The following is a 115,343-nucleotide window of genomic DNA, read 5'->3' on the forward strand; positions in this document are numbered from 1 at the left end:
TACGTGACGCCGTCACGTTTTCTGCAACCGTCGATCCAACAGGCAGTTGTTGCGCCAGTTCTTCAGGCGTAACAAGGGTGTCGATGCGCGCAGTTCGCAATTCATCGGTCTTGTGCATAACCATCTCTAAATCTGTTCTTCGCTACGGCAGGAGTACCGGGAAGTGATGACGATCACAATAAAGCAATTGACGGACAAATCAAGAGTGTGTTGTTTGTTTTATGTACAAATGACGTACTTTTTTACTAGTACATGTGTATAGGATGATTTCTATCAGGCTTGAGTGTCGATTTTATCGACAAAATCACGCCGTAATGTTCTGCTGAAAGTATGACTTCTTTGCGGATTACGGCCACGATAAATGCGTTTCATCCGTCAACAACACGAGCTTCAGCGCGCTGAGGATAAATGTCCAATACGGTATTCTATTATTAGAGGTTGTTGGCAGTTTGCGCTGCAATGAGTACCGGCTTCAGGACATGTGTCCTGTCTTTAGTCAATGAGAGGAAATATAGTTATCACCATGAAAAGCGAGAATAAAAACAGTCAGTGGCTGAGCGTTATTGAGCTGGTAACAAGCGACCAAACGCTTTACTCATTGCTGAAGTATTGTCCATTGGAAATTTTGCGTTGCTGGCAATTAAGCCAATTTTCTGCGGGTGAGTTGGTTTGTCGGCAAGGAGATATTTGCGAAGAGTTTCATCTGATCGTGCACGGGGAGGTAGATGTATTTACCACCGCTGATGATGGCCGCAAATACTCACAGGCTCGGTATAACAAAGGCGATATGTTGGGCGAATTAGAAATATTTGAGCAACGCCCTTATATCTGTTCTGTAGAAGCGCTTGGCAATGTGACCTTGCTAACGCTAACTCGAGAGGAGTTTTGTAGCTGGCTGGCGTTGGATAACTATTTTAATCAAAAAATCTTGCAGTTATTTAGCCGTCAATACTACCAACTGTCTAAAAAGGCCGGTGAAGATACGCTTTATTCGTTACACCAACGTATTTGTTTAGATTTACTACAACGGTTCCAACACCAGGGATCCGATAGCAGCAAATGGATGTTATTCAATAAACAAAAGCTGAGCGAACAATTTGCGGTTGCACCGCGTAGCATTAACCGCATTTTATTCGAACTCCGCGAGAAAAATATTATCGCGATTAACGGTGAGCAGCTTCAGATTATCGATCCTCAACGCTTACTAAAACAGTCAGAACAATAACGAGTGATTCATAGGGATATATTATGACTCAGCGACAACCCCATATTCAGCTAAGCCAAAGTATGACGCAGGCGCGTTATGCATTATTGCCTGGAGATCCAAAACGCGTAGAACACGCAGCGCAATTTTTAGAGAACGTTGAGGCGTTGGGCTGTCATCGAGAATACCGCGCATTGCGTGGTTGGTTTCGAGGAGTGGAAGTGCTGGTGATGTCAACCGGCATGGGCGGGCCCTCGACGGCGATTGCCGTTGAAGAGCTCAACCAAATCGGTGTGACAAATTTAATTCGCATCGGAAGCTGCGGCGCGATGCAAGATCACATGCGTCTTGGTGATTTAGTTATCGCTCACGCGGCGGTGCGCGATGAAGGCACCAGTGATGCCTATGTTAAAACCGCGTATCCCGCCTGCGCAGATATGAGCTTGGTTAGTACGCTGGTTCAGCAGGCCAAGCGGTTGGAATATACCGCCCACTGCGGCTATGTGCGCAGTCATGATAGTTTTTATACCGATCATGAGCAGGAAATAGACCATTATTGGTCAAATAAAGGTATCTTAGCCGCTGATATGGAAACTGCCGCGCTGATGGTTGTTGGCGCGCTGCGCCATATGCGAACGGCATCGATCCTGAATGTGGTTGTTGAGCATAATGCCTGCCTGACTGAAGGGATTAATGATTACCAGCAACAAGAAAAATCAGCACAGCAAGGTGAATCTCGCGAGATCCTTCTTGCGTTAGAAACTGTGTATCAAGATAGTCTCGAAGGGAGGCAATAATGGATTTTTTTAGTATCACAAATGTGATGGTTAATATCCCGCTGGGCGAAGGTGGCTATGCGCTCTCATGGATTGAAGCTATCGGTACCATATTTGGTTTGCTATGCATCTGGTTTGCTAGTAAAGAAAAAATCATTAACTATTTATTTGGGTTAATTAACGTTACGTTATTTGCCGCAATCTTTTTCCAAATTCAGCTATACGCCAGCTTATTGCTTCAGGTTTTCTTCTTTGCCGCCAATCTCTATGGCTGGTACGCATGGAGCCGTCAGAACGAGGCTAATGAAGCCGCTTTAAAAATCCGCTGGCTGCCCCGCAATAAGGCCATAACGCTGGCGTTGGTGTGCATCGTCGCTATTGCATTGATGACGTTCTTTATCGATCCGGTATTTGCGGTACTGACTCGTATTGCAATAAGTCTAATGCAATTCTTAGGTCTTTCCGTTGTGATGCCAGAACTCCAGCCGGATGCATTCCCGCTGTGGGATTCCGCGATGCTGATCCTCTCTATCGCCGCAATGGTATTGATGACACGGAAATACGTTGAGAACTGGTTGTTGTGGGTACTCATTGACGTAATTAGCGTAGTGATTTACGCCATCCAAGGCGTTTACGCGATGTCATTGGAATATATACTACTGACCGCTATCGCCATCATGGGCTCAGTAGCTTGGATTAAGAGCGCCAAAGCACATGGTTCTTCGCCATTGAGTTCTTAGGCGATTAAATTGAATTAATTAAAGTTAATCTTAGTGAAAAGGCTCTATGGGAATAGGGCCTTTTTTGTTTGTGATCTACGCGTATCGTAATATTTATTCTGATGCGAAATATTGCTATTTCACTTCTAACTTTAAACAAAAGGATTTTTCCATATACGATACAAACAGGTATTAAAACTAATACATCCGCCGACTCAGGCCGAGTGTATCAAGGATCTTGGTAGCAATCTCTTCGACCGAGTGATTGGTGGTGTTGAGATAGCGGATTTGATTTTTGCGGTATAAGGCTTCAACTTCGGCCAGCTCCAGTCGGCACTGACGCATCGAGGCATAACGGCTGTTTTCTCGGCGTCCTTCGCGAATCGCGGCAAGTCGGTCAGGGTTTATCGTTAGGCCAAAAAGCTTATGCTGATAGGCTTTAATCGCGGGCGGCAGTTGGAGGTTATCCATGTCATCGGCGGTAAAAGGGTAGTTCGCGGCGCGGATACCGAACTGCATGGCGAGATAAAGGCTAGTGGGGGTTTTTCCACAGCGAGAAACGCCGAGTAAGATAACCTGCGCCTGATCGAGATTACGCAGAGAAATGCCATCATCGTGCGCCAAGGTGTAATCAATAGCGGCGATACGGGCATCATACTTTAGTAGGTTATGTTCAGTCAGACCGTGGGTGAGATTGGCGACGTGAACTGGATTCATACCTAATTCATCCTGCAACGGTGCCACCAGCGCCCGAACGATGTCCTGACAAAACCCTTCGCTGCTGTGAATAATTTCGCGAATTTTTGGCGAGACAATGGAATAGAACACCAGCGGACGTGATCCAGTACGTTGATAGATGTCGTTAATTTGCTGGCACACGGCTTCGGCGCGAGTTTCAGTTTCTACAAAGGGTAGGGTGAATGAGGTGATGTCGACGGGAAATTGTGACAGTACCGCGTGGCCGAGAACCTCGGCGGTAATTGCCGTGCCATCTGAAATATAAAATACGCTTCTTTCCACTCCGCGCTCCTATAGGGGCTTTTCTGACGTAGCTCCTACTCTAGCGCACTCACATTTTATTTACATATTTTATATTTCAAACTGCGGATTACGAAAACAAGTTCAAGCGAAAGGCTTTTATCCGAAGAAGCAGCCAAACTCATCGCGATCGACAATGCGCATCGCAATGCTGAAAGAGGGAACTGCATCATCTTGATAGAGATGCCATTCGGCATTAGGCCGCATCCAATAGAGGGTCCATTGCTTAGTGTCTTCTACATAGGTCACTTTTATAGAAGGTTGTTCAACCATTTTGGGCTTCTTACCTTCATCTGAGGCGTGTAGCTCAAAAATGTCGATGTCATGGCCCGTAATTCGATATGAAAGGTCATTTTCATGGCGTAGGTTTTCGGCAGGGCGACGCTTCGATAAAAATAAATCCATACAACGTTTAATATCTTGGAGCTCTAAATCGGTAAAAATCATGGCAATAACCTTAAATGTAAAATCTTTTGCTGTGATGTTTAAACAACTAACTCGATAGAACGGGATAAAAACAGATACGCGTGGTGACGGATTGATCAGCCAGGAGGATAACGTTTGAGGGGAAAACGTGTCAGGAACTTATTCACTCGTGATAATTATTGAATGCGTTTAATTACCGAAATTGACTAATCACGCAGTAAACTAACACTAAAATTGATTAATAGCTATTCAAAGCCTTCAGCCCGCTGGTTTTTCAGCTTTATCTGTGTGGATATGGACTTATTAACCAAGGGAATCGTTTGCTTGTATCAAACCGATTGTCCTTCAGCTTTTTATGGTTTTTTGCTGACGGATTTCAGCAGCTCTGAGTAAAAAAGTGCGGTTTGAAGAAAATTCATGATATTCACCAATAGGTGGATCGATTCACCTGTCTTGGCGAAACCTCACATTGTGCTAGTCTGAAAACGCCGGATTTACGGCCACAATTATTTTCTGTACCCATCTTTGAATGTGAAAAGGATTGTCTCGATGTCTAGTAATGGCCCTGACTTGCATAACGTGCTTTGGTACAACCAGCTCGGCATGCACGATGTTGATCGGGTGGGGGGCAAGAATGCCTCTCTGGGAGAAATGATCACCAACCTGTCTGAGCTTGGTGTTTCGGTGCCTAATGGTTTTGCTACTACCGCACAGGCATTCAATGATTTTCTGGAACAAAGCGGCGTTAACCAGCGTATTTATGATTTGCTGGACAAGACAGATATTGATGACGTAACACAATTGGCCAAAGCGGGCGCACAGATCCGTCAGTGGGTCGTTGAAACGCCATTTACTCCAGCATTAGAGCGTGACATTCGTAGTGCTTATCAACAACTGGCACAAGATAATGCTGATGCATCCTTTGCCGTGCGTTCATCCGCAACGGCAGAAGATATGCCTGATGCATCATTTGCCGGTCAGCAAGAAACTTTCCTCAACGTTCAAGGTATCGACGCGGTGATGGTGGCGGTGAAGCATGTTTTTGCCTCGCTGTTTAACGATCGCGCCATTTCTTATCGTGTGCATCAAGGCTATGACCACCGTGGCGTGGCACTCTCTGCGGGCGTGCAACTGATGGTGCGCTCTGATTTAGCTGCCGCGGGGGTGATGTTCACCATTGATACCGAGTCGGGCTTCGATCAGGTTGTTTTCATTACTTCAGCCTACGGTCTGGGTGAAATGGTGGTGCAGGGTGCGGTAAACCCTGATGAGTTTTACGTTCACAAACCGACGCTGCAAAAAGGCAAGCCTGCGATTGTGCGCCGCACCATGGGTTCGAAGAAAATCCGAATGGTGTATGCCGAAAGCCAAGAGCACGGCAAACAGGTTCGTATTGAAGATGTTGAAGATGACGCACGCAATCGCTTTAGTTTGAACGATCATGAAGTGGAGCAGTTGGCACATCAGGCGCTGATGATTGAGCAACACTATGGTCGCCCAATGGATATCGAGTGGGCGAAAGATGGGCACACCGGTAAGCTGTTTATCGTTCAGGCGCGTCCAGAAACCGTTCGTTCCAATGAGCAAGTGATGGAGCGCTACCAGCTAACGGGCCACAGCGAAGTGCTGACCGAAGGACGCGCCATCGGTCATCGCATCGGTGCAGGGCCGGTAAAAGTCATCCATGACATCAGTGAAATGAACCGCATTGAACCGGGTGATGTGCTGGTGACGGATATGACCGATCCCGATTGGGAACCGATCATGAAGAAAGCATCGGCCATTGTCACCAACCGAGGTGGACGTACTTGTCACGCGGCTATTATCGCGCGTGAACTGGGTATTCCTGCGGTGGTAGGCTGCGGTGATGCTACGGAACATTTGCGTGACGGTCAGAAAGTCACGGTTTCCTGTGCCGAAGGCGATACCGGTTATGTTTACAGCGATATGCTGGACTTTACGGTGCATAGCTCTCAGGTTTCGACCATGCCTGACCTACCGTTGAAGATCATGATGAATATCGGTAATCCCGATCGCGCCTTTGACTTTGCTCGCCTGCCTAACGAGGGCGTAGGTCTTGCGCGCTTGGAGTTCATCATCAACCGCATGATTGGCGTGCATCCACGTGCGCTGCTGGAGTTTGACCAGCAAGATGCTGAGACTCAGGCTGAGATTAAGCAGATGATGCAAGGCTATGACAGCCCAGTTGAGTTTTACATCGGCCGCTTAACGGAAGGGATCGCCACGCTGGCGGCTGCATTCTGGCCAAAACGCGTTATCGTGCGTCTGTCTGACTTTAAGTCTAATGAGTATGCCAATCTGGTTGGCGGTGAGCGCTATGAGCCACATGAAGAGAACCCAATGCTGGGCTTCCGTGGTGCAGGCCGTTACGTTGCAGACAGCTTTAAAGATTGCTTTGCGTTGGAATGCGCTGCAGTAAAACGCGTGCGTAATGATATGGGGCTGACTAACGTTGAAGTGATGATCCCATTTGTTCGCACCGTGGCGCAGGCCGAAGCCGTAGTTAAGCAGCTGGCATCGGAAGGGCTGAAACGCGGTGAGAACGATCTTAAGGTCATTATGATGTGTGAAATTCCATCAAACGCCCTGTTGGCCGATCAGTTCCTTGAACATTTCGATGGTTTCTCCATTGGTTCAAACGATATGACTCAGCTAACGTTGGGCTTGGACCGTGATTCAGGTGTGGTTTCTGAGCTGTTTGATGAGCGCAATGAGGCCGTTAAAGCACTGCTTTCTATGGCGATCAGAGCGGCTAAGGCTCAAGGAAAATACGTGGGTATTTGCGGGCAGGGCCCTTCAGATCACGAAGATTTTGCACGCTGGTTGATGGATGAAGGTATTGATAGTTTATCCTTAAATCCAGATACGGTAGTTCAAACGTGGATTAATTTGTCAGAAAAATAGATTCGGCTATAAACTAAACGAATCTTAAATCGAGCGACTGTTATTTACAGTCGCTTTTTTTATAATTTAAAATATTTTCGATGGTTTATTAGGCTGGAAAAATAATAAAAAAAAAGCCCATCATAGGGAGATGGGCAAAGACTACACACAGCAATTCGGTAAGAAGTTACGCTTAAACAAAGCGGCTCCTTTAGGGGTACTTAGCAATCTAAGTTACTGAACATGATAGGTATGGTGGCTTAGATCGTCTTTAAGAATCATCTGAATCAGAATAGGTTATATTATATAACCCATTTTTAGTTATTACGATAGTTTGTTTTCAGCATATTTAAGAATAATCTTTAATGGTTGGATAATTAACCACAAATAAAAAAGCTAAGTATTTATTTATGATTAAATTAAGAAAAAACTTAAGGATATTCTCAATTGTGTCGCTTGCTTATTGAAATAAATGCTGAGAGTTGTGATGTGAATAGTCTTAATTAAGAACGGGGCCATTGGCCCCGTGATGATATATCGATGTTTTTGATTCTGCTTAGAGCTGATCTAATTCGCGTGCGACTTGCTCAACGTCTTTCACCGGTTCAGGTGCTTCATGGACCCACGCAGAGACTAAGCGATAAGAAACGGCGAGTACGACTGGCCCGATAAACAGACCAATCATGCCGAAGGCCAACAGGCCGCCGATAACGCCTGACAGAATAAGTATCATCGGTAAATCAGCCCCCATGCGAATGAGTGCAGGACGCAGGAAGTTATCCAATGTCCCCACCACACAGCTCCACACTAACAGCACCGTTCCCCATGTGGTGTCACCACTCCAATACAGCCAGATGATGGCGGGAACCAGTACTAGCAATGGTCCAAGCTGTGCCAGACAACAAATGAACATGAGTACCGTAAGCAGCGTAGCGTAGCCAATCCCGCTAATCGCCAGACCAATACCGCCGAGAACCGATTGAACAAGCGCGGTAACCACCACACCGAGCGCAACGGCGCGAATAGCTTGAGCAGCAAGAACCACCGCCGCATCGCCACGTTCTGAGCCTAGACGAACCGCAAAGTGGCGGATACCTAAGGCGACATCTTCGCCGCGGCTATATAGCAGCGCGCTAAATAGCAGCATCAGGGAACAGTGCAACACGAATGAACCGACATGCGCGGCTTGAGCAACAAACCAGGTGATGGTTTGACCAATATAGGGCTGTATTTTGGCAATAATAATGCTGCCGCCACCGGCTAACATTGAATGCCAGCTGTTATACAGTTTGTGCCCAACGGCAGGAATACTTTTTAACCAAAGCAGATCGGGAATAGACCAGTTTTTAGCCGATGATGCCCACTCAAGAACGGGGCCACTATTATCAATCAGGCTGCCTATCACTAAAGCAATAGGAATAATGAAGAGTAGCAGCAGTAATAATGTCATGAGTAACACGGCAATCCAGCGCTTACCCCAAAATATCTTCTGCAATTTAATGAGCACAGGCCAAGTTGCGATAACAATCATGCTGGCCCATGCGAATCCAAGAATAAATGGTCGTACTACCCAAAGACAGGCGACAATCATCAACGATACAAACAAAACCCCGAACATGATGCGGGGGAGATCGTATTTGTGCTGCGGTTTATACATTTGAAATCCATCCTAAAATAGAACATTGAGTTCCCTATGCCTATGATGACCTATCATGGGTAAAAAACCTAGCGTCACTATGTAAGAAAGCATAGCAGGTGGATGTTATTTCAGCGTGAATACTCAATCTAATAAATCGGTATCTCAAGGCGGCTAAATATCGGTGGTGATAAGGCTTGCGGCGATACCACCTAGTTACTGGTGAAATAATGAACGACAAAAGCCACTATGGTGACTGCTGCAAATAATTGAGCACAAAATTCCACAGAGGTTTTAGGGAAATAGGACATGAAATATACCTAATGAAATAATTAGATTTGCAGTATCTCTTTCGAACCTTAAAGAAACATTAAGAAAACTGAGATTCTGATTTTTATAGGCAAAGTGAGAAGGCGTGAGTGCTCAGTAGAATGTTCGACTCACACCGCGTTTTGCCAGCGGTATATTTGGTGTAGTTGCAATCGCATTGTTATCAAAGGGTAAATTTTGTTGCCGCTGACATCGGCATCTATGCTTTTTTTGTGATAGCTTCTTAGGTTCATGCTTTGCACATAAGCCATTCAGCGAAGCGCATGACTAATAATAAAGGGTGGATCTGCCTTTCAGATTCAGGCACTGCGCATAGATGCAGACAGTTTCGATGTGAGCACGCTTTGATAAGCCTTATTTGATAAGCAACCATGACAGGGTTGAGACGGATGATCCCACAAATTTCTCAGGCACCAGGACTCGTTCAACTGGTGCTGGACTTCTTGCAATCGCTGAAAAGTAACGGTTTTACCGGCGATATGGATACCAGCTATGCGGCGCGCCTAACCATGGCCACCGACAACAGTATTTATCAATTATTACCGGATGCGGTGCTGTTCCCTCGTTCCACGCCCGATGTGGCATTGATTGCTCGCGTAGCAAGTGAAGAGCGCTATCGCTCGCTGGTGTTTACTCCGCGCGGCGGCGGCACCGGGACGAACGGACAATCGCTAAACCGCGGAATTGTGGTGGATATGTCCCGCCACATGAATCGTATTCTGGAGATTAACCCAGAAGAAGGCTGGGTAAGGGTTGAAGCTGGGGTTATCAAAGATCAGCTAAATCAATATCTAAAGCCTTTCGGCTATTTTTTTGCACCAGAACTTTCCACCAGTAATCGCGCCACGCTTGGTGGGATGATAAACACCGATGCTTCAGGGCAAGGTTCACTGGTGTATGGCAAAACGTCTGATCATGTATTAGGGCTGCGAACTGTTTTGCTGGGCGGTGAGCTTCTGGATACCGCTCCTGTCCCGATTGAGCTGGCGGAGAAGCTTGCGCAAAGTGGCTCACTGGGAGGAAAAATCTATCGCGCAGTGGTGGATTCCTGCCGAGATAATCGTGCGCTGATTATTGATAAATTCCCCGCGCTAAACCGTTTTCTGACCGGCTATGATTTGCGCCACGTGTTTAGCGATGATATGCAAACCTTTGACCTGACGCGCATTATCACCGGCTCCGAAGGGACACTGGCGTTCGTGACCGAGGCCAAACTCGATATTACTCCGATCCCGAAAGTGCGGCGGTTGGTGAATATTAAATATGACTCCTTTGATTCTGCGCTGCGTAACGCGCCTTATATGGTTGAGGCAAAAGCGTTGTCGGTTGAAACCGTTGATTCACGGGTCCTTAATCTGGCGCGTGAAGACATTGTTTGGCATTCCGTTAGCGACATGATTTTAGATGTTCCCAATAAAGAGATGCTGGGGCTCAACATCGTTGAGTTTGCCGGTGACGATCTGGCGTTGATTGATGCGCGTGTTGCTTCATTATGCCAACGCATGGACGAGCTGATAGCGGCGCAGCAAGCCGGGGTGATCGGCTATCAAGTTTGCGAAGATCTCTCGGGTATTGAACGCATCTATGCGATGCGCAAAAAAGCGGTGGGGCTACTGGGTAATGCGAAGGGGCAGGCTAAGCCGATTCCTTTCGTGGAGGATACTTGCGTACCACCACAGCACCTGGCCGATTATATTGCTGAGTTTCGCGCGTTGCTCGATAGCCACAATTTAACCTATGGCATGTTTGGGCACGTGGATGCGGGCGTTTTGCATGTGCGACCTGCCTTAGATATGTGCGATCCTCAGCAGGAAATGCTGATGAAAACGCTATCCGATAAAGTGGTTGAACTCACCGCCAAGTACGGCGGCTTGCTGTGGGGAGAGCATGGTAAAGGTTTTCGTGCTCAATATAGCCCTGAATTCTTTGGTGACGCGTTGTTTACCGAATTGCGCCGCATCAAAGCCGCGTTTGATCCTGACAATCGCCTGAATCCGGGAAAAATTTGTTCTCCACTCGATTGCGATGAGCCGATGATGCAGGTCGATGCCCAAAAGCGTGGAACCTTTGACAGACGCATTCCGCTTCAGGTACGAACAGAATATCGTGGTGCGATGGAGTGCAACGGCAATGGCTTGTGCTTTAACTTTGATGTGCGCAGCCCCATGTGTCCGTCGATGAAAATTACCGGCGATAGAATTCATTCGCCTAAAGGCCGAGCGACGCTGGTGCGTGAATGGCTACGATTGCTTTCTGAGCAGGGAGTCGACCCGCTAACGCTTGAGCAAAAATTGGGTGAACGATCAACCGTGCGCGGAATGATTGAGAAAACGCGTAATTCCTGGCACGCCAAAAAAGGTGAATATGATTTCTCGCACGAGGTCAAAGACGCCATGTCAGGCTGTTTGGCCTGCAAAGCCTGTTCGACCCAATGCCCGATCAAAATTGATGTTCCCGGTTTTCGGGCCAAGTTTTTACAGCTATATCACACGCGTTATCTGCGGCCGGTACGTGACTATCTGGTCGCAGGCGTTGAAAGCTATACCCCATTGATGGCGAAGGCACCTAAGGTATTTAACTTCTTCTTCAGTCAGCCGTGGTTGCGCAGTATGAGCGAAAAACGTATTGGCATGGTGGACTTACCTTTACTGTCGACGCCAACGCTTAAACAGTCGCTAGCCGGGCACAGCGCCTACCAAACCACGTTGGAACAGCTCGAAAAACTGGGTGAGCAAGATCGCCAGCGCCATGTGTTGATCGTGCAAGATCCCTTTACGACATACTATGATGCTCAGGTAGTGGCAGATTTTGTCCGTTTGGTTGAGCGCTTAGGGTTTCAGCCAGTATTGCTGCCATTCTCACCCAATGGTAAGGCACAGCATATTAAAGGCTTTCTCACTCGCTTTGCCAAAACTGCCCAAAAAACGGCAGACTTCCTCAATCGCGTTGCGCGTTTGGGAATGCCAATGGTGGGGGTCGATCCTGCGTTGGTGCTGTGCTACCGCGATGAGTATCGTGAAGTTTTAGGTGAGCAGCGTGGGGATTTCAGCGTGCAGCTGGTTCATGAGTGGCTGCAAAAAGCATTGCCTCAGCCGCAGGAGACACCGCCACAAACGGGGGAGTCATGGTACTTGTTTGGGCACTGCACTGAAACGACGGCCTTGCCTGCCAGCACGCAGCAATGGCAGAAAATATTTGCCCGCTATGGTGCTACCTTAGAAAATGTCAGCGTTGGATGCTGTGGAATGGCTGGAACTTATGGCCATGAGAGTAAGAACCTTGCTAACTCGCTGGGCATTTATGAGCTATCGTGGCATCAGGCACTGCAACGCTTGCCGCGTCAGCGTTGTCTTGCTCCCGGCTATTCTTGCCGCAGCCAGGTTAAACGCATTGAAGGAAACGGATTACGCCATCCACTACAGGCACTTTTGGAGATTGTTCGATGATTTGGAAACGTGCGGCAACGCTTGAGCAGCTTAATCAAACCGGTGCCGATTGTATGGTCGGTCATCTTGATATCCAAATTACCCGTATGGGTGATAATGAACTCGAAGGGACGATGCCGGTCGATCGTCGCACGACGCAGCCTTTCGGCCTGCTGCATGGTGGGGCTTCGGTGGTATTAGCCGAAACGCTAGGCTCGCTGGCTGGCTATCTGTGCAGTGAAGGCAAGCAGCAGGTGGTTGGCTTAGAAATTAATGCTAATCACATTCGCGCGGTGCGTGAAGGACGAGTTCGAGGCGTGTGCAAGGCAATACACGTTGGGCGCCGCCATCAGGTGTGGCAGATAGAAATTTTTGATCAGCAAAATCGCTTATGCTGCACCTCTCGGCTAACGACCGCGGTGATTGATCCTGCTTAAATCACGCGACTTATCGCTACGCCCTTTAGCCAAGCTGAAGGGCGTGTCTATTTACGCCATATACTGAGTGAAATTTCCCTGAAGGTTTAAATTTCAAAACGTTAAGGCTAGTATTAGATATCGTTTTTTTGCGACTGAAAGAGGATGCCGTGACTGATACTAATGTCATTTCGGGTGAACAGTTAAAAATTCAGGATGCTGTTTATGCTTTGCAGCTCGACGGCAAAGGCGGAAGCATTCCGGTTACGGATCTCACGCAGGCGACCTGCGAACATCCTTGCTGGCTGCATTTGGACTATGCTCGTGAAGAAACTCAACGCTGGCTGACAAGCTCTGTGCTGTTACCTGACTCCGTTCGCGAATGTCTGGCAGGCGAAAGCATGCGTCCGCGGGTGACTCGCTTGGGCGATGGCACCATGATTACGCTGCGTAGCATTAACTTCAATAACGATTCACGTCCCGACCAATTAGTGGTGATACGTCTCTATATGACGGGCAAGCTGGTGGTGTCGACGCGCCATCGTAAAGTGTATGCCATTGACGAAGTGCTGACCGATCTGCAAAACGGCACTGGTCCAGTAAGCAGCGGTGATTTATTAGTACAGGTCGCCGATGCGTTAACTGACCATGCCAGCGAATTCATTGAAGACCTGCATGACAAAATTATCGATCTTGAAGATAATCTGCTCGACCAACAGGTTCCTGAGCGTGGGCAGCTTGCGCTAATTCGCAAACAGCTGATTGTGCTACGTCGCTATATGGCTCCACAGCGTGATGTTTTTGCCCGCTTGGCCAGTGAGCGTTTACCGTGGATGACCGATGACGATCGTCGCCGCATGCAGGATATTTCAGATCGTTTAGGCCGTGGCTTGGATGACTTAGACGGCAGCATTGCGCGTACTGCTATTCTGGCTGATGAAATTTCAAACCTGATGGCGGATGCCATGAACCGCCGTACCTATACGATGTCGTTGCTGGCCATGCTTTTCCTGCCAACGACGTTTTTAACTGGGCTGTTTGGGGTGAACTTAGGTGGTATTCCTGGCAATACGTCGCCGGTTGCGTTTGCCACATTCTGCTTTTTGCTAGTTTTGTTGTGTATTTTCGTTGTGGTCTGGTTAAAACGTAGTAAATGGTTGTAAATACTCACGGCGAAATTTTTGTGGCAAATCAAAGAAATCGGTATGAATAGCCAAAACAGCCCGCGATATTGAGCCATATCAACATTTATCCTTTAGAGGTAGGGCAAACTTCATTTCGCAGGTGAATGCAACGCCAAGCGATGGGCGTTGCGCTCCATATTGTCTTACTTCCTAATTTTTTGAATTATTGCATAGCACATTTAATTCGTAACATGCCGACTTTTAGTCGGCATTTTTTTTTGCCTTCTCAAACCAACCTATTTCCACTACTGCCTTGCATATTTCGTTTTCCAACGAAGCATTACCTCTATAAACCGCTAACTTAACGCTTATCTACGGAGCGGAGAGAAATCATGATCGCGGTAATCTTTGAGGCAAAAACCAACTCAAATCAGCAGGAACGTTACTTACAGCTGGCTAGTGAACTCAGACCATTGTTAGAAGAGATCGAGGGGTTCATCGGTATCGAACGTTTTCAAAGTTTGAGTGTGCAAGGAAAAATCTTGTCACTGTCGTGGTGGCGTGATGAAAATGCGGTGTTAGCGTGGAAGAATAATATTTTCCACCAGGCTGCTCAGATTGAGGGACGTGAATCCATTTTCTTAAACTACACGATCCGAATTGCTCATGTTGCTAGGGCTTATTCTTCAGAAGATAGAGGATAGGCGAATATGCATGATATCCATATTGTGTTGAAAAATTCACCGGGTGAGTTGGCTTGGTTAAACAAGATCCTTGCACTTAATGGTATTGGGGTTGAAGGGGGATGTGTATTGGCGGTAGAAGAACATTGCCATGTGCATTTTCTGGTCAGTAATGGGCACCGAACCAAGGCCTTGCTCGAGAGCGAGGGGTTTCAAGTCTGTCATGTTCGGCGGCCTCTGATTATGAGAATTCAGCAGGTGCAGTTGAATGTTCTCGGTGAAATTGCAGCAGCGCTGTCGGCGAAAGGTATTAATCTTTTAGTCCATTATTGCGACCGTGCTAATCAACTTATTTTTATTACCGACAATGAGAAGATTGCCCTGCAGGCCACAGAATGTTGGGCCGCTGAAACCTAATTGGGATGCCAAAATATGAATGCTGAGCCGCTTGATAATGCTGATGCACTTGAGGTTTCTATGGCGGCGGTGGCTGCAGCAATGTCAGATCCTTCACGAGTTAAAATTCTTTGTGCGTTGATGGATGGGCGGGCATGGACGGCGACCGAACTGAGTGCCGTTACAGAGGTTGCGGCTTCTACTGCAAGCGCACATCTGAGCCGACTGCTGATGAATAAGTTAATTATTTGCCTTTCTCAAGGCAGGCATCGCTATTACCAACTGGCCGGAAACGAAACGGCAGAGCTCATTGAGATGATAATGGGGGTTTCGTGGCAGCGAAGCCCAGCTCAAAAAACACAAGCACCACTTGAGTTGCGAGAGTTAAGAACCTGCTACAACCATTTGGCTGGTGAGGTAGCGGTGAAAATATATGATTCGATGAGTCATGCTGGATGGTTCAATTCAGAAGGAACCGCATTAACGGATTTAGGTTTTAGCCAATTTAAAGAACTCGGCATCAATCTCAACAAGAATAGCAAACGTAAAGTTTGCTGTGGATGTCTGGACTGGAGTGAGCGTCGATTTCATCTTGGTGGCGATGCGGGGGCTGAACTGTTATTGCACTGCGAGCATAAACAATGGATACAAAGGGTTCCGGGTTTTCGCAAGGTTAACATAACGCCAGATGGCAGAAGGGCAATGGGGAAGCTTTTTAATATTGACGGTTAGCTTTCAAGTATAAAAAACGCCGCTTTACGCGGCGTTTAATCTATCTATGAACCATCATTTCACTTCAACGACGTCCAAACGTACCGCGTTATCGAAGTTTGGTGCATCTTCATCATCAGCCAATCCGACGGGGATTAGCGGCAACTCTTCGCGGTCAAAAGCCAAATCACCGCCGTCGACAACTTCGCCACCGTGCTGAATGCCTTTAAAATCAAACAGATTAATATCAGCAAGATGCGAAGGTACTACGTTCTGCATTGCGCTAAACATGGTTTCGATGCGGCCTGGATGACGACGATCCCAATCACGCAGCATATCTTTGATGACCTGACGCTGTAAATTCGGCTGTGAGCCACACAGGTTGCACGGGATGATTGGGAAAGCGCGTGCCTCAGCGAAACGTTCAATATCTTTTTCGCGGCAGTAAGCCAGCGGACGAATGACGATGTGCTTGCCGTCATCACTCATCAATTTAGGTGGCATACCTTTCAGCTTGCCGCCGTAGAACATGTTTAAGAACAGCGTTTGCAGCATGTCATCACGATGATGGCCTAATGCAATCTTAGTGGCGCCCAGTTCGGTCGCGGTGCGGTACAAGATCCCACGACGTAGACGAGAGCAGAGCGAGCAGGTGGTTTTGCCTTCTGGAATCTTTTCTTTAACTATGCCATAGGTATTTTCTTCTACGATTTTATATTCCACGCCGATGCTGTCTAAATAGGCAGGCAGGATATCTTCGGGGAAACCAGGCTGTTTCTGATCCAGATTCACGGCGACCAAGCTGAAATTGATAGGTGCACTTTGTTGCAGGTTGCGCAGGATTTCCAGCATGGTGTAGCTGTCTTTGCCACCGGATAAGCAAACCATAATACGGTCGCCTTCTTCGATCATGTTGTAATCGACGATGGCTTCACCCACGTTGCGGCGCAGGCGTTTTTGTAGCTTGCTGAGATTGTATTGTTCTTTCTTGTTGATGGTTTGTTCTTCTGACATTGAATATGTATCCGGTGTTATGAGGCTCGCAGGGTTAGGCACCCAACGTGCAATAATCATTTTCTGATCTGGCAGACTATCAGGCCTGATGGGCAAGGCCAACTGCATCTAACCTACGCGGCTATCGCCAGTTCTGCTTCGTGGCGTGTATGGTACGGATTACGGCGACGAATTCCAGCGAGTTTTACTGTGAGATTCTAGAAATTATCAATCCAAGAAATGAAAAGTAAGATCTTTGTTGATAACCCACTGATAGCTAGCTCTATATTGATATAATGACTCTTTAGAACAGTAATGGAAGTCTTTAATCTGGCTGCCAAACTTAAACTAGAATCGTACAGAATATTTTTTGAATTAAATAAACTGACCACTGAGAAACACACCAATGACCATAACGCTTCGTCATGAAACACCGCAGGATATCGATACCATAGAATCAGTTACCGCTAGCGCATTTTTAAATGCGGAACATACCGATCATAACGAGCATTTGATCGTTAACGCGCTCAGAGATGCCGGATCACTCACTCTTTCGCTGGTGGCGTTGGATACTCAATGCCTCAGTGATCAACACATCGTGGGGCACGCTTCTATTTCGCCTGTCACCATTAGCAGCGGTGAGTCAGGTTGGTATGGTTTAGCCCCGGTTTCCGTTATTCCTGATTTCCAAGGAAAAGGGATTGGTTCTATGTTAGTTAAACAAATTCTTACTGAATTAAAATCTCTCGGTGCAGCAGGGTGCGTCGTGCTCGGCGAGCCGGGCTTCTATGGCCGCTTTGGATTTGTTGCCGACGATTCGCTGGTTTTGCTAGGGGTTCCGGCTGAATATTTTCAGACCTTGGCATTTAAAGGACATGTTCCAGTGGGTACCGTTGAGTTTCATGCCGCATTTAGCGTAACGAACTAGGTTTATCCGCACTTACGAGCCGTAAAGTCCAAACTGTGGCTTTACCTATTTTCAACATAATGTTGAAAAAGTGATTTTTCGTTGATATTGTATCCTCCATTCTCTGCATGCGCTTCTGCGCCATCTGGTATTCAGCCTCTATGAAGACTTCGGTAACCGATCCTTGTATTTCTGATGTCACTGATCCGGCCATCATCAGTGAACGTACATTAGTTGTTAAAGTATTACGCAGCGCGCTGCAAATGCTGGGTTGCGTTGTAGGACGTAATACCGAAGTCGTATTGCATGATCTAACTAATCCTCAGAACTCAATATTGGCAATCGCGAATGGACATGTTTCTGGACGCCAAGTGGGCAGCTCTGTTTTAGCGGGGCCGCAAAATGATAGGGGCTTTTCTGCTGTGATGCAGGAGATCCAAGACGTTTCAAGCGATGAACCTTCTGTGGTGGGGGGTTATGAGACGTTGACTCGCTCGGGCAAAAAGCTGCGCAGTGCGACAGTGGTATACCGTGACGCTCAGGGACATCCGTTTGCCAGTTTATGTGTTAACTCTGACGTTAGCGGTATTGAGGCTGCTCAGGCGTGTTTAGCTCAGCTTTTGGCGACGGGCGCGCAGCACGAAAATCAGGCATCAGAGCCGCCCGATATGGAATATCTGATGACGGAAATTATTCAGGGCGCAATGCAGCAAAGCGGCACGAAAAACGGTGCCATGAATAAGAAGGCTAAGCTAGAGGCTGTACGTCAGATGCAGGATCGCGGCATATTTATTGTGAAAGGCGGAGTGGAGAAGGCCGCGAAGGCGCTGGGTGTCACTCGCTATACGATTTATAACTATCTGGAAGAAATCAGACAGAGCCAAACTATCGCCAAAGCTCAGACATCATCGAGGAAAAAATAATGCAAATTGAAATCTTTCAGGTAGATGCTTTTACTGCTCGTGCATTTGGCGGTAATCCTGCAGCCGTATGTCCGCTAGACGAATGGCTTGATGACAGCACTTTGCAGCAGATTGCGACGGAAAATAACTTGTCTGAAACCGCATTTTTTGTGCGTAATGGCGAAATGATAGAGCTGCGTTGGTTTACTCCGCTGGTTGAAGTTGATCTTTGTGGCCACGCCACGTTAGCCACAGCATGGGTGTTGTTCAACCATTTCAATGAAAAAAGCCGGGTGTTGAATTTTTCAACACGTAGCGGTGTGCTGAGTGTAACGCGCGACGGCGATTTTTTGGCAATGAACTTTCCTGCCAAAAATCCCGTTCAGGTTGATATTCCGGATGGGTTGGCTCAGGCGCTCAATCTATCAGTGCCTATTCGTGAAGTTTATAAGGCCGATGATTATATTGTGCTGGTAGATTCGCCTGACGATATCGAAAACCTTGAGCCAGATTTTTCTCTGCTAGCTAACTATCCCGTGCGCGGCGTAGTCGTTACGGCTGCAGGGAGTCAGTTTGATTTTGTTTCACGCTGGTTTGGCCCCAACGTTGGCGTGAATGAAGATCCTGTCACAGGATCTGCACATACCTGTCTGGCTCCAATTTGGGCAGAGAAAATGGGTAAGAGCATTCTTACCGCTCAGCAAGGTGGAAAACGGAAAGGGCAGTTACGTTGCCAATTGCATACTCACGCCAGCGGAGAGTCGCGCGTGATTATCAGCGGGCAAGTGGTGCTTTATCTCCACGGGACGATAACGGTTTAATTTCTAACTTACCTAAAGGTGAAAATAATGACGATAAATATTCATCGATTTGCCAGTGAATTACCTTTTCCGTTTGCTAAAGCCGTACAAGCTGGCGATTTTCTGTTTTTATCAGGACAGGTTTCAATGTCTGCAGAAGGTAAGCCGATTTACGGCAGCGTTGCGGAGCAAACTGAAAATATCATGCAAAGCATCGCAAAAACATTAAGCGACTGCGGCTCTGATTTAGATTCAGTGGTTAAAGTGACAGTCTGGCTATCGGACATGAAACATTTCGCAGAATTTAACCAAGTCTATGCAACCTATTTCAAGCAAGGTTTTCCTGCGAGATCGGCAATTAGCTGTGATCTTGTGATGGGATTAGATGTTGAGGTTGAAGTGCAGGCCGTCATCAAAAAATAATCAATATTTATAATAAAAAGGCCTGCAAATTTGCAGGCCTTTTTATATTTGAAATTCTATTTATACACTGAAAACTTCTTGGTAATCGGTTTTAGTGCTTCAGAATCGCCAAACAATGCAATAGCAATAAAGTCTAGCTTATCGAGTTCGGTATTTAGCGTGTCTGAAATTTGCTGTTCAGCGGAATGAGAAAGCATTGTACTCGTAAAGAAATTATAAGTAATACCCGCTTCATTAGCTTTCTGAGTCGCCGTGGCCAGTTGACTACTATTTTTAGCCTGTAATACAACGACAGGATAGTGGCTCAAGTTGGCTTTTAATCCACTGCTGGCATTTTGATATTCATCAAACACGTTTCCTTCGGCACAGACTGTAATTCCAGAACTAAGATGGCAGGCTGCATTCATCAGCGTACTGACTTCATGATTTCGATTAAGAATAACATAAAGTTTCTTTTCGTTATCTTCGTACATTTTATTTTCTCATTTAGATATATGTATTTAAATATATACAATCAAATGGATTGATTCAATTATTATATTAAATTTATTATCGATGATGTTTTTATTTGGATGCAAAAAATGAGTGTTTAAAAAAAGATATCAGTTTTTAGTTCGAATGTTAGTGGGAGAGTGTTGCGGTGTGTAAAAAAGAAAGCCGCAACAAATATATGTTGCGGCATAACATTAGCCTTGATGTGGCATCAAAGAAGGGTCCGCAACCACGGCGGGTTTGTGGCTAACAAGGGCCTGTTCATCTTGAGAAATGCTTCCGCTGTTGTCAGCCCAAGTGCCTTCCATTGTTTTTGTAACTTTCTGATGTTGATAGTTTAAATCTTGATTTTGAGCTGCAATGTGCGTGCTTTCTGTACCGCCGCTATTGTCGGCCCATGGGATCTGCATGTCTGCGGCGAACGCAGTACTGGCTGTTACTGTAGCGAATACAACAGATAAAATTAGCTTTTTCATACAATGCCTTATTTTGAAATTACAATATATTTCTATGGCGTCCATTGCTGTGTTGGAAATTTCCTTATTTGATAGGCTTATTCTCGCGCTTATTGACTATGAATAAAACCTATTAAGTGTAGCCTTATGTATATATTCGTTTCATTTATGAAATGCATAAAACATGATATTTTTAAATTTTAAAGGCATATGGTTTTTTGTTATTTACTTTGAGTAATTAAAAAGCCACCCGAAGGTGGCTTTAAGCAGAATGCTGAAAAAAGATTAGAACTGATAAACTAAACCAACAGCGACTACGTCATCGGTAGAGATGCCGTTCTCTTTATAGAAGCTATCATCGTTGTCTAACAGGTTAATTTTATAATCAACATAGGTAGACATATTTTTGTTGAAGTAATAGGTTGTACCCACAGAAACGTATTTAACTAAATCTTTGTCACCAATGCTATTTGCTGATGTTTGCGCGTTAGCGGTGTAAAGATCTTTGCCTTTAGACTGCAGGTAGGAAACTTCTGGACGCAGGCCAAAATCGAACTGGTATTGTGCTGTGACTTCAAAGTTTTGAGTTTTATTCGCAATCTGATTGCTATCACCATATGGCGTCATGTTGTTAGTTTCAGCATACATAGTCGCTAAATAGACGTTGTTAGCATCATATTTCAGACCAACAGTCCATGCGTCAGCTTTGTCGCCGCGAGCGGTAGATAGATTGGTTTGTTGGTCGGTACGATCGGAGGAAGCATAGCTTGCACCAGCGCTAATACCCATGCCGAAGTCATAAGTCGTCGATAATCCGTAGCCGTCACCGTTCTGATGCTGAACGTCACGTGAGTTATTGCTCAGTTTTTCATTGTCATTATTGGTGCCGTCATTTTTACCTTGATACTGTACTGCAACGTTCAGACCATCAACTAAACCAAAGAAACCAGTATTACGGTAAGTTGCCACGCCGTTTGCACGGCCGGTCATGAAGTTATCAGCCTGAGTATAAGAGTCGCCCCCAAACTCTGGCAGCATATCGGTCCAGCCTTCAACGTCGTACAGCACGCCGTAGTTACGGCCATAGTCGAATGAACCGTAGTCGCCGAACTTCAGGCCGGCAAAGCCTAAACGAGTAAAGTTACCGTCGCTGCCATTACCTTCAGTGTTATTTACCTGAACGTTATATTCCCACTGGCCATAACCGGTCAGTTGGTCTGTAATCTGAGTTTCACCCTTGAAGCCAACACGTACGTAAGACTGGTCGCCATCTTTGCTTGAGTCGTCAGAGAAATAATGCAGGCCATCAACTTTGCCATACAAATCTAATTTGTTGCCGTCTTTATTATAAACTTCAGCTGAGTGAGCTGCGCCTGCTGCCAACAGAGCGGGAATAACCATCGCCAAAACTTTTCTTTTCATGATAAAATCCTTGTTATTTTTCGTGTGAATAAAAAACACTTAATCATAGGTTTTAATTAATCATTACAGCCATTAGATGCTAACGATTAAGTTCCATTTATCTGTAAATGTAATTTGTAATAAGATGGCTGGAATTAATAATAAAAATGTCATTGGTTACCTTGATTGAATCAATGAATGCTTTAGTCATGATTAATTAATTGGTAATTTTCAGTTAATTCAATGTGGGTTTATTTTTAATTGCAAATGGTTTACTTCTTGTTTTGTATTGTTGGTCACACTTTGTTTTATCTTTTTATAATAAAAAAGCAGACCGAAGTCTGCTTTTATTTATAGTTTGAATATATGCTTAAGCCGCATTTTCTGGGGTGATAATAGGGCGCTGAATGGGAACGTTGAGATACGTCATAATGCCGTCGGCGGCATGTCTTCCCTCGGCAATGGCTGTTACAACTAGGTCTGCACCGCGCACTGCATCACCACCGGCAAATATTTTTTTATTGCTGGTTTGATAAGGAATAGCCGTCTCGACGCTGGCGACAATTCGGCCCCATTGATCCAGTTTTACGTTTTCTGCTTCGAGCCAAGGCATCTTATGTGGGTTAAAACCAAAGGCGATGACCACGGCATCGGCAGGCATGACGAACTCGGAGCCGGGAACCGGTTTAGGTCGACGGCGTCCTGCGGCATCAGGTTCACCCATAACGGTTCTTAGCATGCGAATGCCGGTAACGCGCCCATCATTATCGATTTCAATACTTAGCGGCTGCACGTTAAATTCAAATTCAACGCCTTCTTCACGGGCATTTTTAACCTCTTTCTTCGAGCCTGGCATATTGGCTTCATCGCGGCGATAGGCGCAGGTTACCGTTTCTGCACCGTGGCGAATGGAGGTGCGTACGCAGTCCATTGCGGTGTCTCCGCCGCCCAGCACCACAACACGTTTGTTTGCCATATTGATGTAGGGTTCTTCTGGGAGCTCCGGCAATCCCATTACCTGCTTGGTATTTGCAATCAAGAAAGGTAGGGCATCGTACACGCCTTCAGCGTCCTCGTTTTCTAAACCGGCTTTCATTGATTGGTAGGTGCCTGCACCGACAAATACCGCATCGTAGCTCTCAAGTAATTCATTAAGCGTAATGTCACGGCCGATTTCAGTGTTTAAATGGAACTCAATGCCCATCGCAGTAAATATTTCTCGGCGATGTGCCAGAATAGATTTATCCAGTTTGAACGAAGGAATACCAAAGGTCAGCAGCCCGCCGATTTCAGGATGACGGTCATAAACGACGGCTTTAATCCCGTTGCGCGCCAAAATATCCGCACAGCCTAACCCCGCGGGACCCGCACCGATGATCGCAACGCGTTTATCTACCGGTTTCACATAGGAAAGATCGGGTGTCCATCCCATTTCAAAGGCCTTGTCTGATATGAAACGTTCGATGTTGCCCACGGTGACAGCGCCGAACTCTTTACCCAATGTGCATGAGCCTTCACACAGACGATCCTGCGGACAAACTCGTCCGGTGACTTCTGGCAGACAGTTTGTTTGATGCGAAAGCTCAACGGCTTCCAGAATTCGGCCTTCTTTGACCAGTTTTACCCAATGCGGTATCCGGTTGTGTAATGGGCATGTCCATTCACACACGCTGTGGCTTCCGCAAGATAGACAACGGCTGGCTTGCCCGCTGGCTTCTTCCTCACTGAAGGTGGGATAGATCTCAACGAATGTAGCCTTGCGAATTGCAATCGGCTTTTTCACCGGGTCATGCCGCGCAGGGGTGCTCAGCATCTGCGGTACTTTACTTGGCTTCGCGGAGCGATTCGGCATCACGATAGGCGCTGCTGATTGGAGTACCTTGCTGGCGCTGCCGTCAAAGAGTAAGCCTGAGTCATCGTTCAGCATGGCGCGCAGCTGACGCTGGCGACGCAGGTTATTCAGCGTTTCATCGTCGATCAGTTTTAATGCATTGCTTGGGCAACTGGTGACGCAGGATGGGGCATCGGCGACGCCTGCGCATAGATCACATTTGTGGGCGTTAGCGATAACACCGTCAGGCAATGTTTCGGTGGGCGCTGGCTGGGTAATCACTTCCATAGCACCAAAAGGGCAGGCCACGACGCAGGTTTTACAGCCAATGCATTTCTCTTGAATAACTTGAATACTGTTGTCACGTTTTTCGATCGCGTGGTTAGGGCACACGTTGGCGCAAGGTGCATCTTCACAGTGACGGCATAACACCGCCGTGTGTTTGTGCTCAAGTTTGAGCACGTGAATTCTTGGCTGGAATTGTGCAGGGGTTAGCACATGTTCGCCGTGATTATGTGCCATCACACAGGCAACTTCACAGGCCCGGCAACCGATGCAGTTTTTAGCATCAGCAATAACAAATCGATTCATAACGACCTCACCCACGTCCGGTTAAAATTATTAGTTTTGTTCCGGTGATGCACATAGCATGCAAAGATTAGGGAAAATGACTTATTGAAGGCTAAGGAATTAGCCAATTGTGCAACGTATCACATTTACCCCATGGTTATTGCTCAAAAGAGCAGCAATAACAAAGCGAAGATGCGCTGAATCAATTTTCAATCGTCATAGATTTTGGATTTGTTTATTCGCGATATCAAAATGACACATGAATGTTATTTGATATGTAGTTATTGATAATCAAAACAGATAATTAATTATTTCAGACTGAAACCTTTCAGCCTTGAAATAGTAAATAAGAATATTAGGAAATTTGGCGCTGGCTTATTTAATCACCTTTATGGAGGTAATAAAAAAGCGATGCCAAAATGACATCGCTTTTAGGGTTACTCGCTAATGAATGCTTATTCGTCGCTATCGGTAATCGGTTTACCCGCCATTTGGCTTAAGAACTCAAAGCGTTTTTTCAGATCGGCAGCAGCATCACGATACAACTGCTGAGCGACTTCGGGTTCTTGCGTATTCAAGCGGCGGAAACGCTGTTCCTTGAGCAAGGTATCTGCCAGATCGATGGACGGCGGACGAGAGTCCAGCGCCAACGGCAGTTTGCCTTCATCACTGCGGCGCGGATCAAAGCGATAGAGCGGCCAGAATCCGGTGGCGGTGAGCTGTTTCATTTGTTCATGGCTGTAGGCCAGATCGTAGCCGTGCTCTTCACAAGGACTGTATGCAATGATTAAGGATGGCCCAGGATAGGCCTCAGCTTCTTGAATGGCTTTCACCGTTTGGTTAAGCTGCGCCCCCAAAGAAATTTGTGCAACGTATACGTGACCATACATCATCATGCTGACGCCTAAATCTTTGCGCGCCTTACGTTTCCCATGCTCACCAAATTTTGTCACCGCGCCCAATGGCGTAGCCTTGGATTGCTGACCGCCGGTATTGGAGTAGCACTGGGTATCCAGCACTAATACGTTGATGTTTTCGGTCAGGCTCAAGACATGATCGAGCCCTCCGAAACCAATATCGTAGGCCCAGCCATCACCACCGATAAGCCAAACCGATTTATCAACCAGATAGTCGGCGTCGGTGATTAACTGACGAGCGTCGTCAGAGTCGATTTTCTGCAATTCAGTACGCAGTTTTTCAACCTGAATACGACGTTCTTCGATCGGCAAGTCGGGCTGATGAAGCTCATTAAGCAACTCTGGCGGCAACTGCTCAGCTAAGCTGTCTAACAGGCGGTTAACGCGCTGGCGATGCTGATCGATGGTTAAACGGAAGCCAAGACCAAACTCAGCGTTGTCTTCAAACAGCGAGTTGGCCCAAGCAGGACCACGGCCATCTGCGTTAGTGGTGTACGGCGTGGTCGGTAAATTACCGCCATAAATCGATGAACAACCCGTTGCGTTAGCAATCAGGAGGCGATCACCATACAGCTGAGTTAGCAGCTTAATGTAAGGCGTTTCACCACAGCCGGAACAGGCACCCGAGTACTCGAACAGCGGTGAAATCAGCTGTGAAGTACGGATATCAATACGCTCGATTTTACTGCGTTCGATCTCTGGCAGTTCTAAGAAGAAGTCAAAATTCGCTTTCTCTTCGGCCAAATGCTCTAAGCGCGGCTTCATGTTAATCGCTTTAATTTCAGGATTTTGGCGATCTTTCGCTGGGCACACTTCAACGCACAGATTACAGCCGGTGCAGTCTTCAGGCGCAACCTGCAACACGTATTTCTGTCCACGCATGTCACGCGCTTTGACGTCCAACGAATTCAGTGATTCAGGTGCATTTTCCATCTCGTCAGGGGAAACGACTTTGGCACGAATTGCAGAATGCGGGCAGGCAGCAACGCAGTGGTTACATTGGGTACACAGCGGTGCTTCCCAAATTGGGATCTCTTCGGCGATGTTGCGTTTTTCCCAACGGGTGGTGCCCGTTGGCCAAGTGCCATCCGGCGGGAAGGCCGATACCGGTAAAGCATCGCCCAAACCAGCTAGCATGGCGGCGGTAACGGTTTTCACAAAATCAGGCGCTTCATCGGAGACTACCGGTGGGCGCATGGCGCTGGTGTCATCAATAGGCTGTAGCGGAATGGCCGTTAATGCGGTACGTGAAACCGCCAGAGCCTGCCAGTTGCGCTCAACGATTTCATTGCCTTTGCTGCTATAGCTGCGCGTGATGGCATCTTGCAGCAGTTTAAGGGCATCGTCGCTCGGTAACACGTTGGTCAGATGGAAGAATGCCATCTGCATAACGGTATTGATGCGGGCACCGAGTTTGCATTCACGGGCAATCTTCGCCGCATTGATAATGTATACCTTGGCCTGACGCTGATGCAGCAACGCTTGCACATCTTTAGGCAGGTTATGCCAGATCTCATCGGCGCTGTAAGGCGTATTGATGAGGAAAACGCCGCCTGGTTTCAGACGTTCGACCATTTGGTATTTTTCAATGAACTGCCACTGATGGCAGCCAATGAAATCAGCTTGGCTAATTAGGTAGGCTGAATTGATCGGGTTATCGCTCACGCGTAGGTGAGAGACCGTCAAGCCGCCGGCTTTTTTGGAGTCGTAAACAAAATAGCCTTGGGCATAAAGCGGAGTACTGTTACCAATGATCTTGATGTTGTTCTTGGTGGCAGACACCGTGCCGTCGCTGCCTAAACCATAGAAGAGCGCTTCCAAACGTGTGCGCTGCGGCAGAAGTTCGTCGCTCAGCGGCAGAGATAGTCCGGTCACATCATCAAAGATGCCCACGGTAAAGCGTGGACGAGGGTTATCAAGTTTCAGTTCGTTAAATACGGCTAGCGCGCAGTCAGGGCCAAATTCCTTGGAGGAGAGTCCGTAGCGCCCGCCGATAACGCGAGGCAATGTGTTGCGCTCGCCCCGGCTAAATGATTCAGCCAAGGCAGTCATTACATCAAGATACAGCGGCTCAGCTAACGCGCCCGGTTCTTTGGTTCGATCCAATACTGCAATGCGTGTTGCGGTGCTTGGCAGCACTTTCAGCAGATGTTCGGCAGAGAAAGGGCGGAACAAACGCACTTTCAGCACGCCGACTTTTTCATCTCGGCTGAGAAGGGTATCAACGACTTCTTCACAGGTGCCAATAGCGGAGCCCATCAGGATCACAACACGCTCAGCTTCTGGGTGACCGTAATATTCAAATGGCTGATAGTGACGACCGGTCACCTCACCAAATGCCTGCATGGCATCGGCGACGTGCTGATAGGTTTCTTGGTAATAAGGATTGGTGGCTTCGCGTGACTGGAAATAAGTATCAGGGTTAGCTGAGGTTCCGCGGATCACCGGATGATCTGGCGTTAAAGCGCGTGCACGGTGCGCATCGATGGCGTCTTGCGGCATCAATGACTTAATGGTGTCGTCCGAAAGCGGAACGATTTTATTGATTTCATGAGAGGTACGAAAACCATCAAAGAAATGAATAAAAGGAACGCGACTGTTAAGCGTCGCTATATGGGAAATCAGCGCGAAATCTTGTGCTTCCTGCACGCTGTTGGCGCACAGCATGGCGCACCCAGTTTGGCGAACCGCCATGACGTCTGAATGGTCGCCAAAAATAGACAATGCGTGTGTTGCAACGGTTCGCGCCGCAACGTGCAGGACGAAGGGAATTAGCTGGCCTGCAACTTTGTACAGGTTGGGGATCATCAGCAGCAATCCCTGCGATGATGTAAACGATGTCGCCAAAGCGCCCGTTTGCAATGCGCCATGAACGGTGGCTATCGCCCCGCCTTCAGACTGCATTTCAACGACGCGTGGGATGTCGCCCCAGATATTGCGGCGTCCATCGCCTGACCAAGAATCTGCTTGTTCCGCCATGGTTGAGCTTGGCGTAATAGGGTATATAGCGATAACTTCACTGGCTCGAAAAGCCACTGAAGCCACTGCGTTATTACCATCAGTGGTGATCATTAAATGTACCTTTTGTTGCTCACAACGTAATACCGTCGGTCATTCAAATGGCAAGCGCAGGCTGCTCTTGAACTCTCTAAGATATATTGCACCGGACGCAGCAATGACAATCGAGCCACGTCTCATCATGGCATGATGATAGCAAAACATAATTAGCGGGCTTGTCAGTTTCATGGCATCGCAATGGATGCTGTGTAACAAAAAATAGAGGAAAGGAGGGCAGGATTAATATTAATTTACATTCTGTCATGTTCTCCAATAAGGTGATTAAAAAATGCTTATTGGAGAACGAAATAACGCCGCGTGATGAGATGTCTATTAGCGAATATCTATAAAATGTACGCCTTCGACCTGCTGTAAATTCTGATAGACCTCGCTGATATCCTGTTTTGGCCGTAGCGTGACATCGAGTGACATTTCGCACAGTTCGGTATCAACATCGTGCTGGTTAACGGTTAAATAGCCCGGTTTAAGCCGCATTTGTTGTAACGCTAATAGAATGCCGGACACGCTGGCAGGTACCAATTGAATAATGATGGAGTGGTGATGACCGATCAGGCGATTGCTCAACTGGCGGAAAACTTCGAGCACAATTAATGTCATTAGCGTGCCATAGATGCCAATCGCATACATGCCGCTGCCAATTACCAAGCCGATGGCGGCGGTTACCCAAAGCCCGGCCGCAGTGGTTAGCCCGCGCACGACCTGTTTTTGGATCATAATGGTGCCTGCGCCGAGGAAGCCCATTCCGCTGACCACCTGAGCCGCAATACGACTCGGGTCTAATCCAACGTGTGATTCCATCAGGATGTCGTTAAAACCATACTTAGAGACAATCATAAACATGGCGCTGCCGATACCGACCAATACGTGCGTACGCAATCCGGCCTCTTTAGCCCGCAGTTGGCGTTCAATGCCAATGAGGCCGCCAAGAAATCCGGCTAATACGACGCGTAGCAATAAATCAGTAATCATTTGTTCCTCTCGCTGTAATTTTATTGTTTTGCAGAACGATTAAGCGTAAAAACGAATAATTATTTCACAGTACGCCCAGCTTTACGTAGCCGGCAATTTTATCTTAACCAGCCTACGGGAAAAACAGGCTAAAAGGCCTTATTTTCGTGCTATTAGCTTTTTGTAGCGATTTAGTTGATACATTAAGTTGGCATAGGGGCGTTCTGTGTGAAAAATGTACCTAAGAGCCAGCCAATTAAGTACTAGCCAATATTGATCAACAAATAAAAAACTTTGAATAAAACACGGCGAGAGGAGTGAGTGGAAATGATAGCAAAGTTAAGTTTAGCGCTTGCGGTAGGTATTTTGCTGTCGGGATGTAGCAGTGAACCTGAACAGCAGGCAACCAGTGCTAACGTTCATCAGCGTATCGGGATGTCAAACGCGGCGGCTGAAAATTGTGCGCTGGCGGGAGGCACTCTGGCTCTTTCAAGCCAACTCGATGGCAGTTCTGTTGGTATGTGCCAATTACCTGATGGTAAACGCTGTGGCGAATCTGCATTAATCCGTGGTGCCTGTCCCGCCAACTAATCTTGCTGTATTCTTCCGCTATCAATCATTGGGATAGCCAAACGATGATGCCGGCTATGACTCCAGCCGGCAGGGCGCATTGTCGAAATTACATCCAATCACGCTGCTGATAAACCAGTGTATGCTTGGCATTTTTCAAGATGAGTTGGCCCTTCACTAAAGAAATATCCGCGCCTTTGCTCAACACATCGCTGATGATCGGATCTAATTCCGCACGCGCGGGATCGATACACGCCATACGAGTCGAGGCTAAATTCTCTACCTTCAATGTATTATTGTTCAGCTCGCCTTGACCCATAAAGCGGTTACACATCGCTCCAGAAACATGCATTTTTTCGCCAAACTCAATACCGGGCTCCATACGCGTTTTCGCACCGGTGATAACTTTGCCATCTACGCTTTGCAGGACAAAATGGCGATGCAAGAGATCGCTTTGTTGCAACGGCTGCTGAGCCTGAGTCGTACACGCGGCAAGTAAAACCGAGCCTAATGCCAGAGGTAGCGTTTTAAATTTCATTGTATTGCCTCTATCTATTTCTACAGAATAATCGACGGCTTACACCGTAAACCTAAGCCTATTCTACTCGTTTACCCCAACTGATACATACCTTACTAAAAGCAGATTTTTCTTTTGCTTCACAAAAGCACCTTGGCGATAGGTTTTTTGTTTGCCTGTTTTGTTTCTTTCGGTTTATAAATCAACAGAAGTAAAAATGAAAATATCCCACGAATAAGATATTGAAAGATAAACACACAGAGGATGTTATGGTGCTGGATACGCCGGTCTTAATGACCGAACGACTGGTTTTACGGACCCACCGGCTCGAGGATTTCCCTGACCTTTGCGCAATGTGGTCAGATCCTGAGATTGTGAAATTTATCGGTGGTTCTCCGCAAACTCCCGAGCAAGTTTGGCAGCGTCTGTTACGCTATACAGGTAACTGGGCACTTTTCAATTATGGCTACTGGGCCGTTTTTGATAAGAGCACACAGCAATACATCGGCAATATTGGCCTCGCCGAAAATCATCGTGAAATTGAACCGAGTTTGCGTTATCCCGAAATGGGATGGACGTTTATTCCTTCTTTTCATGGTAAAGGTTACGCGTTAGAAGCTGCAAAGTGCGTTCTTGCCTGGGCGGATGAGGTGCTAAAAAAGCCGGTGTGTTGCATCATCGATGAAGAAAATGTTCGTTCGGTTCGCTTAGCTGAAAAATGTGGCTTCACGTTACGTAAAGAGACGGGTTACCACGGCAACATGATTTATATTATGGAGCGTAATAATGTGATCTCCAACACGGTCTAGGTCAAAAAACAAGCACGCAGTGTTTAGTCTCTAGCCACGGTGTAGGGGATACTAAGTCAACGCAGCATATTAACCTTTTTTCAAAATCAGAAAGAGGAGTGTGCCAGATGGTGAAGACTACCGCACAGCGTGTTTCAACGAGTGATGGAAACAATTTTGGCGAAAATAATATGGATTTTTTAGCCAGCAGCATTGCGTTAATGGAGTCGCAAGGACGTGAGATGGATGCCAGCAAGGTGTGTGGCAACATGTCGGCAAAGCAGCGTGAGCTGTTTAATCAGCGTTTAGCACATTATCGTCAGGCATTGCTGGTGGAGCATATCGCCTAAATTCGACGAGGGTTTTATCGCACTTTTAGTGCGAAGCTTTCAACACATAACCTCAAACAGAAAACCCCAGTTTGCACTGGGGTTTTGTTTTGGTATCGCTGAAACCAGAACTTAGGCGCTAATTACATTTTCACAGTGTTCGCCGTTGACCAGCGTACGAATGTTATTGAGCGTGGTTTCAGAAATACTGGTCAGCGCTTCTTCGGTCAAGAAGGCCTGATGCCCAGTAAACAACACGTTATGACAGGCTGACAGGCGACGGAATACGTCGTCTTGGATGACGTCGTTAGATTTATCTTCAAAGAACAGATCGCGTTCGTTTTCATAAACGTCCATTCCCAGCGAACCAATTTTCTGCTGTTTCAACGCTTCAATCGCCGCATCTGAATCGATCAGGCCGCCACGACTGGTGTTGATGATCATCACACCGTTCTTCATCTGGCCAAACGCAGACGCATCCAAAAGATGGTGATTTTCTGGCGTTAATGGACAGTGCAGGGTGATCACGTCAGATTTTTCATACAGCGTTTTCAAATCCACATATTCCGCGCCTAATTCCAACGCCTGTGGGTTTGGGTATGGATCATAGGCCAGCAGCTTCATGCCGAAGCCTTTCAGGATGCGCATGGTAGCCACGCCGATTTTACCGGTACCGATAACGCCCGCGGTGCGGTTATGCATATTAAAGCCAATCAATCCTTCCAGCGAGAAGTTGGCGTCGCGGGTACGTTGATAGGCGCGATGAATGCGGCGGTTAAGGCTCATCATCAAGCCTACAGCATGTTCGGCAACCGCTTCCGGTGAATAGGCCGGTACGCGAACCACCTCTAAGCCAAGCTCTTTGGCGGCTTGAAGATCAACGTTATTAAAGCCAGCGCAGCGCAGTGCGATAATTTTAACGCCGAGCGCTGCCAGTTCGGTTAGCACTTCACGGCTCGCATCGTCGTTGACAAAGATACACACCGCTTCACAGCCCTGTGCAACTTTCGCCGTTTTAGGGCTTAACAGAAAGTCAAAAAACTCCAGCTCGAAACCGAATTCTTTATTTACTAGTTCAAGATATTTGCGGTCATACTGTTTAGTACTATAAATCGCGAGCTTCATAGGGGTTTCTCCACCAGAAAAGTGTGATCATGATAGCAAAAATGAACAAAACAGACAAAGCGAACGAAATTTAGTATGACAAATAAGCTGATGGCCTAAACGTGCACTTTTGCTGAACTAAAATTCAACACAACGGCTAGATTTATCTAGGATTTTGCCCGATTCGTTCAGATGTATCCATTATTATGATATGTTGCGGCAGATTATTAAAAAGCAAGGCGAATTATGATCAAGTGGCTCAAAAGGTTATTTGCAGCGCTGATCGCCATATTTTTGGCATTAACGTTTCTCTGGTTAACGGTGGCACATTGGCTGCCGTGGGTAATAAAACAGTGGCTTCCTGCCGGAACGCGCGTTGAGTTTAGCGCTCGTCCGTATTGGTCGAACGGTGCATTGCATCTGCCGGGGCTAAGCTATCTAGCGGAGGATTGTCGTTTGGGCGATCTGTCTGCGGCACGTTTGCGCTATCAGCAAGGCCGCTGGCAAATGCTGGCAGACACGCTCGACGTGAATACCCAGTGTTTGGAAAAGCTCCCCTCATCGGATACTCCCTCTACGCCGCTTGAGCTGGATAAAATTCAGCGCTCTTTACCGCTGTTTGACGTAGCAATAAACCATCTTATCGTGAGTCCGTGGCAGGACTATGCCGGCGCCATCAGCGTGGTCAATAACGCCGATGGGCAGACAGTTCGCTACCGTAGCGATCGCCTTAGCCTTGATGCGCGTCTTGATGACAAACAAAAGCTGACGGTTAAAAAGCTTTCACTGAAAGTCCCTCAAACAGATCAACCGATTGAGCTGGACGGTGAGCTACAAATACCGCTGGATCTGGCGTCACTGCCGCGCAGTGGCAACATGCAGGCTCAGCTCAAAACGCCGTTTGTTGAACAGCCTCTATTACTGATTTCTGAATGGAAGAACAAACAGGGTAACTTGAAGATTGTTGCCAAGGGCGATAAAACGCCGTTGGCCGATTTGCCGTGGACGGTAAGCCGTCATGAAATCCACGTGAATAAAGGCCAGTGGCGTTGGCCTTATGCGCAGCAACCGTTGCAGGGCGGTATCGATCTCACCCTGACCAACTGGGATAAAAATTACCAGCAAACGCAAATTGAAGCGCGAATGAACGTGCTCACGCAGGGTAATCACGGCAAAGGTAACGTGGTCGTGAATCTTGGCCCAGGCAAACTCAGCGTGATCGATAGCAGCATGGCATTTCGCGTTACCGGTCTTGTGAATAGTCAAAATCTTTCTTTAACGGCGTCGATCCCCGGTTTACTGACCGGCAGCGTGCTGAATCCTTTGTTGACGCTAGATAGTGGTTCACTGCTGCGGGCATGGGGGCGTTTAGACGATCAAACCACGCTGCAAGAAGCGCGTTGGCCGCTGGCAGGCATTAAGCTCAACGCGGAAGGTGTGACTGGTCGTTTGCAGGCGATCATGAAAGTCAAAGACAGCTACTGGGGTAATTTCAAATTGCACCTAGACGGTCAGGCGCAGCAATTCATGCCTGATAAAGGCCAATGGCAGTGGCAATATTGGGGTAACGGCGATTTACCACCGTTGGCAGCGAAATGGGACGTGGGTGGTCGTGGCGAATGGCTAGGAAATACCATCCGCCTGAATCAGCTCTCGACCGGATTTAATAAAATCCACTATGGCATGATGACGGTGGTCAAGCCGCGTTTAACCATCGGTCAGCCGATCGTTTGGGTTCGGGATGAAAAACAGCCGAAATTTACCGGTGCGTTCATGCTTGATACCCAAAAGGTGGAGCTGGAAAACGGCGGTTATCTCCCGCATGCCATTTTGAACCTTGCTGCTACCGGGACTGCACCGGATCAGTTCTTATTAAAGGGCGATCTTCACGCAGAACGCATTGGCCCTATTAAGCTAAATGGGCGCTGGGACGGGGAAAGACTGCGTGGTGAAGCCTGGTGGGCAAAACAACCCACGGCGGTATTTCAACCGCTGTTATCGCCCGATCTGAATATCACGCTGCGCGACGGTGATTTTTACGCACAGGCGGCATTCTCGGCCGCGCGAGAACAGGGCTTCGAGGCTGGCGGACACATGGTGGTGAAAAACGCCGGTATGTGGCTGAAAGACGGAGAGATGAGTGGATTAGATTTCATCATGGCCTATCGTCTGAAAAATGAGGTATGGCAGTTGGGAGCTAAACAGCCGATTAGCATGCGGATTAAACACCTGTCTAACCTGTTTGAAATGAGCAATATTTCGGCTGACCTACAGGGCTACTATCCGTATAGCGATCGCGCTCCGTTGGTACTGTCAAACGTCGGTGTCGATATGCTGAAAGGCCATATTGGTTTTGATGCGCTGCGTCTGCCACAACCGGCGTCAACGGTCTTGAGATTGAAAGATATCGATCTTAGCGTGCTGTTTACCGCGCTAAAACCAAAACAGTTTGCGATGTCAGGTCGGGTAGACGGTGAGCTGCCGCTGTATCTGAAAGACGCACAATGGCTTATCCGCAACGGCTGGATTGATAATGCGTCTATGCTGACGCTGCGTCTCGACCCTGATATGGCTGATGCAATGGCTGCCAACAACATGGCGGCAGGCGCTGCAATCGAATGGCTGCGTTATATGGAGATCAGTCGTTCGCGAGCCGAAGTTAATTTAAGTAATTTAGGGGTACTCACCATGGCGGCGACGATCCGTGGGGTGAATCCTCAGCAAAGCGCACACCGTGAGGTCGTGCTTAACTATCATCATGAAGAAAATATTTTCGAGCTTTGGCGGAGTTTACGTTTTGGCGATAATTTACAGGAGTGGCTGGAGCAAAGCCTCTCAACCCCTGCGAGGAGTGAGCATGAGCAACCTTAAGGTTTGGCTACTGGCGACGGCAGTCTGTGTATCATTGACGGGATGCATCCCCCGCATTGAGGTAGCCGCGCCAAAAGAGCCGATTACCATCAATATGAACGTCAAAATTGAACACGAAATTCATATCAAAGTAGATAAAGACGTCGAGAATTTATTGAAAACCCAGTCGGGGCTGTTCTAAGGAGAATCCGATGAGAAAGTCGTTAATCGCTCTGTTGGGTGCCGGTTTACTGTTTAGCAGCGCCGTTTTTGCGCTCACGCTCGATCAGGCCAAGCAGCAAGGCCGCGTGGGTGAAACCTTGAGTGGCTACATTGTGGCTATTAAACAGGACAAAGAAACACTGGCTCTGGTGCAACAAATCAATACTGGGCGTGCCGAGAAATATCAGGAAGTGGCGAACAATAACCATATCAGCCGGGAAGATGTCGCCAAAATGGCAGGGCAGAAGCTGGTGGAACGCGCTGCCTCTGGTGAGTATGTACGCGGTATCAACGGACAGTGGCTGCGAAAGCCCTAGTTTGAGTGACAGAAATACAGCCACAAAAAAACGCGCTTCTGATCAAACAGAGCGCGTTTTTTATTTCTTGCTTACGACGTTATCCAGACACAGGCGTTAGAGGGTAAGCAATACAGAGAATACTTAAGCTGTAGCCAGCTGATTAATCAGTGCTTTAGCATCTTGCTGCGCTTTGGTTGCCATCTCTGGGCCGTAAGCGATCCCTTCTTCAAACACGAATTCAACGTCGGTCAAACCAATAAAGCCCAAGAATACGCGCAGGTAAGGCGTTACCAAGTCGGTATTGGTATCTTTATGGATACCGCCGCGGCTGGTCAGCACATAAACTTTCTTGCCTTTCAGCAAGCCTTCAGGGCCTGCTTCGGTGTAGCGGAAGGTCACACCGGCACGCGCTACCAGGTCAAAATAGTTCTTCAACTGGGTTGGAATGTTGAAGTTATACATTGGCGCGGTAATCACGATAACGTCAGACGCTTTCAGCTCTTCAATCAGCGTATTGGATAATTCCAATGCTTCTTGCTGGCGTGGCGTTAATGGCGCATCAGAAGGTCGCAGCGCACCGACTAACTCACCGTCCAACACAGGAATTGGGTCTGCGGCCAGGTCGCGTACCTGAATTTTGTCGTCGCTGTGCTGCTGGCGCCATTGGTCAACAAAGTAATCAGCCAGAACGTTAGACTGAGAGTAGTTAGCCAGAATGCTAGATTTAAGAACCAATACGTTGCTCATGGTGATTTCCTTGTGACCTAATCGCTTAGGCTGTTTCAGACTATTTGTTGATATCAGGACGTGGTGTCCATCGCATGGAAGACACTTTATTCATAAAACCCCACCAGTGATAGCGCAATAATTCGAGCCCTTTGTTCAGTTTTATTGAATGTGATTAAGCGAGGCATCATTTACAGGAATAGGGGACGTACGCGGTGACGAGAGAATACGTGGCTCAGGCTGCTGACAAACGCAGGCCTGTGATACAATTACAGATAGAATCCGTCATTAGAATGACGTTATTAAAAACAACAAATAACGATGGTTTTACATTTTCACCTGTTGTTCGCCATCCGTTTCAAGGAATATTGATTGTGACATCCCCGCTAAGCGCCATCGCCTCGCAGCTTGATGAATTGATGCTGCGCGATAAACAGCGTCTGATGCGCCGCATACAGGGCGCCAAAAAGGTCAAAAAATCCGAAAGCCAACAGGCTATTGCCGATACCTTGGCTATCGATCTTGCTAACGCCATGCAGCGCGTTGAAGCGCGTCGCGCTGCCTGTCCTAAAATTACCTATCCCGAAAGTTTACCGGTTAGCCAGAAAAAAGATGACATCCTCGCCGCTATTCGCGACCACCAAGTGGTTATCGTGGCGGGTGAAACCGGTTCGGGGAAAACCACCCAGCTACCGAAAATTTGTCTGGAATTAGGGCGCGGAATTAAAGGGCTGATTGGCCATACTCAGCCGCGCCGTCTGGCTGCACGCTCGGTCGGCGATCGTATTGCCCATGAGCTAGACACGTCGCTCGGCGGTGCCGTTGGCTATAAAGTTCGTTTCAACGATCAGGTAAGTGACACCACGCTGGTTAAGCTGATGACAGACGGTATTTTGCTGGCTGAAATTCAGCAAGACCGCATGCTGATGCAATATGACACGCTGATTATCGATGAGGCGCATGAACGCAGCCTGAATATCGATTTCATCCTCGGCTATCTGCGTCAGCTGTTGCCTAAGCGTCCAGATCTGAAAGTGATCATTACGTCGGCGACGATCGATCCCCAGCGTTTTTCTCGTCATTTTAATAACGCGCCGATTATTGAAGTTTCAGGCCGTACCTATCCGGTAGAAGTGCGCTATCGCCCGGTGGTTGATGATGCTGACGATGTAGACCGCGACCAGCTTCAGGCCATTTTTGATGCCGTGGATGAGCTGGGACGTGAGAGCGCCGGTGACATTCTGATCTTTATGAGTGGTGAACGTGAAATTCGCGATACGGCCGATGCGCTGACTAAGCTAAACCTGCCGCATACCGAGATTTTACCGCTCTATGCGCGTTTATCGGCCAGTGAACAAAACCGCGTTTTCCAAAGCCATCACGGGCGCCGCATCGTGCTGGCCACCAACGTGGCGGAAACGTCGCTAACCGTACCGGGGATAAAATATGTTATCGATCCGGGAACGGCGCGTATTAGTCGATACAGTTTTAGAACCAAGGTACAGCGCTTGCCGATTGAGCCTATTTCTCAAGCCTCGGCGAATCAGCGTAAAGGCCGCTGTGGACGTGTTTCTGAAGGTATCTGTATTCGGCTATACAGCGAACAAGATTTCCTTTCACGGCCAGAATTTACCGACCCAGAGATCCTTCGTACCAACTTAGCCTCGGTCATTTTACAAATGACGTCGCTGGGACTCGGCGATATCGCCGCTTTCCCATTTGTGGAAGCGCCGGATAAACGCAATATTCTTGACGGTGTTCGTCTGCTGGAAGAGCTTGGTGCGGTAACCACTTCGGAGCAGGGGCATCAGCAGCTGACGCCAATGGGCCGTCAGTTGGCTCAACTGCCAATCGATCCCCGCTTGGCGCGTATGGTGCTGGAGTCACAGAAACATGGCGCGGTACGAGAAGTGATGATTATCACCGCGGGGCTGTCGATTCAAGATCCGCGTGAGCGCCCGAGTGAGAAGAAGCAGGCCTCGGATGAAAAACATCGTCGTTTTGCCGACAAAGAGAGTGATTTTCTATCGCTGGTGAACCTGTGGGATCACCTAAAAGAGCAACAAAAAGAGCTCTCGGCCAACCAATTCCGTCGCCAGTGCAAAACCGACTACCTGAATTATCTGCGGGTGCGTGAATGGCAGGATATTTACACCCAACTTCGGCAGGTGGTTAAAGAGCTACGTATACCGATTAACTCGGTACCGGGTGATTTTCGCGGTATTCACTGCTCGTTGCTTAGCGGTCTGCTCTCGCATATTGGGCAAAAAGATGCAGATAAGCAGGAATTCACCGGCGCGCGTAATGCCCGCTTTGCGATTTTCCCCGGTTCGGCATTATTCAAGAAACCGCCAAAATGGACCATGGTGGCGGAGTTAGTGGAAACCTCCCGTTTGTGGGGGCGAATTGCTGCACGTATCGATCCTGAATGGATCGAACCGCTCGCACAGCATCTGATTAAGAAAAGCTATAGCGAGCCGCATTGGGAGAAAGCCCAAGGTGCGGTGATGGCGACAGAAAAAGTCACGCTTTACGGGCTGCCGATTGTAGCTGCGCGTAAGGTGAACTATGGCAGCATCGATCCGCAGGTCAGTCGTGAGCTGTTCATTCGTCATGCGCTGGTGGAAGGTGATTGGCAAACGCGTCATGCCTTTTTCCGTGCGAATCAGCGCCTGCGTTCAGAGGTGGAAGAGCTTGAACATAAATCGCGTCGCCGCGATATTTTGGTCGATGACGAAACGTTGTTTAGTTTCTACGATCAGCGCATTGGTCATGATGTAGTTTCTGCTCGTCATTTCGATAGCTGGTGGAAAAAAGCCAGCCGCGAAGAGCCTGAGCTGCTCAATTTTGAAAAATCGATGCTGATTAAAGACGGTGCGCAAGGCGTTAGCGCACTCGATTACCCTAATTTCTGGCATCAAGGTTCATTCAAACTGCGTCTTTCCTACCAGTTTGAGCCGGGCACTGACGCCGATGGGGTGACGGTACATATTCCATTGGCGATCTTAAACCAGATTGAAGAGTCAGGCTTTGATTGGCAAATTCCGGGTATTCGCCGTGAGTTGGTGATTGCGCTCATTAAGTCATTACCCAAACCGATTCGACGCAATTTCGTGCCAGCGCCGAACTATGCCGAGGCTTTCTTAGCAAGGGCGACACCGCTTGAAATGCCGTTACTCGAGTCGATGGAGCGAGAACTGCGTCGCATGACCGGTGTGACAGTGTCACGTGAAGAGTGGCAACTCGATCAGGTTCCCGATCATCTGCGTATGACGTTCCGCGTTATTGACGACAAGAAGAAAACGTTGGCGGAAGGCAAGTCGCTGGAGGCGTTGAAAACCGAGCTCAAAGGACAGGTACAGCAGACGCTATCGGAAGTTGCAGATGATGGCCTTGAGCAACAAGGTTTGCACGTATGGAGTTTTGGCTCGCTTCCGCAAAGCTACGAGCAAAAGCGTGGCGGCTACTCGATGAAGGCGTTCCCCGCGTTGGTGGATGAAAAAGACAGCGTCGCTATTCGTCTCTTTGAAACTGAACAGGAGCAGCAGCAGGCCATGTGGCAGGGTTCGCGCCGCTTATTACTGCTGAACATTCCATCTCCGATCAAATATTTACATGAAAAATTGCCGAACAAAGCCAAGTTAGGCCTGTATTTTAACCCTTACGGCAAAGTGTTGGATTTGATTGATGACTGTATCGCCTGTGGAATTGACTCGTTGATTGCCAAGCATGGCGGACCTGCATGGAGTGAAGTAGGGTTTACCCAACTTCATGAACAGGTGCGTGCGGAACTCAACGATGAAGTGGTTTCTATTGCGCGACAGGTCGAGCAAATCTTGACGACGGCAAACGGCATTAATAAGCGCCTAAAAGGGCGCGTTGACATATCGCTGGCGTTAGCGCTGTCTGATATTAAAAGTCAGGTCGGCAATCTTATCTATCGTGGTTTTGTTACGGCAACGGGGGCAGCGCGTTTACCGGATGTAGAACGCTACCTGCATGCGATTGAACGACGCTTAGAGAAACTGGCGATTGACCCACATCGGGATCGTGCGCAAATGTTGAAAGTGGAACAGGTGCAGCAGGCATGGCAGCAGATGCTTAACAAGCTACCGCCGCCGCGCGCCAACGAGCCTGAAGTGAAAGAGATCCGCTGGATGATTGAAGAACTGCGAGTGAGCTATTTTGCGCAGCAATTGGGTACACCGTACCCAATTTCAGAAAAGCGCATTATGCAGGCTATCGATCAGATTCTGGCTTAGCATTTTGTTGCATCAGGCGTTTAAGGCCGTCACTGAACGCGGTGACGGCCACCGCGCGATTATCGGCCAAATCACGATTCTCAGCGGCCGGTGCCGAACTTTGAATGGCTATCAGCCGCCAACCTGCATCCGTTGCCATCAGCAGCGGAGAACCGCTATCACCAGGTAATGTATCGCACTGATGGCTCAACACGCCGGTTTGAGCCCATCCTGTCACCAAACAGTTTTGATGGCTATATAAATCATCCAGATGATCCTGAGGGTATCCGGCCTGCGTCACGAGGCGTTTATCGGCCTTTAATGCTGCCGTCAGCTGCTTACTTGTACCTTGCCACAGCGGCAGTGGTTCAATCGCGGGCAACCGGTCACTTACGATTTCAACTAAACCATAATCTTGCTGGGCTGCGGAAGAGGGAACAATCCAACCCTCGCCGTCGGCTTTGAGCCGCTTGCCTAACTTAGGATCGACCAGCGTGCGCAGTTGGGTAATTTCGTAGCGCCATTTTTGATTATGAGAGGAAAAACGTAGCGCGATTGCAGGATCAACTTTTCCCGGCGGCGCTAATAAACAATGTCCCGCCGTTAGAACTAAGCGTGATGTAATTAGCGTGGCGGTGCATAAATTCCCGCTCTCGGTTTCGATTTGCCCAATAGCATCCCACGGAGCTTGGGTCACATTGGTAATTTTGACGCGGTCATCTTTGCCATAGAAAAGTTGAATTTGCTGCGCGGGGGTCAGAACTTCATCATCAGCGACGGCAGGTTGGGTGGTAATGGCACAATATAAAACCGGAGCGCATAACGTAACGGTACGTAGTAATCGCATAGAGCGGAACCTAATTGCAGTCATCCATTTACTCTGTAGTTTAACCAAATGATTGATTACGGCGAGAAATATTTGCGTAACAGAAGTGAAATTCAGTTTTTTTCATGCACGCCCGTCTACAAATAGAAGCATGCCGTGATGATTCCGCACAGAATCAGGGATATCAGAAGAAGTTCAAAACCATAGCGTCGAAACATATGCCATCTCCGAACCCTTCGTGGCCGCTGAACCCTATGTTCTTAACGGTGTGTGCGGCTGAATTATTCTCAAATTCAATAGATGATTAATCTTAGTGGATAGCGTTTATAACGGCTGTGAGTGATTGGTTTCGGCATGTAACGCTTTGTACTCTGGATGAAAATAATTCAATAGTGCGCTATTGAATCACCCTAGATGCCTGACTATAGTGGAAAAAATGCCTAATTAACCCGTGAACAGCAGGAGAGTGCATGAGCCGTCAGCAGAGTCATCATAATGCCGTCGATCGTCAATTTGCCGATCAGGCTAACGCTTATCTCAGCAGTGCCGTACATGCGCAGGGCAACGATTTAAAACGCCTTGCGCATCTGCTCAGCGGAGAAGACTTTGCGAGCGTACTCGATCTTGGCTGCGGAGCCGGTCATGCAAGTTTTGCCGTAGCGGCACAAGTTAACGACGTTGTAGCTTATGATCTCTCCGAAAAAATGCTCGCGGTGGTAAAACAGGCGGCAAGTGATAAAGGACTGACTAATCTGAGTACCGCGCAGGGCGTTGCTGAATCACTACCGTTCGAGAATGAATCCTTTGATGTGGTTATCAGCCGTTATTCGGCGCATCACTGGTACGATGTTGGTAAGGCATTACGCGAGGTTAAGCGCGTGCTTAAACCTGGGGGAAGGGCGATCTTTATGGACGTTGTGTCGCCTGGTCACTCTGTTTTAGATGTACATCTGCAAACGGTGGAAATTCTGCGCGATACATCGCACGTGCGAGATTATGCGCCTGGCGAATGGTTAACGTTTTTCACCGAGGCGGGGCTACAAATCCAAACCGTCACGTCAGACCGTCTACACCTTGAGTTTGCTAGTTGGATTAGCCGCATGCGTACGCCAGAACCGCTGGTTACCGCGATTAGAATGATACAAGAAAGTGCTTCGGAAGAGGTTAAACAACATTTTGAAGTTCAGGCTGATGGCTCATTTACCAGTGATATCATGATGTTTGAAGTCGTTAAGGCTTGAAAATAGGCCGGAGCAAGTCTCCGGCTTAATTATACATCAATTTAGTTACAACATACATTGTAAGTCCTGTTAATACTCTCATGAAACCTCAGTGCAGCAATTAAATTTAGTGGAATATGAACGTACGCACGCCTAGCAAAACAATAGGCCCCTCATAAACAACGGATTCTGTTCTGAGAGGCCTTAGTGGTTAGCCTAAATAACGCTGTTCTAAATGACGACGGAAGAAGCTTGGGTTGAGTGTTTCCCCGCTGGCATTTCGGATCAGTGTATCGGTATCAAAGCGTGAACCATGCTGCCAGATATTCTGGCGTAACCAACCGGAGAGCGCAGAGAGATCGCCGCGCAGGATATGTTGGTCAAGGTCAGGGAGGGCATTTTTGGCGGAGGCGAACAGCTGAGCCGCATACATCGCACCTAAGGTATAGGTGGGGAAATAACCAAAGGCACCGTCGGTCCAATGGATATCCTGCATGCAACCATCTCGGAAATTACCCTGTGTGTTTAAGCCGAGGTAAGAGTGCATTTTTTCATTCCACAGTTCTGGAATATGCCGCACTTCAATCTCACCCTCAATCAGCGCGCGCTCAATTTCATAACGCAAAATGACATGGGCGGGGTAGCTAACCTCATCGGCATCGATACGAATAAAACCGGCCTCTACGCGCTGGTTCATGCGCAAAAAGTTACCTTGTTCAAAAGCAGATTGATCGCCAAAGGCTTTTTGCACATAAGGGCGTAAAAACTCAAGGAACGGTTCGCTGCGCGCCAGCTGCATTTCAAAAAATAAGCTTTGAGACTCATGGATTGCCGTTGAGCGAGCTTCGCCAATCGGCTGTCCAGCCCACTGTTTTGGCAAATTTTGCTCATAGCGGGCGTGACCTGTTTCATGCACGATGCCTAGCAAAGCACTGAGAAAATCATCTTCGGTATAGCGTGTAGTAATACGCACATCTTCCGGTACGCCGCCGCAGAAGGGATGAGCACTCACGTCTAATCGGCCGTGATTAAAATCAAAACCGAGTACCTGCATGATTTCTATACCCAGAGCGCGCTGTTTATCAATTGCAAAAGGGCCCTGCGCGGTGAGTGTAGACTCCGTTTTCTGTTTTTCGACGATGTTTTTTAATAAATCAGGCAACCAGCTTTTTACATCAGCGAAGATCGTATCGAGGCGCGCGCTGGTCATGCCCGGTTCATAGAGGTCGAGCAACGCGTCGTAGCGGCTGACATTGGTTTTTTCAGCACGGATTTGCGCTTCTTCTCGGCTTAATTCCACAACCGGAGCAAAGTTTTTGACGAATCCAGCCCAATCATTTTCTGGACGCTGAGTGCGCCACGCGTGCTCGCATTGCATACCGGCTAATGATTTTGCCGAAACAAACTTTTCCGGCAAGATCACGGCCTGCTGATAGCGACGTGCAATTTCAGCAAGATTGGCCTGTTGTTCTGGGGTTAAATCTTCACTTTTCGCCTGTTCGATCCAGTCTGCAATCTGCGGCGCAGTTAACGTTTGGTGCATCAAAACGCTGAGTTCCGCTAGTGCTTCTGCTCGCGCCTGACTGCCACCGGCAGGCATTTGTGTTTGCATATCCCAACCGGTGATGGCTGAAAGATGCGAGAAGCGAGACAGGCGAGTAAACGTGTCGCGAAGATGCTGGTAGGCGTTTGTCATCGTAGGCTCCAAATGGGGTCTATACTCGTCAAACATAAAGCGCGGTATCTCTGCAGATGCACCGCCAATTATTGGGGAGTATAGAGGCAATAAAAATTATCAGCGGTTATCACTTTGTACATTGATAACTGGCACGGTATCAGCCTGACGGCGTGGCCAGGTAAAGAGCATGGAAGCGCCGCCCAGCGAGCTACCATTGGCAGAAATAGTCCCTTGGTAGGCTTGAGCAATGCTGTACACAATGGCGAGTCCAAGCCCGCAGCCACCGGTTGCCCGATCGCGGCTTGGGTCTAAGCGAACAAAGGGCTCAAAGACTCTTTCGCGTTCCTCTGGCGGAATCCCTGGGCCATCATCGTCAACCTGTAAACAGGCAATGTCACCATCCAACCACAGCCCAATGCGGAGTTTTTTCTGACTGTAGCGTAGGGCATTGTTCACTAAATTATCTAATACGCGTTCCATCAGCCGTAGATCGACCGCGCCAAAATCACCGACGTGAGGAATATCGAGCGTAATTTCATGCTCAGGATGAATCATCTGAAAATCTGCGATGCGTTCGGCTAGCCACTTAGGCAAATCAATGGCCTCTAGATTGGTTTCCACCTGAGGGCGGTCAAGGCGAGCGTAGGTCAGCAGCTCATCTATCAGTCCTTCGAGCTGCGCAATATCACGATTTAACGCGGTTTGCTCTGATTCAGACAGATTTTCACTCATGGCTAAACGGTAGCGTAATCGAACCAATGGCGTACGCAGTTCGTGGGCTATGCCATCTATCAGCTGTTTTTTGCTGATGATGAGTGTGTTGATATTGTCGGCCATTTGATTAAAAGCCACGCCGAGCCGATGCAGGCTCGACGTGGGCTCGAAATGCGTTCGCTCTTCAAGATGACCTTCACCCAAGCGCTGAGCCGCATTCTCTAATTTCAATAAATCCTGCCAATGTGGGCGCATCCAGAGAAAAACCGGTAGCGCTAAAGACAGCCCGATGAACAGCAACAGAGCCAAATCAAGCAGGCGCATTTCATGCAGATAGAAAAGGTACGGAATCGGGCCGACGGCTAAAACGTAGTGGCTACGTGGGATGCGTTGGATAAATGAATATTCACTATCCAAAGCCACAATTTCGCCATTTCTCAGTTTTTTTTCTAAATCAGAAGGGAGCTGACGTTTACCCAATGGCTCAATATGGAATTTAAACGAGAGATTCCAATCGAGTTTGTTAATGGTTTTATTCCAGTCTCGCGGGGGAATTTCGCGCAGCTCACTGCGGATAAGATAGAGCGAGCTTTTCATCAGATCATCCATTGATTGGCGTCCGGCACGCTCGGCGGTGACCTTATAAACTAATCCAACCAGCATGGCCATCACCAGAAAGCAGACGAACAACAACAGATAAAACTGAACAAAAAGCTTTCTCATTGAAAATTATTCCCACGCATTCGGCGCAAATAGGTAACCTTTATTTCGCACGGTTTTAATACGGAACGGGTCGATTGCGTTGTCATCCAGTTTACGACGCAGGCGAGAAATCGCCACGTCGATGCTGCGATCCATGCCGTCATAGCTCACGCCACGCAGGGTGAGCAGCAGGGCATCGCGATCCATAATGGTGCCTGCGTGGGTGGCCAGTTCCCACAGCAGATCGAAATCGGAAGTTGAGAGGTTAATATTCTTATCTTTCAACGTGACCTGACGATTTACAGGGTCAATACGCAACTGCCCAAAATGAATGCCGTTACGGGTATTCACCGGCGTCGCTTCGCTTTCTATTGCCTGTGGTTGATGCTGGCGTAAATGTAAACGCAAGCGCGCCAGTAATACCGCCGGCGGCGTCGTTTTTAGAATATAGTCATTGGCGCCCATTTCGAGCGATAAAATATGATTCATATCGCTGTCGAGTGAGGTGAGCAGCACGATGGGGCCTTTATACACGGGGCGTAAATCGCGGCATAACGTCATACCGTCTTTGCCAGGCAGCATAATATCCAGCAAAACCAAATCAGGGTTAAGGCGAGTAATCGTTTCCATTGCCGTATCACCGCGCGGCTCGATGGTGACATCGAGGTCATGCTTGCCAAGGTATGCGGCAATAAGCTGTCCAACCTCTTGATCATCTTCAACAAATACAATGTTGTTCATAACGATTTCTATGCCTTCGCGTGGTAAAACGATTTTATATGAGTTTGCAAACTAACGCAGTGGACGCCCACCATCCACACTAATAGTACGACCAGTCACGAACTGACTGTTCAACAGAAACTCAATGGTATTCACTATTTCATGTTCACCCGGCGCTATTTTCATCAATGATTTGTCGAGCGCCTTTTGACGATACTCATCATCATCCAATGAATTAAACATGATTAGCGCGGGAGCAATGGCATTCACTTTAACTTCTGGCGCCAATTTCGCCGCAAAAGAGCGGGTCATGTTATCTAGCGCTGCTTTGCTTGCCGCGTAAGCGATATGCTTGGCACTGCCGCGTTCCACCACATAATCGGTGATATGGATAATGTCGGCTCCCGCTTCGCCTTGCCCAACCAGCAATGGCTCCAACAGTTGATTAAGAAGATAGGGGGTATAGACATGAATTTGCAGCATGGCGGCCAACGTTTGCTCGGGCGCGGTCTCTGGTGATTCAGCCAACCATGCACTGGCGTTATGAATAACCGCACGCAGTTTGGGCGTGTGAGCTTTAACCAGTTCGGCAAAACGATAGATTTCGTCAGTTTGGGTGAAATCACCTTGAATGCAAACCGCACCCGCGTTGCGTAATCCTTCTAACGCTGGGTATTCGCTGCGATAGGCCACAATCACAGCGGTTCCCTGTGACAACAATGCATGCGCTAATGCCAGCCCGATTCTGCGGGCACCTCCAGTGATTAAGACGGGGGAGGAGTAAGCATTGGTCATGTATTCAGTCCCTATGTTTAGTGGCTTTGGCATAATGCAAATGTTGCCGCAGATTATGCCACTTGTTGTAGTTGTTAGCACATAGAGAAACGTATCGGAATGACTAATTGGATAAGGGAGTCGCGTTGCTTTAGAGCATCAGCGATCCCGCCATCAACGGCGGGAAACGGTGATATGTCTATACGGTTAATTCATTAACCACGTCGGCCACGCTTTTCACTTCTCGGATACTGCCGATACCGGTACCCAGCGAGATATAACCTTCATCGGTATTGCCCTCAAGCATGCCAATTCGTAAACCGCGCAAGCCGCCCATCACTTTACCGATCTCTTCGTTACTGGCACCCGCTTTATCCATCGCCACCAGTTTTTCTGTCAGCTTGCCGGGCAGGGAGCGATAGTAGGCGGGTTGAGTGCGGAAAAGCTGCATATCCAATCCGTCAGAATGGATAATTTTATCTTTTACCGACTGGGGAACACGGCTTTCCTCGGTGCTGATAAATACTGAACCCGCAAAGACGCCGCTAGCGCCAAGGGCGTGTGCGGCTTTAGCCGTTCGGCTATCGGTGATGCCGCCAGCCGCCAAAACAGGCACGTTTTTTACCGCATCGGCAATGAGCGGTACCACGGAGAATGTGCCTAAGGCTTTGCCGGGTAACGTTCCGCCTTCATCAAAACCGGTTGCCACAATAATATCTGCACCGGCGGCTTCAGCAATACGGGTATTTTCTGGCGTTGGGTTGAGGTCGCGATAGATGATCGCAATACCGGCGGCTTTTAATTCGTTAAACAGCGCGGGGATGACTGCACCTTCGCCATACGCGGTATAAACCACGACTTTTACGCCTTCTTCTTTAATAACCTGCAGGATAGGCGGCGTCCAAATGTCATTCTCAGGAGAGGGGATCAGGTTAACGCCAAACGGTTTTTCAGTCAGCGCTTTAGTTTTTCGAATCTCTTCGCGCATTTTTTCAGCCGTTTCATGCGGCGTAGATACCGCCGTTTCAGCCGTTAAACCCGCATTGGGGCCTAATACACCCAGGTCTCCAGCGTTGCTGACCGCTGCAACTAAACGGGCGTCGGTAAGCCAAGATAGCGGCCCCTGAATCACAGGTTTTTCTATACCTAAGATTTGGCAGATACGATTATTTTGCATAACACAATGTCCTTCTGAAGAACGCTTCAGACTGGTTTTTAAGAGTGGGGCAAGTCTAGTGAGTTTTATTGTTGAGAAAAATAGCAATACTGATACATCACTATTATTAAATATGTAACAATAAACCTATCAATACTCGCGTTCCGCGATTGACCTCACAGCGAATAAAGCGTGCTATGCAAATTAATCTTTTTGAATTAATTAAAATTTTTATCGAGATCGTTGAGTCTGGCAGTTTTACCCGCGCGGCAGAAAACCTACAAATTCACCGTCCCGCGGTGACTAAAGCTTTGCAGCAATTAGAGCAGCACAGCGGCGTGCGCCTGTTACAGCGCACGACACGCCAGATAAACCTGACGCCCGAAGGTGAAGATTTCTATCAACGCAGCAAGCCATTATTGGCGCAGGCGGATGATTTACTTGAATCCTTTGCACCAGATCGCCCTTTATCTGGGCAGCTACGCGTGGATATGCCGATCTCATTTGCCGCTTTGCGCGTAGTACCTAATTTGCCGGACTTTTATCGTATGCACCCCAATATCGAAATTATTCTCAGCTGCTCCGATCGTCGCCGAAATATGCTTCGCGAAGGTTTGGACTGCGTCTTGCGAATGGGAGAGCTAGAAGACGGCGACTATATCTCACGCCCGCTGGGCAATATTGACATGCTCACCTGCGCCAGTCCCGCCTATCTCGCCGCGCACGGTAGGTTAGATACCCTCGAAGACCTACAGCATCATCAGGCCGTTAACTGGGTGAATAGCAGCAGTCGTCAGTCAATGCCGTGGATATTCAAAACAGAGACAGGAACGACAGAAATTCACCCGCCGGGTAAACTGGTCATGGATAATTCTGAAGCCTACATCGTTGCAGGCCTTGCTGGCTTAGGGCTTTTACAGGGCATGCGCTTTTTTCTACAGCCTTATCTCGACAGTGGGCGACTGGTCGAGGTGTTGCCTAACTATCCAGTCCCGCACCGCAAGCTGTCGCTACTTTATCCACACCGCCACCTTTCAAGAAAGGTACGCGCATTTGCTGAATGGCTTGAGGCATTGTTGCGGAAAAGTTAATTTGGATTAATTTCCCGCCAAAAATAAAATACTGTACATCCGGATTTAGAATTTATAGAACGAAGTCATTAGGTATTGAATCTAGTGATATCCACTTTTAAAAAATATTCTGACGGATGAGTATAGCGTCACTTAAATATAAGTTAGATGAATTAAAAGAAAGGTTTTATTATATTGCGTAAAATCACTGAACTTAAAATTTATTTTATATAGAGAGTAGTTACTTAACGTTATAAAAACTGCAACTCAATATTGGCACGCTAAACGTTACTCAGGCTAGGTAGTACCTAGTATCACGCCGGAAAATGGAGGTCTGACGTTACCCATAACATAGGCAATCTCGCTGGTACTATGAAGGTAATATATTAAGTGTTAATAATGTAAAATCAAATTAACAAATAAGTTAAATTTTTAATGAGACGATAAAATAATGAAACGGCGATGATGATATTTATATTTATTATATTAAGTTTCATTTTTCATATGGTTTTCTATTTCAGAAAATGCCATTATGGGTTGGACGTTAAAATATAATTATGACTGATTGCGTCTGCATTTTTAATCATTAAATTATTCTTTGTGTGTATGTGTCGCTGTCTTACAGAGGGGAGGCTAAGGAAATGTCCGGTATTCATTCGACCGTCGGTGATAGAGAAACACTTTGTTTTGATTACACGCGGTTTCTGTCAGCTTCCTGTGACAAGCACTGGAGTTTCTTAGACGCAATCTACGGCGTGATGCCATTATTTGGTATGGTGACGCGTTCCCAGAATCGCTGCTCAGAATTCAAATCGATTGAAAATCTTAATGTGCAGATTCGCCAGCTCGCGATGCAGGTGCTTTCTACTCAGGTCAGTGATGAAACGAATATTATCCGTCTCATTGAATTGGTGAAAAGCCAAGGATTGCAGGAGCTAGATATCCAGCTGCCTTATGCGCTGGAAGATGAACAGTTAAAGGTGATTAAGGCCGAATGTCGTAATGCGGTTAGCATGACTCAAGATGACGAGCGTTTACACGTTGTTATTGCGCCCAAATGATCTAATAAAATAACGTTTCCAAAATTGAAAAGGTGGCCTAAGCCACCTTTTTGCGTTTCTACTGGCTAATTAGCCAAGCATATTAACCAAACATAAACCATGCAGCTGGGAAGGTTGCAAGCAGCAGCAAGAAGATGCCCATGCGCTCCATTCCGCACAGATCTTTTTTGCTCTCTAAACCACGACGAGCAAACATAAAGACCAACAGACCGGGCGCATACAGCATGACAGACATCAGCAGATGTGTGATGCCGGAAGCATAAATCAGCCATAGACCATAAGCACAGGCGCCGTAGGCGGCAAACATAATTCGTTTGTCTTGCTTCTGACGACCCACTTTTAACAGGAACGCGCCGACTAAGAAATAAGGCACCAAGATCATCTCTGAAGCGATTGTCAGCAAGTTATTGTAGTTTGCTCCCGTCAGCCAGATGATAATCAGCGTAACTTGAACCGCTCCATTGGTTAGCCAAAGCGATGACGCAGGGGCTTCCTTGCTATTTTGTTTACCGAAAATCTTAGGGAACGCGCCTTGCTGAGAGGCGAGGAAGGGCACTTCCGCAGCCATAATCGTCCAGCTCAAGTAGGCACCGCACACTGATACAATCAGCCCGGCGGCAATAATAATCTCACCGATTGGCCCCATCATATTCACCATCAAACCGGCCATGGATGGATTGCGGATTTCAGCCAGTTCAGCGCGAGGCATCACACCCAGTGAAAGCAGGGTGATGAGCAGGTAAACCACTAACGCCGAAATTACGGCCAGCATGGTGGCTAAGCCAACATCTTTCTTATGCTTGGCGCGTGCAGAAACCACCACCGCACCCTCGACGCCGATGAATACCCATAGCGTGTAGAGCATCGTGTCTTTTACCTGTTCCCAAACAGGAACACCCAGTTTGATGCCGGTAAAATCAATCTTGAAAGTATCAAGCTTGAACGCCATCGCGGCGAGAACCACAAACAGCCCCAGAGGCAACAGCTTAGCCAGCGTCGCGGCTAGGTTGATGCCCGCTGCCGTTTTCACGCCGCGTAGGATCAGGAAGTGAACCACCCAAAGCAAAATAGACTCGCCGACGATAGCCTGCCACGTATTACCGTCGCCAAAGACGGTATGACCCGCCGAATCAGTAAAAAAACTCAGCGCAGCAAAAACGATCACCAGATATGACACGTTCGCAATAACCGCGCATAGCCAATATCCCCAGGCTGAGCAAAAACCGATCAGCTCACCGAACCCTTCTTTGGCGTAGGTAAAAATACCGCCGTCTAAGTCAGGGCGAAGTCTGGTCAGTAACAGCATAGCGAAGGCGAGGAACAAAATGCCAACGCCGGTGATAGTCCAACCGATCAGCAATGCGGCGGGACTGGCTACGGCTGCCATATTTTGCGGCAGACTAAAAACGCCAGCCCCTAGCATAGAGCTGAGTACCAGAGCCGTTAGGGCGGTGAGTCCGAGTTTTTTATCCAATGCGAAGTCCTGAAGCCAGTATGATTAACTGTTTGATAACATATGATTAGTTTAAATACGGTTATGCGTTCAAATACGCAAAACATTAAACCGTAAAAGTGGCGCAGATTGTACGAGTTGAGGGATGGGGGTGCAATGGATGAATATGCGTTTTATGCAAAAAAGTATGCAATTGTTAGCTGATGTTTTCTGCAGATACGTTTCGTTGCCGTGACACAAATAATTACGCCAATAAGAAAGGGCAGCCAATGGCTGCCCTTAAGACATAAGACAGTGCGATTATTTGAACAGATCGGCACTGATGGTGAGGTTACCACCGCTCTTATTCTGCCACTGACGCGTAATGTGGTAGTACTTCGCACCTTTCTTCGCTGCGCGTTTAGCCACTTCAGAAGACACATCGGTCATGCTGTTGAAATGCCCAGTGAAGGTGACTGAGTCAAATGGAACCATTTGAGCCGCGGTAGTGTTGTTCACTTCCTGAATCTGCGTACCGTCTGGCAGCGTAACGGTATAGCGCTTGCCGGTAGACGACTGGGTTTCGAAGAAGCGGCCTACGCCAGTGCTTGGTGTGCCTGATGAAGCTACGCCAGGGATCTCAACGTTGGCAGCGGCTGCGCCACCGGCAGCCAGTGCGGCTTTACCTGCTTCAGAATCGGCAGGGATCGCATCTGGACTCTGAACCTGACGTTTCGGCGCATCAGCTTTATAGATGTAGGCTGTAATATATTGGTTGCCGCCGCTGTTGGCATCAATTTGGCGCACGATAAAGTAGGAATCTGCGCCTTTCTTGGCCGCTGCACGGCTAATCGCATCGGTCACATCAGGCTGACTGCGGAAGAAACCGCTGACGGTAACGGTGTCATAAGGCTGTAACAGATAAGCCTCTGTCTTAGGCAGCTCTTTAACACCGTTGAATACGCGATAGTTTGTGGTTTGTTTCACGGTTTCAGCGTCTTTCTTATACACATCTGCCGTTACGCGCCAGTTACCGCCGTTATTGCTGTTATTGATGTCCTGAATATAGAAATAGTCTGCGCCCATGCTATCAGCCCGACGAGACACCGCGCTTGCCGCATCGTTGATCGCATTAAAGCGGCCGCTAATGGTTACTCGTTCAAATGGCTTCAGTTCGGAGGCTTTCTCTGGTGTGAGTTCCTGTGCGGCCTGAACAGACAGCGCAGTAAGAGACAATAACGCTGATGCAATAATGGTGGTTTTCAGCTTCATAAAAAATCCTTTACGCCTTTTTGCATTGACGAGTATTGCAGGCAGAACCGTTTCGTCTTTTAACAGTTGTTTCTGCTGATGCTCAACTTATCGTAGTGACAATGTATGTAAAAAATAATGGGGCAGATTATTACATGTAATAAGTTGTCATGCCTCAGTAATTTATGCGTACTCAGTGATATGGTTACCAAATCGCATTTTTGCTTCATTCTAGATTACGCGCAAGAAATCCGCGCAGCGCCCAGAATAGCATTCAAGTGTTAAGTTTGTGTTAACGTAAGATTCAAGTTCATGATTAAAAGGCTCCATGCTAATAGTCTGGCTAATATCTACCCACTCTTTTGACCGTGAAATCAAGATATTAAGACCCGTTTTCACAATCTTTCTACTAATCCTGAACATAAAGCGATAAATTTTATTAAATATGGCCTGCAAACGCATGGGAACAGTGGATCATCAGTTATATTTTCAGTAGGTTATAGGTAGCTATGTATACCTAAAGTAGCGAGAGTTTCGACTCTGTGTAAAAAAGGTATAGCAAACACTGAGCTGTAAGGCTCTGACGGTCATCGCTATCTCAGGATGACGCTCATCTTATTGACAGGTGAAAAGGGAAGATTATGCGTATTGGTATACCCAGAGAGCGGTTGGCCAATGAAGCCCGTGTAGCAGCCACGCCGAAAACGGTAGAGCAGCTACTGAAATTGGGTTTTACCGTGGCGATCGAAAACGGTGCTGGCAAATTAGCGAGCTTCGATGATGCGGCATTCCAGCAGGCTGGAGCCGAAATTGTTGGTTATGAAGATATTTGGCAATCTGACGTCATTTTAAAAGTGAATGCGCCAGAGGATGAAGAAATTGCTCTGATGAATCCGGGCAGTACTTTAATCAGCTTCATTTGGCCTGCGCAAAACCAAGATCTACTACAAAAATTGGCAGAGCGTCAGGTTACCGTCATGGCGATGGATTCCGTGCCGCGTATTTCTCGCGCCCAATCCCTCGACGCCCTGAGCTCCATGGCAAACATCGCGGGTTATCGTGCCATTGTTGAAGCCGCGCACGAATTCGGGCGCTTCTTTACCGGACAGATCACCGCCGCAGGTAAAGTTCCTCCTGCCAAAGTGATGGTCATCGGTGCTGGCGTGGCTGGTTTAGCTGCGATCGGTGCAGCGGGAAGCCTAGGTGCCATAGTTCGCGCCTTCGATACACGCCCTGAAGTGAAAGAGCAGGTGCAAAGCATGGGCGCTGAGTTCCTTGAGTTAGACTTCGAGGAAGAGGCTGGCAGCGGCGATGGCTACGCTAAGGTGATGTCTCCGGCATTCATTAAAGCCGAGATGGAACTGTTCGCCGCTCAGGCGAAAGACGTGGATATTATCGTTACCACGGCGCTGATTCCGGGTAAACCTGCTCCACGCTTGATTACCAAAGAAATGGTTGAATCCATGAAGCCGGGCAGCGTGATTGTCGATTTGGCGGCGCAAACCGGTGGTAACTGCGAATTGACCGTCGCGGACACGGTAACCGAAACGCCAAACGGCGTGAAAATCATCGGCTATACCGATCTGCCAAGCCGGTTGCCAACGCAGTCTTCTCAGCTTTATGCCACCAACTTGGTAAACCTGTTAAAACTGCTGTGCAAAGAGAAAGACGGCACGCTTAACGTTGATTTCGACGATACCGTTATTCGCGGTGTTACCGTCGTTAAAACCGGTGAAGTGACGTGGCCAGCACCGCCAATTCAGGTTTCTGCTCAGCCAAAAGCGAAAGCAGCTGAACCTGTTGCGGCCAAAGAGCCAGAGAAACCGGCTTCTCCATTCAAAAAATATATCATTCTTGCCGTCGCCATTATCCTGTTTGGTTGGCTGGCGAATGTCGCACCAAAAGAGTTTCTTTCGCACTTTACCGTTTTCGCGCTTTCGTGCGTGGTCGGTTATTACGTTGTGTGGAATGTCAGTCACGCACTGCATACGCCATTAATGTCGGTAACCAACGCGATTTCAGGGATTATCGTGGTGGGGGCGGTGCTGCAAATTGGCCACGGCGGCTGGATCACTTTCTTTGCTTTTATCGCCGTGCTGATTGCCAGCATTAACATTTTTGGTGGATTCACCGTGACTCAGCGCATGCTGAAAATGTTCCGCAAGAACTAAGGGGTAACACATGTCTGGAGGATTAGTTACTGCAGCATACATTGTTGCCGCAATCCTGTTTATTTTTAGTCTGGCGGGTCTGTCTAAACACGAAACGTCCAAGCAGGGTAATATTTTTGGCGTAGTCGGGATGGCCATTGCGTTGATCGCAACCATCTTTGGCCCCGATTCCAGCAACGTTGGCTGGATCATCGTTGCCATGGTGATCGGTGGTGCCATTGGTATCTATCTGGCGAAGAAAGTCGAAATGACCGAAATGCCAGAGCTGGTTGCCGTATTGCACAGCTTCGTGGGTTTAGCGGCCGTACTGGTCGGCTTTAACAGCTTTATCGAGCACCAGCCGGGTTCAATGGAACATGTGATGGAAAACATCCATCTGACCGAAGTGTTCCTCGGCATCTTCATCGGTGCGGTCACCTTCACCGGTTCTATCGTCGCATTTGGTAAACTGCGTGGCACGATTTCATCTAAGCCACTGATGTTACCAAGCCGTCACAAGCTGAACTTGGCTGCGCTGGTAGTCTCTTTCCTGCTGATGGTATGGTTCGTTAATACCGGTAGCACCAGCGTTCAGGTCATGTGCGTACTGCTGATGACAATCATTGCGCTGGCGTTTGGTTGGCATTTGGTGGCCTCAATTGGCGGCGCAGACATGCCGGTTGTGGTTTCTATGCTGAACTCCTATTCCGGTTGGGCCGCAGCGGCTGCGGGCTTCATGCTCAGCAACGATTTGCTGATTGTAACCGGTGCGTTGGTGGGGTCTTCCGGTGCCATCCTGTCTTACATCATGTGTAAGGCGATGAACCGCTCGTTCTTCAGCGTTATTGCCGGTGGTTTTGGTACCGATGGTTCTTCCACGGGTGAAGATCAGGAAATGGGTGAGTACCGTGAAACCACGGCTGAGGAAGTGGCTGAGCAGTTGAAAGGCTCTTCATCTGTGATTATCACCCCAGGCTACGGTATGGCCGTGGCTCAGGCGCAGTATCCGGTGGCAGAAATCACCGCGAAGCTACGTGCCATGGGCGTCAAAGTTCGCTTTGGTATTCATCCCGTTGCCGGTCGTTTGCCTGGTCACATGAACGTATTGCTGGCAGAAGCAAAAGTCCCGTATGACATCGTGCTAGAAATGGACGAGATAAACGACGACTTTGCTGATACCGATACCGTTCTGGTTATTGGCGCGAACGACACGGTAAACCCAGCGGCAATGGAAGATCCACGTAGCCCAATCGCCGGTATGCCGGTGTTGGAAGTGTGGAAAGCGCAGAATGTTATCGTCTTCAAGCGCTCAATGAATACCGGCTATGCTGGCGTTCAAAACCCATTGTTCTTCAAAGACAATACCCAAATGCTGTTTGGTGATGCGAAAGCCAGCGTAGAAGCTATTCTGCGCGCGCTGTAATCATCCTCGGGTATAAAACAGAAGGGCCGCAATAGCGGCCCTTTTTACATCTATCGTCTAGCGGCTTAGTTATTCGTCATCATGTTCATCGTCGTCATCTAATTCAACGGGCGACTGGAAACCATCAGGCTTAATGGCCAGCAGGTCACATTTCAGATGGTCGATCACATGTTCTGCGGTATTGCCAATAAATGCCGCGGAGATGCCGGTTCGCCCTAGCGTACCAAGCACCACAACGCCCGCGTTCAAATGGTCGGCAACGTCAGGGATCACCTCTTCAGGCAGGCCTTTTTCGACATGCGTACATTCTTCTTTCATGCCAAATTTCTGCCGCAACGCTTTCATCGCCAGCAGATGCTGTCCGCGAATCGCATCGTTATAAATACTCGGATCAAAGTCCGGCAGTTCGATGGCGATATTAATTGGCGTAACCGGGTAGGCACCAACCAAGTGCAGAGAAGTATGGTCCACGTGCTCCGCCAGTTCGAGCGACTCTTTCACTAATTTAATGTTTAGCGGGTCATGATAGGGCTCTTCGCTCGACAGATTGACCGCCACCAGCGCTGTACCGTGCTGCGGCCATGGCTGGTCTTTGACCATCCACACAGGGCAAGGACATTTACGTAATAAATGCCAATCGGTAGGGGTGAAAATAACGGACTCCAAGCGATCGTGCTGATGTGCCATCTTGAGCAGCAAATCGTATTTACCGCTGATGACTTCCTGAATAATCGCTTCAAAAGGACGGTTATGCCAAACCACCTTGATATCAATTGGCACGCCAGCTTCCAAATAATAGCGACACTGCTCTTTGATCCACGCCGAACGCTGGCTGATAACGCCCTGACGCATAGAGGTGCGCTCATTTGGCGACAACAGCGTTGTCATTTCGTAGGAAAAATCATAGATAGACAGGAACGCAGTAATGCGTCCACCGTTTCGTTGGACCAGATAAACAGCACGACGTAACGCCGGTTGATCATCCTGATTGGGGTCAATAGCCACCAGAAGATTCTGATACTTCGCCATACCGCCTCCTCGCTAACCCAAAAAATGTGCGCATGGCACTGTTTTATCGTCCAAGGGACAAAACCATACAATAGGCCTTACTCGTTAAGAGTAAACCATGATGCGCAAACAAAGTAGGGGAAGGAAGAGAACCGGATCAACTAATCAGAAAAAATGCTTTCAGAATAATGATCCGGTTGGATATGAAGATTACTCGTTGGTTGAGCGAGGGTTGCCAGCCAACAGCGAAAGGGCGTCTACGTCTTGAATGGTGATGTATTTGCCCTTAACGCTTAAAATTTCACTCTTCTGGAAACGACCCAGCAGACGGCTGATGGTTTCAACGGTCAGACCCAGATAGTTACCGATGTCGCCACGCGTCATGGTCAAACGGAACTCACGCGGTGAGAAGCCACGCTGGGCAAAGCGGCGAGAGAGATTATAGATGAAGGCTGCCAAACGTTCTTCGGCATTTTTCTTCGACAGCAACAGGATCATGTCCTGATCGCCTTTGATTTCACCGCTCATTAAACGCATCATCTGCTGACGCAGGCTCGGCATTTTACCTGAGAGATCGTCCAGTGTTTCGAATGGGATCTCACAAACCATTGAGGTTTCAAGTGCCTGAGCAAAACTTGGATGTTGCTGGGTACCGATAGCATCAAAACCCACCAGATCGCCCGCAAGATGGAATGCGGTAATCTGTTCATCACCTTGTTCGGTAATGGTGTAGCTCTTGATGGTTCCGGAGCGAATGGCATACAGCGATTTCAGCTCGTCACCGGCTTTAAACAACGCCTGACCTTTCTGAATCGGCTTTTTACGCTCAATGATATTGTCAAGCTGATCCAGCTCGTGCTCATTAAGAGTAAAAGGAATGCACAGCTGGCTAATGCTGCAATCCTGACAATGGATCGCACAACCGCCAGACTGGATACGACGAATGACGCGCTTTTCCGGAATCATAGGTAATGCCCAAGCAATATTGATATTGGTCAATTTTAACATCTTTTAGGGCAGAGAATAAACCCTGTTGTTGATCCAAACGATAATTCCACGATTAAGTCAGCCTAAATTTAAGAAATGTGACCGAAATTAAGTTCTTTTTATGTGACAACGTCACTCAATAAGCGTGAATTTGTTGTTATGTTGTGAGTGAATTATTTTCAGTGTTAAATTTTAGCAAAGAAAATAACCATTTAGTTTTCTGCATGAAGTCGAAGTTTCATCGATGAAACTCAATGGCGGTGCGGTTTTGAGCGCAGCATGTAAACCTTGAAGGTTAATAATTTGTCTCTATTCGTGAAATAACGGTAGCGCAGCCTAAATGAAGTTTAAATAATTTCTCTTAATGAATATTTTTTTCCTTTTTTGCGAACTCACGACAAAAATGAGCAAAAGAGAAACAGAAAATACCAGCGTGCAGCTCACTTAGTTCAATAAGCTATATCAGACCATTTTTGATTATTTGGCCCGTACAGCAAAACGCTTTAAAAATGGCGGATGTTTTCTTGTTTAAAGAAAGGCCATGAACTTCCAACAACTGAAGATCATCCGCGAGTCTGCGCGTTGCAACTTCAATCTCACTGAAGTCGCTAACATGCTCTATACCTCTCAGTCGGGAGTTAGTCGCCATATCCGTGAGCTAGAAGATGAGCTGGGGCTGGAGATTTTCGTGCGCCACGGCAAGCGCATTCTGGGGCTTACAGAACCGGGGAAGGCGCTGCTGACGGTCGTTGAACGAACGTTGGACGAGGCTAGCAATATTCGGCGCATTGCAGAGGACTTCACCCAGCAATCGTCAGGTATTCTGGTCATCGCCACCACACACACCCAAGCGCGTTACAGCCTGCCTCCGGTATTGAAAAATTTTCGTCAGCGATTTCCACAGGTGCGCTTAGTGCTTAATCAAGGCTCGCCGCAGGAAATTCGCGCTATGCTACATAACGGCGATGCCGATATTGGTATCGCCAGTGAGTGTTTAACGGAGTCGCCTGCCATTGCCGCTTTTCCGTGGTTTAACTGGCAACATGCGCTTTTAGTTCCACAAACTCATCCGTTGATTGAATTGCCGATTACGCTGGAGAGCGTGAGCCAATTTCCGTTAATAACCTATCGGCAAGGCATCACTGGGCGCTCACGTATCGATCAGGCGTTTAGCGTGGCGGGGCTAGCGCCTGATATCGTGCTTAGCGCTCAGGATTCGGACGTGGTCAAAACCTACGTTGAGCTGGGTTTTGGCGTTGGGATACTGGCTGAACAGGCGTGTCAGCAGGGGGCGACTCAGCAACTGGTCACGCTTGATGCAAGCGCTCTTTTTGCGCCAAATACGGCATGGATTGGGGTGAGGAAAGGGCAGATACAGCGTGATTATGTCTGGCAGCTCATTGAATTATGTAATCCAGCATTAACCCCAGCGCAAATAAAAACGCAGGTGATGCAGTTTGAAGACCCATCGATTATTGATTATCAAATTTGATTTCAGCCATTGAACATTACGGTGGTGATAGCCCCGTATAAAGCGTGAGCTATCACCGCGCTTCCCGAATTTTAAAACCTCTAGCGATGATTTAACCGCTTTGACAGCTTGTCTCCGCTGAACTGCAACACGGTAACCAATGCAACCAGCGCCACAATCACCGTAAACATAACCTGCGTATCAAAGCGCTGATAACCGTAGCGATAGGCTAAATCACCCAGCCCACCGGCACCGATGGCACCGGCCATGGCGGAGGCGTTGATCATGGTCACCAACGTGATGGTGAAACCACTGACAATGCCCGGTAATGCCTCGGGCAGTAAAACGTGCCAAATGATGTGCAGTCGCTTGCAGCCCATCGCCTGTGCAGCCTCCACTAAACCATGATCAACTTCCCGCAGGCTTACTTCTGCGATACGCGCAAAGAAGGGCGTTGCGGCCACGGTCAACGGCACCACGGCGGCCCAAACACCGTAGGTCGTTCCGACAATTAATCGCGTAAAAGGGATCAGCGCAACCATCAGAATTAAGAAAGGCACGGAGCGAAATAAATTCACAAACCAGCCCAATACCTGTTGTATCCGCGGCGCTTCATAGAGTCCGTTACGGCTGCACACCACCAAAATCACAGCCAGTGGGAGGCCAATCAGCAGCGCCAGCAGTGATGAAACGCCCACCATCAATAGCGTATCAATAAATCCTTGCCACAAACGATCAAGCTGAATAGACATAGCCTAATGCCTCCACGCGGGTAGCGACTTTTTGCGCTTTGTTTATCAGCGCAGTAGCACCGAATTGGGGAATAGCGGTCAGTAAAACGCTGCCTACAGTACGCTGTTGGATGACATCCAGAGAGCTGCTGATAATCTGCACGTCATGGCCTAAGGCCTTCACCAAGGCACTGAGGTTTGGGCGGCTGGCTTCAAATCCACTGTAGCTGAGCCGTAACAACAGCGCATCACGTGCAGATTTTGGGTGCGGATGTAGTTGAGCTTGGATATTTTCCGGCAGATTCTGCCTCGTCGGGGTAAGCAATGTTTGCGTGACCTCATGTTGAGGCTCACCAAAAACCTGCCAGACATCGCCGGATTCAATCATTTCGCCGTGTTCGAGGACGACTACGCGGTCGCAGATTTCACGGATCACTTCCATCTCGTGGGTAATCAGTACAATCGTGAGCTTTAACGCTTGGTTGATGCTTTTAAGCAATGCCAGAATAGAATGCGTAGTCTCAGGATCGAGCGCCGAAGTGGCTTCATCGCACAGCAAAATCTCGGGATCATGCACTAAGGCTCGAGCAATACCCACGCGCTGTTTTTGTCCACCTGAAAGCTGCGCTGGATAAGCATTGTGTCGCGCCTCTAAACCTACCAACTTCAGCAGGCTATCGACCTTTAATTTTCTTGCCGCTGCGCTTACGCCCGCGACCTTGAGCGGCAACTCGATATTTTCACGTACGGTTTTGGCCGAAAGTAAGTTGAAGTGCTGAAAAATCATGCCGGTACGGCGTCGAAAGGCAACCAGCTCATCTTCATTCAATGCGCCAATATTGACACCGTTCACAGCCACCGTTCCCGATGACGGATTTTCTAAACGATTCAGCGTGCGAATCAGAGACGATTTTCCTGCGCCGCTGCGGCCAATAATGCCAAATATTTCACCGCGCTGGATAGTCAGATTAATGTCTTTGAGCGCCTTCACGCCGTTGGCGTAGGTTTTGTTCAGATCCGCCAACACAATATGATTATTGAGAACGTCAGGCAGATTTTCGGTTGCTTGAATTTCTTGCTGTTCTAGCACCGCTGGCTCCCGCAGACTTTCTGCCAGCATAGCGGTGTTGAACATCGAGAGTTGAAGCTCCGATAGGCGAAGCATAGAGAGATTCATCATTGTTATGCGCTCCAGCCAGGCTGATATAGCTTGCCGTAAAATGCGTCCAGTTTGGCGCGGACAACCGGAGAATGCTGATAGATATCAACGAATTTACGCAGTCTCGGGTCGGCTTGATGTCCATCGCGGATCACGAATTGAATGATGTACTGTGGATGGTCAATGCCGTCAAACAGCAAAGCGCTTTCCGGTGCTACGGTATTGGCCTGACGCAGATAGCTTGGGTAGCCCTGAGCTAAGTCCACGTCGTCGAAGGAACGAGAAAGTTGCACGGCTTCAATTTCTATAATCTGAATTTTCTTGGGATTGCTGATGATGTCATCTTGGGTCGCTTTGTAATCCACGCCGGGTTTCAGCGTAATTAATCCCGCTTTTTGTAACAGCAATAACCCGCGTCCGGCATTTATCGGATCGTTGGCGATAGCGACTTTCGCACCGACCGGGAGATCGGAAATCTTGCTGTATTTTTTTGAATACAGGCCGACATTGTTAATGATGGCGGGCGCGTATGGCACGAGATGCAAACCCCCTTGCTGATTGGCATTTTCCAAGAAGGGCTTGTGCTGGAAAAGATTAACGTCAATATCACCATTTTCTAGGCTCACGTTGGGCGCGATCCAATCACTGAACTCGATCAGCTCAACGTTCAAACCCTGTTTTTTCGCTTCGGCAACGGCCACCTCAAGCGGCGGTGCGAATGCTGCCGTGGTGCCTAGTTTTAACGGCCCTTCGAACTGCGCGGCGGCGAATACGCTCTGAACACTCAACAACAGCATAATGGCCAAAGTCCCGAGTTTTACGTGCGCTAATTTCATGATCCCACCCCTGTAAATAGCAAAATTAAGATGCTTGTTTTAACCTGCAAAAGCTTGCAACGGCTGCGGTTGATAACGTCGTTTAGCGGCTGGGTGCAACGCAGTAAGCTGCGCGCCTTGGCCAAAAAGTTTGTGCCGCAGCGCGCCTTCGGCGTACTCGGTTTTGTAGACGCCGCGTGATTGCAGTTCAGGCACCACTAAATCGATGAAGTCGCGGTAGCTGCCTGGATTTACGATGCGCGTGAGGTTAAATCCATCCACGTCGGCTTCATCAATCCACACTTGTAGCGCATCCGCGACCTGCGACGGTGACCCGACAATCACCGGATAACGTGCTCCCAACGCATGCTGTTCAAGGAGGCGGCGTTTAGTCCAGCCGCTGAAAGCCTTGGTTACGGATTCGATTGCCTCAACTTTTCCCGCCACGATAGGTTCATCCAAATCAAACGAAGCCAAATCGATCCCGGTTGAGCTGGAGAAATGTGCCAACCCGGCTTCTGGGCTGGCATAGCGCAGATACTCGTGATGCTTTTCTTTCGCCTCAGCTTCGGTTTTAGCCACAATAACGCCCACGCCCATGAACACTTTGAGCGAATCGGCACGACGACCCGCGGCGACGGCAGCCTGACGCAGCGTATTGACCTGAGCTTTCATGGCCTGCGGCGTAGCGCCATTCACAAAGGTGCATTCTGCATGGCGAGCCGCGAATTGAATGCCGCGTTTGGAACTTCCCGCCTGATAAAGCAGCGGGGTGCGCTGCGGTGATGGAGAGGTGAGGTGATAGCCTTCCACGTCGAAGAATTCACCATGATGTTGAATAGAATGAATTTTAGTACTGTCTGCATAGATTCGGTTTTGACGATCGGCCAGCAGCGCATCCTCTTGCCAACTGCCTTCCCAGAGCTGGTAGAGCACATCAAGATATTCGTCAGCCATGTCGTAGCGGCGGTCATGCGGGATCTGCTGAGTTTGTCCCATCGCTCGCGCAGCGCTGTCGAGATAACCGGTCACAATGTTCCATCCGGCGCGCCCTTGAGTCAGGTGGTCAAGCGTAGACATCCGGCGTGCAAACAAATAAGGCTGCTCGTAGCTGAGATTAGCGGTAACACCAAACCCTAAATGTTGTGTAACGCTCGCCATGGCGGGTACCAGCAGCATGGGATCATTCACGGGTAGTTGAATAGACTCCCGCGCCGTTAGACCAATGCCTTGCTGGTATACGTCGTAAACGCCCACGATATCGGCAATAAACAGGCCGTCAAACAAACCGCGTTCGAGCAGTTTCGCCAAATCGAGCCAATAGTTCAGGCTATTAAAATCCGTCGAGCGATCCTCGGGATGCGTCCACATACCGTGATGGATATGCCCAACGCAGTTCATGTTGAAGGCATTCATCAAGATCTGTTTTTTCTGCTGGCTCATCAGATCGTCCCTCGGCGCGGCGGGCGTTGCCCATTGAGGTAAAAATTCCCAACCGCATGATATTTCCAGCGAACAGGATCGTGCAGGGTATGAGTACGCGCATTGCGCCAATGGCGATCGAGGTTATATTCACGCAGCGTGGAACGACTCCCGCCCAGTTCAAAAAGAAGGTTACCGGCTGCCAGCGCTACCTCGGTGGTATATGCGCGCGCCTGTGCAACATCAATAGAGGCCTGCGCCACGCTATCCGCCGTTGGGTTATGTTGCGCGGTATCAACCGATAAACCGGCGATTTCCAGCAGCGCATCACCCGCGCTCAGGCGTGAGGAAATTCGTCCGATTCGTTCCAGCGTCAAAGGGTCGTCAGTGGCGGCGCTCACGCCGGAGTCTATCCACGGGCGCCCATGCTCACGCACAAATGCCAGCATATCTTCGTAGGCCGCGCGCGCGATGCCTTGATCGATGGCGGCATGCAACAGCTGTGCAAAGGGGCCAACGGTGGTTGGACGCTCAAATGCGGTGTGGAAAGGCACTACGTCATCAATATCAACTTCACAATTATTGAGTAACACCGTGCCGCTGCCGGTGGTGCGCTGACCAAAACCTGACCAGTCATCAATAATGGTCAGCCCTTCAGTCTCTCTAGGTAAGAAAATCAGCACTTCGTTGCCGTCTTCTCCCAGTGCCAGAACAGGAATGCGCTGGGCATAAATCGCACCGGTGGCATAAAATTTACGCCCGGAAAGTAGCAGTTTATTGCCGCTGCGATGCAGGTGAGTGCGGCGTGTATGGGCATTCGGTGTGCCGAACTCAGCCAATGCATTCCCCAGATGCACGCCGTCTAAGACCTCCTGATATAGCCGTTGTTGTTGCGCCTGAGTGCCATTGATACGCAAAACTTCCAAGGCATAGAAATGATTTTGCGGCACCTGACCAATAGAGCCGTCAGCCTGAGCCAAACGGCTCACCACCTGTGCCAACGTGGCACAGGACACATCGGCTCCGCCGAATTGCGCCGGAACGGTGATACCCCCTAAACCACTGCTGAACAGCGTATGCAGTTCAGTGTCAGGCAAGCGTCGCTCTCGGTCACGCAGCGCCGATTCGAGGGAGAATGCCTCGGCTAAACGTTGTGTCAGCGCTAATATTTGGTGTGTCGTTTCTAATCTGGCCGCAGGCGTTTGCGGGCGAACCTGTGTTGTCATAGCAAAATCATCCTGTGGTTGAATTAAATCCAAGAGTGGCGGGCAGGGAATATGCCATTAAGGCGATACTGGCCGATGGCGTGAAACTTCCAGCGCACTGGATCGTGTAGCGTGTGAGTGCGGGCGTTACGCCAATGACGGTCTAAACCAAATTCGGCCAACGTCGAGCGACTACCTGCCCACTCAAACAGTTTTTCACTGGCCGCGAGGGCAATATCCGTGGTTAAGACCTTGGCTTCTGCGACGGCAATCGAGGCATAGGCGGCACTTTCTGCCGTTATCGGCGCTGATTGCGTCTGATCCAAGATACTCGCGGCTCGTTTTAATAGGGCATTTGCGGCATTCAGTTCGATAGTTAAACGACCAACGTCGGCAATGATGTAAAGGTCGTCGCTGTTACGGTCTACGTTGGCATCAATCCATGGGCGTGAACGTTCGCGTACAAATGATGTTGCTTCTTCTAGGGCACCATGGGCGATACCCGAATCGATAGCGGCCTGAATAAGCTGAGAAACTGCGCCCTGAATATTCGGCTGCTGTGAAATAGGGGCGAGGGCAATCACATTCTCTGGAGCCACTAACACGTTGTGCAGCTTAATCGTTCCGCTGGCGGTGGTGCGCTGTCCCATACCCGACCAATCGTCGACGATATGCAGACCTTCCGTGTGTTTAGGAACAAAAGTGATCACCGGTTGTTGATTATCATCGATAGCTTTAATCGCCACCCAATGAGCAAACAATGCACCGGTAGAATAAAATTTCTCACCGTTTAATACTAAGCCCGCTGCGGTTTTGGTTAGGCGTGTGCGCATATCCAAAGTATCTTTTGTTCCGCGTTCTGGGCCGCCATTGCCAATACGCCATCCTGCGAGTACAGAACCGTATAATCTTTTTAATTGTTCTTCTGAGGCCGTAATACTTAATAGTTGCAGAATGCCAAAGTGGTTTTGCGGTATTTGCCCCAGCGCCGGATCAACGGCAGAAATAATCCGGAAAACTTCAGCAACGGTGGCGAAAGAGAGCTGCGGTCCACCAAATACTTTCGGAATCGTGATGCTGCCAAGGCCGCTGTGCGTGAACAAGTCGAGCGCAGCGTGCGGTAATACACGCTGCTGATCGCGGTGCTGAGCCTCTTCTGCGGCAAACTTCGCCACCTGCTTGGCGGCTTCTATCGCCTCACGCTCGGTGGTGATTATTTTGGCTGGAAATACCGCCGAATTGTTTTGGTATTTATTTTCATCAGGCGTTAATACGGGCATATAGTATTCCTTATGGTTCTTATCCAAAATTTAGGCAATAGCAACCCGCATATTGAATATATGAAAAATGAAATAACGCTAGATATTGAGTTATGACTTATTACGTTTAGTTATTTATCTTGTCTTAGGCTTATAGCGTCTTAAAAACGTTTAATTCGATAAAGATATAATTAACGCAATAATGTAATCGGATAGTAATAAGTATTAACGCTTTATGTAAAGCAGTTGCTTAGCCTTATTTCAGCAATGCTTAGCTAATTTTTGATTTTGGATTAGGTGTTCGCTTAAGATTCTGTTTACAGCATATGACTTCGCGATGGGTATCAATCATCAGTAAGGGCCGTTATGACGTCTCCCGCAGACAATATTATTCCGTTATATCAGCAAAACTCCGCCTTCTGGGATTCGCAACGCAATGGCGCTCGGGGAGATTCGCCACGCTGCGAGGTTCCTTGGCTAGAACGGTTTCTCGCACAGCTTCCGGCCAATGGCCATATTCTGGATATCGGCTGTGGCAGCGGAGAGCCCATCGCAGGGTACTTTATTCGGCAGGGATTTAATGTCACCGGCGTCGATGGTGCTTCGGCGCAAATAGCGCGTTGCCGCGAACGTTTTCCACAGCAACGCTGGCTGGTTAACGACATGCGCGAATTAGATTTAGGTGCGCGCTTTGACGGGATCATTGCATGGGATAGCTTTTTCCATTTGTGTCAGGCCGATCAGCGCAAGATGTTTACTATATTTCTCGCACATGCTGCGGATAAAGCCGCGCTGATGTTCACCAGTGGGCCAGAACAGGGAGAAGCGATAGGGGAATTTTGTGGAAAACCGCTTTTTCATGCCAGCCTCAGTCCAACAGAGTATATAAATCTGCTCCATCAGCACCAATTCAGCGTGGTAGAACATCGCGTTGAAGATCCTGAATGTGGTTTCCATACCGTTTGGTTGGCGGTTCGTGACGCTTAAGCTGAATAAATCACACATTGTGAGCGGGGATTTCTTGTGAAGTGCAAATTCCTGACTACAATAGCCACGTTTTCGCCTTTTCACTAAGACGGTTTATCCATGCTACGAAGCGATGTTTTGCCTAAAATTACTCATAAAAACAAGATTGAATTATTAAGCCCCGCACGCGATGTTGCTATCGCCCGCGAGGCGATTCTACACGGCGCCGATGCCGTTTATATCGGCGGCCCAGATTTTGGTGCGCGCCATAATGCAGGCAACTCGCTCAGCGATATCGCTGAATTGGTGGGTTTTGCTCATCGATATGCGGCAAAAGTTTTTGTCACGCTGAATACTATTTTGCATGACGATGAGCTGAAACCGGCGGAACGTTTGATCCATCAGCTTTATGAAGCGGGAGTGGATGCCCTTATCGTTCAGGATTTGGGTATTCTCGAATTGGATATCCCGCCGATTGAGCTGCATGCCAGCACCCAAACCGATATTCGTAGCGTTGAAAAAGCTAAATTTTTATCCGACGTTGGCTTTTCACAAATCGTTTTAGCTCGCGAACTCAACCTGAATCAAATCAAAGCCATCAGCGATAACATCGACGCCACGGTTGAATTCTTTATTCACGGCGCGCTATGCGTGGCTTATTCCGGCCAGTGCTATATCTCGCATGCTCAGACCGGCCGCAGTGCGAACCGTGGCGATTGCTCGCAGGCATGTCGCTTGCCTTATACGCTCAAAGACGATCAGGGGCGCGTGGTCGCTTACGAAAAGCATCTTCTGTCGATGAAAGACAACGATCAAAGCCAAAACCTGATCGCCTTAATTGATGCCGGCGTGCGCTCGTTCAAAATTGAAGGGCGCTATAAAGATATGAGCTATGTGAAAAACATCACGGCTTATTATCGTCAGCACCTTGATGCGATTATGACAGCAAGGCCAGAACTGGCTCCGGCGTCGATGGGACGTACTGAGCACTTTTTTGTTCCGTCGCCGGATAAAACTTTCCACCGTGGCAGCACCGACTATTTTGTTAACCAGCGCCAAATGGACATCGGCGCGTTTGATTCGCCAAAATTTGTGGGTTTGCCTATTGGTGAAGTGCTGAAGGTCGGAAAAGATCACGTCGATGTGAGCGTGACGGAGCCGCTGACCAATGGTGATGGCCTGAACGTATTGATTAAGCGTGACATTGTCGGCTTCCGCGCCAGCAAAGTGGAGAAAATTGCCGCCAACAGTTTCCGCGTTTGGCCAAACGAAATGCTGGATGCGCTGAAAAATGTGCGTCCGCATCATCCGCTAAACCGCAATCTGGATCATAACTGGCAGCAGGCATTGCTGAAAACATCAAGCGAACGTCGTATTGGCGTCAAACTACGCCTGAGCGGCAATGAAAATCAGCTGATGTTAACGGCCAGTACGGCGGACGGGGTGAGCGTTACCCAAACGCTGGAAGGCTTCTTCGAAATTGCCAAACAGCCTGAGAAAGCCTTCAACAGTTTGCACGATGGTCTAGCGAAGCTAGGGCAGAGTATCTATTTTTCTGAGGGCATTGAGATTAACCTGCCAGTAGCGTATTTCGTGCCTAATGGTTTGCTCAATCAGCTGCGTCGCGAAACCATAGACATGCTGACGGAAGCGCGTTTACATGCCTATCAGCGTGGCAGTCGTAAAGCCGTATCAGAGCCAGCGCCGGTTTATCCTGAAACACACCTGACATTTTTAGCTAACGTGTATAACCATCAAGCGCGCGAGTTTTATCAGCGCTATGGCGTGCAGTTGATTGATGCCGCCTACGAGGCGCACGAAGAGAAAGGTGATGTTCCGGTGATGATCACTAAGCATTGCCTGCGCTTTGCCTTCAATCTTTGCCCTAAACAGGCCAAAGGTGTGCAGGGTGTGAAAGGGCGAGCGTCGCCGATGCAGCTGGTTCATCAGGATGAAGTGCTGACGCTGAAGTTCGATTGCAAACCGTGTGAAATGCACGTGATAGGGAAAATCAAAAATCACATTCTAAAAATGCCGCTGGCTGGCAGCGTAGTGGCGTCGGTAACGCCTGACGAATTACTGAAAACGTTGCCGCGCAAGTCAGCGACTACGCCAAAAACGAAAGTTCGTCGCTAACTATCTGCTTTAAAAGGGGTATGACGGACAATCGTGTAATAAACCACGTTAACATCATAACCCTATGTTTTAAAAGATAATCAATGCCAAAACTGAATTTCTTTATGGCAACTTATCGCCTGATTGCGGGTAATTTGCCAGTGATGCTCTGGTAAATTTTAAGGATAAAATCCATGAAAGTGAGTGAAGAAACACTTCTGGAGTCCGGCTTCAGTCATACAGATCTCCAGAAAATTAAAAGCAATGTGGAAAATTTCGGGGGAACTCTTGATGAAGTGATTCAGGATTTAGAAAAAAAATTTAATGTAGCTAAGTGGATAACTATTATTGCTTTTGTAATCCTAATTTTTACATCTGTTTTATCGACAAAAAATAACACACTATCTCTGGTTTTTTCGTTGATTGTAGGATTACCTTTTATCTGGTATTTGGCGAATGCCAAACTCGCATTTAGAGCTTGGCGATATAAAAAATATGCTTCTAGGATTGAGCGCGATCAGTAATTGTCATCAGATCAAAAATAACTTTAGCCTTAACGCCGTATCCAACTATTTTCATGGTTAGTTTTTGCCGGCTTAACGTACTGATTTTTCTGTAATAATCGACGGGCATATAGCGAAATAGTCTCCATGCCCCAGGTTTCCTTATTAAACCTAAAATGCTGTAAGCGTTAGCAACAAGTGAGATTGATTTATACACACCTAATCCACTTTGAGAACTAAACCCCATAAACTCAGCCGTAGACATAGCTGCATTAGCAGCAAACCCTTCAGCTGTAGAATCATGAAGTATCTGATGGCTAAATTCTTTGCTTAGGCCATTGAACCCATCTACTACGAGTATAGCACCAGCCAGTACACCCAATGGCTCAGCGCTGGCAAGTAGCGTTGTTCCTAAAGCGATCTCTGCACCCGAAAGCACTAAGTTCACAGCAGAAATGACGTAACCAACAATTTTATTATTTTTCCGGACGAACTCTACTTTAGCGTAAAGTTTTGCTGTCTTCATGCGCAACATCCGACACTGTTCTTCGAGGTTTTCGGTCTCTGCTCTCAGGTTTTTGATGCATGCTATACAATCTTCATCAGATTCTGCGCGTCGGGCAACGGCAAATTGCTGCTCTATAACCTGTTTTATTTCCTGAGCAAAGTTAATCCGGGTCAGATCATCCTGGAGATGAAAAGCGGAAAGTCTGTTGGCAGTATTAATCAGTTTTCTGGCTTCAAAATTAACCATTGTTTCAGCCCAGACTTTATTTCTCCCGCCAGAGTTCATCATATCTAACAATGCCGTATCCATTTTTATTCTCCCTATTCCTTTGCAAATAGCACGTTGATAAGAGCCTCTCCACCAACCGGAGAGGCTTTATTGATCTTCAAATCTACCTTCTCTGGCGGGTTATATTGTCAATATCCGCACAGGATAGACCAATATCTTTCAGCTGCTGCGCACTCATCCGTTGTAAATCGTTATGCGCTTTTCTTCGCATATGCCACGTTTGCCAATGCTGGTACAGCCCCATGAAAAACAGATAAAACGGCGACTGTAAAAACGGTTTCTTGGCTTGGTTTTCGTCATATCCCATCATGCAACTCCTCGCGGTTTTGATGCAAATATCATTGCGCGAAGTGAATACACATCACAGATACAAAAATAACTATTATTTAACATACAGATTGCGCATTATGCGATCTGAATGGTCAAAATCACGGCCAACTGTACTGGTTTTCGCCTGAAATTTTAGCGAATAACGATCTTAAGCAATGATTGGAAAGGGCAACGATGACGCGCTATCAACATCTCGCAGATTTATTAGCACAACGAATTGAAGCGGGGCTATATCAAAGCGGCGAGCGCTTGCCCTCGGTTCGAACGCTGAGTGATGAGCATTCCGTGAGCATCAGCACCGTGCAACAGGCCTATCATCTGCTTGAGGATAGACAGCTCATCACGCCACAGCCACGGTCGGGATATTATGTTACGCCCCGCAAACACACGCCGCCCGCACCGGCGATAAGCCGTCCAGCTCAACGTCCGGTAGAAATAACGCAGTGGGGATGTGTTCTCGATCGCCTTAATGAAGAACCTGATAACGATGCCATTCCTTTCGGCAGCGGCTCACCGGATATGTGCCAGTTCACAATGGCACCGTTATGGAAAGCGATGACTCGGCTTATGCAGGCGCAAGACAGCCGAGTATTAAATTACGATCCTGTGTACGGTTCTCACGCCTTGCGTGAACAGGTTGCGCGTTTGACCATTGATTCGGGATGCCATTTAAATCCTGCTGATATCATCATCACTCATGGTTGCCATGAGGCGCTGATGGTGGCAATTCGCGCGGCGTGTCAGGAGGGCGATATCGTTGCGGTGGAATCGCCCGCCTTTCATGGGATCATGCAAAAGCTGCGCGGTTCTAAAATAAAAGTCATCGAAATTCCCACTGACTCTAGCACCGGTATCAGCGTTGAAGCCTTGAAGTTAGCGCTTGAACAATGGCCGATCAAAGCAGTGATGTTGGTGCCTAACTGTAATAACCCACTGGGTTTCATCATGCCAGAGCAACGCAAGCGGGAATTATTATCGCTGGCGCAATGCTACGATATCGCCATCATTGAAGACGACGTGTATGGCGATTTAGCCTTTGAATATCCTCGTCCTATCACGATCAAATCGCTGGATACCGATGGACGCGTATTGCTGTGCAGCTCTTTCTCGAAGACGGTTGCTCCGGGGCTTCGCGTTGGTTGGATTGCGCCAGGGCGCTATTTTGATCGCGTGGTCTACATGAAATACACCGGCACTGGCGCATCGGCTTCGCATCCGCAACTCGCCATTGCGGAGTTTATCAAGTCAGGCGGGTATCAAACTCATCTGCGGCGTATGCGTAAATACTATCAACAGAATCTCGAGAAATTTACCTGTCGAGTGAGAGAGTACTTTCCCTGCGGCATCTGCGTGAGCCGCCCACAGGGCGGATTCATGATGTGGATTGAGCTCCCCGAGCATTTTGATTCCGTGCGTTTAAGTCTCGAACTCAGCGAAGCCAAAGTGCAATTTGTCATTGGCTCGCTGTTCTCTGCATCGGGGAAATATCGAAATTGTTTGCGATTAAATTACGGACTGCCTTATAGCGACAAAGTCGACCAAGCGTTACGAAAACTGGCCAAGGCGGTTGAATGCGCCATGTTGGAGTGTCAGCTGCAAGTGGCTGAAGAAAACCGCCAATCGCTGATGAAAGCGCAAAAAGCAGCTATGGCGCTATCATGTGAGGTCTGGAAGAAGTAAAGCTGCAAATGAGACATGTGAATTTTTTGAACTAGATCTGAGTAAACATCACTCATCTGTGAAATGGTTGCCATAGTGATTATCTATTGATGATTCAGGGAGTTGGGATGTTGACACAGGATCAGGCTTTTGATGACAGATATGTGTGGAGTTTGCTCGCTGACGAGCTTTCCCTGTTACTGAGATTGAACGATACGGGCCGTTTAAGATTTGCCATTCTGCTAAAATTCCGCCAGGTACAGGGTCTTTATCCTGAATCAATAAACGAATTCCCATCAAGGACTGTCCATGCTATTGCTGAGCAGATCGGATGCACTTCCGTACTCCTTAAAACTACCTCTTTCAGAGAAGGCATGTTCAGCGACACCGAAAAATATTCGTCACTATTTTGATACCATAGCTCCCCATAAAACCGATATATCAAAGTTCGCCGTCTGATTAACAACGAACACACGCAGATATCGCACTGCCGAGGGCATCAGGGAAACACTTTGGACGCATCTTTGCCTGAATGATGAACAGAAAAATAGGGACTGGAGCGGCTTAGTATGAGAATAGCAGCGAGTGCTGTGGTACATGAATTTAATATCACCCGAAAGACTATTCTCAGAGTAAAAACAGAAAGCTCAATAAATTAAGAAAATAATTTTCTCCCCTGTAGTTAAAAGTATTACCAGAGGTTTTAGTTTTAACCAAGGATATTAAACCTTATGAAGATAAGATAGTTAATTTTTCAAATAAATCAAAAAGGAAAGGAGACTAAGGATGAGTAAAAGAAGTGATATTATTGATGGTAGGCAAAGCCATCTTAAATATGGACTTATATATACTGAAGTCCTTGGATGGATTGATCTCGGCCATGCTCAGGGTACTGATATAAGAACTCTGTTGAGAAGTATTGATTCTGGAGAATATTCAGACAAGGAACGCTACGACGTTACCTATTCGCAGTCTATGATTGATCCGACCAGAACCATGAGCATGGGTAAATTTATTACCTGGCGTATCAAACGCGGTCGCTCGTATTTTGAACGCAGAAGCATTGCGCTGGCAATGATGATGTCACTGGCCAGGAAGTTTGAGGGGTTACAGGCATCATTCCCCATCAATTTCGTTACAGACAGTGGCTTCAGCGGAGAAGATTTAGTTTCAGATTTGCTGGGTTTTTACCGTGTTGTTACCATGGCCAATCCTTTTGAACTTCTGCGTCCAGTCAGCAAAGCAGAGGCGCTAAAAAGATGGGATTATTACGGTAAGATCGGCTCCTGGAAAAATGATTCCTTTTTGCCACTTTTATTCCCCGACCCTGAAAAATTCCCTAATGCGAGGCCTCGAAAAGGTTTTTTGCCGAATTTTATGACGACATTCAAACCTCCATTCGGGGATAGTTGGTATCGCCAGCGCAGATGGATCATATATAGACATAGCTAAAGGTGAAACATTACCCTATGCGTAAGTCACTTAAGTTATTCGGTGGTGTAATTATCGTTATTGTTTTTGCTCTCACCTATGTCTGGTCATTGGTTAAAATGGAGTTTGCCAGCAACGCTCATTATACCGAGCAGGATAAACGGGAGTATGATTTTTATACTCCTGACATATTAAGAAAAATGCCGCGAATTTCCGCCCGTTACTCTTTTGATTTTGCAAATATTACAGGACCTTCGACGCACGTATATGCAGTAAAATTCTACGATACGAAAGATACCAGTAAAATAGAAGATTATCTGACTTCCATCGGATACAAGCGGGCAGAATGTGACTTTGAGTCAGTGTGTTGGCGCAGAACTGATCCTCAGGAATCAGTTTATGTCGGCGCGTTGATTGGTGAGAAAACCGTAATCGTGCAGGTTGTCTACAACTTCACATAACCATTTTCTACTGATGGTTACATAATAATAATCAGAGCTGCGTCGTCAGCTCTGATTGTGTGAAACCCACATTATGAAAAAGGGCAAATGTAGCGCTCTGTAGTTTTCCGTGAAATTAATAACCTTTCGCCAAGATCTCTGCATAGCGACGGAAAATAAATATGCACCACATCAGAGAAGCCAGCGCCAGAACAGCGCCGATATAGCCGATATTGGCCATGCTCAAATGAATGCTGACCTGATTACCTAGCAGCGCGCCCGCGCCAATGCCAATATTGAAAATACCGGAATAAAGCGACATGGCTACATCGGTTGCATCGGGCGCCATCGCCAAGACTTTCACCTGCATGCCAAGGCCAATCGTCATGATGGCAATGCCCCAAACCACACACAGTAACGCAATCCATATTGGGCTAGATGCGGCAGGAAGCAGCAAGACTAAGCTCAGCGTCAGCAACACGATGGCACCAATGATTAACGTGGCAGGGTGCTTATTTCCTAACATGCTGAACAGCACGCTGCCTAGGATCCCAGCGGCTCCAAGCACCAGCAACAGCATGGTGGCGAAGCCTTGGCTCATCAGCGCAACGCTTTGAATAAACGGTTCAATATAGCTGTATGCCGTATAGTGCGCCGTGACCACCACGACGGTGAGCGCGTATAAACACAGTAGCGCAGGGCGCTTCATTAAGATTGGAATGCTTTTTAGTGAGCCTGAATGCTCGCTCGGGAGTTTAGGCAACAGCTTAATGACACAAATCAACGTCATGGTCGCGACAATACCAATCACCATGAATGTGGTTCGCCAGCCTAAGTATTGTCCAATAATACGGCCAAGCGGCAGCCCAAGCACCATCGCCAAGGCGGTGCCCGTAGCTAATAAACTCAGCGCCTGTGCTTTCTTGCCAGCCGGAGCTAAACGAATAGCGAGCGAAGCCGTAATTGACCAAAACACCGCGTGAGCCAGCGCAATGCCGATACGTGAAAGAACGAGGATCCAGAAATTCCATGCCACCACCGAAAGCGCATGGCTGGCAATGAACAGGATGAAGATCTTCACCAGCAGCCCGCGCCGCTCCATTTGGCTGGTCATCAGCATAAACGGCAATGACATCAGCCCCACAACCCAGGCATAAATCGTCAGCATCAGGCCGACCTGCGCGGTGCTCATCGAGAAACTGGCCGCAATGTCTGAGAGCAACCCAACGGGAACAAATTCAGTGGTGTTAAAAATAAAGGCGGCAACGGCAAGCGTAACCACTCTTAACCATGCGGTTTTGCGGGAGACTGGAGTTGGGTTCATGGCACTTACTAAGGTTAGGAAAACAGGAGGAAACTTTTCGGTAACTAGCATACTGCGAATCGGTCACAATTTATAGCGCCTAGGCCAATGACATCGAGAAGAAGCCGCCAAGCGCTTAGCTCTCTGATAAATAGGACTTAATTTATTTATAGTGTAAATAACTCAAGTTTTATTTATTCAGGCCGTTATTTAGTGTGCTGTTTCAATAAAAAACATAAGTCTGGCATAACTCTCTTCTAATCAGGGCAAGCTATCATGTTCGACTCTATCCGTTCACGTATTCTGGCTGCTTCTACCGCCATCGTTATTTGCTCTCTTTGTATTAACACATATCTAAACTATTCAATTGCCAACAAATATAACAATAGCGCAATTGATAGCACGCTTGAGGCCGTCTCTTCTAGCCACAACCGTGCCATTTCCGACTGGGTGGCAAGCAAAAGCCGGTTGGTCTCAGCGCTTACGCCGCATGTTACCTCTCCTGATCCTATGCCATTGATGGTGCAAACCGCCAACGGCGGTAACTTCATGGGGATTGATATTGGTTATCCTAATAAAATCGATATTTCATCGGTGCCTAACAGCGTTCCTGAAGGCTATGATCCCACCACACGCCCTTGGTATATTCAGGCGGTAAAAGCCGGTAAACCCATTGTTACTGAACCTTATGTTGATGCCAACACCAAGAAAATGGTGGTGACGTTTGCCGCGCCGCATATCGAAAATGGCATTCTGAAGGGCGTGGTGGAAGGGGATGTCACCATGGATAGCGTGATTGAAAACGTGCGTTCCATACATCCAACGGAAAATAGCTTTGGCATGCTCATCGATGCGGCTGGCAACATTATGGCGCATCCCGATGAATCGCTGACCCTCAAGCCGTTATCCGATATTGCGCCTAACTTGGAATTGTCACGTTTGCTGAATGCACGTTCACCGATTGAATATGACATCAACGGCAGCGCCAAACTTTTACTGGCGCAGCCTGTAGCCGGAACGCCGTGGTTTACCGTGGTAGCAATGGATAAAACCGAGGCCACGGCCGGAATGCGCTCATTGTTGACCACCTCATTAGTGACGCTGCTGGTGTTGATCGTTGCTGCCGCCGTGATTATCGGCGTTATTGCTCAGCGTGCGTTAACACCGCTGATTAAGATCCGTGATGCAATGGATGCCATTAGCTCTGGCACTGCGGATTTAACCCAGCGTTTGCCGACCAACGGCAAAGACGAGGTTTCACAGATTGCCGGTTCGTTTAACCGTTTCATTGATAAGCTCAGCGACGTGATGAAGTCCATCCGTAGCAGCAGTGAGTCCGTGCGCGTTGCGGCCAATGAAATTGCATCAGGAAACCAAGATCTCTCCAGCAGAACCGAATCTGCGGCGGCTAACCTTCAGCAAACGTCCGCAGCGTTGGAACAAATCTCTTCCACGGTGGCGCAATCAGCAGGCGCAGCGAAACAGGCAAACAACGCGGTACATTCAGCCTCTGCGGATGCCTCTCGCGGTGGTGAAGCGATTGCCAAAGTCATCAGCACGATGCAATCGATTGAAACCGCCTCCGGCAAAATTGGTGACATTACCGGCGTCATCGACGGCATTGCTTTCCAAACCAATATTCTGGCGCTGAACGCCGCCGTTGAAGCAGCTCGAGCGGGTGAGCAAGGACGTGGATTTGCGGTGGTCGCCGGTGAGGTGCGTACGCTGGCGCAGCGAAGTGCACAAGCGGCTAAAGAGATTAAATCTCTGATTGAATCGACGGTACGCAGCGTCGCCTCCGGCTCAACGCAGGTGCGTCAAACCAGTGAAACCATGACGGATATCGTGACCAGCGTTTCCGCCGTCACAACGATAATGTCGGAGATCACCAACGCCGCCGATGAGCAAATGCGCGGTATCAATGAAATCAATAAAGCCGTTACCCATCTGGATACCATGGTGCAGCAGAACGCTGCGTTAGTAGAGGAATCGACGGCGGCCTCCGGTGCGCTGCTGTCGCAGGCTAACGATTTAGTCGGCGCCGTGGGGCAGTTTAACGTATAGCTTTGTTATTGATTCGCGATTAACTCAGCTTAACATCCCCCGATTTGGCGGGGATGTTAGGCTAATCACTCATCCCAAACTGCCTCGCGTATCTTAATCGCTTTGGATATCAGCCCTAACGCATAGAATCTGTCAGCGATAGTTTGCTGATCGCGCATCACGGTTCTATTGATGGCACGCGGCTCATGTTGACGGCGAGATAATGCCAGCGCCAGCGAAGCCTGTGGCAGGCCTAATTCTTGCGACAATAATTGCGCCGCATTTTCTGGATGCGTGGCGATAAATATCCCGGTCTGTTTGAGCTCATCCAAAACAATCTTAAGCAGGTCTGCTGAACGCTGGGCAAAATCGCGGCGAGAAAGATAAAACTGCTGATTCAGTACCTTGCCGTGGCCATCTTCAATAATGCGCATATCACCAGAATGTTGTGCATCGCTCAGCAACGGATCCCACATCATCCACGCATCAACAGCATGAAAGTCTGACGGAGTCAGTGGATATCGTAGCGGCGTATAGTTCACACGAACGTCGTCAAGCGTGAGGCCATGCTCATCCAACATTTGCAGCAACAGATAATGCACGTTAGAGCCGCGGTTCACCGCAATACGTTTGCCGCGTAGATCTGAACAGTGATAAATCGGACTGTCTTGAGCAACGACCATCGCCACGCTGTGGGGAGAAGGTGGTTCGTAGGCGACATAGATGAGCGAACTGTTTTGTGCCTGAGCCAGTATAGGAGGCACTTCACCCGTGGCACCAAAATCAATCTCATTGTTTTGCAGCGCGTGCAACAACTGCGGGCCTGCGGGAAACTCGCTCCAAAGAACCGTAACGCCTTGTTGCACAAACCTTTCCTCTAGGCTTTGCCGAGCTTTGAGCATGCCTAAATTCCCGAACTTTTGATAGCCAATGCGCAGCTCACGTTCAGTTATTAGGCCCTCGGACAAAGTATAGCCGTGGGGCGATAGTCGCTCTTTTTTCCGTGATTTGATAAGCCCCAGATTCGCAAGATGAGTGCGTAGTGTGTTTCGGCTGATGCCCAACATCGCGGCGGTTTGCTGCTGATTGTTATTGTTCATACTGAACGCATGCTGTATCAGCGCATCAGTGATTTTCTGAAACAGCTTTGGCGTCTCTTTTTCTAGCTGCGAACGAATAAAAAGGGCAAGTTCATCGTCATCAACCGTTTTATTATTGGTGACATTGTCACTTTTCGGGGCATTAAGTTTTAATATATGAGGCTGTATCTGCAATTCTTGAGTGAGCAGCACTGCGTTGTGCAACGTATTTTCGAGCTCTCGTACATTGCCGGGCCAGTGGTAGTCGGCTAATGCGTTGAGTGTGTTTTCCGCTAAGGTAAGATTTGGTCGTCCTAGGCGATAGGCATATAAAGAGAGAAAATGCTGCGCCAGTGCAGAAATATCCTGTGGGCGCTGGCGTAAAGGCGGCAATGTGACAGCGGCGACGTTGAGGCGATAATAGAGGTCTTCACGAAAGCGGCGCTCTTTAATCGCATCGGCTAAATCAACGTGCGTGGCTGCAATAACCCGCACATTAATGGAGATTGGCGTTCGTGAACCCACACGGGTAATTTCTCGCTCTTGCAGCACGCGCAGGAGCTTGACCTGTAGCGACAGGCTAAGTTCTCCAATTTCATCCAGCAATAAAGTCCCGCCTTCAGCGGCTTCAAACCAGCCCTGATGCCGATTTAGCGCTCCGGTAAATGCGCCTTTCTCATGGCCAAATAATTCGGCTTCCGCCAGACTTTCACTTAAAGCACCGCAGTTAACCGCCAAAAAAGGCTGCTCGTGGCGTAGGCTATGGTGGTGAAGATAGCGCGCCACCACTTCTTTGCCGGTTCCTGTTTCCCCAACGATCAGTACAGTAGCATCGGTGGGAGCAAGTTTATCCAGCACGTTTTTAAACGCGATAGACGCGGGATCGACCAACACCGGCTGTGATGAGGGTAACGGCAGCGGCATAACTCATTTCCAAAATGAATACGTGATGCGATTGAACATATCTCATCGATGCTCTGGCGGCGAGATGCAGCAAACCGCTTTCTGCTGTAAATGCAGCAGTCTAGGTGACTATGCTGTTGCCTTTGCAGCAGCTTGCAGAAAGCGAGAAATATTTAATTAATTGATTTTTATGATAAATAAAAACCAATCGAGTTGGCATGTATCGTGCTATTTGTTTTATAACCGAAGAGATTATTTTAATAGATATTCTTTAAATATGGTTATAAAGGAAAAGCATAATGAGTGAACAACAGCAATCTGGCATTAACGTTTTTTGGTTTCTCCCAACTCATGGGGATGGGCGCTATTTGGGTACCGCAGAAGGGGGGCGTTCCGTTGATCTTCAATATTTACAACAAATTGCAGTAGCGGCAGATTATCTTGGTTACTACGGTGTGTTGATCCCAACGGGGAAAAGCTGTGAAGATTCATGGCTTGTCGCGGCGGCATTAGCGCCAATGACGAAACGCCTACGGTTTTTGGTCGCTGTGCGTCCCGGATTGCAACCGCCCAGCTTGGCTGCGCGCATGGCTTCAACGCTTGACCGGCTTTCTGAAGGGCGCTTGCTGATTAATGTGGTCACCGGCGGCGATCCGGTTGAAAACAAAGGTGATGGTATATTTCTTAATCACGCAGAACGTTACAACGTCACTAATGAATTCCTACACGTCTACAAAAAACTGCTCCAAGGCGAAAAAGTCGACTATGCCGGAGAGCATATTCAGGTTGAGGGCGCAGAATTGTTGTTTCCACCTGTTCAGCAGAATGGCCCTCCGCTGTATTTTGGCGGTTCATCACCTGAGGCTATCGACGTAGCAGCTAGCCAAATTGATACCTATCTTACGTGGGGAGAGCCGCTCAACTTAGTCGCTGAAAAACTGGCTGCCGTGCGACAACGCGCTGAACAAGAAGGACGAACGCTGAAATACGGTATTCGCCTACACGTTATTGTGCGCGAAACCGAAGAGGAAGCATGGGCTGCCGCAGAAAAACTGATTAGCCACGTAGATGATGAAACCATTGCCGCCGCGCAAAAAATTTTCGCCCGTATGGACTCATCGGGTCAAAAACGCATGAGCGAACTCCATAACGGCTCTCGTGACAGTTTGATAATTGGCCCCAATCTGTGGGCGGGAGTGGGATTGGTGCGCGGCGGCGCAGGCACCGCGCTAGTGGGAAATCCGCAGCAGGTTGCTGACCGTATTGCTGAATACCAAGCGTTAGGCATCGATAATTTTATTCTGTCTGGGTATCCGCATCTCGAGGAAGCGCATCGTTTTGCCGAGTTGGTAATGCCGCTGCTGACTTTAAATCATACGCCAGCGCAGCGTGCGCAAAGCATTAATACCGGTCCTTTTGGTGAAACGATTGGGGGAGCTCAACGTCCAACGGCTAGAAAACCGGACGCTGTAAAGCTCTGATTACCGCAAGCTGTAAAATCCACCCACGTGCAGGGAAGCATTTGTGGGTGGAATAAGGGATAATTAGCTGATTAATTCTGGTAATTGATATGGACACGCTAATGAATTCTGAAACAACTCACATGACACGCGACGGCGATTACTTCACCAAAAAATATGAACTAACATCAACGCACTCTGAAGTGCTGAATGCCGTTAAGATCGTCCCCGTTGGCGACGCACTAGATCTGGGCTGCGGCCGTGGCCGTAACTCGCTGTATCTGAACTTGAAAGGGTTTAACGTTACCGCGTGGGACAAAAATGCCATGAGCATCAACAGCCTGAATGACATTATTCAGGCTGAAGGCCTAAAAAATATTACCGCAAAGCAGGTTGACCTGAATACCCATCGCTTCAGTGGAGAGTATGATTTCATTCTTTCAACGGTGGTGTTTATGTTCCTTGGGCGGCCAGAAATTCCTGCCATTATTCGCAACATGCAAGACAGCACGCGCATCGGTGGTTACAACCTGATTGTGGCCGCAGTGGATAGCCCTGATTATCCTTGCAACGTCCCGTTTTCATTCACCTTTAAACCCGATGAGCTGCGCAACTATTACAGTGGTTGGGAGTTGGCGAAATACAACGAAGACGTAGGCGAACTGCACCGCGTCGATGAAAACGGCAACCGCATTAAAATGCGTTTCGCCACGATGCTAGCGAAAAAAATCAGCTAAGACAGTCAGCTAGATAAGCAAAAGGAGCTTTAGTGATAAAGCTCCTACACCGGTTAGGTTAGTAGATTCAGTAGTAAACGCATTCGTGCTCAATCTCTGGGTTGGAGTGCATGACGGCTAAAATAGCATTCAGCATGTGATCAACATTTTGCGGTGGGTTTCTCTGCTCAATTCTGCGCACCCATTCTTTGCCGTCAATATGTTCTCCCGGCCGTACCAGAAAACTGTATTTCTGCACCGCAAGCTGGAAGTTTTCTTCAATGTGATCGTATTGCGCACAGTGGCAGCAGTCGACAATCAAAATTCCTGCAAACGTACGCGTTAGGCCGAAAGTATTCATATGACACCTCAGAGAGGAATAAATGACTACTCTTTAGGTATAGCACTTTCATATGGCAATTGTGTTACAGCGATTAAATTTAACATCATGGCTGTTCATCGCTCTATGGTGCGCCGATGGTTAGGTCATCGCGGGTTTGGCTTTTATCGTTTTCATCAGCAATATCGATAAGAAGATCAAGATAATACCGCTCCATTGGACGACAGAAAGGCGTTCACTTAGGAAGACAAAGCCGAGTAAGACAGCGGTAACAGGATTAAACAGCGATATCATCGACATGGTATGTGGCCCGAGGAGCGTTACCGAGCGTGTCCAACACCAGTAGGCAAACGCGGTGTTACACACCACCAGCCACGATAGGCCAACCCAGGTTTTTGGCGTAGGCAACGCGGGCATTCCCGCAAACATGAATGCAAAGGGCAGTAAAATAATCCCGCCAAGGAATAGCTGCCAAGCCGCAAGGCCAAGCTGATCGTTGGTGGGCCAGCGTGATATCCACAAAGACGTTTGTGCCATCAATAACGTGCCTAACAACGCAGCAGCCACGCCAATAATGTCTAAATTGGCCGAGGGATTCAGCAGCAGTATTACGCCAACCAGTCCTAATGTCGCTAGCCCAAGCTTAGATAACGCTGGTTTTTTCCCTTCCTGAATCCACTGTAACAGCAGCACCATCAGCGGGAGCGTTGCTCCCAATGTGCCCGCCACAGAGCCAGGTAAACGATGTGCGGCAATAAACAAAAGCACAAAGAAAAGAGATATGTTACAAATGCTTATTGCAAACATTCGACTCCATTTTAGCGGTGACTTTGCGGGATGAATCAGCAACAGTAAAATACCGGCAGGCAGGGCACGGAAAACCGCAATCCAGACCGGCGAGATGTCTTGCAGGAAGTAGCCAACAACGGCGTAGGTGCTTCCCCAAAGTAGCGGAACCATAAAAGCGATGAGTATGTTCATATTTGTCTTTTTGAAAAGTTACTTTCGTGAAAGGTAAGTTAGTAGCGAAATAGAAATAAAACAAGTATCTTTTTAAAAAGATATCTTGGAGGGGCGATGACACAGGATCATGTAGATAAAATTATCGAGCAGTGGCAACGCGAACGGCCTGATCTCGACTGTTCTCCGATGGGCATTATTGGCCGAATGGCGCGTATGGGGCAGTTGTTATCAGGCAAAGTCACCGGTGTTTATGAACAACATGGTTTAGATACCATCGAGTTTGATATTTTGGCTACGCTACGCCGAAGCGGGGAATTGATAACCCCAACCGAGCTATATCAAACGGTTATGCTGTCTTCCGGTGCCATGTCGGTGCGCCTTGAACGGCTGGAATCGCGGGGATTAGTGTTCAAACAGCCTAACGCGCATGATAAACGTAGCTGTAAAATAGGGCTGACACAAGAGGGCCTCAATGTGATAGATCGGGCGCTGGAGCATCACGTTCAGAATGAAAAAGAGATCCTTGAACCTCTTACAGCCACCGAAAGACAGCAATTAGCCGGTCTTATGCGGCGCTGGTTGCTGCATAATGAACCCGCTGAGTAATACCAGCGATAAGCAAAATTTTACGAGTAGACCATACTGTTAAACCTGCGCTTTTCGAGTCATTAAGGGGATATTTTGAATAAATCACAAGAGACTATGCATCTCACGGCGTCCGAAGCACTTGATCGACTTGAATTACTGTATGAGTCAGCACTGTCCGCACTACGCACCGCCATCAGCGATTATATCAATGAGGGGAAATTGCCAGACGTAGGAGAAAGGGCAAAAGGACTATTTTCCTACCCACAGCTGAGCGTCAGCTGGGATGGAAAATTTCGCGATCATTTAAGAACGCGCGCCTATGGGCGTTTTTCTCGAACCGGTCAATACAGCACAACTATCGCGCGCCCAGCGCTATTTCGTGAATATTTGGCGGAGCAGTTAGCGTTATTAGAAACTGAGTATGGCGCTAGCTTCGAAGTGACACCGTCACAACAAGAAATGCCGTATCCGTTTGTTATTGATGGTTCAGACCTTGTTTTGGATAGAACCATGACGGCAGGGTTAGCACAGCATTTTCCAACCACCGATCTGGCCAAAATTGGCGATGGGATCACAGATGGTTTAGAAACCGGGACGGATTTCTTCCCGCTGTCGCACTTTGACGCGCTGCGTACTGATTTCTCTTTGGCACGCCTCAAACACTATACCGGTACACCCGCCGAACATATTCAGCCTTATATTCTATTTACTAACTACAGTCGTTATGTTGATGAGTTTGTCAGTTGGGCTTGCGAGCAAATTCTTGATCCGAATAGTCCTTACGAAGCGTTGTCTTGCGCTGGCGGTAGCTATATCACCGCTGAAACGGCAGACCCAGAGAAGACCACCTCAGATTTAGCGTGGAAGAAACACCAGATGCCAGCCTATCATCTGATTTCATCGACAGGACAGGGGATCACGCTGGTTAATATCGGGGTGGGTCCTTCAAGGGGTCAGTTTGGATATCGAAAATTATTGTACGTTAAGGCTATTTTTTGACCTTTCGACTTTAGCTGGTCTCAGCCGACGAAACTTACCGGAAGCCGGTATCCGGTTGCTTTTCCATATATAATCGCCTGTCAGATTGATGTGTTCCCAGCCTAACGGGGACAAATGCGACAGCAGTTGCTCGTTGATCTTCACCCCTTTGCGCTTCAGGGCATCGACCGCTCTTTCCATATAGACGGTATTCCACAGGGATATGGCAGCCGTCAGCAGCGTCAGTCCACTGGCGCGATAGCTCTGATTTTCCGGTTTTCTGTCCCTGATTTCACCCAGCCGGTGTAGGAATACCGCACGCGCCAGCGCGTTACGGGCTTCTCCTTTATTCAGTCCCGCCTGTACCCGCCGACGAAGTGCCGGATCGCGGAACCAGTCGAGCATAAACAGAGTTCGTTCAATACGACCAATTTCCCTCAGTGCTTTGGCAAGTCCGTTTTGTTTGGGGTAGCTGGCAAGCTTTTTCAACATCAGGGATGCCGTCACGGTTCCCTGCTTTATTGAAGTGGCCAGACGAAGTACTTCACGCCAGTGAATTTCGATCTCTTTCAGATTCAGGCGGGTCGTTGATATCAGTGACTGAAGCGCCGGGTATTGGTCTGCTTTCCCTTTGATAAACAGCTTTTTGTCGTGGAGATCCCTGATCCGCGGACAGAACGCAAATCCCAGCAGATGCATCAGGGCAAAGACATGATCGGTGAAACCAGCGGTATCGGTGTAATGCTCCCTGATTTCCAGGTCGCTTTCGTGGTACAGCAAGCCATCGAGCACATGGGTTGAATCCCTGACCCGGCTGATTATGCAGGTGTAAAACGGGCTGTATTGATCCGAAATATGGGTATAAAACTGACGTCCAGGCTCTTGCCCATATTTCGGGTTAACCTGCCCTGCGTAGCGGCCTGAGCTGCCTGTTCTGAAATTCTGTCCATCTGATGATGACGTTGTCCCGTCTCCCCAGAATGCCGCCAGTGGTCTTTTCCCCTGCGCGTTTACCAGCTCTGCGAGGGCGGCTGAATAGGTTTCGTCGCGGATGTACCATGCCTGGATATCTTCCAGTGATGATTTGGTGCTTCCGGGGCAGGCTTCCGCCATTTTGGTCAGGCCAAGATTGATGCCATCCGCAAGGATGGTGGTGAGGAGCTGGCGGGCATCGGGACGGGTAATGTCATTTTTTATATGCGAAAAATGTCGGGTAAACGTCGTCCAGCTGTTTACCTCATCGAGAATTTCCGTGATTTTAGGGCGCGGTAGCATGCTGTAAACCAGCTCTGCCAGCGGTGAAACCTGTACCGGGACGCAGTTATCCAGCGGAGAGACTTTTACTCCCCTGTCAGATATTTCGACATCGGGCAGCTCACCAAGGGCAGCCATGGCATTGACCTCTTCAAGTCTGGACTGAAGCAGGGTCATACGGCTGGTAATGTACTCATGATAATCAGCAGATACGGGCAGGGGCAGCGCCGGTGTGAGTTTGTCAAAGTCCTTTTCGGGAATGAGGTAATCATCAAAGTTTTTGTAGCGGCGTGAGCCTTTAACCCAGATGTCCCCGGAGCGCAATGCACCCTTAAGCTCGCTGAGCGCACAAAATTCATAGTACTGCCGGTCAATACCCGCAGGTGTAATCACCACTTTGCGCCAGCTTTCAGGGACAAACTCAAGCGGCGCTGTCGCCGGAACTTTACGCGACTGCTTCCGGTACATATCCTTGATCACAACCAGCGCATCAGCCAGAGGTTGCGCTGCCGGGGTTGCGATTAACTGTAAAGCGGACAACATGCGCGGGGCATATTTCCGTAATGTGCTGTATTTCTCGGTAATAATATGTAACGGGTCAAAATTATTTTTTCTGGCAAGATGGCGTGTTTCCTCCAGACTGGCGACAAATTCAGGCCATGGGAGTATGTTTTCTATTGCGAGCCATGGATCGCCACCGGAATCACGAGCTTCAGACAGTGCCTGGCCGACATCTATGTACTGCCTCAGTTTTGACTGGATTAGCTTTCCGGTCTGTTGAAGGCGCTCAGCCTGTGTTCTTTTGGCTTTGCTGAACAGGCTGTTCAGCATGCGTTCATGCAGCTCAATCACTTCATCTGTCAGTGTGGCTCTGGCTTCTTCCAGCACGCACACCAGGATCGCATGACGGCGGGCTGCTGAAAATCGGGTCAAATCCCGGCTACTCATCTTTCGGCCTTCCCGCGCCAGTTTCAGCAACCGGTTCTGGTGAATGGTACGATCTATACCTTCAGGTAATGCCAGCGATTCAATGCTACTGAGCCGATCAAGGTGTTGCAGCACGTTCTTACCATTTATTTTACCCGGCGGTTGCAGAAGCCATGTCAGCCTGGAAGGCTGATTATCTGAGGACTCAAGTAAACGATCCAGGGCATCCCTGTGAGCCGGAGTTAACGGGGCATTCAGGGTCTGAAATACGATTTTATCGCCGCCAGCCATGGCCTCCGCACAGGTACGCTCCACGACATCAATCGCGGGAATTATCACGTTGTTCTTCCGGAGCCAGACCAGCAGTTCTTCGGCCAGGAGAATACCTTTATCGGTGCGCGTCGCCATCGGCAGCAGGTGTGTAATACAGTCCTGCTGTATTTTTCCGGTAAACGCTTTTACGCCAAGATAGCGGTACAGTTCGGTTAAATGTTCGCGTCGCGTGGTTTCCCTGCCGGAAAGGTAAGCAGGCCAGAGATCCCCGGTAAGTTTTAGCCTGCTGGCGATATGCTTCAGCAGCGCATCAGAGGGTGGGATTTTTTTATCCGGTGCAAAGCCGACATTTTTCAGATAGCAAAGAAGGACGGCAAAACCAAAACGACTGGCGGGTTTACGGTGAGCACTGATAAGCGCCAGATCATGCTCACTAAAATACGCCATTCGTGTCAGCGTTAACTCATCGTCCGGTAATGCCAGTAATGATTCTCTTTCCGACAGAGAAAGAATCTGCCTCCTTGCCATATAGTTTCCCTCATAAATTATTTGATGCGGAATTTTTAACAAAAATGGTATCGCATAAGGGTACACCTTGACGCCACAACCAAAACGTGACGGCACACGATAAATGACATAACCTATATGCGATAGAATAAATGCAATAACCTAAATGCGATAACGCGGTGGGAAAATGTTCATCAGAGCTTATTTAAGGGCATCGACGGAAGACCAGTTCGCCGATCGGGCAAAAGAGATGCTGGAGCAGTTCGTCCAGGAACGGGGGCATAAAATCGCCAGCTACTACCGGGAAAATATCAGTGGCACAAAACTTGAGCGCCCGGAACTAGGGCGCTTACTGATGGACAGTCACCACAATGATATTTTATTGGTCGAGCAGATAGACCGTCTGACACGTCTCAGCAACAGCGACTGGATGACGCTAAAAAAACAGATAGAACAACATGAGCTGCGAATTGTCAGTCTTGATGTGCCCACATCATGGCAGGCACTGTCAGATAAGGACCCTTCGCAGGCCGACCCGATAACCCGCGCAGTAATAACCGCCATCAATAACATGCTTATCGATCTGATGGCCGCAATGTCACATAAGGACTGGCTGAGCCGCCGCCAGCGGCAAAAACAGGGAATCGAGCGGGCTCATACAATTGGAAAGTACCGGGGTAAGCAGGCCGATCAGGAACGGCATCAGAAAGTCCTGTACTACCGGCAGGTAAAGAAACTGAGTATCCGGGAAACGGCGGATGCTACAGGCTACAGTGCTTCACAGGTTTGCCGGATACAAGCGCTTCATAAAAATAATGAAACTGCCTGAAAGGCTGGAATAACGGTGTTTATTTGCAGTCATGGCCTAATAGTTAGCGCCCTGTAACAACTTTTGTGATTAGCAGCCTGACGCATCATCTATGTAAGGAAAGTCCGCTGTGTGCCAGAAGCGGACTTTTTAAAAATATTGCGTGCCCAACAATTGGGCGCAGGTCACATCAAGTACCCTCAGAATTATAGAGAATACCTGAAATTTTTGTAGAGCGAGGTTTGTTACCCTGCCCGACCAGCGACATGTGGTTAGTTTAGTGATCAGAAATGTCGAGCGTTTGGTCGTTCATTGACGCGGGATCTTCCAACGGTTCCACATGAGTGGTGATATGGATAAAAGGCAGTGCGGTGCGGATATCATTCTCTATACGCTCGGCCCAGTCGTGCCCATATTGAACAGTCCATCGCCCAGGAACTAGGATGTGCATTGTCATAAACGCCCGCCCGCCAGCCTGGCGTGTACGTAGTGCATGGAAATCAAGCCCCTGTTCACGATATCCTGCCAGCAGTGACTCGATTTTTTTGAGTTCTTCCGTGGGTAGCGATACGTCCATCAGACCTGCAGCTGAACGACTCATAAGCTGATAACCAGTCCAAACGATGTTGGCTGCGACCAGCAATGCAACGATCGGATCGACCCAAAACCAGCCGGTCAGATAAACCAGTCCGACACCAAAAATGACACCGACCGACGTCCAGACATCGGTCAGCAGGTGATGAGCATCTGCCTCAAGAGTGATAGAGTTGTGCTGCCTGCCAGCCCTTAACAAAATGCGAGCCGTCACAAAATTAAGGATTGATGCGACTGTTGAAACCAGTAATCCGAGACCAATCTCCTCAAGCGGCTGTGGAGTTAACATCCGCTCAACTGCGGTATAGGCGATACTGGCTGCCGCCAATAGGATCAGAAATCCTTCGAAAGCACTCGAGAAATATTCGGCTTTGCCGTGCCCATATGCATGGTTCTCATCGGCCGGAAGCGCAGCCAAGGTCAGCATCCAGAGCGCCATTAGGGCTCCTGCGAGGTTAACTACGGATTCGATGGCATCAGATAGCAGACCGACCGAACCGGTCATTTTCCACGCCACACCTTTGAGTCCGATAGTGGCAATAGCCGTGGCAATGGAAAGCCAAGCGTAGTGCGTCAGCGGACGAGGTAACCCTTTTGTTTTAGTCATTATTAACTTCCTAAAATAGGACGACTAACTCACATTTCTATCCATGATAGATAATTAAACAATCATTTCGCCATGAATATTTTTTCGTTTTTATTAAATTTAATTAAAAAGTCTCTGCAAGTGCTGTTTCATCTTCTAGTAAACTAAATTTTATTTTTAGGGTTTTCTTCAACTTGAAGTAATATTATCTCACAACAGATTAGTCACTTAGGTTAACTGAGCGGCTTTTATATTTTTCAATTAAAATATGCAAAACTCCCATTGCACCATGTGCATAAAAATAGACCTCAATGAAAGTAGTAAAGAACTTATGCCAGTGGATTACTGTTTCAGCCAGATTTGACTGCATGGTATTCAACAAGAACCATAGGCCACCTGAAAGTGCTACAATTAGCAATGCTAGAACTCCAAATCCTTGGATTGTACTGGCAATACCTCCCGAATGTGCATCGGGCAGTCGGAAACTAGTCAACGTTTTTATATCTTGCTTAATACCACTAAAGTCAAGCCCTACCCATGAAAAATAATAAGTAAAACCTCTTTGAGTAAGCATCCAACTTAACATAATAAAACCACAAATAATCAGTCCTAACCCTGAAATAATGTGCATCCAGGTTATAACTCCTTCAAGACTATGTTCACCAATTGCTTCGGTCTCTGTCAGATTAGAGTTAATAATTTGTGATAATATTAGAAATGCCACAATGATGTGAAGAATACGAAAAAAAGGAGCGTAATCATGGGGTAATAGATTCCAGAGTCGCAATTTCATTAATGAGTCCTTAGTAAATTTATCGATGATCTTAATCATACAAAAGAATTATTAGGATAACCTTAATTCTTAAAATTGCAGCAGGTATTAGTTCACCTCTGATATGGCCACTTGCGAAATGGGAATGGTAACTGTTATTACTATGTGTTTACTTGCTGTTCTTGTTACGCAGCCCCTTAAACACATTACTTTCAAATATGATTTCCTGCTGGGTTTAAATATGTGTCTTTCTATAGTGCGGCAACCTATTTTTACACCAACTCATGAATTAAATAAGAATCATAAATTAAATGAGAGGTTTAATTCTCTTGCTTAACGCGATGATATTAAATGGAAATTTTAATTTTTGTAATTTATTAAACAGTTAGAATGAGACATGGTAAATACGATCTTCCTTTAGATAATTCTGATAGCACTTTTTCTACTGGGCAGTCTGCAATGTCCGCTTCTCGCTCAAAGCTGCCTGTCAAAGTGGTCAAGCTCTACCACAGCTCAGAGGTACAAAAAATCACCTTAACGTACAATAATTTTCGATATCCAAACTGACCCCGGATAGGCATATGAAGTAATTGGCATTCGCTACATTCAATTTAACATAATATACATTATACGAACCATTGTATATTTAACGCAGATCCAGCATCTAAACCACAATATCTTTGTTCAGACCGAGTTACTCACAAGCAGCCCAGTTTCCAGCTACTGGGCTGCTTCGTTCAGTTATTTTCTACCCTTAATCCTTCTTCGCTTTGTTAGCAAAGAAAATGTCAGACTGAATGTCTTTGGTGCGGATGGTGAATACTTCGTTCGTCAGATCTTCGGTGAGCTTCTCTGCATCGGCCATGACGCGCAGATTGAAATCATTCAGCATTTTATCTGCGGCGGTTTTGTCGGTTTTTGCCAATTTTAGATATTGTGCTTCCGTTTCTTTTTGCTGATTCGCAACTTTCGCTTCCCAGTCTAGATAGGCTCGCTGGACGACCGGCGCAAGTTTTGGATAATCCGTCATGACCAACGTTTGTAGTTTGCGGTACTTCCAGTAGATTGACTGGCTATCAGCGTGATCTGAGCCGGTGGCGTAATTGGCGGGGAAAGAAGTCAGCCCACTGTAGTAAGGAACAAACGCAGTTAAGTCAGCCATTCCTAATCCCACATAGGTCACTTCACCGATTTCTTTCGGTAACTCAGGACGTACCTGCATGACATGTGCTTCATAGGTTCTAAACACGCTGATTGGGCGCCACTCTTCTTTACCATTCAGCCCGTTCGAGTAGGGATCATGTTTCGTGCCTTGGTAATGATTACGCAAAATGGACTTAACTTCATCAAGCGTGACTTTCTTTTCTGGCGTGAGGAAAACGGGAGACTGCCGCCCTTCAGCCATTACTTGCTTAACCGATGGGTTTAATTGTTTCTGTATTGTCCAGACGCGCGGATCGTTATAGGTGCGATCGCGTTCATCGTCTCGGGTATAGGCTTTGGAAAAATTAAATTTACCGTCTGTTTTAGGCTGATAAAGCCCCTTTTCTACTGCAAATTCAACCAGATTCTTTGATCCCATAACGTTAGGATCTTTAGGGTCATAGTTTTGTAGACGTCCCTGATTAGCGGTAGCAAAGTATTGATTATTCGGCACTCTCTGTGCCATCCATTGATGGCCTGTACCGGTTTCTAAGTACCACAATTCTTTCTCATCGACCACGGCAACGCCAAATCCCTCACCTGCCCCTTTGGTTTCGATGATATGTCCAAGTAAAGCCACGGCCTCGCGCGCAGTTTTGGTCTGTGATAGCAAAATATCAGGAATATCGTCTTCGGTAATTCCCGTTTTTTCAACATAGGGATCAAATGCAAGCGCTTTAGGTGAGGCAAAAATAGATTCTGTCCCACTCACGCCAACACCGGCTTCATTAAATCCAGTCGCACCATGTAACTGTGTTTTCCAATTGGGCACCGTGGTATACCGTAGTGAATCTTTCGGTAAAGGATAGGTAAAATCATTTGCGCCGTTATGCGCTTTCGTACTGTATATTCCAGTTTGGTTCTGTTTTGCCGGATGAATTACAAAGTGCTGCGCCTTTAAAGCATCACTATCCGCGCTGCGTGCAACAATAATCGAACCATCTGCTGTAGCCTCATTACCTGCTAAAAATGTGGTGCAGGTAAAACCTGAGGAGACTAATGCCATATTAATGGATAAAGCAATCACGCACTTTTTTAAAGAATACATTCCTGTTCCTTATTTTCCTGATTTAATTAATTATCCTTTGCTATCAGTCAAGCTGAAGCGCTGGAAAGTTCCTGCAATGAAATAAGGGTAGCAATGAGTGAGATGTGATTACCGTGACAATGCTCCCAAGGCGATTGAGCTGCCTTAGGATTATGCACACATTTTTAGATAAGTTGGTTTTAGCGTAGAAACAAATAGGAAAAGATTAATTTAAGATCATGGCTATGTTTTTTAAGTCATTGAGGAAAATCACATATTGTTCATTAGAGATAATTTTTTTGCTGCTCAGAACCACTAATTCATGATCGCTAATCTCTGAATGATAGCTTGGATGTGCATGAGAATAACTATTTTCTACAAAACCAAGACTTTGATAGAAGCGTAAACGCCTACTAGCAATTTCGGTCGTCAAAGGATCTATTTCTAAGATTGTCTGTGGGTGTTGAGCCAAAAAACATTCCAGAACCTTTTTACCATATCCCTGAGAACGCAAATTTGGGTCTATCGCCAGATGCTCAATGTAGACATAGTCTTTAAATCGCCAATATCCAATAAAACCAACAAATATATTATTGTGATGCCAGGCAGTTAAATAATAACTATCATTATCAAGTGCTACTTGTTTCGCCCTTTCGTCTCGCTTTTCATGATAAGGAAAAGCACTTTCATAGAGCTCATCCACACTTTTATAAAGTGGGCTATCTTTTTTTTCTATGCGTGTAAGGCTAAACATTAATGTCCTTCTTCTGAAACAATCGAGGGCGGTACATCAAAGCTTCTTAATGTGCCACCCTCGCAGGATAATTCCAATTAAATCATCATACCACTGGGGGCTTCTCTCTTATATTACGAATAAGCCCCTTACACAATACAATGCCCGCACCGATCAATCCACCCAGCAATACGGATAGGATTAATATTAGCGATTTTTTCGGTGCATCTTTAATGACAGGTAATGATGGCTGTTGTGAGAATGAAAATGCTTCGAATTTATCATTGCCACTATCGCTGAGTTTAATCTCGCGCAGCGCTTGTAATGTTTCACGGTTAGAGTAATAGCCATCACTTAAATACAACGGCCAAGACGTTTCATTGGCAATAATTGTTTTTAGCGCAGGCTCACCAAGCATAAATAGCATTTCATCAGAAAGAGCCGTGACCTCTTTAACCGTAACGCTCTTGGTGTTCGTGGCTTCAGCCACTTTTAATGCTTCTGATAAAGCATTTAAACGACGCGCTTTTTTCTCCTGGGCAGTTTTGATCTGGGCATCTAATGCAGTATTGATTGCCTGCATTCTGACCTCTAATGCTTTCGCAGCGTTTGAATAATAACTACTTGAGGTTTGCTTATTTACTTTGTTTAAAACGGCAACTAAGGATTTTTGTGCATCCTTCGCCGTTTCAGCGCTAAAACTCACGGTAAATGAATCGTTTCTCCCTGAGTTTGTCGGCTTAATGTCCAAGGGTGTTTCAGGTAAGAACGTTAAGGTTTCAGCAGAAATACGTGACACGAAGTTAGCAAAAACATCATTGCTAATATCTTTACTATTACTAGGGTCAATGACAGCCACAGCAGTAGGATAATCGGCTAACTGCCCTAGCTGTGGTGGTGTAATAATCGCGGTCGATGTCCATTTCTCTTTTGCAACGGCTAGATATCCAATAGCCAAAACAATCGCAATGCAAACAGTGGTAATGATTGTTTTCTTTCCATTCCATAACTGCAACAGCAGGTCAAGCAGATCAATCTCATCAGTACTGTTTTTTTGCTCAAGACTCATAGGATTTCCCATACAAACTCATAATTACATTAGCTGACATTGCTCTCAAACAAATAATATATCGCCATTTTGATTTAAAGCGATTGTTATATCGTGTACGTATATGAATGGCGATAGTACTAAATCTGTAACCGGTTCTCAATGGAACAACTCTCTGTTCTGCCTATATTTTGGCTAGGAAAGTTCCGTATTTTTAAGTATAGATGCATGCCATTATTCTGCCCGCGTCATGGCAATTTGGGCTGCTTCTGGTAGATTGAGTGGCCTGCACTTTCGCTAAATTAACGAGGCAATTGAGAATGAATATATTTGTAACCGGAGCAACCGCAGGGTTCGGTGAGGCTATCACGCGCAAATTTATCAAGAACGGACATACAGTGATTGCTGCCGGTCGCCGTTTAAGTCGTCTCGAAGCGTTAAAAGATGAGTTAGGTGATGCTTTAACTATCGTGCAACTCGATGTGCGCAATCGAGCGGCAATTCAGTTGGCTTTAGAGAGCCTTCCCACTGAAAAACGTCACATTGATGTTTTAGTGAACAATGCTGGATTGGCATTAGGTTTAGAGCCTGCGCATAAAGCAAATGTTGATGATTGGGACACGATGATCGATACCAATGCCAAAGGTTTGGTGAACATGACCAGAGCAATTTTGCCTAATATGGTTGAACGCAATGTAGGTCATATCATTAATATTGGTTCAACCGCGGCTAACTGGCCATATGCCGGTGGTAATGTGTACGGTGCGACAAAAGCGTTTGTTAAACAATTTAGCCTTGGTTTACGCGCTGATCTGCATGGCACCAAAGTGCGGGTTAGCGATATCGAACCTGGATTGGTTGGCGGCACGGAATTCTCTAATGTTCGCTTTAAAGGCGATGAAGGTCGCGTAGAGAAAACCTATGAGAATGCTAACGCCTTAAGCGCGGATGATATTGCTGAAGCTGTGTATTGGGTCGCTACCTTACCTGCGCACGTCAACATTAATACCATTGAAATGATGCCGGTTAGCCAGTCTTTTGCTCCGTTATCGGTCTATCGCGGTTAAATTTAACTTCATTGTAAATTTCTATTTTTTGCATTAAACCGTACCGAAACCAACGTTTTCGCAAACTATCAGCGGAACTGACTGAGTGCTATAGTGTCTTCATATCGAGAATGATGACCTTAAAGACGGTCGTTGTGAAAAGAGGATAGCTAATTTGAAACTGAATAAATTGCACATGGCCGCTCGTTGGATGCCTTTAGCCGCTGCGCTCATCTTGGGTGGTTGGCAGGCTTCTGCCCTTGCAGACTCTTGCGCATCTGGCAGTACCTGCGTCTTTGGCTCAAGCGGCGGTCAGGATAACTCGCTGACCAAAGAAGATGCTCGCCAACAGAAAGAACAATGGGATGACACGCGTTCTCTGCGTAACAAAGTTAACACCCGCGTTGAGAAACAGTTCGACAAGTTCGATAAAGCTGTTGATCTGCAAGACTCATGTGAAAAAAGCTTAAACGTTAATGCGTACTGGGAACCGAATACCCAACGTTGTTTAGATAGAAATACTGGACGCCCACTTAATCCATAAGCATTAAGCTTAAACGCTTTTGCAAGGATCCTTGGAGGATATTTCATGAAGAAATTACTGCTTAGCATCATGCTATTAAGTGCTATTCCACTGGCCGCACAGGCTTCGTGTGAAACAGTCAAAGCAGATATTAGCCAAAAAATTATCAAAAATGGTGTGCCAGAGTCTGGCTTTACGCTTGATGTCGTACCGAACGATCAGGCTGACGCGAGTGGTGGTCAGGTTGTGGGTCATTGCGAAAACGACACACAGAAGATCATCTATCAGCGCACAAACGGCGCTGAAGACGACAGTACGCCAGCACCGGCTACACACTAATTATCAGCGTTATGTCGAAACGGCTGCCTTATGGCAGCCTTTTTTGTCTCTAGCATTCACCGTCAAATTCAGTACACGTCACGCTGTCTGGCTTTAATTTTGCTGGAATGAGCCACGCGGTGATTAGAGCAAACAACGACAATATTGCCGCCACGATAAACACCCAATGAATGGATGCTGCCACCTGAGTCGTTAAATTAATCATCTTATCGTCTAGCGGCGTGCCATTCTGATGCATGCTCATGAGCTTTTGAACCGGATCATGAATATCCGGCAAGCGCCAATCAAGATTGAGATTCAGCGTGGCGCCTAAAATGGCTGTACCTAGCGCTGAGCCTAACATACGGGTAAACACCGTTGAAGCGGTGGCAATTCCTCGCATGTTGGAAGGCGCAACATTCTGTACCGAAACCAGAAATGTGGTATTGGTCATCCCCATTCCGCAGCCAATCACAAAGGCGGCGACTCTTCCCCATAGCAAACCACTATCCGGCTGCTGCATGAGCAAAATCAAGCTTCCGGCGATGAGCAAAAAACTGCCGAAAAGCGCCGTAGCGCGATAGGACGTTAGCGACATCATTCGCCCGCTAAGGGTACTCGCCAATGGCCAGCCGATTGACATCATTGCTAACGTGGTGCCAGCCTCCAACGGCGTTCCGCCCATGACTCCCTGCACAAACGTGGGCAAAAATGCGGCAACGCCCATCATGGATGCGCCGACAATCAGCCCACCAATATTACCCGCGACGATCACGTTATTTCGCCAGAGCGCTAACGGAAATAACGGTTCTGGGGCTTTTTTCTCTTGTCGCAGCAAAAAAACTGACGCGACGACGAATATCAATAATAACGGGAATACCCAGAACTTCAGAATATCGGCCTGTAAGAGCGCCACTAATAACGAGGCCACTGCGATAGTTAGCCAACAGGTACCAGCAAAATCGATAGGATGCTGCCGAGGATGTACCGTTTCGGGGAAATAGCGCCACAGAAGATACATAGCCGTAATGCCAATAGGCACATTCACCCAAAAAACCAATGCCCAGTTGAAGTGCTGAACAATAAATGCCCCCATCAGCGGGCCGACGATGGCCGATACCCCCCAAACGCTAGAGAGATAACCCTGGATTTTTGGACGCTCCGCGGGTGAATAGATATCAGCAACAATGGTGAATGCAATCGGCGTGATAGCCCCTGCGCCCATCCCTTGAACAGCACGAAAAACGATCATCCACAGCATGTTATGGGAAAAGCCGCATAGCACGGAACCTAGCAAGAAAAGCGATGCGCCTATGTAGAACATCCGCTTACGTCCATAGAGATCGGCGAGTCGACCATAGATAGGAATTGAAATAGCCTGTGTTAAAAGATACGCAGCAAATACCCAGCCTAGCAGTGAGAAACCGCCTAAATCGCCAATAATCGTGGGCATGGCCGTTGAGACTATCGTAACCTCAATAGCCGCCATAAATGTTGCTAGCATACAAGCGGTTAGCACGATGCCTCGATGTAAATATTGCTGCTCTACCTGTTCAACCATGCTGCCTCGCGGAAAATGCGAATAGAGATTTAGCTCAATACCTTACCATGAATTTCTAGGCTAATTGTGTGAACTCTCGAAGAGAGAATAAGACTGGCATAAATATAAAAGTGACAACGTCACATATCAGCTGCAGTGATCTTGATTGATTGCTGTTTCCTATCTCAATGATAGGTGAGGCTGGCCGTTATCATTGATGATTATCAACAAAGTAATGAAATACAACACGCACTATGGGAAGGCCAAGTTTTGGCCCTCTGAGGGTTGTGCACCCAGCGCTGGCGCGGCCCGATTTCATGCTCTGAAATGGAGTTTTAACATGATAAAAATAACAAAGCTTTTGGGAATTGCAGCAACTGTCGGTGTTGTTGGTTATCTAGGTCTGGCGGGATATGTCTATTACCATGATAAGCAAAGAATTACGATGCCCGATCAGGCATCACTTTCGCCACAAAACGCGGCCGTTCTGAAAACCCTGAGTGAAAAAGGCTGTGACTACTGTCACACCCCGTCAGCACAGCTCCCGTTTTATTCACAACTTCCCATCGCTAAGCAACTGATGGAATATGACATCAATCTTGGCTACAAATCATTTGATCTTACCCCTATTCGCAACAGCCTCATTAATAATAGTCGCCCTCCGCAGGGAGACATGACTAAAGTGGAATGGGTCATGCAGCACGACACCATGCCGCCGACCCGTTACACGGCGCTGCACTGGGCTGGATCGCTGGATAATGAAGAACGGGCGGATATTTTAAACTGGGTGAAAGATCAGCGCATAAAATACTACGCGGCTAAAGACATGGCGCCGGCATTAATGAATGAGCCCGTTCAGCCATTGCCGCGTACCCTTCCTGTTCAGGCTGATAAAGTGGCATTGGGTTTCCGCTTGTATCATGACCCTCGTTTATCTGGCGATAACTCCATCGCTTGCGTGCATTGCCACCAATTAGGTGCAGGCGGAGTAGATGGTCGAAAAACCTCTCTTGGCGTGGACGGAAAAGTAGGCCCAATCAACGCCCCAACGGTATTTAACGCGGTGTTTAACGTTGAGCAATTCTGGGATGGTAGAGCGCCAGACCTCCAAAAACAGGCTGGTGGCCCACCGCTTAATCCAATCGAAATGGCGTCCAAGTCATGGGATGAAATTACAGGAAAACTTAACCAAGATGCCCTTCTCAAAAAACAGTTTACGGCCGTTTATCCCGAAGGCTTTACCGGCGATACCATCACCGATGCGATTGCTGAATTCGAGAAGACCCTTATCACACCGGACAGTCCGTTTGACCGATATCTTCGCGGCGATAATAAAGCGCTAACCGCCCAACAGATGCATGGATATCAGCTGTTTAAAGATAATAAATGTGCCACCTGCCATACCGGGAAAATACTCGGCGGTCAGGCTTTCGAACCTCTGGGGCTGAAGCAGGACTTTGCCTTCGGTAAGGTGACCAGCGCGGATATTGGCCGACTCAATGTAACTCAAGGGGAGCGTGACCGCTTCCGTCAGAAAGTACCAACGCTGCGTAACGTTGCGCTGACGGCACCTTATTTCCATCGTGGTGACGTACCTACACTGGATGAAGCGGTGAAGCTGATGTTGAAATATCAGGTCGGCACCTCGCTACCACAGAAAGATGTAAACGACATTGTTGCATTCCTCGAGTCGCTAAACGGCGTTTATACGCCTTATCCAATTCATTAACCCTCTCTAGGCGCCGCATTTTTGCGGCGCAGTTTCTTCCTGTGGTTAAAACCCTTAAACTGCTCCCACTTTTATGCCTTCGCACTACGCAGTATGTGCTTCTTTTTTGGTAACCCGCGGCTAAACATGACTTCACCACGCATGAAACGTCTGATTCATATGCAACATTATCAACTGATGCTGCGCCGCTTAGCCATTGCGATGATTTTGGGCATCGCCGCTGCCACCGTTGTTTGGTTATTTCACCAGTCGATGTTGAAGCTGGAATGGCTATTCTTAGGCAGTCGAGGCGGAAGTTTGGTGGCCGCTGCGGCCGAGCTACCATTATGGCGACGTTTGCTTACGCCGGCTTTAGGCGGGTTGGTTGCAGGTTCTATATTGTGGCTGTTTCAGAAATATCAGCACCAACGCCCAGCCGCTCCGACAGATTATATGGAAGCCTTTGACGCTGGCGATGGCCGTTTAGATATTTCCGCCAGCCTTGTCAAAAGCTTGGCATCTCTGATAGTCGTATCAAGCGGAAGTGCAATCGGGCGTGAAGGCGCGATGATCTTACTGGCAGCCCTGTTTGCATCGGTTTTTGCTCGATTATTTACACCGCCAAAGGAGTGGAAACTGTGGGTAGCCTGTGGCGCTGCTGCGGGGATGGCCAGCGCCTATCACGCGCCCTTAGCCGGAAGTTTATTTATTGCGGAGATCCTTTTTGGATCATTAATCCTCGCCTCTCTTGGCCCGGTGGTGATCGCCGCGGTCAGCGCCCTGCTGATGAGTAACTTACTCAACGGTGGACAAGAAACGCTATATCAGGTGCAAATTCTGGTCGCACCGTGGCCAGTGCAGTATTTATTGATGGCGCTGCTGGGGGTGATTGCAGGATTTGCCGCGCCGCTATTTCTCTCATTGATGCAGTACAGTAGTCACTTCTTCCAACAGCTACGCCTTCCTCCACCGCTGCAGCTTGCGCTGGGTGGGCTTATCGTCGGTGGGCTATCAATCATTTTTCCAGAGGTATGGGGAAATGGCTACAGCGTGGTTCAATCGTTGTTGTCTGCTCCACCGGGCGCTTTGCTCATTGGGGCTATTTTGCTCTGTAAACTGATTGCGATACTGGCTAGCAGTGGTTCAGGTGCTCCCGGTGGTGTATTTACGCCAACGCTGTTTATTGGTGCCGCGCTAGGCGCATTTGTTGGGCAACTATTCGCGCTCTGGCCAGGAATGGGAGAACACATCGCATTATTAATGGCGCTCACCGGTATGGCAACATTGCTAGCCGCAACCACGCATGCACCGGTGATGTCAGCGCTGATGGTGTTTGAAATGACGGGAGAATATACGTTGCTACCGGGATTATTACTGGCCTGCGTGATGGCAACAACCCTGTCTCGCTGGCTGCGGACAGGGTCAGTTTACGGTAAATAAACGGCGCTATTTGAGAGGAGAAAGATCGATATATTTAGACAGATCTTTTTCCTCTGGGCGGAACAGGTATGGAATTTCGCCCAACTGTGGCCCTGGCAATTTTTGGCGTAACGCTTCTAACGTTTCGGCATAATGCGAAAGCCCTGGATTGATGCGGTTCGCAATCCAACCGGCAAATGGCAAACCGTCATTAATGATCGCCTGCGCCGTCAAAATAGCGTGGCTGATACAGCCCAGCTTAATACCAACGACCAGAATCACCGGCAGTTGCTCTTGCACCACCCATTCAGATAACGGGCGCAAATCGTGCATTAAGACACGCCAGCCTCCGGTTCCCTCAACCACTAAGTGCTCAGATTTACCGCTTAGGTTTTGAAGCCCACGGCTCATCAGGCTGTAATCCAAAGGCTCACCGGTATAAGCGTTTGCAATTTCTTCCTGCAACGTTATCGGGTTTACTTCATCATAATTCAATGGGATAGAAGAAGACGCCTGCAATGTTAACGCATCTTTATTACGCAGTCCTTGCGGGGTTTCTTCACTACCGACGGCGATAGGCTTGTAGCCTACAGCAGTAGCACCAGAAGCATGGATGGATTGCAGTAACGCACGAGAAACGACGGTTTTACCGACTTCAGTGTCTGTTCCTGTGACAAAAACACGCTTTAACATGAATGATACTCCGGAGAATCTCCGATAAAAAACACCAAAAAATTGGCGGAACGACAATTTCCTTCCGCCATCAAGAATGATGAAAAGTCTAGGCGAAGCGGTAAAGCAGCAGCTTGCGTTAGCTCAATATTTTGTTTAACGAGGTGACAATTTCATGAAAAACCTCTATTTGTACCAAAATAGAGGTATGAATTAGAAAGGAATTTAGCCAAATACTCTCAGTTTTTGCTAGCCCTGCAACAGCTGAACTAACAATGAACCATTGTAAAGTGCTTCTTTAACTAACGCGGCCGCAGGCATGGTTCCATTATTACGGAAACGCGTAGCCTCAACGCTCAGTCCCTGTGCATAGTAGGGTAAGGACTGTTGCTGAATGGCCGCATTGATAGAGGGAAAGAGAACCGCGCTGGCTTGATTGAGCGGTGAGCCAATCAGAATTTTTTCGGGATTAAACAAGTTCACCATAATGGCGAGAATGCGTCCCACATTATTACCCACACTGCTGATAATATCCTTAGACAGCTGATCACCCTGCATGGCGGCCTGACAGATAGCATCAATTGTGATGGGCCCGTTATGCAGCAAAGACGATGGTGAAAGCGGTAATCGCTGCTCGGCTAATTCAAGAATATGCCCAAGTCCTGCCACGGTCTCCAAACAACCGTGATTACCGCAATAGCACTGCTTACCATAGGGATCGACCTGCGTATGACCAATTTCCACCACGCTATGACGGCCGCCGTTGAGCAAGCGACCATCGGTAATGACACCCGCGCCCACATCGTGATCGATAACCACCTGCAGCATATTTCTACAGTTTTCACCGGCACCGAACAGCGACTCCGCCATCGTCCAAGCGCAGATATCATGCTGAAGAAACACCGGTAGGCCGGTATGCTGCTCCAATTCGGCACCCAGCGGCATATCACACACATCGGCATAAAATGGCATGCGATGAACCATGCCCTTCGCCGAATTAATCAATCCTGGAAGCGTAATGGCAATAGCCGTTAGCCGCTCAAGCTGATGCTGATGACGGATAAAGAACTGGTCAATTTCATTGATGATGCGTTCGAGTAACGGCTGGTCTGCCTGTGCAGGCAATTCGACGTCATCTTCAGCAACCAATTTACTGCTGAGATCGCGTAGCGCTAGCGTCATAACACCATGACCCACACGAACGCAGAGATAATGCCAAGCCACAGTATCTAAAATGAGACCAACAGCAGGACGCCCACGGCTACCCACGTCTTGGAATTCGGTTTCTTGTACCAGATGCGCTTCTAGCAGTTCACGCACAATTTTGGTGATGCTTGCGGGCGCAAGCTGTGCACGTTTAGAGAGTTCGATGCGGGAAATTTGGCCATGCTGATCAATAAGACGGTATACCGCCCCAGCATTTATCTGCTTGATTTGATCAATATGTCCCGGTTGGCTTTCAGCTATCACCCACCTACTCCCGCTTATTTTTCGCGCTTCTAAATAAATATTAACGCTATGGTGTCGGTTTTGAGTAAACCCGTCAACTATTTGATTCGTTATGTGATTTAGTGCACAAATAAGCCCCGCAATGGTCGGTTTTCGCAGCGATTATTTATCTATGGTTGAGCTATCATTAAATTTATCAATGCTGTTGCCTGTGCGCTTAGTGGTCTAGTTTTACTGTAAGCTAACCAAACTTCCGTGAATGCCGTTTCCTCATCTAAGTATCTATAGCAAACACCATCCACTTTAATTCGCGTAAACGATGCCGGTAAAATAGACACGCCGAGTCCTGCGGAAACTAGCCCGACAATCGTCATCGCTTCACCCACCTCTTGAGTGATATAGGGGGTGATCCCCGCATTTTTCAGCAGCGTTAATATTTCATCGTGTAGCGCCGTGCCCACTTCTCGGGAAAAAAAGACAAAGGGCTGATTCGCCAAATCGCTAAACTTCAATTTTTCTCGGCCAGAAGCCGCTAAGGGATGATTCTGGTGCAGCACTGCAACTAACGGCTCTCGCAACAAGAGTTGATGCGTCAGCGTGTCGGGTAATCGCGTGTTACGCATCACACCAATATCGAGTTTGCCTTCTAACAGCGGTTCAATCTGTTGCTTAGTGTTCACCTCGCGCATTTGCATGTGAACTAAAGGATAGCGCTGCCGGAAAATAAACAGGCTGCTGGCAACTAAACTGATAAACGGCGCGGACGAGGTAAAGCCAATCTTCAGATTACCCAATTCACCACGATGTGCTCGCGCGGCGTTTTCTGCCGCTTGTGAAAGATGGTCCACAATTTCGTAGCACTCTTTCAAAAAGAGCTCCCCCGCTTGCGTGAGGCTCACATTTCGGTTGTTTCGTTCCAAAAGCCGAGCGCCCACTTCCATTTCAAGCGCCTGAATTTGTTGGCTCAATGGCGGCTGAGAGATATTCAAACGCTCCGCCGCACGCCCAAAATGACACTCTTCAGCAACGGCAATAAAGTACTTGAGATGTCTAATTTCTATACGCATAGGCTAATTGATATCTTAAACGTCTTATTTACATTTATTAATATATTAGACAATAAATTCGCTGAAACCTATGCTGAATTTATATCAGCCGTTGTGACCTGCCGCACAAAATATGGGCAAGCAGAGCTGATGAACCGTTTTACCCGATATTTTCGGTAAGGATACAGATTGGAAACCCCTCCGGCAGAAACAATGCCGTCTCGCATTGATTCAACCTCACACTCGCCTGTTGTGCCGCCAGCAGCACCAACACGCCGTGCGTTAAACAAACTTCCGTACATTGAACGTGGTCAGCCACAGTTTATCCGCGTGACTCTGGCGCTGTTCTCTGCGGGGCTGGCAACCTTTGCCCTGCTCTATTGCGTTCAGCCTATTTTGCCCGTGCTGTCGCATGATTTTGGGATTTCACCGGCCAGCAGTAGCCTGTCACTTTCCGTCTCTACGGGATTGCTTGCCGTCGGGTTGATGTTCACTGGCCCGTTATCAGATGCAATTGGGCGCAAACAGGTGATGGTTACCGCGCTATTGATGGCGGCAATATGCACGTTAATTTGTTCAATGATGACTAGCTGGCACGGTATTTTAGTGATGCGCGCGCTGGTTGGGCTTTCGTTGAGCGGCGTTGCCGCGGTCGCCATGACTTATCTTAGCGAGGAGATCGATCCTGCCGTAGTGGCATTTTCTATGGGGCTGTACATCAGCGGTAATTCGATTGGAGGAATGAGTGGGCGTTTAGTCAGCGGCGTTCTGACAGATTTCTTCTCTTGGCGCATTGCGGTGGCCATTATTGGTTTGTTCGCTCTGGCCGCGGCGTTTATGTTCTGGAAAAGTCTGCCCGCGTCGAAACACTTCAGAGCCACACCTCTCCGTCCTAGAACGTTATTAATTAACTTCCGGCTGCACTGGCATGACAAAGGTCTTCCGCTGCTTTTTGCCGAAGGTTTTCTGCTGATGGGGAGTTTCGTCACGCTATTTAACTATATTGGCTATCGTCTGCTTGGCACACCATACTCGCTCAGTCAGGCTTTGGTCGGTCTATTATCAGTGGTTTATCTGACAGGGTCATACAGTTCACCTAAAGCCGGTGCGTTAACCAGTAAATTTGGTCGAGGGCCGGTGCTGACGGTTTCGATTCTTATTATGCTGATTGGGTTGTTGATTACGCTTTTTGCCCCGCTCACCACCATTTTTATTGGCATGATGCTGTTTACCGCAGGCTTCTTTGCTGCTCATTCAGTGGCAAGCAGTTGGATTGGCCGCCGTGCTCGCCGCGCTAAAGGCCAAGCATCATCACTCTATCTATTCTGTTATTATGTCGGCTCCAGCGTGGCCGGTACACTCGGTGGCGTATTCTGGAACAACTATGGATGGAACGGCATCGTAATTTTCCTTAGCGTCATGCTTGTTTTGGCGCTGTGGATCAGCCGAGCATTGAAAAAATTGCCCGAAGCCAAACGGATTTAATCCTCGAGTAGAATCCCCACCATACGGGGATTCTAACTGACAACATCAGCCCCTCCCTCACTACAAAGCTTTTTCTCGGTCCAATAGGTAATACGGTTGTTTGAAATTTCACTGTGGTTACAGACAACGTTTAGGTAATGAACTACAATGTATGTTGTAACTAAATTAATGCAATAAGAGAGCCTATGTCAGCTAATCATGTTATCGACCGTATGAACACGTGTTTTCGCCAGCTAGAGCAAGGCTTAGTGGAGATTGATGCGGTTTTGAAATCTCTGATACCGCTACAGGCAAACGTATTTTTGTTGCCTGATATTGAGAAAGGTAAAGAGCATGATGACATTACAAAAATCAGCGTCATCCCCTGCTCGGGCGAGTCAGCATTTGAAGCCGGTTTACAACACTTTCGCCGCTTGTTCATCCATCACCATGCGCAGCATATCAGCAGCAAAGCTGCGGTTCGTATGCCCGGCGTGCTTTGTTTTTCCGCCAGTTACGCGCAGGTAAAATCCACCAGCGCCCTGATTAGCGATGTGAACCAACTCAAGAAACAGCTAGAGAAGATTATCGCCGTTGAATCTGGCCTTCCCCCTGAGCAACGGTTTGAATTTGTTCATGCTCATCTTAAAGGTTTGCTGACGCTGAGTGCCTATCGCGCATTAACCGTACTGCACAACCCTTCCACCGTTCGCTTCGGATGGGCGAATAAAAGCGTGATCAATAATATGAGTCGCGAAGAGATGATTAATCGCCTCGAGAAAAGTTTGTCCGCCAATCGCTCTGTTCCACCCCACTCACGCGAACAATGGGCGGCGATGGTGACAAAAGAACTTGATGACATCATGCGTTTGCCGGAAGACGTTAAGCTCAAAATAAAACGGCCGGTGAAAGTCCAGCCGATTGCGCGAGTGTGGTATCAAGAAGAGCAGAAGCAGGTACAACACCCGTGTAGCATGCCGCTTATCGCATTAACGGATGAGTTTAGCGAAACGCCCACTCCTATTCTTGGTGATTTAAGTGATTACGATGCGGACAATATTAATGTGAAACATCGTCCGCGAGCTAAAAAGCTGGAACTCTTGATCCCTCGTTTACATTTATACCGTGAGCTTGAATAGCGTGACAACGTCACGCATTGATTCGGCTCCCAACCATGTCCTGTGGCTTCACCCATTCATCAAACTGCGATTCGGTGACATAGCCTAACAGCAGCGCCGACTCTTTTAACGTCAGTCCTTCATGGTGGGCTTTTTTGGCAATTTCGGCGGCTTTATCATAACCAATATGCGTATTCAGCGCGGTCACTAACATTAATGATTCATTTAATAGCTGATTGATTCGAGGACGGTTAGGTTCAATACCGCGCGCACAGTGCTCATTAAAACTCTCAATGCCATCGGCCAGTAGACGTATTGACTGTAAATAGTTATGGATAACAAGTGGGCGGAAAACATTAAGTTCAAAGTTACCTGACGCGCCGCCAATATTAATCGCTACATCGTTACCCATCACCTGAGCACAAAGCATGGTTACCGCTTCACATTGAGTCGGATTAACTTTACCCGGCATAATTGAGCTACCCGGCTCATTTTCAGGAATTGAAATTTCCCCGATCCCACAACGCGGGCCAGATGCTAACCATCTTACATCGTTAGCGATTTTCATCATTGAGGCGGCCAGTCCTTTCAATGCACCATGAGATTGAACCAGAGCATCACAGCTCGCTAAGGCTTCAAACTTATTCGGTGCCGAGATAAAATCGCTCCCGCTCAGTTGCGCAATCATTTTGGCCACGCGAACCGCATATTCAGGGTGAGTATTCAGCCCCGTACCTACCGCCGTTCCACCCAGCGCCAATTCATAAAGATGTGCCAAACTATGTTCAATATGCTTTTTACTGTGCATCAGCATAGCGACCCAGCCAGAAATTTCCTGCCCCAACGTTAGCGGTGTCGCATCCTGTAAATGCGTGCGACCAATTTTGACTATGTCGTTAAATTGCTCTGATTTATCGTGTAGAGTTTGGATCAGGACGTCTATTTGCGGCAGAAGCTGGAGACGAATCGCTTGCACGGCGGCAACGTGCATCGCCGTAGGGAAAACATCGTTTGAACTTTGGCTTTTATTCACATCATCATTAGGATGAACTTTACGTTCATTTCCGCGTTCGCCCCCCAATAATTCACTGGCGCGATTCGCCAAAACTTCATTCATATTCATGTTACTTTGAGTTCCCGACCCCGTTTGCCATACGGCCAGCGGAAACTCCTGATAACGAAAGCCGTCGATGACCTCTTGAGCAGCCTGCATAATAGCCTCTGCTTTATCCTCGCTCAGCAAGCCGAGATCGAGATTAACCTGCGCAGCGGCTTTTTTTACCAATGCCAAAGCGTCAATTAATGCCTGAGGCATTTTTTCCACCGAAATACGAAAATGTTCCAAAGAACGTTGCGTTTGCGCGCCCCACAATCGCGCTTGAGGTACATCAATATCGCCCATAGAGTCTCTTTCAACACGCATAGCTGTCATATTTTCTCCTTGAGATTAAAAGCATGATTCCGATGAGTTAATCATTAATCCAATGAGTATAGCGGGATATCAACCAGTTAGAATGTGAGAGCTAAACGAATTTCTTACATCAATATCCTTGCATCGGATAGGCCCTCTCCTGTTTACTTAGCGCAATAGCTTTATTTTTCATATTCACGTTTCGCTTTAACTTCACTTTAGGTTGATACCAATGCAAAAGATGATTAATGCCGTACAAAACTATGCTTGGGGCAGTCACGATGCACTGAGCAAGCTGTATGGCTTCTCGAATCCAGATAACAAACCTATGGCTGAATTGTGGATGGGGGCTCATCCGCTTAGCAGCTCTAAAGTTTTGGATAAAAACGGCAATAAGGTGTCATTACGCGATGAGATCGCCAAAGATCTCACCGGGAATCTAGGCAACGCCGTCGCGAAACGTTTTGGGGAACTGCCTTTCTTATTCAAAGTTCTGTGCGCCGCACAGCCGTTATCGATTCAGGTTCACCCAAGTAAACATGCCGCAGAAGAAGGCTTCGCACGCGAAGAATCTGCGGGTATTGCGATCAATGCCGCAAACCGTAATTACAAAGATCCTAATCATAAGCCTGAGCTGGTTTATGCATTAACGCCTTTCAAAGCGATGAACGGCTTTCGCGAATTCGCCGAAATTGCTCAGTTATTGCAGCCCGTAGCCAGCGCGCATCCTGACATTGCCAAGTTTATTCAGTCTCCAGACGCACAGCATTTATCGGTGTTATTTGGTAATTTGCTGAGCATGGCCGGTGAGCAAAAAGCGCATGCCTTAAGCGTGCTTGCCGAAGCGCTAAACCACCAGCAAGGGTCAGCATGGGATGCAGTGCGCGGTATTGCTGGTTTTTATCCAGACGATAGCGGACTCTTCTCGCCGTTATTGCTCAATACCGTTGAGCTTGAACCAGGCCAAAGTATGTTCCTGTATGCAGAAACGCCGCATGCGTATTTGGATGGCGTCGGTTTAGAAATCATGGCGAACTCAGACAACGTTCTGCGTGCCGGCCTAACGCCAAAATACATCGATGTGCCAGAACTGTTAGCCAATGTGAAGTTTATTGCTAAGCCAGCTAACACGTTGCTGACTGCCCCTGTGGTGAACGGACATGAAACTCGCTTCCCTATTCCGGTCGAAGACTTTGCTTTTGCCGTGCATACCCTAACTGAAGCGCCTCAGTCGTTAGCGCAAGAAAGTGCGGCGATCCTATTCTGCATTACCGGTGAAGCTACGCTTATCAAAGGGGAGCAGCGTATCGTGCTGGTTCCAGGAGAATCCTGTTATCTGCCAGCCAGTGAGTCGCCAGTGCAGGTGCAAGGCCACGGCCAACTCGCCCGCGTGTTTAATGAACTCTGATTTATGCGACGAAAATAAACCTCATGTAAACCTTGGTGGAAGAATCCCTTTCCCCTGCAAATTCAGAGAAGTATTTGCGAATGGGCTTGGTTTACATTGAAAGGGTTTAACGCCACAATGAAAAGCGCCTACGGGCGTTTTTTGTTACACGTCTATCATCATTTGTTCGACACGCCGTTTTTGAGGCATTTCCCTCGCGGCAGCACATTTAAGGCTTAAGGAAGAACTCAATATGAAAAAATCAGCTGTCGCGGTTGCGGTCATTGTTGTATTAGGCGCGGCCTGGACCGGAGCCTCTTGGTATACCGGCAAGCTCATTGAGCAACGAATGACGACTGAGGTTGAGAACGTTAATAGCCAGATCAACAACTATTTCCCTAAAGCAGGGTTAAAACTCAGCTACGAAGACTACAACCGTCATCTGTTCTCGACCGATATTCGCTATATTCTGCAAAACGATCCAACCTTCAAAGGCGAGCCAAGCCTCAAAGCCGGTGAACAGATTGTACTGAAAGAAACCATTACTCACGGGCCATTCCCGCTAGCACAGCTCAAGAACTTCAACTTTGTGCCGAGCATGGCATCCGTACATACCGAATTAGAAAACACGCCAGCGGTAAAAGCATTGTTTGATGCCACTAAGGGCAAATCGCTGGTTGATGCTGATACACGCATCGCCTACAACGGCGATACACAGTCGAAAATTACGCTAATCCCTGTCGACTACGCGAAAGATAAAATTTCGGTGAAATTTGACGGTGCAGTGATTAACGCAGACGTCGCTAAAGATCTTTCCACGCTGAAACTCGACATGAACAGCGATAACGTGGTGATCTCCGCGCCAAATGAAATGGGCCAACAAGAGCAAATCACTCTGCAAGGCTTCACGATGGAAAGCGATAGCCATCGCGGTAAGTTCGATCTGAATATCGGCTCGCAGAAAATGAATGCCAAGCACCTGTCAGTGTCTGTCGATGGCAAAGAATCTGCAGTATTAGACGGCTTCAAGTTAGATGCCAACATGGGCGAGGATGATAAAAACCTCAATGGCGTTCTGAGCTACACGCTTGATGCATTAAAAATCAGCGGCAAAGACTTCGGTCAGGGTGCCTTAACGCTGAAATTTAACGGCGTTGATGGTAAAGGATTAAAAGCCTTTGCCTCACAGTATAATGATTTTATCAATCGCCAACTGGCGCAGGGCGACGACGTCGATCCTGATGTCTATCAGCAAGAATTAGCGGCACTGATTGAAAAGAATATGCCTGCTCTGCTCACCGGAAACCCAACGCTGAATATACAGCCGCTGAGCTGGAAAACAGCTCAGGGTGAAAGCCAGTTTAGCTTGGATCTCAATCTTGCGAATCCTCAGCCTCAGGCTGAAGCCACCGGTGAGCCGTTGATGTTGCAATCAATCAAAAAGCTGGACGCAAAACTGGCTATCTCCATGCCAATGGCGACCCAGTTAGCCTCTCAGGCCGCCGAGCTGGAAGGCTATAATGCTGAAGAAGCCAAGCGCTTGGCAGGACAGCAAGTCCAAGGCATTTCCGCCATGGGTCAGATGTTTAAACTGACAACGCAAAAAGACAACGTGATTTCGAGCAGCTTCAGCTATGCCGATGGTCAGGTTGATTTGAATGGCACCAAAATGCCGCTGGCTCAGTTTGTTGGCCTGTTTGGGATTTTAGGTGGTATGCAGGATCAGAGCGCAGCCCCTGCGGGGAATTGATTCAGCATTCAGACACGACGTTAACGATAAGCGGCCTCTTTTGGGGCCGTTTTTTTAGGCAATTCAGAAAGGATTACGCCGAGCCTCTAGCAATCAGCTTGGGCGGCAAAATAATATGTTGGACCTGTTCATCCGGCGCATCAATACGCTGTAGCATACGATTCGCCGCGCTATAGCCAATTTCACGCGCGGAGCTACTAATGAAGGTCAGCGGAGGATCAGTCAGTTCCGCTTCCGGCACATCACCAAAGCCTATTAATGCAACCTGACGCGAATAGTAACTTTCGTTTTCGTCTTTACCCACGCTATTGCCCATGCCGATTACGCCAAAATAAGCCCCCATAGCAATAGACGCCTTATGGCACAAGATGGCGGTAATTTTAGGGTGGTGATTCAACAGCTTTTTAGTGGCTTCCGCCGCGTCCTGTTGCTTGCAATCACACTCGACGACCCACTCCGATTTGAACGGCAGACCATATTGAATCAACGTTCCGCAAAAACCACCTAAGCGTTCGGCGCGCGTAAGGGAGCTGCTTTCCCCACCGAGATAGGCAATCTGGCGATGACCATGCTTAATTAAATATTCTGTGGCCATCTTTGCCGCCTGCGAGTTATCAGGGCGAATAACGTCGATATCATCAAATTCGCTGGCTCGCGCGGCGCACACCAACGGCAAATGCATATCTCGCGCCTTTTGTTTCATCTCATCGCTAAGAAAGCGCCCGCTGCCGACAATAATACCATCAACGCCGTAACCACTCAGGCTATCAAGGCAACGAGCCAGATGCAGCCCATTTTTACCGCACTGCGTGAGAAATAATACCTTGCCCTGCGCTTCCAAGATTTCACTAATTCCGGCTGCCACTTCGGCATAAAACGGCTCGCTGATGTCACTAACGATAAGCCCGATCACGTTAGACACACTTCCGCGCAGCATGGCAGCCTGCTGATTGCGTACATAACCAAGCGTTTCAATCGCCGAATTAACACGGTGACAGGTTTTATCAGAAATACGCCCCTTGCCGCTGAGGACCAGAGAAACGGTAGTGACTGATACGCCCGCATGCTGCGCAACGTCGGTAATGGTGATCTTTTTCGGGTTCATGCCGTTAATTATTCACTTGTCGATAGCATAGGGTATTCATTTCCGTAGGTTATTTTACCGTATTTTTTAGTAAAACATTTAATCTAATCTCGCATAATTCACATTAACACTGATTTTGAGAACTGTGATCCGGCAAATGGTTTTGTTTGGTAAAACGTTTTATCTTCTTTTACCAGAAAGACTAAGACTAGTTGATAATTTTTATTAGAAACAGCGATCCTATCCACGGATCTTTCCATCAGGAGTGTCCATGCCCACCCAGACCAAACAAAAAATTACGCTATGGGAGTTTTTCCAAAGCCTTGGTAAGACCTTTATGCTGCCCGTGGCGCTGCTCTCTTTCTGCGGCATTATGCTGGGAATTGGTAGCTCGCTGAGCAGCCGCGATGTTTTAACGTTATTGCCGGTGCTGGATAATACCCCGCTTCAACTGCTGTTTACCTGGATGAGCAAAATTGGCTCCTTCGGTTTTAGCTTCCTACCAGTGATGTTCGCCGTTGCTATCCCGTTGGGTATGGCGCGCGATAATAAAGGCGTTGCTGCGTTTGCCGGATTCGTAGGTTTTACCGTATTCAATCTGGCCACCAACTTCTATCTGACGACCAAAGGGATTTTGCCAAGCATTGACCCTCTGGTGCTGAAAGCCAATAACATTCAAACCGTGCTGGGTATTCAGTCTATTGATACCGGTATTTTGGGTGCGATTATCGTCGGGATTGTGGTGTTCTTACTGCACGAACGCTTTAGTACTATTCGTCTGCCGGATGCGCTTTCGTTCTTCGGCGGTACCCGCTTTGTTCCTATTATCACCCTGCTGGTTTTAGGCCTGCTTGGTCTGCTGGTGCCATTGATCTGGCCGTGGTTCGCTATGGGCATTAATGGCCTTGGTCGCCTGATCCATAGCGCTGGCGCATTTGGTCCGATGATCTTCGGTACCGGTGAGCGTCTGCTATTACCGTTTGGTTTGCAGCACATTCTGGTTGCCATTATTCGCTTCACCGAAGCGGGCGGCACCATGGACGTTTGCGGCCACTCCGTTAGCGGTGCGTTGACCATCTTCCAAGCCCAACTTTCTTGCCCTACCACTCACGGCTTCTCAGAAAGCGCAACGCAGTTCCTGTCTCAGGGCAAAATGCCCGCTTTCTTAGGTGGTTTACCGGGTGCTGCATTAGCGATGTACCACTGTGCGCGTCCTGAAAACCGTCATAAAATTAAAGGCCTGCTGATTTCTGGCGTGGTTGCCTGTGTTGTTGGTGGTACCACTGAACCACTTGAATTCCTGTTCCTGTTTGTCGCGCCGTTCTTATATTTGATCCACGCTATCCTGACTGGTTTGGGCTTTACCATCATGTCCGTGCTCGGCGTGACTATCGGTAACACCGACGGCAATATCATCGACTTCGTGGTGTTTGGCGTTCTGCACGGCCTACAAACCAAATGGTATATGGTTCCTGTGGTTGCCGCGGTATGGTTCGTTGCTTACTACGCTATCTTCCGTTTCGCTATCACCCGCTTCAACATCAAAACGCCGGGTCGCGATATTGATAACAGCACCACCAGCGAGAAATCAGCCAAGGCTGCCTCTTCAAGCAAATCAGGTTATGACACCCCGGGGATTTTGGTTGCACTCGGTGGCGCGGATAATATTGTGTCACTC

General features: G+C 47.9%; 96 protein-coding genes and 3 pseudogenes (2 of these 99 only partly in view). 50 read left to right on the forward strand and 49 right to left on the reverse strand.

Annotated features, from left to right (window positions below; genetic code table 11):
- A protein-coding gene (locus tag U0008_RS10550) for a 3-deoxy-7-phosphoheptulonate synthase (RefSeq protein ID WP_043493365.1) crosses the window boundary here: on the reverse strand, positions 1 to 118 show its start. It extends 929 nt beyond the left edge of the window; the window shows 118 of its 1,047 coding nt (coding positions 1–118); its start codon is at positions 116 to 118; its stop codon lies off the left edge, out of view.
- A 405-nt stretch (positions 119 to 523) separates the two neighbouring features.
- Between U0008_RS10550 and U0008_RS10555 the strand changes: the two genes are divergently transcribed.
- From U0008_RS10555 to pnuC, 3 genes are read left to right on the forward strand one after another with little or no spacing between them, the layout of a single operon-like run.
- Complete coding sequence (locus tag U0008_RS10555; protein ID WP_043493157.1) at positions 524 to 1,225, forward strand: Crp/Fnr family transcriptional regulator; 702 nt, start codon at positions 524 to 526, stop codon at positions 1,223 to 1,225.
- Positions 1,226 to 1,248: 23 nt separating this feature from the next.
- Entirely contained in the window at positions 1,249 to 2,001 is a 753-nt protein-coding gene (locus tag U0008_RS10560) for a nucleoside phosphorylase (protein WP_043493158.1), read from the forward strand.
- Positions 2,001 to 2,720, forward strand: coding sequence for a nicotinamide riboside transporter PnuC (gene pnuC / locus U0008_RS10565; protein WP_043493160.1), 720 nt, complete (start codon positions 2,001 to 2,003; stop codon positions 2,718 to 2,720). Before U0008_RS10560 ends, pnuC begins: the two co-directional genes overlap by 1 nt.
- Positions 2,721 to 2,897: 177 nt before the next feature.
- Here the strand turns inward: pnuC and ppsR are convergent, their stop codons facing one another.
- Positions 2,898 to 3,719 carry a posphoenolpyruvate synthetase regulatory kinase/phosphorylase PpsR gene (ppsR, locus tag U0008_RS10570; RefSeq protein WP_025801296.1) on the reverse strand — a complete coding sequence of 274 codons (822 nt, stop codon included), beginning with the start codon at positions 3,717 to 3,719 and terminating at the stop codon, positions 2,898 to 2,900.
- 117 nt (positions 3,720 to 3,836) lie between these two features.
- Entirely contained in the window at positions 3,837 to 4,184 is a 348-nt protein-coding gene (locus U0008_RS10575) for a DUF3024 domain-containing protein (RefSeq protein WP_025801297.1), read from the reverse strand.
- Positions 4,185 to 4,712: 528 nt separating this feature from the next.
- Here U0008_RS10575 and ppsA point away from each other — a divergent pair.
- Positions 4,713 to 7,088: a phosphoenolpyruvate synthase gene (gene ppsA / locus U0008_RS10580; RefSeq protein ID WP_025801298.1), complete on the forward strand. Its 2,376-nt coding sequence runs from the start codon at positions 4,713 to 4,715 to the stop codon at positions 7,086 to 7,088.
- A 535-nt stretch (positions 7,089 to 7,623) separates the two neighbouring features.
- Here ppsA and ydiK read toward each other — a convergent pair.
- Complete coding sequence (gene ydiK / locus U0008_RS10585; protein ID WP_025801299.1) at positions 7,624 to 8,724, reverse strand: AI-2E family transporter YdiK; 1,101 nt, start codon at positions 8,722 to 8,724, stop codon at positions 7,624 to 7,626.
- Positions 8,725 to 9,422: 698 nt separating this feature from the next.
- Between ydiK and ydiJ the strand changes: the two genes are divergently transcribed.
- The 6 genes from ydiJ to U0008_RS10615 all read left to right on the forward strand — a co-directional run bounded on the left by ydiJ (position 9,423) and on the right by U0008_RS10615 (position 15,809).
- Positions 9,423 to 12,479: a D-2-hydroxyglutarate dehydrogenase YdiJ gene (gene ydiJ / locus U0008_RS10590; RefSeq protein ID WP_043493161.1), complete on the forward strand. Its 3,057-nt coding sequence runs from the start codon at positions 9,423 to 9,425 to the stop codon at positions 12,477 to 12,479.
- Positions 12,476 to 12,895: a 1,4-dihydroxy-2-naphthoyl-CoA hydrolase gene (gene menI / locus U0008_RS10595; protein WP_025801301.1), complete on the forward strand. Its 420-nt coding sequence runs from the start codon at positions 12,476 to 12,478 to the stop codon at positions 12,893 to 12,895. Before ydiJ ends, menI begins: the two co-directional genes overlap by 4 nt.
- A 134-nt stretch (positions 12,896 to 13,029) precedes the next feature.
- A complete protein-coding gene (gene zntB, locus U0008_RS10600) occupies positions 13,030 to 14,037 on the forward strand; it encodes a zinc transporter ZntB (protein WP_369828321.1) in 1,008 nt (335 codons plus the stop codon).
- 353 nt (positions 14,038 to 14,390) lie between these two features.
- Positions 14,391 to 14,702 carry an antibiotic biosynthesis monooxygenase family protein gene (locus tag U0008_RS10605; RefSeq protein ID WP_025801303.1) on the forward strand — a complete coding sequence of 104 codons (312 nt, stop codon included), beginning with the start codon at positions 14,391 to 14,393 and terminating at the stop codon, positions 14,700 to 14,702.
- Positions 14,703 to 14,708: 6 nt separating this feature from the next.
- Complete coding sequence (locus U0008_RS10610) at positions 14,709 to 15,098, forward strand: ACT domain-containing protein (protein ID WP_043493164.1); 390 nt, start codon at positions 14,709 to 14,711, stop codon at positions 15,096 to 15,098.
- Positions 15,099 to 15,113: 15 nt separating this feature from the next.
- Positions 15,114 to 15,809, forward strand: a complete 696-nt coding sequence (locus tag U0008_RS10615; protein ID WP_043493165.1) for an ArsR/SmtB family transcription factor — start codon at positions 15,114 to 15,116, stop codon at positions 15,807 to 15,809.
- 54 nt (positions 15,810 to 15,863) lie between these two features.
- On the opposite strand, the gene ttcA is transcribed toward U0008_RS10615, so the two are convergent.
- Positions 15,864 to 16,802: a tRNA 2-thiocytidine(32) synthetase TtcA gene (gene ttcA, locus U0008_RS10620; RefSeq protein WP_043493166.1), complete on the reverse strand. Its 939-nt coding sequence runs from the start codon at positions 16,800 to 16,802 to the stop codon at positions 15,864 to 15,866.
- A 385-nt stretch (positions 16,803 to 17,187) separates the two neighbouring features.
- Between ttcA and U0008_RS10625 the strand changes: the two genes are divergently transcribed.
- The 4 genes from U0008_RS10625 (at position 17,188) to U0008_RS10640 (ending at position 19,813) form a co-directional block, all read left to right on the forward strand.
- Positions 17,188 to 17,709: a GNAT family N-acetyltransferase gene (locus tag U0008_RS10625; protein WP_043493167.1), complete on the forward strand. Its 522-nt coding sequence runs from the start codon at positions 17,188 to 17,190 to the stop codon at positions 17,707 to 17,709.
- Positions 17,710 to 17,849: 140 nt separating this feature from the next.
- Entirely contained in the window at positions 17,850 to 18,611 is a 762-nt protein-coding gene (locus tag U0008_RS10630; protein ID WP_043493368.1) for a helix-turn-helix transcriptional regulator, read from the forward strand.
- The gene (locus U0008_RS10635) at positions 18,611 to 19,411 is read left to right on the forward strand and encodes a PhzF family phenazine biosynthesis protein (protein WP_043493168.1); all 801 of its coding nucleotides are present in this window, start codon (positions 18,611 to 18,613) and stop codon (positions 19,409 to 19,411) included. Before U0008_RS10630 ends, U0008_RS10635 begins: the two co-directional genes overlap by 1 nt.
- A 27-nt stretch (positions 19,412 to 19,438) precedes the next feature.
- Positions 19,439 to 19,813, forward strand: coding sequence for a RidA family protein (locus U0008_RS10640; protein WP_043493169.1), 375 nt, complete (start codon positions 19,439 to 19,441; stop codon positions 19,811 to 19,813).
- Between the two features lie 56 nt (positions 19,814 to 19,869).
- Here U0008_RS10640 and U0008_RS10645 read toward each other — a convergent pair whose 3' ends face one another.
- The 6 genes from U0008_RS10645 to U0008_RS10670 all read right to left on the reverse strand — a co-directional run bounded on the left by U0008_RS10645 (position 19,870) and on the right by U0008_RS10670 (position 29,526).
- Positions 19,870 to 20,286: a DUF2000 domain-containing protein gene (locus U0008_RS10645; protein ID WP_043493170.1), complete on the reverse strand. Its 417-nt coding sequence runs from the start codon at positions 20,284 to 20,286 to the stop codon at positions 19,870 to 19,872.
- 213 nt (positions 20,287 to 20,499) lie between these two features.
- Positions 20,500 to 20,781 (reverse strand): hypothetical protein, encoded by a 282-nt coding sequence (locus tag U0008_RS10650; RefSeq protein WP_025801314.1) that lies wholly within the window; start codon positions 20,779 to 20,781, stop codon positions 20,500 to 20,502.
- Positions 20,782 to 21,045: 264 nt separating this feature from the next.
- Complete coding sequence (gene ompC, locus U0008_RS10655) at positions 21,046 to 22,182, reverse strand: porin OmpC (protein WP_043493171.1); 1,137 nt, start codon at positions 22,180 to 22,182, stop codon at positions 21,046 to 21,048.
- A gap of 349 nt (positions 22,183 to 22,531) precedes the next feature.
- A complete protein-coding gene (gene aegA, locus U0008_RS10660) occupies positions 22,532 to 24,583 on the reverse strand; it encodes a formate-dependent uric acid utilization protein AegA (RefSeq protein WP_043493172.1) in 2,052 nt (683 codons plus the stop codon).
- 434 nt (positions 24,584 to 25,017) lie between these two features.
- A complete protein-coding gene (nifJ, locus tag U0008_RS10665; protein ID WP_043493173.1) occupies positions 25,018 to 28,551 on the reverse strand; it encodes a pyruvate:ferredoxin (flavodoxin) oxidoreductase in 3,534 nt (1,177 codons plus the stop codon).
- A gap of 318 nt (positions 28,552 to 28,869) precedes the next feature.
- Complete coding sequence (locus U0008_RS10670; protein ID WP_043493174.1) at positions 28,870 to 29,526, reverse strand: MgtC/SapB family protein; 657 nt, start codon at positions 29,524 to 29,526, stop codon at positions 28,870 to 28,872.
- Between the two features lie 306 nt (positions 29,527 to 29,832).
- On the opposite strand from U0008_RS10670, the gene U0008_RS10675 reads away from it, so the two are divergent.
- The gene (locus tag U0008_RS10675) at positions 29,833 to 30,096 is read left to right on the forward strand and encodes a putative hemolysin (protein ID WP_040044979.1); all 264 of its coding nucleotides are present in this window, start codon (positions 29,833 to 29,835) and stop codon (positions 30,094 to 30,096) included.
- Positions 30,097 to 30,184: 88 nt separating this feature from the next.
- On the opposite strand, the gene hslJ is transcribed toward U0008_RS10675, so the two are convergent.
- On the reverse strand, positions 30,185 to 30,613 hold the full coding sequence (gene hslJ / locus U0008_RS10680; protein ID WP_043493175.1) for a heat shock protein HslJ: 429 nt from the start codon (positions 30,611 to 30,613) through the stop codon (positions 30,185 to 30,187).
- 248 nt (positions 30,614 to 30,861) lie between these two features.
- Between hslJ and U0008_RS10685 the strand changes: the two genes are divergently transcribed.
- Complete coding sequence (locus tag U0008_RS10685) at positions 30,862 to 31,401, forward strand: GNAT family N-acetyltransferase (protein WP_043493176.1); 540 nt, start codon at positions 30,862 to 30,864, stop codon at positions 31,399 to 31,401.
- 107 nt (positions 31,402 to 31,508) lie between these two features.
- On the forward strand, positions 31,509 to 31,730 hold the full coding sequence (locus tag U0008_RS10690; protein WP_040044977.1) for a glycogen synthase: 222 nt from the start codon (positions 31,509 to 31,511) through the stop codon (positions 31,728 to 31,730).
- Positions 31,731 to 31,841: 111 nt separating this feature from the next.
- Here U0008_RS10690 and U0008_RS10695 read toward each other — a convergent pair whose 3' ends face one another.
- Entirely contained in the window at positions 31,842 to 32,834 is a 993-nt protein-coding gene (locus U0008_RS10695) for a 2-hydroxyacid dehydrogenase (protein WP_043493177.1), read from the reverse strand.
- A 225-nt stretch (positions 32,835 to 33,059) separates the two neighbouring features.
- Between U0008_RS10695 and U0008_RS10700 the strand changes: the two genes are divergently transcribed.
- The 3 genes from U0008_RS10700 to U0008_RS10710 are packed head-to-tail and all read left to right on the forward strand — an operon-like array spanning position 33,060 to position 36,202.
- A complete protein-coding gene (locus U0008_RS10700) occupies positions 33,060 to 35,684 on the forward strand; it encodes a YdbH family protein (RefSeq protein ID WP_043493178.1) in 2,625 nt (874 codons plus the stop codon).
- A complete protein-coding gene (locus U0008_RS10705) occupies positions 35,671 to 35,865 on the forward strand; it encodes a YnbE family lipoprotein (protein ID WP_043493179.1) in 195 nt (64 codons plus the stop codon). The genes U0008_RS10700 and U0008_RS10705 overlap by 14 nt, the downstream gene beginning before the upstream one ends.
- Positions 35,866 to 35,875: 10 nt before the next feature.
- A complete protein-coding gene (locus tag U0008_RS10710; RefSeq protein ID WP_025801326.1) occupies positions 35,876 to 36,202 on the forward strand; it encodes a YdbL family probable chaperone protein in 327 nt (108 codons plus the stop codon).
- 123 nt (positions 36,203 to 36,325) lie between these two features.
- Here the strand turns inward: U0008_RS10710 and U0008_RS10715 are convergent, their stop codons facing one another.
- The gene (locus U0008_RS10715) at positions 36,326 to 36,931 is read right to left on the reverse strand and encodes an FMN-dependent NADH-azoreductase (protein WP_043493181.1); all 606 of its coding nucleotides are present in this window, start codon (positions 36,929 to 36,931) and stop codon (positions 36,326 to 36,328) included.
- 353 nt (positions 36,932 to 37,284) lie between these two features.
- Here U0008_RS10715 and hrpA point away from each other — a divergent pair, with 353 nt between their 5' ends.
- Positions 37,285 to 41,172 carry an ATP-dependent RNA helicase HrpA gene (gene hrpA, locus U0008_RS10720; protein ID WP_043493182.1) on the forward strand — a complete coding sequence of 1,296 codons (3,888 nt, stop codon included), beginning with the start codon at positions 37,285 to 37,287 and terminating at the stop codon, positions 41,170 to 41,172.
- On the opposite strand, the gene U0008_RS10725 is transcribed toward hrpA, so the two are convergent.
- Complete coding sequence (locus U0008_RS10725) at positions 41,150 to 41,998, reverse strand: trypsin-like serine peptidase (protein WP_051874137.1); 849 nt, start codon at positions 41,996 to 41,998, stop codon at positions 41,150 to 41,152. The genes hrpA and U0008_RS10725 overlap by 23 nt on opposite strands.
- 116 nt (positions 41,999 to 42,114) lie before the next feature.
- Positions 42,115 to 42,195 (reverse strand): small membrane protein YdgU, encoded by an 81-nt coding sequence (gene ydgU / locus U0008_RS22595; RefSeq protein WP_455550929.1) that lies wholly within the window; start codon positions 42,193 to 42,195, stop codon positions 42,115 to 42,117.
- Between the two features lie 252 nt (positions 42,196 to 42,447).
- Here ydgU and U0008_RS10730 point away from each other — a divergent pair, with 252 nt between their 5' ends.
- Positions 42,448 to 43,218 (forward strand): class I SAM-dependent methyltransferase, encoded by a 771-nt coding sequence (locus U0008_RS10730; protein ID WP_043493184.1) that lies wholly within the window; start codon positions 42,448 to 42,450, stop codon positions 43,216 to 43,218.
- Between the two features lie 190 nt (positions 43,219 to 43,408).
- On the opposite strand, the gene U0008_RS10735 is transcribed toward U0008_RS10730, so the two are convergent.
- The 5 genes from U0008_RS10735 to U0008_RS10755 all read right to left on the reverse strand — a co-directional run bounded on the left by U0008_RS10735 (position 43,409) and on the right by U0008_RS10755 (position 48,962).
- A complete protein-coding gene (locus tag U0008_RS10735) occupies positions 43,409 to 44,893 on the reverse strand; it encodes a carboxypeptidase M32 (protein ID WP_043493185.1) in 1,485 nt (494 codons plus the stop codon).
- Between the two features lie 99 nt (positions 44,894 to 44,992).
- Positions 44,993 to 46,312, reverse strand: coding sequence for a two-component system sensor histidine kinase RstB (gene rstB / locus U0008_RS10740; protein WP_043493187.1), 1,320 nt, complete (start codon positions 46,310 to 46,312; stop codon positions 44,993 to 44,995).
- Between the two features lie 6 nt (positions 46,313 to 46,318).
- Positions 46,319 to 47,032, reverse strand: a complete 714-nt coding sequence (gene rstA / locus U0008_RS10745) for a two-component system response regulator RstA (RefSeq protein ID WP_043493189.1) — start codon at positions 47,030 to 47,032, stop codon at positions 46,319 to 46,321.
- Positions 47,033 to 47,083: 51 nt separating this feature from the next.
- The gene (gene folM, locus U0008_RS10750) at positions 47,084 to 47,806 is read right to left on the reverse strand and encodes a dihydromonapterin reductase (protein ID WP_043493190.1); all 723 of its coding nucleotides are present in this window, start codon (positions 47,804 to 47,806) and stop codon (positions 47,084 to 47,086) included.
- A 178-nt stretch (positions 47,807 to 47,984) separates the two neighbouring features.
- On the reverse strand, positions 47,985 to 48,962 hold the full coding sequence (locus U0008_RS10755; protein ID WP_043493192.1) for an NAD(P)H-dependent flavin oxidoreductase: 978 nt from the start codon (positions 48,960 to 48,962) through the stop codon (positions 47,985 to 47,987).
- 176 nt (positions 48,963 to 49,138) lie between these two features.
- Between U0008_RS10755 and U0008_RS10760 the strand changes: the two genes are divergently transcribed.
- Complete coding sequence (locus tag U0008_RS10760) at positions 49,139 to 50,032, forward strand: LysR family transcriptional regulator (protein WP_043493194.1); 894 nt, start codon at positions 49,139 to 49,141, stop codon at positions 50,030 to 50,032.
- Positions 50,033 to 50,652: 620 nt separating this feature from the next.
- Positions 50,653 to 51,072: a hypothetical protein gene (locus tag U0008_RS10765; protein ID WP_025801335.1), complete on the forward strand. Its 420-nt coding sequence runs from the start codon at positions 50,653 to 50,655 to the stop codon at positions 51,070 to 51,072.
- An 82-nt stretch (positions 51,073 to 51,154) separates the two neighbouring features.
- Here the strand turns inward: U0008_RS10765 and U0008_RS10770 are convergent, their stop codons facing one another.
- Positions 51,155 to 52,546 (reverse strand): amino acid permease, encoded by a 1,392-nt coding sequence (locus U0008_RS10770; protein WP_025801336.1) that lies wholly within the window; start codon positions 52,544 to 52,546, stop codon positions 51,155 to 51,157.
- A 279-nt stretch (positions 52,547 to 52,825) separates the two neighbouring features.
- Entirely contained in the window at positions 52,826 to 53,776 is a 951-nt protein-coding gene (ydgH, locus tag U0008_RS10775; protein ID WP_025801337.1) for a DUF1471 family protein YdgH, read from the reverse strand.
- 620 nt (positions 53,777 to 54,396) lie between these two features.
- Here ydgH and pntA point away from each other — a divergent pair.
- Positions 54,397 to 55,926, forward strand: coding sequence for a Re/Si-specific NAD(P)(+) transhydrogenase subunit alpha (gene pntA, locus U0008_RS10780; protein WP_025801338.1), 1,530 nt, complete (start codon positions 54,397 to 54,399; stop codon positions 55,924 to 55,926).
- A gap of 10 nt (positions 55,927 to 55,936) precedes the next feature.
- On the forward strand, positions 55,937 to 57,328 hold the full coding sequence (pntB, locus tag U0008_RS10785; protein ID WP_025801339.1) for a Re/Si-specific NAD(P)(+) transhydrogenase subunit beta: 1,392 nt from the start codon (positions 55,937 to 55,939) through the stop codon (positions 57,326 to 57,328).
- A gap of 69 nt (positions 57,329 to 57,397) precedes the next feature.
- On the opposite strand, the gene uspE is transcribed toward pntB, so the two are convergent.
- Together uspE and U0008_RS10795 are read right to left on the reverse strand one after the other, a co-directional pair.
- Positions 57,398 to 58,357, reverse strand: a complete 960-nt coding sequence (uspE, locus tag U0008_RS10790; RefSeq protein WP_025801340.1) for a universal stress protein UspE — start codon at positions 58,355 to 58,357, stop codon at positions 57,398 to 57,400.
- A gap of 189 nt (positions 58,358 to 58,546) precedes the next feature.
- A complete protein-coding gene (locus tag U0008_RS10795; RefSeq protein ID WP_038502821.1) occupies positions 58,547 to 59,302 on the reverse strand; it encodes a fumarate/nitrate reduction transcriptional regulator Fnr in 756 nt (251 codons plus the stop codon).
- A gap of 562 nt (positions 59,303 to 59,864) precedes the next feature.
- Between U0008_RS10795 and cbl the strand changes: the two genes are divergently transcribed.
- Complete coding sequence (gene cbl / locus U0008_RS10800; protein ID WP_043493195.1) at positions 59,865 to 60,815, forward strand: HTH-type transcriptional regulator Cbl; 951 nt, start codon at positions 59,865 to 59,867, stop codon at positions 60,813 to 60,815.
- Between the two features lie 80 nt (positions 60,816 to 60,895).
- On the opposite strand, the gene U0008_RS10805 is transcribed toward cbl, so the two are convergent.
- The 6 genes from U0008_RS10805 to U0008_RS10830 form a co-directional block, all read right to left on the reverse strand.
- Positions 60,896 to 61,546 (reverse strand): methionine ABC transporter permease, encoded by a 651-nt coding sequence (locus U0008_RS10805; protein ID WP_040044957.1) that lies wholly within the window; start codon positions 61,544 to 61,546, stop codon positions 60,896 to 60,898.
- The gene (locus U0008_RS10810; RefSeq protein ID WP_226929857.1) at positions 61,530 to 62,705 is read right to left on the reverse strand and encodes a methionine ABC transporter ATP-binding protein; all 1,176 of its coding nucleotides are present in this window, start codon (positions 62,703 to 62,705) and stop codon (positions 61,530 to 61,532) included. The genes U0008_RS10805 and U0008_RS10810 overlap by 17 nt, the downstream gene beginning before the upstream one ends.
- 2 nt (positions 62,706 to 62,707) lie before the next feature.
- The gene (locus U0008_RS10815) at positions 62,708 to 63,481 is read right to left on the reverse strand and encodes a MetQ/NlpA family ABC transporter substrate-binding protein (protein WP_096388745.1); all 774 of its coding nucleotides are present in this window, start codon (positions 63,479 to 63,481) and stop codon (positions 62,708 to 62,710) included.
- 78 nt (positions 63,482 to 63,559) lie between these two features.
- The gene (locus U0008_RS10820) at positions 63,560 to 64,942 is read right to left on the reverse strand and encodes an LLM class flavin-dependent oxidoreductase (RefSeq protein WP_043493197.1); all 1,383 of its coding nucleotides are present in this window, start codon (positions 64,940 to 64,942) and stop codon (positions 63,560 to 63,562) included.
- Positions 64,942 to 66,147, reverse strand: coding sequence for an SfnB family sulfur acquisition oxidoreductase (locus U0008_RS10825; protein WP_043493199.1), 1,206 nt, complete (start codon positions 66,145 to 66,147; stop codon positions 64,942 to 64,944). Before U0008_RS10825 ends, U0008_RS10820 begins: the two co-directional genes overlap by 1 nt.
- Before the next feature lie 23 nt (positions 66,148 to 66,170).
- Positions 66,171 to 67,406, reverse strand: a complete 1,236-nt coding sequence (locus U0008_RS10830) for an SfnB family sulfur acquisition oxidoreductase (RefSeq protein ID WP_043493200.1) — start codon at positions 67,404 to 67,406, stop codon at positions 66,171 to 66,173.
- 345 nt (positions 67,407 to 67,751) lie between these two features.
- On the opposite strand from U0008_RS10830, the gene U0008_RS10835 reads away from it, so the two are divergent.
- The 3 genes from U0008_RS10835 (at position 67,752) to U0008_RS10845 (ending at position 70,990) form a co-directional block, all read left to right on the forward strand.
- Positions 67,752 to 68,372 (forward strand): class I SAM-dependent DNA methyltransferase, encoded by a 621-nt coding sequence (locus U0008_RS10835; protein WP_043493202.1) that lies wholly within the window; start codon positions 67,752 to 67,754, stop codon positions 68,370 to 68,372.
- A gap of 99 nt (positions 68,373 to 68,471) precedes the next feature.
- The gene (locus tag U0008_RS10840) at positions 68,472 to 70,487 is read left to right on the forward strand and encodes a peptidase U32 family protein (protein ID WP_043493204.1); all 2,016 of its coding nucleotides are present in this window, start codon (positions 68,472 to 68,474) and stop codon (positions 70,485 to 70,487) included.
- A gap of 173 nt (positions 70,488 to 70,660) precedes the next feature.
- Positions 70,661 to 70,990: a hypothetical protein gene (locus tag U0008_RS10845; RefSeq protein ID WP_043493206.1), complete on the forward strand. Its 330-nt coding sequence runs from the start codon at positions 70,661 to 70,663 to the stop codon at positions 70,988 to 70,990.
- Here the strand turns inward: U0008_RS10845 and U0008_RS10850 are convergent.
- Both U0008_RS10850 and U0008_RS10855 read right to left on the reverse strand, forming a co-directional pair.
- Entirely contained in the window at positions 70,968 to 71,786 is an 819-nt protein-coding gene (locus U0008_RS10850; RefSeq protein WP_043493207.1) for a DUF4225 domain-containing protein, read from the reverse strand. The genes U0008_RS10845 and U0008_RS10850 overlap by 23 nt on opposite strands.
- Positions 71,787 to 71,868: 82 nt before the next feature.
- On the reverse strand, positions 71,869 to 72,075 hold the full coding sequence (locus tag U0008_RS10855) for a DUF1127 domain-containing protein (RefSeq protein ID WP_080723943.1): 207 nt from the start codon (positions 72,073 to 72,075) through the stop codon (positions 71,869 to 71,871).
- A gap of 194 nt (positions 72,076 to 72,269) precedes the next feature.
- Between U0008_RS10855 and U0008_RS10860 the strand changes: the two genes are divergently transcribed.
- The 4 genes and pseudogenes from U0008_RS10860 (at position 72,270) to U0008_RS10875 (ending at position 75,646) form a co-directional block, all read left to right on the forward strand.
- Positions 72,270 to 73,775 carry an aminotransferase-like domain-containing protein gene (locus U0008_RS10860; protein WP_051874138.1) on the forward strand — a complete coding sequence of 502 codons (1,506 nt, stop codon included), beginning with the start codon at positions 72,270 to 72,272 and terminating at the stop codon, positions 73,773 to 73,775.
- Between the two features lie 89 nt (positions 73,776 to 73,864).
- Positions 73,865 to 74,201 (forward strand): annotated as a pseudogene (locus tag U0008_RS10865) (DUF4158 domain-containing protein); the annotation flags it as partial.
- Between the two features lie 339 nt (positions 74,202 to 74,540).
- A pseudogene (locus tag U0008_RS10870) lies at positions 74,541 to 75,231 on the forward strand (hypothetical protein).
- Entirely contained in the window at positions 75,224 to 75,646 is a 423-nt protein-coding gene (locus U0008_RS10875) for a hypothetical protein (protein WP_043493211.1), read from the forward strand. The pseudogene U0008_RS10870 and the gene U0008_RS10875 overlap by 8 nt, the downstream one beginning before the upstream one ends.
- A 115-nt stretch (positions 75,647 to 75,761) precedes the next feature.
- On the opposite strand, the gene U0008_RS10880 is transcribed toward U0008_RS10875, so the two are convergent.
- Complete coding sequence (locus U0008_RS10880) at positions 75,762 to 76,949, reverse strand: sugar transporter (protein WP_043493375.1); 1,188 nt, start codon at positions 76,947 to 76,949, stop codon at positions 75,762 to 75,764.
- Positions 76,950 to 77,204: 255 nt separating this feature from the next.
- Between U0008_RS10880 and U0008_RS10885 the strand changes: the two genes are divergently transcribed.
- Positions 77,205 to 78,992 (forward strand): methyl-accepting chemotaxis protein, encoded by a 1,788-nt coding sequence (locus tag U0008_RS10885; RefSeq protein ID WP_043493213.1) that lies wholly within the window; start codon positions 77,205 to 77,207, stop codon positions 78,990 to 78,992.
- Between the two features lie 65 nt (positions 78,993 to 79,057).
- Here U0008_RS10885 and U0008_RS10890 read toward each other — a convergent pair whose 3' ends face one another.
- Positions 79,058 to 80,974 carry a sigma 54-interacting transcriptional regulator gene (locus tag U0008_RS10890; protein WP_043493214.1) on the reverse strand — a complete coding sequence of 639 codons (1,917 nt, stop codon included), beginning with the start codon at positions 80,972 to 80,974 and terminating at the stop codon, positions 79,058 to 79,060.
- Between the two features lie 278 nt (positions 80,975 to 81,252).
- Between U0008_RS10890 and ssuD the strand changes: the two genes are divergently transcribed.
- Positions 81,253 to 82,434 (forward strand): FMNH2-dependent alkanesulfonate monooxygenase, encoded by a 1,182-nt coding sequence (gene ssuD / locus U0008_RS10895; RefSeq protein ID WP_043493217.1) that lies wholly within the window; start codon positions 81,253 to 81,255, stop codon positions 82,432 to 82,434.
- A 101-nt stretch (positions 82,435 to 82,535) separates the two neighbouring features.
- Positions 82,536 to 83,150, forward strand: coding sequence for a tellurite resistance methyltransferase TehB (gene tehB, locus U0008_RS10900; protein WP_255407735.1), 615 nt, complete (start codon positions 82,536 to 82,538; stop codon positions 83,148 to 83,150).
- A gap of 67 nt (positions 83,151 to 83,217) precedes the next feature.
- Here the strand turns inward: tehB and U0008_RS10905 are convergent, their stop codons facing one another.
- Together U0008_RS10905 and U0008_RS10910 are read right to left on the reverse strand one after the other, a co-directional pair.
- Positions 83,218 to 83,490: a hypothetical protein gene (locus U0008_RS10905; RefSeq protein WP_043493218.1), complete on the reverse strand. Its 273-nt coding sequence runs from the start codon at positions 83,488 to 83,490 to the stop codon at positions 83,218 to 83,220.
- A 120-nt stretch (positions 83,491 to 83,610) separates the two neighbouring features.
- Positions 83,611 to 84,450 (reverse strand): DMT family transporter, encoded by an 840-nt coding sequence (locus tag U0008_RS10910; RefSeq protein WP_043493220.1) that lies wholly within the window; start codon positions 84,448 to 84,450, stop codon positions 83,611 to 83,613.
- Between the two features lie 96 nt (positions 84,451 to 84,546).
- Here U0008_RS10910 and U0008_RS10915 point away from each other — a divergent pair, with 96 nt between their 5' ends.
- Positions 84,547 to 85,038 (forward strand): MarR family winged helix-turn-helix transcriptional regulator, encoded by a 492-nt coding sequence (locus U0008_RS10915; protein ID WP_043493221.1) that lies wholly within the window; start codon positions 84,547 to 84,549, stop codon positions 85,036 to 85,038.
- Between the two features lie 75 nt (positions 85,039 to 85,113).
- Positions 85,114 to 85,977: pseudogene (locus U0008_RS10920) on the forward strand (AMP nucleosidase); the annotation flags it as partial.
- 15 nt (positions 85,978 to 85,992) lie between these two features.
- Here U0008_RS10920 and U0008_RS10925 read toward each other — a convergent pair.
- Complete coding sequence (locus U0008_RS10925) at positions 85,993 to 88,980, reverse strand: Tn3 family transposase (RefSeq protein ID WP_043495668.1); 2,988 nt, start codon at positions 88,978 to 88,980, stop codon at positions 85,993 to 85,995.
- A 166-nt stretch (positions 88,981 to 89,146) separates the two neighbouring features.
- Between U0008_RS10925 and U0008_RS10930 the strand changes: the two genes are divergently transcribed.
- Positions 89,147 to 89,788: a recombinase family protein gene (locus U0008_RS10930; protein WP_001567361.1), complete on the forward strand. Its 642-nt coding sequence runs from the start codon at positions 89,147 to 89,149 to the stop codon at positions 89,786 to 89,788.
- A 256-nt stretch (positions 89,789 to 90,044) separates the two neighbouring features.
- Here U0008_RS10930 and U0008_RS10935 read toward each other — a convergent pair whose 3' ends face one another.
- The 5 genes from U0008_RS10935 to wzzB form a co-directional block, all read right to left on the reverse strand.
- Positions 90,045 to 90,968: a cation diffusion facilitator family transporter gene (locus tag U0008_RS10935; RefSeq protein ID WP_000167917.1), complete on the reverse strand. Its 924-nt coding sequence runs from the start codon at positions 90,966 to 90,968 to the stop codon at positions 90,045 to 90,047.
- A 199-nt stretch (positions 90,969 to 91,167) separates the two neighbouring features.
- Positions 91,168 to 91,740 (reverse strand): cytochrome b/b6 domain-containing protein, encoded by a 573-nt coding sequence (locus U0008_RS10940; protein ID WP_001515348.1) that lies wholly within the window; start codon positions 91,738 to 91,740, stop codon positions 91,168 to 91,170.
- A 733-nt stretch (positions 91,741 to 92,473) separates the two neighbouring features.
- Positions 92,474 to 93,970 carry a C69 family dipeptidase gene (locus U0008_RS10945; protein ID WP_043493224.1) on the reverse strand — a complete coding sequence of 499 codons (1,497 nt, stop codon included), beginning with the start codon at positions 93,968 to 93,970 and terminating at the stop codon, positions 92,474 to 92,476.
- Between the two features lie 205 nt (positions 93,971 to 94,175).
- Positions 94,176 to 94,703 (reverse strand): GNAT family N-acetyltransferase, encoded by a 528-nt coding sequence (locus U0008_RS10950; protein WP_043493226.1) that lies wholly within the window; start codon positions 94,701 to 94,703, stop codon positions 94,176 to 94,178.
- 85 nt (positions 94,704 to 94,788) lie between these two features.
- Positions 94,789 to 95,751 carry an LPS O-antigen chain length determinant protein WzzB gene (gene wzzB, locus U0008_RS10955; RefSeq protein ID WP_043493379.1) on the reverse strand — a complete coding sequence of 321 codons (963 nt, stop codon included), beginning with the start codon at positions 95,749 to 95,751 and terminating at the stop codon, positions 94,789 to 94,791.
- A 299-nt stretch (positions 95,752 to 96,050) separates the two neighbouring features.
- Here wzzB and ydfG point away from each other — a divergent pair, with 299 nt between their 5' ends.
- The 3 genes from ydfG (at position 96,051) to U0008_RS10970 (ending at position 97,638) form a co-directional block, all read left to right on the forward strand.
- A complete protein-coding gene (gene ydfG, locus U0008_RS10960; protein ID WP_040044936.1) occupies positions 96,051 to 96,797 on the forward strand; it encodes a bifunctional NADP-dependent 3-hydroxy acid dehydrogenase/3-hydroxypropionate dehydrogenase YdfG in 747 nt (248 codons plus the stop codon).
- Positions 96,798 to 96,972: 175 nt separating this feature from the next.
- Positions 96,973 to 97,320, forward strand: coding sequence for a DUF1283 family protein (locus U0008_RS10965; RefSeq protein ID WP_038502223.1), 348 nt, complete (start codon positions 96,973 to 96,975; stop codon positions 97,318 to 97,320).
- A 45-nt stretch (positions 97,321 to 97,365) separates the two neighbouring features.
- Complete coding sequence (locus U0008_RS10970) at positions 97,366 to 97,638, forward strand: DUF1161 domain-containing protein (RefSeq protein WP_025801370.1); 273 nt, start codon at positions 97,366 to 97,368, stop codon at positions 97,636 to 97,638.
- Between the two features lie 49 nt (positions 97,639 to 97,687).
- Here the strand turns inward: U0008_RS10970 and U0008_RS10975 are convergent, their stop codons facing one another.
- Positions 97,688 to 99,178 carry an MDR family MFS transporter gene (locus U0008_RS10975; protein WP_043493228.1) on the reverse strand — a complete coding sequence of 497 codons (1,491 nt, stop codon included), beginning with the start codon at positions 99,176 to 99,178 and terminating at the stop codon, positions 97,688 to 97,690.
- A gap of 319 nt (positions 99,179 to 99,497) precedes the next feature.
- Here U0008_RS10975 and U0008_RS10980 point away from each other — a divergent pair, with 319 nt between their 5' ends.
- Both U0008_RS10980 and clcB read left to right on the forward strand, forming a co-directional pair.
- The gene (locus U0008_RS10980; protein WP_043493229.1) at positions 99,498 to 100,886 is read left to right on the forward strand and encodes a cytochrome-c peroxidase; all 1,389 of its coding nucleotides are present in this window, start codon (positions 99,498 to 99,500) and stop codon (positions 100,884 to 100,886) included.
- Between the two features lie 141 nt (positions 100,887 to 101,027).
- Positions 101,028 to 102,305 carry a voltage-gated ClC-type chloride channel ClcB gene (clcB, locus tag U0008_RS10985; RefSeq protein ID WP_043493230.1) on the forward strand — a complete coding sequence of 426 codons (1,278 nt, stop codon included), beginning with the start codon at positions 101,028 to 101,030 and terminating at the stop codon, positions 102,303 to 102,305.
- Positions 102,306 to 102,311: 6 nt separating this feature from the next.
- Here the strand turns inward: clcB and bioD are convergent, their stop codons facing one another.
- The 3 genes from bioD to U0008_RS11000 form a co-directional block, all read right to left on the reverse strand.
- Positions 102,312 to 102,977, reverse strand: coding sequence for a dethiobiotin synthase (bioD, locus tag U0008_RS10990; protein WP_040044930.1), 666 nt, complete (start codon positions 102,975 to 102,977; stop codon positions 102,312 to 102,314).
- A gap of 228 nt (positions 102,978 to 103,205) precedes the next feature.
- Positions 103,206 to 104,426: a sugar metabolism global transcriptional regulator Mlc gene (gene mlc / locus U0008_RS10995; RefSeq protein ID WP_043493231.1), complete on the reverse strand. Its 1,221-nt coding sequence runs from the start codon at positions 104,424 to 104,426 to the stop codon at positions 103,206 to 103,208.
- A 149-nt stretch (positions 104,427 to 104,575) separates the two neighbouring features.
- Positions 104,576 to 105,472 (reverse strand): LysR family transcriptional regulator, encoded by an 897-nt coding sequence (locus U0008_RS11000; protein ID WP_040044929.1) that lies wholly within the window; start codon positions 105,470 to 105,472, stop codon positions 104,576 to 104,578.
- Positions 105,473 to 105,664: 192 nt separating this feature from the next.
- Between U0008_RS11000 and U0008_RS11005 the strand changes: the two genes are divergently transcribed.
- Together U0008_RS11005 and tus are read left to right on the forward strand one after the other, a co-directional pair.
- Positions 105,665 to 106,936 (forward strand): MFS transporter, encoded by a 1,272-nt coding sequence (locus U0008_RS11005; protein WP_121626053.1) that lies wholly within the window; start codon positions 105,665 to 105,667, stop codon positions 106,934 to 106,936.
- 185 nt (positions 106,937 to 107,121) lie between these two features.
- Positions 107,122 to 108,054, forward strand: coding sequence for a DNA replication terminus site-binding protein (tus, locus tag U0008_RS11010; RefSeq protein ID WP_043493234.1), 933 nt, complete (start codon positions 107,122 to 107,124; stop codon positions 108,052 to 108,054).
- A 10-nt stretch (positions 108,055 to 108,064) separates the two neighbouring features.
- Here tus and fumC read toward each other — a convergent pair whose 3' ends face one another.
- Positions 108,065 to 109,465, reverse strand: coding sequence for a class II fumarate hydratase (gene fumC / locus U0008_RS11015; RefSeq protein WP_043493235.1), 1,401 nt, complete (start codon positions 109,463 to 109,465; stop codon positions 108,065 to 108,067).
- 211 nt (positions 109,466 to 109,676) lie between these two features.
- Here fumC and manA point away from each other — a divergent pair, with 211 nt between their 5' ends.
- Together manA and U0008_RS11025 are read left to right on the forward strand one after the other, a co-directional pair.
- Positions 109,677 to 110,852: a mannose-6-phosphate isomerase gene (gene manA, locus U0008_RS11020; RefSeq protein WP_043493236.1), complete on the forward strand. Its 1,176-nt coding sequence runs from the start codon at positions 109,677 to 109,679 to the stop codon at positions 110,850 to 110,852.
- Positions 110,853 to 111,084: 232 nt separating this feature from the next.
- Complete coding sequence (locus U0008_RS11025; RefSeq protein ID WP_043493237.1) at positions 111,085 to 112,581, forward strand: YdgA family protein; 1,497 nt, start codon at positions 111,085 to 111,087, stop codon at positions 112,579 to 112,581.
- A 73-nt stretch (positions 112,582 to 112,654) separates the two neighbouring features.
- On the opposite strand, the gene malI is transcribed toward U0008_RS11025, so the two are convergent.
- On the reverse strand, positions 112,655 to 113,686 hold the full coding sequence (gene malI, locus U0008_RS11030) for a Mal regulon transcriptional regulator MalI (protein ID WP_043493238.1): 1,032 nt from the start codon (positions 113,684 to 113,686) through the stop codon (positions 112,655 to 112,657).
- A gap of 250 nt (positions 113,687 to 113,936) precedes the next feature.
- Between malI and malX the strand changes: the two genes are divergently transcribed.
- Positions 113,937 to 115,343 carry the 5' portion of a maltose/glucose-specific PTS transporter subunit IIBC gene (malX, locus tag U0008_RS11035; RefSeq protein ID WP_025801383.1) on the forward strand. It continues 189 nt past the right edge of the window, so only the first 1,407 of its 1,596 coding nucleotides appear in the window; its start codon is at positions 113,937 to 113,939; its stop codon lies off the right edge, out of view.

It is taken from the genome of Hafnia alvei (genome assembly GCF_034424155.1).
GTDB classification, from domain to species: Bacteria; Pseudomonadota; Gammaproteobacteria; order Enterobacterales; family Enterobacteriaceae; genus Hafnia; species Hafnia alvei.

What these genes read in the sequence shown, in the direction of transcription:
- U0008_RS10555 (WP_043493157.1), top strand. Translation starts at nt 524, where the DNA reads ATGAAAAGCGAGAATAAAAACAGTCAGTGGCTGAGCGTTATTGAGCTG.
- U0008_RS10560 (WP_043493158.1), top strand. Translation starts at nt 1,249, where the DNA reads ATGACTCAGCGACAACCCCATATTCAGCTAAGCCAAAGTATGACGCAG.
- pnuC (WP_043493160.1), top strand. Translation starts at nt 2,001, where the DNA reads ATGGATTTTTTTAGTATCACAAATGTGATGGTTAATATCCCGCTGGGC.
- U0008_RS10575 (WP_025801297.1), bottom strand. Translation starts at nt 4,184, where the DNA reads ATGATTTTTACCGATTTAGAGCTCCAAGATATTAAACGTTGTATGGAT.
- ppsA (WP_025801298.1), top strand. Translation starts at nt 4,713, where the DNA reads ATGTCTAGTAATGGCCCTGACTTGCATAACGTGCTTTGGTACAACCAG.
- ydiK (WP_025801299.1), bottom strand. Translation starts at nt 8,724, where the DNA reads ATGTATAAACCGCAGCACAAATACGATCTCCCCCGCATCATGTTCGGG.
- ydiJ (WP_043493161.1), top strand. Translation starts at nt 9,423, where the DNA reads ATGATCCCACAAATTTCTCAGGCACCAGGACTCGTTCAACTGGTGCTG.
- menI (WP_025801301.1), top strand. Translation starts at nt 12,476, where the DNA reads ATGATTTGGAAACGTGCGGCAACGCTTGAGCAGCTTAATCAAACCGGT.
- U0008_RS10605 (WP_025801303.1), top strand. Translation starts at nt 14,391, where the DNA reads ATGATCGCGGTAATCTTTGAGGCAAAAACCAACTCAAATCAGCAGGAA.
- U0008_RS10610 (WP_043493164.1), top strand. Translation starts at nt 14,709, where the DNA reads ATGCATGATATCCATATTGTGTTGAAAAATTCACCGGGTGAGTTGGCT.
- U0008_RS10615 (WP_043493165.1), top strand. Translation starts at nt 15,114, where the DNA reads ATGAATGCTGAGCCGCTTGATAATGCTGATGCACTTGAGGTTTCTATG.
- ttcA (WP_043493166.1), bottom strand. Translation starts at nt 16,802, where the DNA reads ATGTCAGAAGAACAAACCATCAACAAGAAAGAACAATACAATCTCAGC.
- U0008_RS10625 (WP_043493167.1), top strand. Translation starts at nt 17,188, where the DNA reads ATGACCATAACGCTTCGTCATGAAACACCGCAGGATATCGATACCATA.
- U0008_RS10630 (WP_043493368.1), top strand. Translation starts at nt 17,850, where the DNA reads ATGAAGACTTCGGTAACCGATCCTTGTATTTCTGATGTCACTGATCCG.
- U0008_RS10635 (WP_043493168.1), top strand. Translation starts at nt 18,611, where the DNA reads ATGCAAATTGAAATCTTTCAGGTAGATGCTTTTACTGCTCGTGCATTT.
- U0008_RS10640 (WP_043493169.1), top strand. Translation starts at nt 19,439, where the DNA reads ATGACGATAAATATTCATCGATTTGCCAGTGAATTACCTTTTCCGTTT.
- U0008_RS10645 (WP_043493170.1), bottom strand. Translation starts at nt 20,286, where the DNA reads ATGTACGAAGATAACGAAAAGAAACTTTATGTTATTCTTAATCGAAAT.
- U0008_RS10650 (WP_025801314.1), bottom strand. Translation starts at nt 20,781, where the DNA reads ATGAAAAAGCTAATTTTATCTGTTGTATTCGCTACAGTAACAGCCAGT.
- ompC (WP_043493171.1), bottom strand. Translation starts at nt 22,182, where the DNA reads ATGAAAAGAAAAGTTTTGGCGATGGTTATTCCCGCTCTGTTGGCAGCA.
- aegA (WP_043493172.1), bottom strand. Translation starts at nt 24,583, where the DNA reads ATGAATCGATTTGTTATTGCTGATGCTAAAAACTGCATCGGTTGCCGG.
- nifJ (WP_043493173.1), bottom strand. Translation starts at nt 28,551, where the DNA reads ATGATCACCACTGATGGTAATAACGCAGTGGCTTCAGTGGCTTTTCGA.
- U0008_RS10670 (WP_043493174.1), bottom strand. Translation starts at nt 29,526, where the DNA reads ATGATTACTGATTTATTGCTACGCGTCGTATTAGCCGGATTTCTTGGC.
- U0008_RS10675 (WP_040044979.1), top strand. Translation starts at nt 29,833, where the DNA reads ATGATAGCAAAGTTAAGTTTAGCGCTTGCGGTAGGTATTTTGCTGTCG.
- hslJ (WP_043493175.1), bottom strand. Translation starts at nt 30,613, where the DNA reads ATGAAATTTAAAACGCTACCTCTGGCATTAGGCTCGGTTTTACTTGCC.
- U0008_RS10685 (WP_043493176.1), top strand. Translation starts at nt 30,862, where the DNA reads ATGGTGCTGGATACGCCGGTCTTAATGACCGAACGACTGGTTTTACGG.
- U0008_RS10690 (WP_040044977.1), top strand. Translation starts at nt 31,509, where the DNA reads ATGGTGAAGACTACCGCACAGCGTGTTTCAACGAGTGATGGAAACAAT.
- U0008_RS10695 (WP_043493177.1), bottom strand. Translation starts at nt 32,834, where the DNA reads ATGAAGCTCGCGATTTATAGTACTAAACAGTATGACCGCAAATATCTT.
- U0008_RS10700 (WP_043493178.1), top strand. Translation starts at nt 33,060, where the DNA reads ATGATCAAGTGGCTCAAAAGGTTATTTGCAGCGCTGATCGCCATATTT.
- U0008_RS10705 (WP_043493179.1), top strand. Translation starts at nt 35,671, where the DNA reads ATGAGCAACCTTAAGGTTTGGCTACTGGCGACGGCAGTCTGTGTATCA.
- U0008_RS10710 (WP_025801326.1), top strand. Translation starts at nt 35,876, where the DNA reads ATGAGAAAGTCGTTAATCGCTCTGTTGGGTGCCGGTTTACTGTTTAGC.
- U0008_RS10715 (WP_043493181.1), bottom strand. Translation starts at nt 36,931, where the DNA reads ATGAGCAACGTATTGGTTCTTAAATCTAGCATTCTGGCTAACTACTCT.
- U0008_RS10725 (WP_051874137.1), bottom strand. Translation starts at nt 41,998, where the DNA reads ATGCGATTACTACGTACCGTTACGTTATGCGCTCCGGTTTTATATTGT.
- ydgU (WP_455550929.1), bottom strand. Translation starts at nt 42,195, where the DNA reads ATGTTTCGACGCTATGGTTTTGAACTTCTTCTGATATCCCTGATTCTG.
- U0008_RS10730 (WP_043493184.1), top strand. Translation starts at nt 42,448, where the DNA reads ATGAGCCGTCAGCAGAGTCATCATAATGCCGTCGATCGTCAATTTGCC.
- U0008_RS10735 (WP_043493185.1), bottom strand. Translation starts at nt 44,893, where the DNA reads ATGACAAACGCCTACCAGCATCTTCGCGACACGTTTACTCGCCTGTCT.
- rstB (WP_043493187.1), bottom strand. Translation starts at nt 46,312, where the DNA reads ATGAGAAAGCTTTTTGTTCAGTTTTATCTGTTGTTGTTCGTCTGCTTT.
- rstA (WP_043493189.1), bottom strand. Translation starts at nt 47,032, where the DNA reads ATGAACAACATTGTATTTGTTGAAGATGATCAAGAGGTTGGACAGCTT.
- folM (WP_043493190.1), bottom strand. Translation starts at nt 47,806, where the DNA reads ATGACCAATGCTTACTCCTCCCCCGTCTTAATCACTGGAGGTGCCCGC.
- U0008_RS10755 (WP_043493192.1), bottom strand. Translation starts at nt 48,962, where the DNA reads ATGCAAAATAATCGTATCTGCCAAATCTTAGGTATAGAAAAACCTGTG.
- U0008_RS10760 (WP_043493194.1), top strand. Translation starts at nt 49,139, where the DNA reads ATGCAAATTAATCTTTTTGAATTAATTAAAATTTTTATCGAGATCGTT.
- U0008_RS10765 (WP_025801335.1), top strand. Translation starts at nt 50,653, where the DNA reads ATGTCCGGTATTCATTCGACCGTCGGTGATAGAGAAACACTTTGTTTT.
- ydgH (WP_025801337.1), bottom strand. Translation starts at nt 53,776, where the DNA reads ATGAAGCTGAAAACCACCATTATTGCATCAGCGTTATTGTCTCTTACT.
- pntA (WP_025801338.1), top strand. Translation starts at nt 54,397, where the DNA reads ATGCGTATTGGTATACCCAGAGAGCGGTTGGCCAATGAAGCCCGTGTA.
- pntB (WP_025801339.1), top strand. Translation starts at nt 55,937, where the DNA reads ATGTCTGGAGGATTAGTTACTGCAGCATACATTGTTGCCGCAATCCTG.
- uspE (WP_025801340.1), bottom strand. Translation starts at nt 58,357, where the DNA reads ATGGCGAAGTATCAGAATCTTCTGGTGGCTATTGACCCCAATCAGGAT.
- U0008_RS10795 (WP_038502821.1), bottom strand. Translation starts at nt 59,302, where the DNA reads ATGATTCCGGAAAAGCGCGTCATTCGTCGTATCCAGTCTGGCGGTTGT.
- cbl (WP_043493195.1), top strand. Translation starts at nt 59,865, where the DNA reads ATGAACTTCCAACAACTGAAGATCATCCGCGAGTCTGCGCGTTGCAAC.
- U0008_RS10805 (WP_040044957.1), bottom strand. Translation starts at nt 61,546, where the DNA reads ATGTCTATTCAGCTTGATCGTTTGTGGCAAGGATTTATTGATACGCTA.
- U0008_RS10810 (WP_226929857.1), bottom strand. Translation starts at nt 62,705, where the DNA reads ATGATGAATCTCTCTATGCTTCGCCTATCGGAGCTTCAACTCTCGATG.
- U0008_RS10815 (WP_096388745.1), bottom strand. Translation starts at nt 63,481, where the DNA reads ATGCTGTTGTTGAGTGTTCAGAGCGTATTCGCCGCCGCGCAGTTCGAA.
- U0008_RS10820 (WP_043493197.1), bottom strand. Translation starts at nt 64,942, where the DNA reads ATGAGCCAGCAGAAAAAACAGATCTTGATGAATGCCTTCAACATGAAC.
- U0008_RS10825 (WP_043493199.1), bottom strand. Translation starts at nt 66,147, where the DNA reads ATGACAACACAGGTTCGCCCGCAAACGCCTGCGGCCAGATTAGAAACG.
- U0008_RS10830 (WP_043493200.1), bottom strand. Translation starts at nt 67,406, where the DNA reads ATGCCCGTATTAACGCCTGATGAAAATAAATACCAAAACAATTCGGCG.
- U0008_RS10835 (WP_043493202.1), top strand. Translation starts at nt 67,752, where the DNA reads ATGACGTCTCCCGCAGACAATATTATTCCGTTATATCAGCAAAACTCC.
- U0008_RS10840 (WP_043493204.1), top strand. Translation starts at nt 68,472, where the DNA reads ATGCTACGAAGCGATGTTTTGCCTAAAATTACTCATAAAAACAAGATT.
- U0008_RS10845 (WP_043493206.1), top strand. Translation starts at nt 70,661, where the DNA reads ATGAAAGTGAGTGAAGAAACACTTCTGGAGTCCGGCTTCAGTCATACA.
- U0008_RS10850 (WP_043493207.1), bottom strand. Translation starts at nt 71,786, where the DNA reads ATGGATACGGCATTGTTAGATATGATGAACTCTGGCGGGAGAAATAAA.
- U0008_RS10855 (WP_080723943.1), bottom strand. Translation starts at nt 72,075, where the DNA reads ATGATGGGATATGACGAAAACCAAGCCAAGAAACCGTTTTTACAGTCG.
- U0008_RS10860 (WP_051874138.1), top strand. Translation starts at nt 72,270, where the DNA reads ATGACGCGCTATCAACATCTCGCAGATTTATTAGCACAACGAATTGAA.
- U0008_RS10875 (WP_043493211.1), top strand. Translation starts at nt 75,224, where the DNA reads ATGCGTAAGTCACTTAAGTTATTCGGTGGTGTAATTATCGTTATTGTT.
- U0008_RS10880 (WP_043493375.1), bottom strand. Translation starts at nt 76,949, where the DNA reads ATGAACCCAACTCCAGTCTCCCGCAAAACCGCATGGTTAAGAGTGGTT.
- U0008_RS10885 (WP_043493213.1), top strand. Translation starts at nt 77,205, where the DNA reads ATGTTCGACTCTATCCGTTCACGTATTCTGGCTGCTTCTACCGCCATC.
- U0008_RS10890 (WP_043493214.1), bottom strand. Translation starts at nt 80,974, where the DNA reads ATGCCGCTGCCGTTACCCTCATCACAGCCGGTGTTGGTCGATCCCGCG.
- ssuD (WP_043493217.1), top strand. Translation starts at nt 81,253, where the DNA reads ATGAGTGAACAACAGCAATCTGGCATTAACGTTTTTTGGTTTCTCCCA.
- tehB (WP_255407735.1), top strand. Translation starts at nt 82,536, where the DNA reads ATGAATTCTGAAACAACTCACATGACACGCGACGGCGATTACTTCACC.
- U0008_RS10905 (WP_043493218.1), bottom strand. Translation starts at nt 83,490, where the DNA reads ATGAATACTTTCGGCCTAACGCGTACGTTTGCAGGAATTTTGATTGTC.
- U0008_RS10910 (WP_043493220.1), bottom strand. Translation starts at nt 84,450, where the DNA reads ATGAACATACTCATCGCTTTTATGGTTCCGCTACTTTGGGGAAGCACC.
- U0008_RS10915 (WP_043493221.1), top strand. Translation starts at nt 84,547, where the DNA reads ATGACACAGGATCATGTAGATAAAATTATCGAGCAGTGGCAACGCGAA.
- U0008_RS10925 (WP_043495668.1), bottom strand. Translation starts at nt 88,980, where the DNA reads ATGGCAAGGAGGCAGATTCTTTCTCTGTCGGAAAGAGAATCATTACTG.
- U0008_RS10930 (WP_001567361.1), top strand. Translation starts at nt 89,147, where the DNA reads ATGTTCATCAGAGCTTATTTAAGGGCATCGACGGAAGACCAGTTCGCC.
- U0008_RS10935 (WP_000167917.1), bottom strand. Translation starts at nt 90,968, where the DNA reads ATGACTAAAACAAAAGGGTTACCTCGTCCGCTGACGCACTACGCTTGG.
- U0008_RS10940 (WP_001515348.1), bottom strand. Translation starts at nt 91,740, where the DNA reads ATGAAATTGCGACTCTGGAATCTATTACCCCATGATTACGCTCCTTTT.
- U0008_RS10945 (WP_043493224.1), bottom strand. Translation starts at nt 93,970, where the DNA reads ATGTATTCTTTAAAAAAGTGCGTGATTGCTTTATCCATTAATATGGCA.
- U0008_RS10950 (WP_043493226.1), bottom strand. Translation starts at nt 94,703, where the DNA reads ATGTTTAGCCTTACACGCATAGAAAAAAAAGATAGCCCACTTTATAAA.
- wzzB (WP_043493379.1), bottom strand. Translation starts at nt 95,751, where the DNA reads ATGAGTCTTGAGCAAAAAAACAGTACTGATGAGATTGATCTGCTTGAC.
- ydfG (WP_040044936.1), top strand. Translation starts at nt 96,051, where the DNA reads ATGAATATATTTGTAACCGGAGCAACCGCAGGGTTCGGTGAGGCTATC.
- U0008_RS10965 (WP_038502223.1), top strand. Translation starts at nt 96,973, where the DNA reads ATGGCCGCTCGTTGGATGCCTTTAGCCGCTGCGCTCATCTTGGGTGGT.
- U0008_RS10970 (WP_025801370.1), top strand. Translation starts at nt 97,366, where the DNA reads ATGAAGAAATTACTGCTTAGCATCATGCTATTAAGTGCTATTCCACTG.
- U0008_RS10975 (WP_043493228.1), bottom strand. Translation starts at nt 99,178, where the DNA reads ATGGTTGAACAGGTAGAGCAGCAATATTTACATCGAGGCATCGTGCTA.
- U0008_RS10980 (WP_043493229.1), top strand. Translation starts at nt 99,498, where the DNA reads ATGATAAAAATAACAAAGCTTTTGGGAATTGCAGCAACTGTCGGTGTT.
- clcB (WP_043493230.1), top strand. Translation starts at nt 101,028, where the DNA reads ATGAAACGTCTGATTCATATGCAACATTATCAACTGATGCTGCGCCGC.
- bioD (WP_040044930.1), bottom strand. Translation starts at nt 102,977, where the DNA reads ATGTTAAAGCGTGTTTTTGTCACAGGAACAGACACTGAAGTCGGTAAA.
- U0008_RS11000 (WP_040044929.1), bottom strand. Translation starts at nt 105,472, where the DNA reads ATGCGTATAGAAATTAGACATCTCAAGTACTTTATTGCCGTTGCTGAA.
- U0008_RS11005 (WP_121626053.1), top strand. Translation starts at nt 105,665, where the DNA reads ATGCCGTCTCGCATTGATTCAACCTCACACTCGCCTGTTGTGCCGCCA.
- tus (WP_043493234.1), top strand. Translation starts at nt 107,122, where the DNA reads ATGTCAGCTAATCATGTTATCGACCGTATGAACACGTGTTTTCGCCAG.
- fumC (WP_043493235.1), bottom strand. Translation starts at nt 109,465, where the DNA reads ATGACAGCTATGCGTGTTGAAAGAGACTCTATGGGCGATATTGATGTA.
- manA (WP_043493236.1), top strand. Translation starts at nt 109,677, where the DNA reads ATGCAAAAGATGATTAATGCCGTACAAAACTATGCTTGGGGCAGTCAC.
- U0008_RS11025 (WP_043493237.1), top strand. Translation starts at nt 111,085, where the DNA reads ATGAAAAAATCAGCTGTCGCGGTTGCGGTCATTGTTGTATTAGGCGCG.
- malI (WP_043493238.1), bottom strand. Translation starts at nt 113,686, where the DNA reads ATGAACCCGAAAAAGATCACCATTACCGACGTTGCGCAGCATGCGGGC.